General features: G+C 41.5%; 67 protein-coding genes (2 of these 67 only partly in view). 35 read left to right on the forward strand and 32 right to left on the reverse strand.

What is annotated here, in order from left to right; all coding sequences use genetic code 11:
* The 15 genes from ABEG20_RS00685 to ABEG20_RS00755 all read left to right on the forward strand — a co-directional run.
* Nucleotides 1-101 carry the 3' portion of a zinc-dependent metalloprotease gene (locus tag ABEG20_RS00685; protein ID WP_406825498.1) on the forward strand. Its footprint begins 2,347 nt before the window's first position, so 101 of the gene's 2,448 nt are visible here — the last part of the coding sequence; the start codon falls outside the window, past its left edge; the stop codon is at nt 99-101.
* Between the two features lies 1 nt (nt 102).
* Nucleotides 103-636, forward strand: coding sequence for a DUF3347 domain-containing protein (locus tag ABEG20_RS00690; protein WP_406825499.1), 534 nt, complete (start codon nt 103-105; stop codon nt 634-636).
* 263 nt (nt 637-899) lie between these two features.
* On the forward strand, nt 900-3,365 hold the full coding sequence (gene galB, locus ABEG20_RS00695) for a beta-galactosidase GalB (protein ID WP_406825500.1): 2,466 nt from the start codon (nt 900-902) through the stop codon (nt 3,363-3,365).
* A gap of 406 nt (nt 3,366-3,771) precedes the next feature.
* Nucleotides 3,772-3,987, forward strand: coding sequence for a hypothetical protein (locus ABEG20_RS00700; protein ID WP_406825501.1), 216 nt, complete (start codon nt 3,772-3,774; stop codon nt 3,985-3,987).
* Nucleotides 3,988-4,207: 220 nt separating this feature from the next.
* Nucleotides 4,208-4,990, forward strand: coding sequence for an MbnP family protein (locus ABEG20_RS00705; protein ID WP_406825502.1), 783 nt, complete (start codon nt 4,208-4,210; stop codon nt 4,988-4,990).
* A 101-nt stretch (nt 4,991-5,091) separates the two neighbouring features.
* Complete coding sequence (locus tag ABEG20_RS00710) at nt 5,092-6,096, forward strand: cytochrome-c peroxidase (protein WP_406825503.1); 1,005 nt, start codon at nt 5,092-5,094, stop codon at nt 6,094-6,096.
* On the forward strand, nt 6,093-6,944 hold the full coding sequence (locus ABEG20_RS00715; protein WP_406825504.1) for an MbnP family protein: 852 nt from the start codon (nt 6,093-6,095) through the stop codon (nt 6,942-6,944). The genes ABEG20_RS00710 and ABEG20_RS00715 overlap by 4 nt, the downstream gene beginning before the upstream one ends.
* Nucleotides 6,945-6,949: 5 nt before the next feature.
* A complete protein-coding gene (locus ABEG20_RS00720; protein WP_406825505.1) occupies nt 6,950-7,996 on the forward strand; it encodes a cytochrome-c peroxidase in 1,047 nt (348 codons plus the stop codon).
* Between the two features lie 8 nt (nt 7,997-8,004).
* Nucleotides 8,005-8,931, forward strand: a complete 927-nt coding sequence (locus tag ABEG20_RS00725; protein ID WP_406825506.1) for a transporter — start codon at nt 8,005-8,007, stop codon at nt 8,929-8,931.
* A 38-nt stretch (nt 8,932-8,969) separates the two neighbouring features.
* On the forward strand, nt 8,970-9,473 hold the full coding sequence (locus ABEG20_RS00730) for a hypothetical protein (protein WP_406825507.1): 504 nt from the start codon (nt 8,970-8,972) through the stop codon (nt 9,471-9,473).
* 16 nt (nt 9,474-9,489) lie between these two features.
* Complete coding sequence (locus tag ABEG20_RS00735; RefSeq protein ID WP_406825508.1) at nt 9,490-10,131, forward strand: SCO family protein; 642 nt, start codon at nt 9,490-9,492, stop codon at nt 10,129-10,131.
* A 35-nt stretch (nt 10,132-10,166) separates the two neighbouring features.
* Entirely contained in the window at nt 10,167-10,421 is a 255-nt protein-coding gene (locus ABEG20_RS00740) for a YHS domain-containing protein (RefSeq protein WP_406825509.1), read from the forward strand.
* 4 nt (nt 10,422-10,425) lie between these two features.
* Nucleotides 10,426-10,818, forward strand: a complete 393-nt coding sequence (locus ABEG20_RS00745; RefSeq protein ID WP_406825510.1) for a hypothetical protein — start codon at nt 10,426-10,428, stop codon at nt 10,816-10,818.
* Nucleotides 10,819-13,005 (forward strand): TonB-dependent siderophore receptor, encoded by a 2,187-nt coding sequence (locus ABEG20_RS00750; RefSeq protein WP_406825511.1) that lies wholly within the window; start codon nt 10,819-10,821, stop codon nt 13,003-13,005.
* A gap of 14 nt (nt 13,006-13,019) precedes the next feature.
* Nucleotides 13,020-14,114, forward strand: a complete 1,095-nt coding sequence (locus ABEG20_RS00755) for a PepSY-associated TM helix domain-containing protein (RefSeq protein WP_406825512.1) — start codon at nt 13,020-13,022, stop codon at nt 14,112-14,114.
* A 316-nt stretch (nt 14,115-14,430) separates the two neighbouring features.
* Here the strand turns inward: ABEG20_RS00755 and ABEG20_RS00760 are convergent, their stop codons facing one another.
* The 6 genes from ABEG20_RS00760 to ABEG20_RS00785 form a co-directional block, all read right to left on the reverse strand.
* Nucleotides 14,431-15,120, reverse strand: coding sequence for a DUF4998 domain-containing protein (locus ABEG20_RS00760; protein ID WP_406825513.1), 690 nt, complete (start codon nt 15,118-15,120; stop codon nt 14,431-14,433).
* A gap of 70 nt (nt 15,121-15,190) precedes the next feature.
* Nucleotides 15,191-16,393: a DUF4959 domain-containing protein gene (locus tag ABEG20_RS00765; protein ID WP_406825514.1), complete on the reverse strand. Its 1,203-nt coding sequence runs from the start codon at nt 16,391-16,393 to the stop codon at nt 15,191-15,193.
* 30 nt (nt 16,394-16,423) lie between these two features.
* Entirely contained in the window at nt 16,424-18,388 is a 1,965-nt protein-coding gene (locus ABEG20_RS00770; protein WP_406825515.1) for a RagB/SusD family nutrient uptake outer membrane protein, read from the reverse strand.
* A gap of 30 nt (nt 18,389-18,418) precedes the next feature.
* Entirely contained in the window at nt 18,419-21,601 is a 3,183-nt protein-coding gene (locus ABEG20_RS00775) for a SusC/RagA family TonB-linked outer membrane protein (protein WP_406825516.1), read from the reverse strand.
* Between the two features lie 780 nt (nt 21,602-22,381).
* Nucleotides 22,382-26,407, reverse strand: coding sequence for a two-component regulator propeller domain-containing protein (locus ABEG20_RS00780; RefSeq protein ID WP_406825517.1), 4,026 nt, complete (start codon nt 26,405-26,407; stop codon nt 22,382-22,384).
* A 746-nt stretch (nt 26,408-27,153) separates the two neighbouring features.
* On the reverse strand, nt 27,154-28,233 hold the full coding sequence (locus ABEG20_RS00785) for an RICIN domain-containing protein (RefSeq protein ID WP_406825518.1): 1,080 nt from the start codon (nt 28,231-28,233) through the stop codon (nt 27,154-27,156).
* A 750-nt stretch (nt 28,234-28,983) separates the two neighbouring features.
* On the opposite strand from ABEG20_RS00785, the gene ABEG20_RS00790 reads away from it, so the two are divergent.
* Entirely contained in the window at nt 28,984-30,915 is a 1,932-nt protein-coding gene (locus tag ABEG20_RS00790; protein WP_406825519.1) for a family 43 glycosylhydrolase, read from the forward strand.
* 236 nt (nt 30,916-31,151) lie between these two features.
* Here ABEG20_RS00790 and ABEG20_RS00795 read toward each other — a convergent pair whose 3' ends face one another.
* The 11 genes from ABEG20_RS00795 to ABEG20_RS00845 all read right to left on the reverse strand — a co-directional run bounded on the left by ABEG20_RS00795 (nt 31,152) and on the right by ABEG20_RS00845 (nt 50,296).
* Entirely contained in the window at nt 31,152-33,008 is a 1,857-nt protein-coding gene (locus ABEG20_RS00795; protein WP_406825520.1) for a DUF4859 domain-containing protein, read from the reverse strand.
* Nucleotides 33,009-33,201: 193 nt separating this feature from the next.
* Nucleotides 33,202-34,962 carry a carbamoyltransferase gene (locus ABEG20_RS00800; RefSeq protein ID WP_406825521.1) on the reverse strand — a complete coding sequence of 587 codons (1,761 nt, stop codon included), beginning with the start codon at nt 34,960-34,962 and terminating at the stop codon, nt 33,202-33,204.
* A 13-nt stretch (nt 34,963-34,975) separates the two neighbouring features.
* Entirely contained in the window at nt 34,976-35,125 is a 150-nt protein-coding gene (locus ABEG20_RS00805) for a DUF5989 family protein (RefSeq protein WP_406825522.1), read from the reverse strand.
* Nucleotides 35,126-35,138: 13 nt separating this feature from the next.
* Nucleotides 35,139-35,564 carry an SxtJ family membrane protein gene (locus tag ABEG20_RS00810; protein ID WP_406825523.1) on the reverse strand — a complete coding sequence of 142 codons (426 nt, stop codon included), beginning with the start codon at nt 35,562-35,564 and terminating at the stop codon, nt 35,139-35,141.
* The gene (locus ABEG20_RS00815) at nt 35,524-37,344 is read right to left on the reverse strand and encodes a GDSL-type esterase/lipase family protein (protein WP_406825524.1); all 1,821 of its coding nucleotides are present in this window, start codon (nt 37,342-37,344) and stop codon (nt 35,524-35,526) included. Before ABEG20_RS00815 ends, ABEG20_RS00810 begins: the two co-directional genes overlap by 41 nt.
* A 46-nt stretch (nt 37,345-37,390) precedes the next feature.
* Nucleotides 37,391-39,721, reverse strand: coding sequence for a TIM-barrel domain-containing protein (locus ABEG20_RS00820; RefSeq protein WP_406825525.1), 2,331 nt, complete (start codon nt 39,719-39,721; stop codon nt 37,391-37,393).
* Between the two features lie 152 nt (nt 39,722-39,873).
* Nucleotides 39,874-41,511, reverse strand: a complete 1,638-nt coding sequence (locus ABEG20_RS00825) for a RagB/SusD family nutrient uptake outer membrane protein (RefSeq protein WP_406825526.1) — start codon at nt 41,509-41,511, stop codon at nt 39,874-39,876.
* Nucleotides 41,512-41,522: 11 nt separating this feature from the next.
* Entirely contained in the window at nt 41,523-44,723 is a 3,201-nt protein-coding gene (locus ABEG20_RS00830) for a SusC/RagA family TonB-linked outer membrane protein (protein ID WP_406825527.1), read from the reverse strand.
* A gap of 227 nt (nt 44,724-44,950) precedes the next feature.
* Nucleotides 44,951-46,141 (reverse strand): FecR family protein, encoded by a 1,191-nt coding sequence (locus ABEG20_RS00835; protein WP_406825528.1) that lies wholly within the window; start codon nt 46,139-46,141, stop codon nt 44,951-44,953.
* A gap of 39 nt (nt 46,142-46,180) precedes the next feature.
* Entirely contained in the window at nt 46,181-46,768 is a 588-nt protein-coding gene (locus ABEG20_RS00840) for an RNA polymerase sigma factor (protein WP_406825529.1), read from the reverse strand.
* 462 nt (nt 46,769-47,230) lie between these two features.
* Nucleotides 47,231-50,296 carry a beta-L-arabinofuranosidase domain-containing protein gene (locus ABEG20_RS00845; protein WP_406825530.1) on the reverse strand — a complete coding sequence of 1,022 codons (3,066 nt, stop codon included), beginning with the start codon at nt 50,294-50,296 and terminating at the stop codon, nt 47,231-47,233.
* Nucleotides 50,297-50,609: 313 nt separating this feature from the next.
* On the opposite strand from ABEG20_RS00845, the gene ABEG20_RS00850 reads away from it, so the two are divergent.
* Nucleotides 50,610-54,140 carry a family 43 glycosylhydrolase gene (locus ABEG20_RS00850; protein ID WP_406825531.1) on the forward strand — a complete coding sequence of 1,177 codons (3,531 nt, stop codon included), beginning with the start codon at nt 50,610-50,612 and terminating at the stop codon, nt 54,138-54,140.
* A 632-nt stretch (nt 54,141-54,772) separates the two neighbouring features.
* Here ABEG20_RS00850 and ABEG20_RS00855 read toward each other — a convergent pair.
* From ABEG20_RS00855 to ABEG20_RS00890, 8 genes are all read right to left on the reverse strand, one after another.
* Nucleotides 54,773-54,958, reverse strand: coding sequence for a CsbD family protein (locus ABEG20_RS00855; RefSeq protein ID WP_090981674.1), 186 nt, complete (start codon nt 54,956-54,958; stop codon nt 54,773-54,775).
* A gap of 46 nt (nt 54,959-55,004) precedes the next feature.
* Complete coding sequence (locus ABEG20_RS00860) at nt 55,005-55,394, reverse strand: hypothetical protein (RefSeq protein ID WP_406825532.1); 390 nt, start codon at nt 55,392-55,394, stop codon at nt 55,005-55,007.
* A gap of 16 nt (nt 55,395-55,410) precedes the next feature.
* Nucleotides 55,411-56,421 (reverse strand): hypothetical protein, encoded by a 1,011-nt coding sequence (locus ABEG20_RS00865; RefSeq protein WP_406825533.1) that lies wholly within the window; start codon nt 56,419-56,421, stop codon nt 55,411-55,413.
* 91 nt (nt 56,422-56,512) lie between these two features.
* Complete coding sequence (locus tag ABEG20_RS00870; RefSeq protein ID WP_205056834.1) at nt 56,513-57,094, reverse strand: hypothetical protein; 582 nt, start codon at nt 57,092-57,094, stop codon at nt 56,513-56,515.
* A gap of 19 nt (nt 57,095-57,113) precedes the next feature.
* Complete coding sequence (locus ABEG20_RS00875; RefSeq protein WP_406825534.1) at nt 57,114-58,394, reverse strand: OmpA family protein; 1,281 nt, start codon at nt 58,392-58,394, stop codon at nt 57,114-57,116.
* Between the two features lie 505 nt (nt 58,395-58,899).
* Nucleotides 58,900-60,876, reverse strand: a complete 1,977-nt coding sequence (locus tag ABEG20_RS00880; RefSeq protein WP_406825535.1) for a glycoside hydrolase family 97 catalytic domain-containing protein — start codon at nt 60,874-60,876, stop codon at nt 58,900-58,902.
* 256 nt (nt 60,877-61,132) lie between these two features.
* Nucleotides 61,133-62,506 carry a glycoside hydrolase family 43 protein gene (locus ABEG20_RS00885; protein WP_406825536.1) on the reverse strand — a complete coding sequence of 458 codons (1,374 nt, stop codon included), beginning with the start codon at nt 62,504-62,506 and terminating at the stop codon, nt 61,133-61,135.
* Between the two features lie 10 nt (nt 62,507-62,516).
* Nucleotides 62,517-63,407 (reverse strand): sialate O-acetylesterase, encoded by an 891-nt coding sequence (locus ABEG20_RS00890; protein ID WP_406825537.1) that lies wholly within the window; start codon nt 63,405-63,407, stop codon nt 62,517-62,519.
* Nucleotides 63,408-63,857: 450 nt separating this feature from the next.
* On the opposite strand from ABEG20_RS00890, the gene ABEG20_RS00895 reads away from it, so the two are divergent.
* Entirely contained in the window at nt 63,858-64,607 is a 750-nt protein-coding gene (locus ABEG20_RS00895) for an SDR family NAD(P)-dependent oxidoreductase (RefSeq protein ID WP_406825538.1), read from the forward strand.
* A gap of 71 nt (nt 64,608-64,678) precedes the next feature.
* Nucleotides 64,679-65,779 carry a glycoside hydrolase family 43 protein gene (locus ABEG20_RS00900; protein WP_406825539.1) on the forward strand — a complete coding sequence of 367 codons (1,101 nt, stop codon included), beginning with the start codon at nt 64,679-64,681 and terminating at the stop codon, nt 65,777-65,779.
* 637 nt (nt 65,780-66,416) lie between these two features.
* Here ABEG20_RS00900 and ABEG20_RS00905 read toward each other — a convergent pair.
* Together ABEG20_RS00905 and uxuA are read right to left on the reverse strand one after the other, a co-directional pair.
* A complete protein-coding gene (locus tag ABEG20_RS00905) occupies nt 66,417-68,081 on the reverse strand; it encodes a glycoside hydrolase family 43 protein (RefSeq protein ID WP_406825540.1) in 1,665 nt (554 codons plus the stop codon).
* 83 nt (nt 68,082-68,164) lie between these two features.
* On the reverse strand, nt 68,165-69,349 hold the full coding sequence (uxuA, locus tag ABEG20_RS00910; protein WP_406825541.1) for a mannonate dehydratase: 1,185 nt from the start codon (nt 69,347-69,349) through the stop codon (nt 68,165-68,167).
* A 453-nt stretch (nt 69,350-69,802) separates the two neighbouring features.
* Here uxuA and ABEG20_RS00915 point away from each other — a divergent pair, with 453 nt between their 5' ends.
* Nucleotides 69,803-70,678: an alpha/beta hydrolase gene (locus ABEG20_RS00915; protein WP_406825542.1), complete on the forward strand. Its 876-nt coding sequence runs from the start codon at nt 69,803-69,805 to the stop codon at nt 70,676-70,678.
* 20 nt (nt 70,679-70,698) lie between these two features.
* Nucleotides 70,699-73,161 (forward strand): glycosyl hydrolase family 95 catalytic domain-containing protein, encoded by a 2,463-nt coding sequence (locus tag ABEG20_RS00920; protein WP_406825543.1) that lies wholly within the window; start codon nt 70,699-70,701, stop codon nt 73,159-73,161.
* A 944-nt stretch (nt 73,162-74,105) separates the two neighbouring features.
* On the opposite strand, the gene ABEG20_RS00925 is transcribed toward ABEG20_RS00920, so the two are convergent.
* The 3 genes from ABEG20_RS00925 to ABEG20_RS00935 all read right to left on the reverse strand — a co-directional run bounded on the left by ABEG20_RS00925 (nt 74,106) and on the right by ABEG20_RS00935 (nt 80,069).
* Nucleotides 74,106-76,175: an alpha-glucuronidase gene (locus tag ABEG20_RS00925; RefSeq protein WP_406825544.1), complete on the reverse strand. Its 2,070-nt coding sequence runs from the start codon at nt 76,173-76,175 to the stop codon at nt 74,106-74,108.
* Between the two features lie 66 nt (nt 76,176-76,241).
* Complete coding sequence (locus tag ABEG20_RS00930; protein WP_406825545.1) at nt 76,242-78,872, reverse strand: glycoside hydrolase family 3 C-terminal domain-containing protein; 2,631 nt, start codon at nt 78,870-78,872, stop codon at nt 76,242-76,244.
* Between the two features lie 108 nt (nt 78,873-78,980).
* Nucleotides 78,981-80,069, reverse strand: coding sequence for an endo-1,4-beta-xylanase (locus ABEG20_RS00935; RefSeq protein WP_406825546.1), 1,089 nt, complete (start codon nt 80,067-80,069; stop codon nt 78,981-78,983).
* 295 nt (nt 80,070-80,364) lie between these two features.
* On the opposite strand from ABEG20_RS00935, the gene ABEG20_RS00940 reads away from it, so the two are divergent.
* The 14 genes from ABEG20_RS00940 (at nt 80,365) to ABEG20_RS01005 (ending at nt 112,785) form a co-directional block, all read left to right on the forward strand.
* Entirely contained in the window at nt 80,365-81,465 is a 1,101-nt protein-coding gene (locus tag ABEG20_RS00940; RefSeq protein ID WP_406825547.1) for an endo-1,4-beta-xylanase, read from the forward strand.
* A gap of 208 nt (nt 81,466-81,673) precedes the next feature.
* Entirely contained in the window at nt 81,674-85,849 is a 4,176-nt protein-coding gene (locus tag ABEG20_RS00945; RefSeq protein WP_406825548.1) for a two-component regulator propeller domain-containing protein, read from the forward strand.
* A gap of 224 nt (nt 85,850-86,073) precedes the next feature.
* Nucleotides 86,074-86,217, forward strand: a complete 144-nt coding sequence (locus ABEG20_RS00950) for a hypothetical protein (protein ID WP_406825549.1) — start codon at nt 86,074-86,076, stop codon at nt 86,215-86,217.
* A 715-nt stretch (nt 86,218-86,932) separates the two neighbouring features.
* The gene (locus ABEG20_RS00955) at nt 86,933-90,025 is read left to right on the forward strand and encodes a SusC/RagA family TonB-linked outer membrane protein (protein ID WP_406825550.1); all 3,093 of its coding nucleotides are present in this window, start codon (nt 86,933-86,935) and stop codon (nt 90,023-90,025) included.
* A gap of 10 nt (nt 90,026-90,035) precedes the next feature.
* Complete coding sequence (locus ABEG20_RS00960) at nt 90,036-91,919, forward strand: RagB/SusD family nutrient uptake outer membrane protein (RefSeq protein WP_406825551.1); 1,884 nt, start codon at nt 90,036-90,038, stop codon at nt 91,917-91,919.
* Between the two features lie 27 nt (nt 91,920-91,946).
* On the forward strand, nt 91,947-94,823 hold the full coding sequence (locus ABEG20_RS00965; protein WP_406825552.1) for a SusC/RagA family TonB-linked outer membrane protein: 2,877 nt from the start codon (nt 91,947-91,949) through the stop codon (nt 94,821-94,823).
* Between the two features lie 18 nt (nt 94,824-94,841).
* On the forward strand, nt 94,842-96,602 hold the full coding sequence (locus ABEG20_RS00970; RefSeq protein ID WP_406825553.1) for a RagB/SusD family nutrient uptake outer membrane protein: 1,761 nt from the start codon (nt 94,842-94,844) through the stop codon (nt 96,600-96,602).
* Nucleotides 96,603-96,634: 32 nt separating this feature from the next.
* Complete coding sequence (locus ABEG20_RS00975) at nt 96,635-97,603, forward strand: DUF5627 domain-containing protein (protein WP_406825554.1); 969 nt, start codon at nt 96,635-96,637, stop codon at nt 97,601-97,603.
* 13 nt (nt 97,604-97,616) lie between these two features.
* A complete protein-coding gene (locus ABEG20_RS00980; RefSeq protein ID WP_406825555.1) occupies nt 97,617-99,299 on the forward strand; it encodes an endo-1,4-beta-xylanase in 1,683 nt (560 codons plus the stop codon).
* Between the two features lie 556 nt (nt 99,300-99,855).
* The gene (locus tag ABEG20_RS00985) at nt 99,856-101,409 is read left to right on the forward strand and encodes a glycoside hydrolase 43 family protein (protein WP_406825556.1); all 1,554 of its coding nucleotides are present in this window, start codon (nt 99,856-99,858) and stop codon (nt 101,407-101,409) included.
* Nucleotides 101,410-101,544: 135 nt separating this feature from the next.
* Nucleotides 101,545-103,512, forward strand: a complete 1,968-nt coding sequence (locus tag ABEG20_RS00990) for a sialate O-acetylesterase (protein WP_406825557.1) — start codon at nt 101,545-101,547, stop codon at nt 103,510-103,512.
* A 1,028-nt stretch (nt 103,513-104,540) separates the two neighbouring features.
* On the forward strand, nt 104,541-107,645 hold the full coding sequence (locus tag ABEG20_RS00995; protein WP_406825558.1) for a SusC/RagA family TonB-linked outer membrane protein: 3,105 nt from the start codon (nt 104,541-104,543) through the stop codon (nt 107,643-107,645).
* Nucleotides 107,646-107,657: 12 nt separating this feature from the next.
* On the forward strand, nt 107,658-109,592 hold the full coding sequence (locus tag ABEG20_RS01000; RefSeq protein ID WP_406825559.1) for a RagB/SusD family nutrient uptake outer membrane protein: 1,935 nt from the start codon (nt 107,658-107,660) through the stop codon (nt 109,590-109,592).
* 274 nt (nt 109,593-109,866) lie between these two features.
* Entirely contained in the window at nt 109,867-112,785 is a 2,919-nt protein-coding gene (locus tag ABEG20_RS01005; RefSeq protein WP_406825560.1) for a glycosyl hydrolase 115 family protein, read from the forward strand.
* A gap of 178 nt (nt 112,786-112,963) precedes the next feature.
* Here ABEG20_RS01005 and ABEG20_RS01010 read toward each other — a convergent pair whose 3' ends face one another.
* Together ABEG20_RS01010 and ABEG20_RS01015 are read right to left on the reverse strand one after the other, a co-directional pair.
* Nucleotides 112,964-114,133: an alpha/beta hydrolase-fold protein gene (locus tag ABEG20_RS01010; RefSeq protein ID WP_406825561.1), complete on the reverse strand. Its 1,170-nt coding sequence runs from the start codon at nt 114,131-114,133 to the stop codon at nt 112,964-112,966.
* Between the two features lie 313 nt (nt 114,134-114,446).
* On the reverse strand, nt 114,447-115,343 hold the 3' portion of the coding sequence (locus ABEG20_RS01015; protein WP_406825562.1) for an alpha/beta hydrolase-fold protein. 222 nt of this gene lie beyond the right edge of the window; only the last 897 of its 1,119 coding nucleotides appear in the window; its start codon lies beyond the right edge, outside the window — the gene reads right to left on this strand; the stop codon is at nt 114,447-114,449.

Consider the following 115,343-nt stretch of genomic DNA (forward strand, 5'->3'; position numbering starts at 1 on the left):
ATGCCTTAATACCTCAAACAACGGGAATTGAAGCCATACACCTGGCAGATATGCAACGGGAAATAGACAAAATTATTAAGAAAACAACTTTAAATCCATAGTATGAAAAAGTATATATTGGCAGCGGTTATGGCTGTAGGCGGTTTGGTTTTCACCGTAAAAGCACAAGTAAAAACGTCTTCGCAGGAAGTAGTACCTGAATTGGTGAAGCAAAGAGAAACGCAAAAAAAAGCCATTATCAGCAGTTATATGGGAATGAAAAATGGCCTGGTGATTTCAGATACCCAAAAAACGGCTAGTTCCGCAACTGAATTTTCTGCGGCGCTTAGTCAATTTAAGTTTAAAAAGCTCACTTTGCAGCAAATGAATATGGCCACTTCTGCACGTATCAGCATTAAGGCATTGGCCGATCAGATTGCTGCTTCCTCTTCAATAGACGACCAACGGAAAAATATGGAAAAGCTATCTGAAGAACTTTGGTTGATTATTGATAAGTTGAAACCAGAAAACACAGTGGTTTACCAGCAGAAATGTCCCATGACTGGTGTAACGTGGGTAAGTAACGACAAGAAGATTGAAAACCCGTACTACCCCAAAAATATGCTTACCTGCGGGGAAGTAACAGGAGAAAAATAAAAAACAATTTTAGTTAGTTAATGATAGCTGCGGGAGAACTTATTTCCTGCGGCTTTTTTATTAGTAGGTTAACAGCGCTTTATCATAATTTACCAAAGACAAAACAGAAAAATATAGATCGGTGTAGAATAGCATCGTTAGCTATATCTCTTCCCCCTGCAAGCTTTACAGGCAGAATAACTAAAATTGAACCATTTATTGACTTATTTTAACCTGTTCATTCCTGAAGTTGTTGAGCACTGTTTTAACATTTAGATTTGAGGATGAATGCAATCAAAATATCATTATATCGCGGATTAACCATTATATTTTTAGCTGTGCTAACTTGTGGAGCAGTACATGGTCAGGTTAGGACAGCATACCTGCTGGGAAAAAACTGGAAGTTTAGCAAAGGTGATTTTCCTGAGTCCAAAAACCCTGCTTTTGATGATACCAAATGGGAAACGGTAAGTATACCGCATGACTGGGCAATAAAAGGCCCTTTTGATGGGAACAATGATAGCCAAAATGTACAGATTGTACAAAATGGGGAGAAAACCGCATCATTAAAAACAGGAAGAACAGGGGGCTTACCTTTTGTTGGCAAAGCCTGGTACCGGAATACTTTTGTTGCACCTGCTTTTACAAAAGGTAAAAAAGCAGTGATATTAATCGATGGCGCCATGAGCTATCCTAAAGTATTCTTAAATGGAGAGGCTGTTGGCCACTGGGCTTACGGCTACAATTCTTTTTCAATCGATGTAACCAACCAAATGAAAGTTGGCAAAAATACACTTGCCATCAGCCTGGAAAATTTACCAGAAGCCTCACGCTGGTATCCCGGGGCTGGTTTATACCGGAATGTGCATGTCATTATTACGGATGAGGTAAGTATTCCGGTTTGGGGCACTTATATTACCACACCTGTAATTAACAAAGATTTTGCCCGCGTGAAGATCAGAACCCAGGTTAATTCACTTAGTGGAAACTATACTGCATTGAGCCTGCAAACCACCATTATAAATGCAAAAGGCGAAACGGTAGCTTCTGCAACCAAAACTTTGAATGAGGGTGATCTGAACGAGTTTGAGCAGGATTTACTGGTCAGAAATCCTGAACTATGGTCGCCGGAAACACCAAACCTATATTCTGCCATCACAAAACTATACGCCGGGAAGAGCTTAAAAGATGAATATACCACTACTTTCGGCATCCGCTCCATTAAATACGAGCCGCAAAAAGGCTTTTCGCTAAACGGTGTTTACCGCAAGTTTAAAGGGGTTTGCAACCACCATGATTTGGGGCCCCTTGGAGCCGCCATCAATGTGGCTGCCTTGCGCAGGCAACTTGTATTATTGAAAGATATGGGTTGTGATGCCATCAGGACCTCACACAACATGCCGGCACCCGAGCTGGTAAAGTTATGCGATGAAATGGGATTTATGCTCATGGTAGAATCTTTTGATGAATGGAAAGCACCAAAGGTTTCAAACGGATACAGTCACCTTTTTGATGAGTGGGCTGAAAAAGATATCGTAAATATGATCCATGCCAACAGGAACAATCCTTCTGTGGTGATGTGGAGTATTGGAAATGAAGTACCCGATCAATCGACTAAAGAGGGAGGCAAGATCTTAAAGTTTTTACAGGATATATGCCACCGGGAAGATCCAACCAGGCCGGTTACTGCCGGTATGGATAGGATCAAAGATGCTTTAGACAATAACTTTGCCTCGGTATTGGATATCCCGGGCTTTAATTATAAGCCGTTTTGGTATGGAGAGGCCTACAAACGCTTGCCACAGGAAATGATTTTGGGTTCTGAAACAGCCTCGACTGTTAGCTCCAGAGGGGTATATAAATTCCCTGTTGTACCGCAGAAGATGAAAATGTACGATGACAATCAAAGTTCATCATACGATCTTGAATACTGTAACTGGTCGCAAATTCCTGATGATGAATTTGTAATGCAGGATTCTTTGAAGTATGTAATCGGTGAATTTGTTTGGACAGGTTTTGATTACCTGGGAGAACCTACCCCTTATGATGAAAAATGGCCGTCGCACAGTTCTTATTTTGGAATTATTGACCTGGCAGGTATCCCTAAAGATCGGTTTTACCTTTACCGGAGTAAATGGAATCCCGAAAAACCAACGCTGCATATCGTTCCGCACTGGACTTTCCCTGGTCGTGAGGGACAAGTTACCCCCGTGTTTGTGTATACCAATTACCCATCAGCAGAGTTGTTTATTAACAACAAAAGCCAGGGCAGGCAAAGCAAAAATAAAACAACTCATACCAGCAGGTACCGCTTGATGTGGAACGATGTAAAATACGAACCCGGAGAAATAAAGGTAATTGCCTATGATGAGAACGGTAAAGCTGTTGCCGAACAAAAGGTTAAAACAGCAGGAAAACCGCACCATATTGTGTTGGAATCTGATCGTAAAAATCTGATGGCCGATGGGAAAGATCTGGCCTACATTACAGCGAGTGTGGTAGATGCCAATGGTACTTTATGTCCTGATGCAGAGAATAGCTTATCTTTTAAAGTTACCGGAAACGGAATATATAAAGTGGTCGCCAATGGAGATCCAACCAGCCTGGAATTATTTCACCTGCCCAAAATGAAGGCCTTTAAAGGCAAACTGGTGATTACCGTACAATCAACAGAAAAGGCCGGAAAATTAAATCTAAGTGTTTCATCTAAAGGTTTAAAAACTGCTGTGTTACCGATTGATACCAAATAACGACAGGATGGGAAGAATGCTTTATCGTTAGCAGACACTGCAATAGCATTGGGTGACCGATTAAATAGGGAATGATGATGCATCAAAATATAATTCAAGAGTAAACCAGCTAAATCTTTTCTACTCCTGAATGAAAGTTTAATCTAAAGTGCTAATCAAAAACCTTTTTAGGTAGTTTTACTTAATTTATTTGTTTTGTTCGATTTTTGGAGTAGTTAATCCTTATCTTTGCAACGGAATGTTGAAAAGGTTTATTGCCATATCTTTATTGTTCGCACTGATCGGATCCAACTTTTCGCGTTTTTTCATCTATGCCGGTTTCGAGGTAAACCAGAAATACATATCAGCGAAATTATGCGAGAACAGGGACCGTCCGTGGATGCACTGTAATGGCAAATGTTTTCTGATGAAGAAACTAAAGCAGGCTGAAGAAAAGGAGAAAAAACAGGAAAGGGAAAATCAGCGGGGCCATTACATGGAAGCATTGCCTACAGCTGCATCATCCTTTACCTTTAAACGCTCAACTGTTAAAATTATCTATCCGGAACGTCCGGTGCTCAATACCATGCACCGTGCCTTTTCTATATTCCAGCCACCAAAAGCCGCTAGTCTTCAGGCTTAAACATAATTCTTTTATCTTTTTTTGCTATTTGTATCCGGAAATTTTCTGTTTGCTTAGCATTTCTATATAATTCTCATCCAGCAATGCCACTTTTATGGCAAGTGCTGGCGTTTGGGCCTGTATTTTTATTTCGGGGAAAATCTCTCCATCAAAATCCAATTTACAAACCAGTGCATTATGGCATGCAACAGATATGCCTTATTGAATTATATTAAAAAAAATGAAAAATTTTTTAACGATCATATTATTAGCTACAATTTTATTTGCCTCATGTTCTAAAGATGCTGAACCGGGTGCTATTCATGAAACGGATGGTAGGGCGAAGCTAACCTTTGATGCCGTTGTGGGTACATCAGACTTTGCGCTTGATCAAGATTTCACCATAGGATCTAAAACCTGGAACTTTACCCAGTTGAGGTACTGGGTAAGCAATGTGGTACTGATTAAGGCAAGCGGCGACGAGTATGCTGTACCGAACAGTTATTACCTGATTGAAGAGAACAAAGCTGCAGAAACAAACAGTGCCTATATTTATCCCGCAAACAAAAGGGAAAGCGTTGAACTTGCAGGGATTCCTGCAGGGGATTATAAATCAATCCGTTTTTCTGTTGGCGTTCCGGAGAAATACAATAATAACCTGAGTCTGCAAGCGGGTGAGCTTTCGCAGCTTAACGGGATGACCAATGTTTCATGGATGTGGGCCACCAGTTATATCTTTTCTTCATTAAAAGGAAAAGTAACAGCAGCTGGAGCCACCAAAACTATTGCTGTAGAAACCGGTCTGAATGCCAACTTTAAAACAGTAACCCTTAACCTGCCATCTGCTTTGCACATCGGTTCGGCCAAATCAACCGCTATCCTGTTAAATGCTGATGTGACCAAGATAACCGATGGCGTTGACCTCATGACCACTCCTTCAGTAGGTGCATCTCAGGCTACTCTTATGGCTGCTGTTGCTGCAAATTATTCAGGCAAGGTATTTTCTGTTAAATCTGCCCAGTAACCGCTGTGGTAAATCTTAAGTCCTTAACAGGCTTTGTCATGCTGGTGGCATGTGCCGCTATATTTTTTATCTCTTCCTGTAAAAAGGAAGAGGTAAATGATATGGCTAGAGAAACCGTGCCCAAAAAAATTGCGCTTGATATCCCCGCGAATTTTCCTGCGGTGCTGGATGATCCGGATAATCCGCTTACCGAACAGGGGGTTGCGCTTGGAAGATTGCTTTTTTACGATACGCGGCTTTCGGGAAGCAACAAGCTTTCCTGCGCCTCTTGTCACCATCAGGAACTTGCTTTCAGTGATGGGATAGCGCTGAGCAATACCGGTGAATCCGGGCAGACCTTGCCACGCCATGCGCCGGCACTGATTAACCTGGCCTGGGCAAAAAGCGGCCTTTTCTGGGATGGCGGATCAACCAACCTGGAATCGCAGGCCTTCGGACCGCTCACCAGTGCTGATGAAATGCACCAGAACCTCTCCGAACTGGAAGATGAGCTCAAGGCAGTTCCCGATTATGCCAAACGCTTCCAGGAAGCATTTGGAACCGGCGTGAAATCTGCCAATATCGCGAAAGCCCTCGCGCAGTTCCAGAGAACACTAATCTCTGGAAATTCCAGGTATGACAAATATATCCGGAAAGAAGATGGTTCGATACTAACTCATCAGGAAATCAGGGGGATGTTACTGGTTAATGCCAAATGCCGCAGTTGCCACTCAGGTGAGCTTTTTACAGATGGTGGTTACCATAATAACGGGATCGATAAGGATTTTAGCAATGCTTCGCTCGATGGTCTTTACCAGGGTAGATCAAGGATTACCTATAATCCCTTAGACCTTGGAAAGTTTAAAACGCCAACGCTGCGAAACGTTGCCCTTACCCCACCTTATATGCACGACGGGAGAATTAAAACCCTTGCAGAGGTGATCGAGCATTATAACAGTGGTGTTGAGGTTTCGCCTACTACCGATGTGCTGCTTTCCCAGAACAACGGTCAGGCAGGCGTTCCGCTATCGCTACAGGACAAGAGCGATATCATCGCTTTTTTAAATACACTCACGGATGAGGATTTCATCCGCAATATAAAATTTAACAAACCCAATTTGCCATGATAAAATTCAAATACACCATTACGCTTCTCTTATGCTCAGCTGTATTGCTGATCTGCTCATGCAAAAAAAGTGAAGATGTTGCGCCAGACTTTAATGAGCGTAATCTGGCGCCCTTTTCAGTAGAGTTCGATAATATTATCGGCGATCGTACACTGACCTTTAATAATACCGCTACGCCCTATACCAATGCAGCTGGCGAAAAGTTTACCGTATCCATGCTGCAGTACTTCATCAGCAACATCAAGGTGGCTACCGCAGATGGAAAAGAATACGCAGTAAAACAGGACAGCAGTTATTTTCTGATTAAATCATCTGATAAAGCGACCCGTTTTGCAAAAGTACGTGTGCCTGAGGGTGATTACACCAGGCTGACTTTCACTTTAGGCGTAGATAGCCTAAGAAGTACGATGGGTATTGATAAGCGTACAGGAGTCCTTGACCCGGCAGCTGCTGGCGATCATGATAGCGGAGGGATGTACTGGGGCTGGAATTCGGGTTACATATTTTTCCGCTTTGAAGGTAATTCAAACGTAATCTCCGATGACGTAAATGGTGATCCGACCGGAAAGAAACAATTCAAATACCATATCGGCGGATTTGGTGGTTATTCTGCGCCAACGATAAACAACATTAAGACCATCACTGTCGATCTGACTACTGCTGGTATTGCCAGAGTGAGAAAGGACAGACAGAGTAACGTTCACCTTTTTGTAGACGCGATGAAGGTCTTTAACGGCCCTAACAGCTTTAGTATAGCAGCCCATCCCAATGTGATGTTCAGCGACTATAGCGTAAATATTGCAAAAAACCTGACCAGTATGTTCAGACACGACCACACCGAAAACTAGGCATTATGAGTAAAAAACATATATTGATTATATTTTCGCTATGCCTCTTTGTTTACGCCTGTAAAAAGAGCGATATCGTGCAAGAGCAGATTGAGACCTTTCTGGGTTTTCAGAAACCTTCGAATTTTCCCGAGCCGGTTTATAACCTGTCTGCCAACCCGGTAACGAAGGCCGGGTTTGAATTGGGAAGAAGTCTGTTTTATGAAGCCAGGCTTTCCAGGAACAATACGGTAAGCTGCGGCTCCTGCCACATTCAGTCTTCTGCTTTTACACAGCATGGGCATGATGTGAGCCATGGCATAGATGACCGCCTGGGTACCCGGAACTCTCCGCCAATTATGAACCTGGCCTGGAATAAGGCTTTTATGTGGGGTGGAGGTGTTTTTGACCTCGACCTGCAGCCTGTTGTGCCCATTACCACCCATGAGGAAATGGATGAAAGCGTGGATAACGTAATGGCAAAACTGAGGCTTTTACCAAAATATACTACCCAATTCAAGAACGCCTTCGGCACTGAGGAAATCACCACCGCAAGGATGATGAAAGCACTATCGCAGTTTATGGTGATGTGCATCAGCAGCAATTCTAAATACGATAAGGTGAGCAGAAAGGAATCGGGCATATCTTTTACCACGCAGGAGCAGCAAGGCTATACGCTGTTTAAAGAGAAATGCGCCTCCTGCCATAGCGAGCCCTTGTTCACCGACGGATCCTTTCACAATAACGGACTTTCTTTAAGCCCGATAAATGACCAGGGACTCTATACCGCTACGCTGATTGCAACTGACAGGTACAAGTTCAAGGTGCCATCACTCCGAAACCTGAAATATACTGCGCCATACATGCATGATGGCAGGTTTTTAACACTTGACGGTGTGCTGGAACATTATAATTCGCAGGTACAGGACCTGCCAAACCTGGATCCGATATTAAAAAACGGAACTAAACCGGGCATCGCCTTAAGTGATGATGATAAGCGCAAACTCCTGGCATTCTTATCCACACTGAACGATGAGGCTTTTATAAACAATCCGGCCCTGGCCGAACAATAACATTTAGTATGAGCATAAAAAAAACAATAATCTGGATCTTTCTGATGGCGCTCACCTTTCCGTCGCTGGCCTGCGATATCTGCGGCTGTGGGGTAGGGAGCTATTACATTGGGATTCTGCCTGAATATAACAAACGATTTTTAGGACTGCGCTATCAGTACAAGTCCCTGCAAACGCACCTTGGGCCGCAAGGGGAGCGTACGCCGCTGACCGCAGATGAGACCTACCAGAGCGCTGAACTTTGGGGCGGATGGAACTTTGGGAAGAAGTTCAGGGTTTTGGCATTTGTCCCTTATAACTTCAATGAGCGTAAAAGCCAGGAAGCAAATGGTACCAAGAACGGACTCGGTGATATTGCAGTGATGGGATACTATAACCTGTTTAATCATACCGGTACCCTGGGCGAAAAACTGCTCGTCCAGTCTCTTTGGGTAGGCGCCGGGATCAAGGCGCCTACCGGAAAATATGAACCCAGCGAACGTCTGGCGGTTCAGGAATCGCCCAACAACTTCCAGCTGGGCACAGCAAGTACCGATTTTACGGTCAATGCGGCTTATGATATCCGCTACAACGACCTGGGAATGAACCTGAATGCCAACTATAAAATAAATACCGAAAACAAATATGCTTACCGTTACGGCAATAAGTTTACTGCAAACGCGCTCGTATATTATAAGTTCCGCATCGCCCATAGTGTTACCATTGCTCCTAATGCAGGGATACTGTATGAGACTGCAGATAAGGATGTGGAGAACAAAAAATATATGGTCGATGTATCCGGTGGCTATTCTCTTTCAGCTGTTGCAGGCGCAGAGGTTGTCCTGAAAGGACTTTCGGTAGGCGCCAATTACCAGAACGTCAGGTTGCAGAATCTGGCAGGAGGAAGAGCTTATGCCGGAAACCGCCTGATGGTACACATGAGTGTACCATTTTAAATGATATAAAAAGTTAATTGAAATTAAAATTAAAGAATATGAGAAATCTGATCAAAAAAAGCTCGCTGGCCGTTGCCTCCGTAGCGCTCTGCGCAGCGATAATTACCGGATGTAAAAGTGAACCCGATTACAAGGCTGTACGTCAGCAGGTGATGGATCTTCATGATAAGGTGATGGGAGATGGGGAAAAAGCAGTAAAGAACAAGATGGTTCTGGATACCCTTGCCAAGGTAAAACTTAAAGAACTAAAACTGGGCAAACCAGATCTTGATACCACTGAAGAAAAAAGGAACATTAGTCTGCTTATCACAAAGCTGACCAAAGCCGATGACAATATGATGGACTGGATGCATAATTTCCAGCCGGATATTGAGGGCAAGAGTAATGCAGAAGCGGTAAAGTATTTTCAGGGCGAGATGACCAAGATTAAAAAGCTTGATGATGAGTACAAACAGGCATTGGATGAATCGGATGCTTACCTGAAAAAGTTCAACCTGAAACCTGCCTCCGAAGAGGCTGAACATGACCACAGTAAACATTGATTTAATACATGCAAAGATGAATAAAGAGCGCATAAAAATAATGTTAATGCTTATGCTGGCAATTATGATCTCGGCATGCGAGCAATCAGAACGCAGGCTGCCGCTGATTCCCGATGGGGTAAAGCAGACCGTGGTGGATGGAAAGCCTGTGATCGATACGGTTTATAAAACGATATCTGATTTTAGCTTTTTAAACCAGGACAGCGTAATGGTGACCAATAAAGATTTCGATGGCAAGATCTATGTGGCGGATTTCTTTTTTACTTCCTGCCCAACCATCTGCCCGGTTATGCACCGAAACCTTTTAAAAGTGTATGAAAAATATAAGGGTAATCCTGAGGTGATGTTCTTATCCCACACCATTGATTACCGTTATGATATTCCATCAAGGTTAAAGTCCTACCGCTCCAAGCTTGGCGCAGACGGTAAACAATGGCAGTTTGTATGGGGTGCTAGGGACATGGTTTACGCCATGGCGCAAAAGGATTATCTCGTTTCGGTTAATGAAGACAAAGCCGCTCCCGGTGGCTATGTTCACCAGGGTTATCTGGTACTGATTGATAAGCACCGTAGGGTTAGGGAAGCCTATGACGGAACCAATGCCGATCAGGTAGAACAGCTCATGAAAGATATGGACATCCTTTTGAAAGAGAAATAAACCATCAAATTAGTGACCAATTAAAAAATAAAAAGATGAAAAAATTAATCTATATGCTAGGGGTGTCATTGCTGCTCAGTATCTCCGTTGTAAAGGCAAAAGATAAGGTTGTTTTCGGAACGTTGCAGACAGACACGCTGAAAAAAGACAGTAGCGATCCGGTCTGCAAAATGAAAGTAAAAGCAGGCAGTACCAGAACAGCTATATATGAAAAAGCAGTGTACGGATTTTGCTCGGAAGGCTGCAAAAAGAAATTTGTGGCAGAACCTAAAAAATACATCAGAAAATAAAATAATGAACAAAATATTGGTCATCGCCCTTGGTATTATCCTGTTTTCCCTGAACCTTAATGCGCAGGAAAACTTTGATAAATGGCCTGCACTTAAAAATTTTAGTATGGTTATTTCACAGACTTTTTACCCGGCTGAGGAAGGAAACCTTGCGCCGGTGAAAGAACGTTCCGGCGAACCGTTGAGAGAAGCAGCGTTGCTGCATAAATCCGATATCCCTGCCGAATTTTCGAGGCCTGGAATAATCCCGGCTGTCCGTAAGCTTTATTTAGAAAGCGCAGGGCTGGATAAACTCATTAAGAGTAAGTCTGAGGATAAATTGATTTTGGCTCAGCTTAAACAGGTGCCTGACTGCTTCCATACTATTGTTGGGATTTGTAGTGACAAAAAAGATTAGATGAAAAGGATAATTATTACAGGCTTATGTTTTTTAGCCTTAACGGTGGGGGTGAACGCCCAGCAAAAAACAAAGGTAAAAAAGGACACCGTGAGCGCTGCACCGGATACATCGGCAAAGGTACTCGATGAGGTCAGGATCAGCTCACGCTATTACCGCCGGTATAACCTGAACAAGTCTTCAGGTACGCTGAAGCTCAGTACCCCGCTACTGCAGCTGCCGCAGAACATCCAGGAGATTGATCAGCGCCTCATTGCCGACCAGCAGGCCATAACCATCAATGAAAGCGTAACCCGCAATGTAAGCGGGGCACTGCGCAATAACAATGCTGACCTATACAATTCTTCTGTATTTATGCGCGGGGCGCAAATTACCCCGATGCGTAACGGACTGGATATTTCCATGATCTATGCAGGTCCCAGCGCCGAGGATGCGGCTATCATCGGCCGGGTGGAATTTATTAAAGGGCCCTCCAGTTATATTAACGGTTTATTCGACCCTGCCGGATCCTATAACGTACTCACCAAGCAGCCTACCGGCACTGAAAATCATCAGATTAGTTTTACTACAGGAAGCTTTAACCTGTACCGCCTCAGCGCAGATCTGGATGGAAATCTCGGTAAGAGTGGAAAGTGGCAGTACCGTTTAAATGCTGTCGGGCAAAAGTCCAAATCTTTCCAGAAATATAATTTTAATGATAAGTTTGTGGTAGATCCGGTGATCAGGTATAATATCAACGATCATTCCTATGTTTCTGCCGAGTATCTTTTCCAGGACCAGCGTTACCAGCAGTATTTCGCTACCGTATTTGCACCCAATGGATTTGCAAGTCTGCCGACAGACTTTACCATAAACGATCCAAATAAGGCGCCATTTAAATCCATAGAGCACAATGGCTTTTTAAGCTACCACAATTCCTTTAACCAAAACTGGCACCTGACGATAAATACCGCTTATGCCAGGGATCACCTGGAGGGGACCTACTTCTTTGTTTCCCGCTATAATGCTGTCCAACCCAACCTGATTATGCGCAGGGCAACTTACGAGCGTTTAAATACTGATGTGCTGGCCATCCAGCCCTACATCAGCGGTGAATTTTCTACCGGTAAGGTTCGTCACCAGTTGCTGGGCGGAATGGATATCAACCGTAAAAAGTTTATCTCCTATTCCGGATCAGGAGATCCAACCGCCAACCAGACCCTTTATCCCCTGGATGCAAACAATCCCGTATATGGCATTTCTTTTGATGCCAACGTGAGAACCGGTGCATTATCTGAGATTGCAACCGATCAGCAGTCCATCTCATACCAGGCCCTCTACCTGCAGGATGAACTTGGGATGTTTGAAAATAAATTAAGGGTTACTTTGGGCGCAAGAATGACCTTTAGCGAAACTGGTGTTCAAAAAAGCCCGGCAAAAACCAGTCTGGGCGTGACTAAAAATACCACCTTTACGCCAAAATTGGGATTAAGTTATTCGCTGATGCCCGATTTTTCAGTGTATGCACTCTATGATCAGACCTTTACCCCGCAGAGTGGCGTGAATACCACAAGCGGAGAAGCATTTAAGCCCTTAAAAGGCGAGAACCTAGAGGCAGGTCTTAAAAAAGACTGGATGGGAGGTAAATGGAATACAACAGTTTCCCTTTACCGCATTATCAGAGATAACGTTAAAGTAACCGATCCTTCCACCAACATCCAGACCCAGCTCGGACAGACCACCTCGAAAGGAATAGAATTTGACCTGAAGGGGGAAATTGTTAAAGGACTTAATTCGGTAATTAATTATGCCTATACCGACAGCCACATTTCAAAAGACGAAAATCCGGCAAGGGTAGGGCTGACAACGCCATTTACGGTGAAGCATATCCAGAATACCTGGCTGAATTACCTCTTGCCGATTCAGAAATTACAGGGCTTATCTTTATCAGCAGGCTACCAGCTGCAGGTGGGGCGGGCCGGTCGCTACGAACTCCAAAAACTAGCGCTTGCGCCAGTATTCAGGGTAGATGCTGGTATAGCCTGGTCGCATGGCCACTTCAGTGTGAACGGAATTGTAAACAATATCCTAAACAGGTTCAATTACGGAAGCGCATGGATTACGCCATCTTCAGCTACCATAGGCACCTATGCCTATGTACCCTATGCCCCAAGAGCGTTCAGGTTGAACGTTGGCTATAAATTTTAATCTTGATATAAGTAATGGATTGGAAAAAACGCATCACAAAAATATCCTTTAAACTCCATGGCTGGGTAGGCCTCGCAGCAGGGATATTCTTTTTGCTTTACGGACTGAGCGGCTCGCTGCTGGTTTTCAGGCATGAACTTGAGCGCTATTTTAATCCTGAACTGCACAGGCTTGTTCCAGGACAGAAAAAAAATCCTGCCGATGAGCTTTACCGGATGGTGTTGCGTAGCCATCCAAACCTTAAAAAACTGGTGCTACACGATTTTCCAAGGGACAGGTTTGATAGTTATGAATTTATGCTCTACAAAAGGCAGCAGAAGCTTGCCGATAATTATCTTTACTATGTTTTTGTAGATCCCTATAGCGGTAAAATTCTAAGAGAGGGCGGTTACGATCAGTTTTCGCCTTCTTTTCTGCGCTGGATTTACACCCTTCACTACAGTTTGCAGCTTGGGGTTCCGGGTATGCTGCTTACCGCGATTGTGGGCCTTGTGATGCTGTTATCGCTGATTACCGGCACCGTCATTTACCGCAAACACTTCTGGAAAGCGCTACGCTTCAAAGCAGGACTAAACTTTAGGAGCTGGCGAACGGGGGTTTCATCTTTACACCGCATTATCGGTGTTTGGGCATTGCTGTTTAATATCATCCTGTTTTTTACCGGCTTCTGGATGCTGAAGGAATATTTCAGCCCTGCCATGTGGACACTTCCAAAACAGCAGGCAAATTATGAAGTCGCTGCAAATATAGATAGCCTGATGGCCCGTGCATGCAAAACTATTCCGGGATTTATACCCGTCGCGGTAACTATTCCAACGGTAAAAGATGCTGATATTTTATTACGTGGCCAAATGCCCCAAACGACCAATGTGCTGCTGCAGGGCAAGGCCAGCGGAATTACCTTTGATGCACAGACCGGAGAAATGAAAGATAAAAAGGTAATCGATGAACAGGGTCTGTCCGAGCGGCTTGAATATATGGCTTATGCGCTTCATACGGGTGTTTTTGGAGGTGATATCTTAAAGTGGGTATATGTAATCTTTGGGCTCACACCAGGTTTTCTATCCATAAGCGGTGCACTGCTGTGGCTTAAAAGGAAAAGAAGATAGTTCGGGATGCATGAAGAGACTAACATTTCTGATGTGTTTTAATTTGCTAAAATGGAGCTTTTGTTAATCACAGTATGGTAGGAAAGTTTGCTATTATATCTCCTGTAGCAATGTTTATAATATAGGAGACTGTACCATAAGCTATAATTTGTCACGTCGGGCTCAGCCTGTACGGAACTTGATGAAGTATCTAAACGCCTTTAAAGCATTTAGATAAGCTCCTTCGGCGACCTGTTCAGAAACTTCGCGAAGCTCATGATGACAATTTTATTCTGATGATACAGCCTCTTATTAATGATACAATGCTAACCTATCCCTACTGGATTAACCTGCTGTCCTGTACCGAATATAAGGTGTCAATAACAGTAGGTACCGGCAAATAAATTGTCTTGTAGCTAAAGGTGGTGTTTGGCTTGTAATTTGAAAGCATTGCAGCGCTTTCGCCAATTGCCGAAAATACAGTTGTACGCTTTTCAGCCGTTGTGGTATACGTAATCCATGTTCCCTTTGCGCCTGTTGATGTATCAAAAGTATCCCAATCAATTTTCGCATTGCCATTATTTAATATTACGGCATTGAGAATTGGGCGATTGAAAAGGTTGCTTTCATATTTTGGCCCATAAACGATGCCCGTAGCAGTGACGATTAGTGAAGCATTACCACTCGCATCAAACGTCTGCACGTTGAAATTTTTCACACCTTCATCAACACTGAAAATTTTGTTGATAGTTTCAGGTCTTCCTGTTTTTGATATAGCGAAAACTAAAGAATCTTTTTTGTCATTCCAGGTGACTTTAATCTTTTCAATTTTGGCATCTGCTGAGAGCAGGCCTTTTAATTCCACGCGAAGTCTTCCTGGCATTATTTTTAAAGAATCAACCTTGCCACTATAAATCGTTTCTCCATCAGCGGTATATTTCTTAAAATCGTCCCATTTGGAGCAGGAAACCATAGCAAACATTAACGTTGCCATGATTGTAATCATTATTAATTTTCTGTGTTCCATTTTATAATATTTTTATTCCCTTTTTACATTCAGAACATGGTTCGACATGCGTGAGATTTGTTGCTTATTTTTATCGGGTATCACCATATACGGTTAACTCATCAATATTCAAACCTGTGCCACCTACCCAATTCTCGAGGCAACGTACCCGGAGATATTTTACTTTTGGTGCGGAAAGATCACATTGTAAATCATAACCGGCCTCAGCGGTTTGTTTATCCAGTTCATTTTCTACTCCGTAAGGTAAGCCTGATGGCTTAGTAATGGTGTAAGCGCCTAAAAGAACCCAACTTCTATCTAGTGCACCATTAGGGTTAGGATTGTCTGAACCATAGATTTCAAAACGACGCATGGCCTGAAGGTAATAGTATCGTAACGGATTGACCTCTGCATAAGGACGCATCCAGATCCGGCTTAGTTTTGCTGATATGCCCAAACTAAAGGTTACCGTATGTGGTCCGTTACCACCAGCGATCTGTTGTGTAAAACAAGCTTCCCAACCATATCTGCCATCCCAGGCTTTACTCACTGCTCCCCACATCGGCGGATCGCCCGGAAGCTTGTATTCCTGAAATCTGGATTTTTGCAACTGTACTTCGAAGATTGGTTTAATGTCCTGATAGATCGTATCGGTTTTATTCCCCCATCTGTCTTGAACAAAAAAACCAAACCGGTGAACGTTTGTGTCTAAGCCCCTGACTTTAGAAAAGATACTGTCTACATTGGTAAAAACACTTTTATCGTAATCTGCCGCAAGTTCGTTATACATGTTTTTGCCGATTACCATAATATTTACATTGCCTTTGGAAGGGTTTAATGCGCTCAGGTTGTAACCGCCAAAGGCATTTTGCACTTTTAAACTTTTAAATGTTTGCCAGATAGGGGCAATTAAGGGTTTTACCTTCACGGTGATCGGGGCTGATACTACGCCAGAACGACTAACAGAATACACCTTTACCTCGTGTTCGTCTGTATCGGCAAAGCCCAAAACCTCCAGTGAGTTGTTGTAATAGGATGTCTGCGCTTCATATTGCTTGCCAGACGACAAATTGTACACCGCTTTTACAATCAGTAACCTGGGGTCATTAGGTACAGTATAAGTAATTGTCGCTTTTCCATTCTGGTTAACAACGCTTACATTGCTCACCTGTGCAGGTGGGGTTGGGTCATCGCTTACCGGTTCATTGGTATTGAGTTCTTCTCCTTTTTTACATGAAGCTAAAAGGATGAAGGAATAAGCTATTATCGCCAGGATTTTGAATTTATTTTTCATATAAAATATATTTACGATTCATTTTTTATCTTACCAGCCCGGGTTCTCCACCAGGTTAGTGTTCCGTCGGGTGTCATAATTACCAATCGGCCAGAAATAATCTCTCGGAGCGATAAAACGCTGACTGAATATGAAGCGTTCCTGGTAATATGTAGCGTCGGTTTTGCCGATGATATTCCAGCCGGTAATGTCTTTCTGAAGTTCTTCTGATGCTTCTTTCCAGCGGCGCAGATCCCAGAAACGTTGTCCTTCAAACATCATTTCTATAGCACGTTCCCGGTGGATGATGGCGCGCAGGCCGTCTTTCGTGCTATATTTTCTAGGATTGTTGGAATACGTTGTCCATGATTCTACAATGCCTTTGAGTCCGGCACGCAACCTTATTCTGTCCAGATATTGGATGGCCAGGGTAGAACCACCATTTACTTCATTTTCGGCCTCAGCATAGAGTAAATAGAGATCTGCCATCCTCACTTCAGGCCATGGAAATTGGCGCCAAACCACAGAATTGTTGTTGGTGGTAGATTCCCAGTTGACCAGTTTTTTGATAAAATAACCGGTTTCACTCCAATTCCTGAAATCGTTACCGAAACCCGCCTTGTCTCCATTTTTGGCTTTTACATAAAAGTTATTTTCATCACTGCCTCTGTTGTTACCGTCTTTCATGTACCAGATGGAACCGTCAAATCCAAGGTCAGCATAAAAACGTGGCTCCCTGTCGAAATTAAGCCTTGCAGTTACGAAGCCATTCTTGATGTAAAAACGTTCTTTGTCTGTGGCCGTTCTTAACTGACTATATTTACTGAAATCTAATGTTTTGTCTTCTTCTATGGGTACGCCGTTTGAAGTGTAAAATAGTTTAACAACTTTGATAGGCGGCGCCCAAACACCTGCGCCAGGTCCCCTGCCATTTACGCCGTTATCTTCAGTAGGTGGCATGCATAAATTTTCATTCACGAAGTAAGATTGTGCATTTCCCCAGATACATTCTACACCATATTTTTTGGTTATGGCATTGCGGATGTTAAGTTGTGTTTTCGTGGTATCACTTAACCCCAATCCATCATTGGTATAGGTATAAAGCCCAAAACCACTACTGGTGGCTGCATCTATAGCCGCTTTAACCGCATCGCGTGCAATTATCCATTTCTGAGGATCATAGCTAGGGTTAAACAAAGCTGTGCCCTCTTTATCCCTGAAATTTGCAAAGTCGCTATTGCCGTTAAACAATGGACTCGCAGCCATAATCAGTAACTTTGCTTTCATGGCCAGCGCTATGGGTTTGGTAACCCTTCCCATTTGCGTATTTTCATCCTGTATCCGTTCCGGCAGTAACTTTGCCGCCTCATCAAACCAATTGGATATGGTACCTACACATTCATCAATAGGTTTACGTTTCACATAAGCTCCCGCAAGGTCGGCGTCTACCGGCACATTTGTATTGATTAATGGGATAGGACCATACATGCGCAGCATATAATAATGATAAAAAGCTTTGAGAAACAGTGCTTCTCCAATCCAGCGGGAGCGCTCTGCCTGCGTAATGTCGGGTACTTTGGTTTGGTCTGCCAGGTTTTCCAGAAAAACATTGCAATTCCTTATTCCGCCCCATATTGGTTTTGTTGTTACATTCTGTCCTTTATTGGCACCGGTCCAATCGTTAAAATAAGGTTCTGCCTTATTTTGTTGTCCTTCGGCAATTCTGAAGGCGGCATGCCATTGCGCCTGGTCATCTTGTGGGTACCAGATCTCATCTGCCGCCGTCATACCCGGATTATACCAGCCGTCGCCATTTTTAGGCAGATAGGAATACAGTGTAAATAAATATTTCTCGGCTTCTAATCTTAACTTAAAAGCATTATCAATAGTAGAAACATTATCAGGTACTACATCAAGGTACTTTTTGCAAGATGTAACGGCAATTACAATACTTATGAGCATTATAATGCGGTAGATTTTACTGATATGTTCGTTTGGGTTTGATGATTTTTTCATTTTGTACATATGAAAGTGTCTTGTGTTTACTTAAAAGTTAAATTGAGCGCCAATACTATAGACAGACTGAACCGGATATCCTAGTCCGTTGCCTCCCATTTCCACATCCCACATTTTAAATTTGCTGAAGACGAATAGGTTAGTTGCAGAAAAATATACTCTCGTACTCCTTAACCTCAGCGCCTTTATTTCAGGAATATTATATCCCAGATCAACACTTTTCAGGCGCAGAAAATTACCGTTGCGCATCCACCATGTAGACGGTCTATTGTTGGAATAAATGCGATTGGTGCTGAGTCTTGGCCAGAAAGCATACATGTTTTGTTTATCTTCAGACCAATGGTTATCCGCTATAGCTTGAAGTAAATTGTTTTGAAAACCACCATTCATGAAAAATGGCTGCGTATTATCCGGATTGATGAAAAATGAAGACCTGGCAGAACCCTGGAAGAAGAAACTCAGGTCGAACCGTTTAAATCCGCTGGATATTCCAAAACCATAAATAATTTCAGGCTGTTGTGGATAACCGATCGGTACCATATCGTCATCATTGATGATCCCATCTTTATTCACATCCTTATATTTTATATCCCCTCCACGCAGCGTATTATCTCCGTATTGAAGTGGGGAATTGGCTACCTCTTTCTCATCTGCAAACAATCTTTCGGCTATTAACCCCCAGCTTTGTGAAAGGGACTGGTTAACTCTTGATAAATAAGCGATATTGGGGGCATACTGGATTTCATCACTTACTTTTAATTTACTGGTTGCATAGGTAAAGTTTCCTCGTACGTTAATCCAGGCGCCACTGCTAAAAGAACGCTGATAGGCCATTGTAAAATCGACACCCTGTGTTTCAGCCTTTCCAAAGTTAGCAAAGGGCAAAGCTTCAAATCCAGCGGCAGATTCTACACTGGATTTTGGTTGCAATATTTGTGAACGAAACTGTTTGTATACCTCTACGGTAAGATTGAGATCTTTAAATGCAGTTAAATCCATACCGATGTTCAAGGATCTGCTTACCTCCCAGGTAATGTTGTTATTTGCATATCTGGAAATAGAAATACCCGGACGACTATAAAATGGAATTCCGTCTCCGGTTCCAAATGATGCACCGTAGCCACCATTATTTAAGTTAACATTAGACAGGTAGAAAAAACGGTCGCCAATATTACCGATCTGATCATTTCCAACTAATCCATAGGTAGCCCTGAACTTGAGCTGATCGATCACACTTTTTAATGGCTTGAAAAACTTTTCATTAGAAATGCGGTAACCTATACCCGCAGAAGGGAAAAAGCCAAACCGGTTATTTTTTGCAAAACGTTCTGAACCGTTATAACCGAAGTTAAATTCTGCCAGATACCGGTCATCAAAGCCATAAGAGAAACGGCCGGAAATACCTTGATTACGTTGCGGTAAAGATGCCGTTAGGTCATTGGCATCAGCAGCTTCATAATTAGACATAAAAGATATTAGGGAGCCACTGACAGCATGTTTTTTGAAGGTCCGGTTATAAGTTAGTGCACCTTCAAGCCAAAAACGCGAATCGAGCTTTTTCCCTGTCTGTTGAAAGCCAAGATACTCTGTACCCGGTGTTCCTGCAGTTACGCCAGTTCCGCTGTTCAGTACATTTAAACTGTAATCAAGCGTTGTCGGGTCAACAATAGCTTCATAATAAAAAGGATTATAACTCCGGTCTGCCGAATAGAATGAATATCTTCTTAAATAAGCCATTGTTCGGAAATTTAACCCCGGAGTGATGGCATTTAAATTTTGCTGAAGTTCAAGCTGTGGCTGTATATTGGAGGTTTTGTATACGTTGTAACCTTTCACCATTTCTGCGTATGGATTTACATAAAGTGATGTAGTCATTCCTCCCGCATCTACAATACGGCCGGATCCAAATAAGGGGTGGTCTGCATAAGGTAGTTTTGATTTAGGATAAAGGGCAGGGAACATCACCGGATTAGCCCAAAGTACATTGTTAAATGATAGTTGACCACCGCCAATTGGTCCGTTATAATCATCAAACTGACCATACATGCGAATATTAAATTGTGTGGTGCTGGTGAGGTTAAGGCTGATATTAGAACGGATCGAATAGTTGGCCAGCTTGATATTGCTGTTAAAATTATTGATAGGATCGACCTTTAAAACTCCATTGTCTTGGTTATAGGTGCCCGAAATATAATACTTGGTACGTGCGCTACCACCACTAATATTAAGGTTATAACTTTGGTTGAGCGTTCGCTTTTTGATCATCTGACCCATCCAGTCGTTACTGGGGTAGAGGTAAGGGTCGTCTCCTGCAAGGGTATGGTTAATTTTGCTTTCACTATAGGTGGGTTTAGCCAATGGCGATCGGGTAAGCAATGCCTCATTGGCCAGTCGCATATAAGTGATATTATCTGCTAATTTGAAATTTTCTGTATTGCTCGACATGCGGTTTTCGGCACGGAAAAAAAATTGTGTTGCACCTTCTTTTCCCATTTTTGTATTTACGAGTACAACTCCGTTCGCTCCTCTGGCACCGTAAACTGCAGCCGCAGCTGCATCTTTTAATACCGAAAAGTCTGAGATGTCATCAGGCTGCAGACGGGCAAGGTCGGTAGTTGATGATTCAACGCCATCAATTAAAATCAATGGATCTTGTTTTCCTGAACCGAATGTAGAAAGGCCACGGATAAAAAATGACGAGTTGTCTGTCCCCAAACCAGGCTCCCCACTGCGTTGAAAGGAAATCATTCCGGGTATTCTACCAGCAAGGGTATTTGTCAGGTTTCCGGTCGGACCTTTTAGATCTTTTACGTTGACTGTTGTAATAGAACTGATGGCACTTGCCTTTTTTTGCGAACCACCAAAACCGGTTATCACTACCTGATTAAGTGTGTTTTCACTCGATTTTAGCATCACATTAACCACAGGCCGACCGTTGATCGGAACTTCCTGCTTTTCGAAACCCGTGTAACTGAAAACGAGAATACCATCTGAGGGTACTTTTATGGCGTATTTTCCTTCGGAATCTGTAGATACTGTTTTTTTTGAATTTTTTAATTGTACGGTTACGCCAACAATTGTTGTGGTATCAGAACTCACCTTTCCGGTGACAACAATTTCGTTGTTTTGCGCATAGCTGATGAATGGTACCACCAGTAGAAACAGTAGCAGGATTTTGGGAATAATTTTTTTTTGTAAAGTTTGGTTATTCATATAGTTCTATTTGGAGTTAATAATTATGCTTGGAATCATTTAGTACTAAGGATATACTATTGTTTTTTATGCATAGGCTTTATATTGATTTATAATTTGGTTATAGAAATCAAACCGGTTTCTCTTGATGCCTGGTTTATTTGGTTAGTGCTGTTATATTATATTGGTTATAAGGCTAGCCTGTACAAATGTTTTATGTACAGCATACTGCCTGTTGATACAACAATAGGTAAGGCATTGCTACTTTCCCTGTTGTTGATATCTGCTAATTAAAAGATTCAGTTAAGTTTGGTTACGATCATTTTATGAGCCCTAAGCTAGCATGAGATGATGTTAAGGGAGGGAATAAATCGGTCAAATAAGAGGGGGTAAATCGCCAATTTTCGCGTTTGCGCTTACTTAAAGCGGTTTTAATCATCGCTTTTATGATAAACTAAATGTTTAGTGTCTTTTTCAATTATTTATGGTTTTTCTAGCCCCTAAAACAATGATAATTGTTGGTATAATACATCAGGAAAAAATGTATTTAATCTTCTAAGTTTTTAAAATTGGCTGTTAAACAGGAAGGCCTATGGGACTTGCGCGAAATCAAAATCAACTGATTTGAACCTTGAATTTGTGATGCGATACGATTTTTCTTTAGCGTTTACCAATTAAGTGTGGTAGAAGAATTCCTGAACTTGATAAAATACCAAAAGACGTCTTACGAATGCGCTGGCATTGACAAACCAGGACTGCAGTATTCTTTGCGAGGAAAGAAGAAATTTTAATTCGACAAATTTATTTTTTTGTTGTGCTTCGATAGTTTTTGATATAATCAGATGGGTTCATACCAAATAATGCACTAAACTGTTTACGGAAATACTTGATATCGTTGATACCTACTTCCCAGGCGATTTCTTTAATGGTATAGTTGGTTTCGACCATCAGTTGAGCTGATTTTCTGAGGCGGATAAAGCGGATGAAACCAGCTATTGATTGACCGGAAATGGATTTTACCTTTCGGTACAGGCCCGAATGGCTCATGCCAATTTCCTGCGAGAACTTTTTGATATTAAAAGATTCATCTGCAATATTCTGCTCAATAATATTGATGCAGGTTGATAAAAACTCCCGGTATTCGGGTGAGATTTTGAAGTTTTGTTTTTTGAAAGTGATCTCATTATAGAAATATTGCTGGAGTTTGGTGCGGTTTTCTAACAGCGCTTTAACCCTTGCCATTAGCAATTCCTTCTCAAACGGTTTGGTAATATAATCATCTGCACCACATTGGGTACCTTTTAGCCTGTTTTCGGGATCGGATAATGCCGTTAATAAAATTACAGGAATGTGTCCAAGTGAAGGATTGTTTTTGATGGATGTGCATAATTCTAACCCTGTTCCATCTTCCATAAGAATATCGCTGATGATGATATCGGGCAAATGTTGGATGGCTTGTTCAAGTCCTTCTTTTCCACTGGAAGCGGTAATAACCAAGTGATCATTCTTGAATATGCTCTGAATATATTCCCGGATACTCTGGTTGTCTTCCACAATCAGGATGAGGTCCTGTACATTCAGGAGGAGATTTGGATCCGCTTTTAATGTTGGTGGAGTCTGTTTGTCTGGATTTTCGGCTTGGTAGATTTCCGTTGGAAGATTTTCGGAAATCGGGAGGTGGCCGAAATGGTTTTTCCCTTTTTTGAAAGATAGAAAAAATGTAGTCCCGATTCCAGTTATGCTTTCATAAGAAATCTGTCCGCCATGTTGATCCATAAATTGCTTTACCAGGTAGAGGCCGATCCCGAATCCCGGGGCTTCGCTGTTTTCCCGGACCTGATAAAACCGATCGAACAATTTTTCTTTAACATCGCCATCAATACCAATTCCACTGTCTTTTAAACTTAATTCTACTGTATCTTCCGTTTCCCATAAGTGCATGATAATTTTACCATCAGGTTTGGTAAACTTTATGGCATTAGAAATTAAGTTATAAAGGATGGCCTGGATCTTTTCCCTGTCGCCGTACAGCGCTACGGCATTATCTGCGCAAATAAACTGATAGTCTAAGTTTTTTAACGCTGCTTGTCCAGAAAAACTATTGTGAACTTCTTTGCAGATTTCGTAAAAAGCAAGCCTGGAAATTTTTAAATCTTCACTCTCCCCTCCAACCTTTCGAAAGAGGAGTAGTTGATCTACCAGTTTCAACAATCGTTTTGCGTTTTGGTACACCAGATCAAGGCCTCCTTTACTGCCAGAGCCGGGATGATGATGCATATAATCTTTTAGCGGATTAATAATCAAGGTTAATGGTGTACGAAACTCGTGCGAAACATTGGTAAAAAAAGCAAACTTTTTCTCGTTCAGCTCTTTTTCTTTTTGTGCATTTAGGTGGGCCGTTTTGATTTCGTAATTTAGATTGGCCTGACGCACCCGGTAACCATTGTAGGCATATATCAAAGCAGATCCAAAAATAACATAACAAAGGTAAGCCAGCCAGCTGCGGTACCAGGGTGGCCGTACATTTATAACAAGCAGGCGGTAATCCGGCCCCCATTCACCAATATAATTATTGCGTTTAACGTGCAGGATGTATTTGCCATCTGCTAACCGAAGAAAAGTGACCGGGTTAGCCGCTTTAGTTTCCATCCATCCACTATTACCTCCTTCCAGATGGTATGCAAATTTTATTGTACCGCTGTCTGCAAAATCTATAGCAGAAAAAGTAAAAGAGAAGACCGCATCATTATAGGGTACGGTTATTTCGGAAATCCTTTCCTGATTGGTTTGGTCTACTAATTCATCGTTCGCTTTAACGGGTTGATTATTCACATATACGGAATACAGATAAGGGGCTGGGAGTTTTGCCGTATTTGCCTGAAAGTTTTTCGGATTAAAAAGCGTAAAACCTTTGACGCTACCGAATGCCATTTCTCCGGATTTTAGCCGCAAAGCGGCATTGTAAGAAAATTGATTGCTGGACAGGCCATTTTCACTATAATAATTGTTAAATTTTTTATGCACCGGATCGAACCGGGATAAGCCATTGTAAGTACTGAGCCAAAGATAGCCCTGGTTATCCTGAAGAATGTTAAGCACCGAATTGTTGCACAGACCTTCTGCATCAGAAAACTGTGCCTTTATTTTTCCCTTTACCCTATCGAAAAGTATCAAACCACCGCCTTCGGTACCGAGCCAGAGGTTTTTGTCGCGATCTTCGAATATTGCCCTAACGGGTTTGCCCACGGGATAATAAATGTGTTTCTTCGCCTGAGTATCGATCCTGATCAGATCGTATGAGGTGCCCGCCCAGAGCTGATGGAAAGAATCCTCTTTAAGTGCATTTAGGTCAGAGAGGCTGCCATCAAAGCGTTCGAACTGATCTTTTTTAGTGTTCAATCTGTATATTCCTCCATCAACAACTGCGGTTGCCCAAATATTATCTTCATGATCCTGGTAAATAAGCCAGATGTAATTGCTCTCCAACCCTTCTTTATTCATGCAATGATATCTTTTAAAGGATTGGGTTTTTTCATGGTATCGGTTAACACCACCACCAAAAGTACTTATCCAGGTATTTCCTTTTTTGTCTGTTAATATGCTCGTAACGAGGTTATTGCTTAAAGAATTTGGTTTAGCTGGATCGTGCCTGAAATGGGTAAAGCTATTCGTTTTTGGAGCGTACAAACTCATGCCGCCCCCATCTGTTCCAACCCAAATTTCGCCGTTAACTTTTTCATCCAGGCAGGATACATAATCGTGTACCAGGCTGTTTTGGGTAAGTGGGCTGTTACTGAATGTCTGAAAATACTTTTTTGTACTGTCAATAATAACAACACCTCCATTTAATCTGGCTATCCATTTACGGTTATCTTTATCACAATACATATACGGTATGGTCTCTCCGCCGGTATATGCAGCGCTCTGCGATGTAAGTTTGGTTTGGCTAATGCGTAAGGTCTTTATATCCATGGTGGACAAACCACGGCCTTCAGTTCCTATCCAGAGTTTGTATCCGGGATTTAACAGAAGCGACAAGATGTTTCCGTTGGAAAGCTTTTTCCCGGTTGAGACTTTTGGGTTTTTGTTGCCGTAAATAACCGAAAATTGGTACAGGCCCGTTCTGGTTCCAACCCATAAATAATTTCCCTTCGCCAGTATACAATTGGTAAGCTTCGTATCTGCATTTACCAGAATCATTTTTTTTTGCTGGCGATCAAAGTAATATAGTCCCAATCCGCTGATGGTGATCCAAATATGGTGCTGATCATCCTCCGCTATACTGGTTATATTGACATTGTTAAGTGGCTGTTTTTTGTCACTGTTATATATCTGGTAAGGATATTTGTCCTGCTTGCCTTTGTAAAACATGCCGACCCCATTTGTCCCAATAAATAAATTACCCTTTGAGTCACGGATTATTGTATTCACCGCACCCTTTAATCTGAAAGGTTTGCTCCCCCGCCGGAACGTGTAATCTGCCGGTGAAAATTTTCCGCTTTGCGCATGATATATGGCCACACCTTGCCCGGTACCAACCCAAATGTTGTTTTCTGCATCTTCGGCAATACAATAAATATAGTTATGAGGAAGTGAATAATCATCTTTAAGCCGGTTACGAAACACTTTAACAGCACTTCCATCATAGCGGTTCAGTCCATCGTAAGTACCAAACCACATATAACCATAATGATCCTGAAACATGCACCTTACCGAATTATTAGAAAGTCCTTCATTTATACTAAACAGGCGCTCATCGTGTTGATCGGCTTTGATACGCCCGGTGATCAATAGTAAACAGCATAATAACGACAGGTATTTTGGCATAATTTGTCAGTTTTTTTTAAAAAGAATCTGACTTGTAGTATTCAGTAAGATTTCATGCATATCAATGTAGTTTCAACTTTTAAAACATTAGTTTCCATGAAGAATCTATGATCCTATCGTGGTTAGACGTGTAAATTTGGTTAGCAACATTGATCAGCTTTAAGCTGCACATTGTTTACACTAAGTTAGTTATTTAAAGTTAAATGTTATGATGACGTTTAATTTATTTTTAATAATTATGCTAAAAGATTCATTTGGTTGTTGTCCATTGTCTTTCTCAAAAAAATATACAAAATGATATTTACTGCGCAATTCTGATAGAACGCTCTGGTACAGTCTGCTAAGCAGGAAAACAAGTAGGGAAATTTTGGAAAGGAGAAAACGCTGTAAGGCGCAGGGCAAGACTGCCTGTGCAAAAGAAATGCTGAAGGTATTTGGACAAAACAGCAAATCTCGAACTCAGGGTCGAGGATATCGCGTTTAACCTGATTGTATATGGGATATACCAATATCAGGCAAAGGGATTTTGGCATGCTGCCATAAACAGATACTTAAGGGAACCTCCTTATAAGGCGTAAGGAAAAGATGTCCTGATCATACTAGGCGGCTATTTTTCTTCTGACAATCTTTGCTATGAAGATTGTTTTTCCAAAAAGGGCAGAATTTTTAATAAAAATAGCCAGGGAGCATCAATTTATAACCTGAGTTATTCATTTAACGCTCCCATAAGCTATCTATCTAACTAACTAATAAACGCCGTCTAAATCCATGGCACGTACAACTTTAACGTGTCTGAATGCACCTGTTTCTGACCACTCAGAGTCATAATTTAATCCATACGGCCAGAAGTGGCCGCCTCCGGCATTAATATTACTGGTAGGTGTTTCTAACGCCCTGATGGTGGCAATACCATTTGTACCAGAGTATGTTCCTCCATTGGTCAGATTATACCAACCTCCGGTTTGTCCTACGCCATAACAGTGGCCCATTTCATGCATCGCCGTACGTACATTCTGATAACTTGTATTTGCACCGAAACTGATGCTGCCATTCACATTAGCTTCAGCTGTTGGCACACCTGTATTGTAAGATACATTAAGGGTTCTGGCGTCCCAATCGGCACCGGCATTATAACGTGCACAGGCATCATTCATTGCATTGGTTATTCTGGTGATCACATCAGCCGGAACGCCATTAGTTGATGTCCATGTCCAGCCAACCTGCCCGTTGTATTTTGTTTTCACCAAAACCCATTGCTGGTTCTCGCCACTATGTGAAGCATACTGGTTGATATCTCCACCATCTTCCAATGAGGAGCCCCATAAATCCAATGCCTTTCCGCTTGCCCTGTTTACAATGCGATAATAGTTGCTTCCTAATGCTACAAACTGCCATTGCTGGTTGTTGGCGCCGTTATAATCATTTATCTGAATATTGCCGCCATCTGTATTATCCGCAGCAGTTAAAGCCCGATTGCTTTCTACTCCAATGATACTGTAATATCCGCCCGTTAAGGCTGTCAGTTTCCATTGCTGGTTAGTGCCACCTGTTCCGCCCCACTGCCATACACTGGTATTATTCCCATTTTGTCCTCCAGGTACATCTATCACCTTACTGCTGGTTTTATTCATGATGTAAAAGGTTCCATTTGCAAGTGCCTGTGGGATTTCAATAGCCTGTATGGCTTGAATTTTCTTTTTGGTTATTGCCGCATTGAACGTTTCTCCATTATTGGAAGCCATCTCAGCAGCCTTCTTGCAGCTGGTAGTCAATACGGAGACAAGTAAAATCATACTTGCATACTTAAAAAGCATTTTGTTTTTCATAATTTGATTTAAGTTGGGTTGAGTTTGTTTTTATGATAGTTTACGCGACTATCAAAGATTTTGTATCCCAAAGGCGTAAAATTTTTGAATTTGAAAAATCTCTGGGTGTTAGCAATGAAATTTTAATTTGTTGATATTGAATAGGTTATTTTCAATAACAAGAAATTTTAGTCGGAGTACCTTTTGCTGCCCGTACTCGACTTTTTTGGCATTACTGCTGATCTTGGTAGACATTTTCGATTCATATCATATTTGGTTAGGTGATTACAGGAGTGTATTAGTTATTACGTCTGTAGTTCAAAAATAATATACAATCAGCCACGGGTGGGGTTGTAAATTAATCGATTTGGGGGGGTAAATCAATCATTTTATCTTAATTTAAATAACGAAGTGTGAAAAGTAATTACATTCACAGTTGTATTGGCTTTGCTCCGTCCTAATCATGTTTATTTTATGGTTACGGGACCAGCTTATGTATCATTGGCTATTTAATATATAATGGGCATTTGATAGGCCAACAGTTAGAAATCTTCAGCGATATATTAAAATTTTTCGTTGCGTTTCTTTAAATTAAAAATAAATGTTATTTATACGTTTATTTATTTTATTGATAAATTGCAGGCAATCAATCAGATAATCGTTAAATATTTTCTAGCCAATTATTATTAATCCATTAAACAATCAGCATATCATAGGGTAATTTTGTAAAAGCCTTATTGATAATACCCAACTTAAATTATGAATTATTACATGAGATCTATTTTATTAATTGTCGCGTTGACAATTGTTTTTTTTAGCGGTTTTTCGCAAGAAGTGAAATATCCAAAGAAATTTGAAGGGTATCTTTTTGCCTATTTTGAAGGATCAGGACCAGGCAATGGACAAGAGCAGCTCCGGTTTGCAGCGAGCGCTGATGGAATAAACTGGGCTGCACTGAATCAAAATAATCCCATAATAAAATCGGATACGATTGCTAATTCTGGCGGCATCCGCGATCCACATATCCTCAGAAAAGAAGATGCAAGCGGATTTTATATCACGGCAACGGATATGAACACCCATAAAAATGGCTGGGCCAGGAATACGGGAATAGTCATGTTGAAATCTTCAGATTTAATTCGCTGGACCCATAGTGCTGTTGACCTGGCAAAGGAATATCCTGCAACTTTTGCGAAAGTGAAGTGGGTATGGGCCCCGCAAACAATTTATGATCCGATAGCAAAAAAACATCTGGTGTATTTTACCATCAGGTTTGAGGATAACGAAAAGCTTGATTTTTATTGCGCTTATGCCAACAAAGATTTTACAGGTTTTGAAAAGGAGCCAACTTTAATGTTTAGCCCAAAATTTGGTGGTATTGATGGCGATATTATTTACAAAGACGGGATCTATCACTTCTTTTATAAAGGAAATACCAAGGTAGATGGAAAGGAAGTGAAAAATGGAATCCTGCAGGCCACTTCGAAATCATTGCAGGGGCCTTGGATAGAAGATTTTAAATATCTGGACGCTTATGCCGGAACGGGCACTCCGGTGGAAGGATCAGGTATTTTTAAATTGAACGATTCTCCGGATTATGTACTGATGTATGATTTATATACAAAAGGTAGATATGAATACCAGAAGAGCACCGATCTGTTTAGCTTTAGCGATGCTCCATTGTCATTTACCAAAAATTTTTTTCCAAGACATGGAAGTGTGATCGGGATCACCGCCCGGGAAGCCCGCCAGTTGAATAGTACCTGGAAAGGTATGCCCGGTGAATTGCTTATTCCTAAACTTCCTGCCGATCGGTTTCAATTCGTAGCTGATGGAAACCCGATCATCACGCACCAGTATACCGCAGATCCGGCAGCGCTTGTAGACCAGGGGAAATTATGGCTATTTACAGGGCATGATGCAGGCGGGAAGCAAAAAACTTTTAAAATGGAAGATTGGTCGGTTTTTTCAACAACTGATTTGAAAAACTGGACACAGTACCCTGTTCCGCTAAAGCTTTCCGACTTTTCTTGGGCAAAAGGTGGCGATGCTTATGCAGGTCAGGTGATTAAGCGCAACGGCAAATATTATTGGTATATCAGCACCAATGCATTGGGCATAGGTGTCGCGGTTTCAGATCAACCTGAAGGTCCGTATAAAGATGCGCTTGGAAAACCCCTCTTAACCAATGAAGATTGTTATGATTCCAAAAATTATTGGGCATGTATTGATCCAACTGTTTTTGTGGATAAAAAAGGACAGGGCTGGATATTTTGGGGAAATAGTGAATGTTACTATGCTAAATTAAAAGAAAATATGATCGAAATTGATGGTGCTGTAAAAAGGATTAATTTTGAAGGTTTTAACTTTACCGAAGCACCATGGGTACATGAAGAAAAGGGGACTTACTACCTGTCTTATGCTACTGGTTTCCCGGAAAAAATAGCCTACGCGACGAGCGAATCCCTTGATGGACCTTGGAAATACCAAGGTATTTTGAATGAAATTGCAGGCAATAGTGATACCAACCATCAGGCTATCATTGAGTTTAAAAACAAATGGTATTTCTTTTATCACAATGGGGCCATACAGCCTGGAGGTGGAAGCAATAACAGATCCGTTTGTGTAGATGAAATTTTTTACAACAAAGATGGAACACTTAAAAGAGTAATGATGACGAGTGAGGGCGTAGGGAAGAGGTAGTTTAAAAATTAATGCAGAGATATCACTTTAAGTACACTTGTGGTCAGTGTGAGGCCACTGGGAAAAGAGTAATTGGAATTGCAATAGTATGCTGGCGGCCGCTGTGCCACCAAGCCCATGATGAAGAAGTAATAGTGCCGGCCGGGCTAAGGTGCTTTCGACATAGATATCAAACAATACAAAAACTGCCTGGATCTTCTTATTGATTCAGGCAGTTTTTTATTAGGTCGAAACCACTATTTTATGGTCAAATTAACAGTGAAGGTAGCGGTCACTTTACTGCCTGAAGCTAAAGTATATACCAACGCCTGTTTCATGGTGTATTTATCACCTGTATTCACACGGTTAGGATACTGACCAGCGCTTAACTTAAAATTCTGTGCATCAAACTCACAAAACACACGTGAATTAGCCGAACTGTAGCTAACTACATAACCATTGGCATCGAACCACTGTCCGTAGCCATTGGCAGTGAGGGTAGCATTCAGGTTGTTATTAGGTTCAAGTGCGTAAAATTTAATGTCGGTTCCTATTTTGTTGGTAATATCTTGTTTAGGTAATTGAAAGGCAGAAGCCAGTTTAGCAATATCAATTTCGGCTGTGGCATAATCGTAAGAAGTGGTACTTCGTTTTACTTCAAGATTGTAACTAAAAGCCGCATCCTTAGGTGCCTGATTATTGTAACCCGGTAAACTGGTGTTTTGGAATTTTACTTTGTATGGCCATTGTTCATCATTGGTATTGTTATCATCCCAGGCATGCGGATTATATCGGGTAGGGGCGCCGGATACCACAAACCAAAGGCGGCTGCAATTCACCGGAATAGTAAATGTTGCATTTCCGGTGGCACTTGAGAACATGGGGCTGTAGCTTCGGGTACCATTTGTTGATAAGGCAACGAAACCATACCTCCAGCCGGCTATGCTGGCATCTACCTGGTTGTAGCCCGGGGCATTTGGCAAGCCTTGAAATGCGGCTGTAACAATTGTACCTGCTGCAGGCACTTCTAAAGGCATCACATTGTAACCGGTTGTTTGCGGGCAAAAGCTTGGATCCGGTTGGAAAGCACCATCACTCATCAGGTTCATTTTATAATGATGTGCACCAATTTTGCTTGCACCCAGCGTGCGGATGTTATCAATATCCCAGGTTACAAATTTAGATGCAGCATCATATAATTCATCGTTTAGTTGGCTCACCGTAAGTCCGTATAAACGTTGGTAAACCTGAATCGGATCTTCAAAACTCTGCGACGCCTGCCATATTTTGCCGATAACGGTAATACCTCTTTTTTGTGCCCAGTACTGATGGATCATGTAGTTGGCGTAACGGTAATCTTCGTGGATAAGGTGTTTTTGGTAATTATCCAGGTAAGGATCGAACCAGCTGCTAAAAAGTTCATCAGGGTAGGAGATAAAAGCCTGCCATTGTGCGGTTTGTTCCCAAAAGGCATTTCCACCTGCTCCATTGCCTCCGAAACCCCATCTGAAGCCATGAGAAGTGCCTAAGTCACAGGATACCTGATATTGAAAACTATGGCCAATCTCATGTCCGATTGTTGAGCCAACCGGCCGGCAGGTCTGCGGACTTATCCACAATGCACCTATGGTATCGTCGTATCCTGAACCAGTTGCACGCCAGCCATCCTCATAATATAAAAAGATCATCATTTTATATTGGTCCAGTTTTGAAGTTCCGTTCCCAACAGTGGCAAATTTCAAGGTATTCACATTTAAGTTATAAAATGATTCGGCCTTGGCCAGCAAATCATCAATATCTACCCGGTATTTCGAATCTACATTTGTGGAGGAAGGATTGTTGCTGCCATATCCTTTTCCCCAGAACAAAATGAAGTGGTCAGATTGCTTGGAACGGGGATAACACCATTCGCTTTCGGTGGAGTTCCAGTCCATATTCTGCATAGATTTTGGTTTATAAATCTGCAGGGCGGTAGCTGTTTTCGCACTGGTTTGATTTGCAAGAGGGTCAGGTTCTATCTGAGCTTTCTTACACGCTGTAAAGTTTAATAATAAGATCAAGGAAAGTGCGGCACGGATTCGCCAGTGCAGCGTTAATTTTGTTAGGTTGTTCATTGTTTTAGGATTAGTTGATGTATCCAGCAAATTAACCAGAACCCTAAAACTATAATGACAGCTTTTTAGCTAGAAATAACTCATTTTTAACCAATTACATTGGTTACGCGCCTGTCTGTTTTCATATTCGATTTTTCCATGCTTGATGAGTTTTGTAACATGGATATTTATAATAACAAGTATGTTTATTTCATCAAAGCCCGATCTTTTTTTTATCAATCAGTAAACCTTCAATAGCCAGAATATCAATTTCAGTATTTAAGAAACAACATATGGCATCTTCAGGACTAGAGGCCATGGGTTCGTTCATTACATTTAAAGAGGTGTTAATCACTGCAGGGCATCCCGTAAGGTTATAAAATGCGGTAATTACCAGATGAAAATCAGGATGATAAGTTTTGTTCACGACCTGAACCCGGGCCGTCCCATCAACATGTACCGCTCCCGGAATTAAAACTAAATGAGGTGCCTGATCGTCATTGTTATCGCTTAAATAGTTTTCTGTAAACAACATGTAGCGGTTTTTGGAGCTTTTGCCAAAATATAAACCGGCAAATTCTTCCAAAATAGCGGGGGCAAAAGGACGGAAAGACTCTCTAAACTTAATTTTTGCATTGAGTATGGCTTTCATTTCACCATTTCTGGGGTCAGCGAGAATACTTCGGCAACCGAGCGCTCTTGGTCCAAACTCTGTTCTTCCTTTGAAATAGGCAATTACCTTGCCATCAGCTAAATACGCTGCTATTTTGCGATAATAAAGGTCCTGTTCAACTTTTTCGTAATCCAGGCCATAAGCACTAAGTCCTGCAATCACTTCAGTTTGTGTATAACTCGGACCAAGCAGTGATTGTTTCATTCCATCTACATGCAAATCTGTATTTCTAATGCCAGATAAATGACTGTAATACACAGTATAGGCCGCACCCAATGCGCCACCGGCATCGCCGGCTGCAGGTTGTGTCCAAACGCGTTTGAAACCAGAATGCTCCCTGATGGTTGAATTAATGATACAGTTTAAAGCAACACCTCCAGCTATGCAGAGATTATCGATTGCAAATTCCTGGTAAAGACTTTGAGTCAGCTTAAGCATGATCTCCTCGGTTACCTTTTGTATGGAACTTGCCATGTTCTTATGAAATGCCAGCAGTTCTTCGCCCTTTGCACGGGCTGGATGGCCAAAAAGCTTGTCGAATTTTTTATTGGTCATTTTCAGCCCGGTACAGTAATCAAAATAATCCATGTTCAGGCGAAAAGAACCATCCGCTTTAACATCAATCAAATGATCGTAAATAAGCTGTTTGTATACCGGCGTACCATAAGAAGCCAACCCCATTACTTTATATTCATCAGAATTGACTTTAAAGCCTAAATAATAGGTGAAAGCAGAATATAAAAGACCGATGGAGTTGGGGAAATTAATTTCTTTTTTTAAAGTCAATTGGGTCGAACTGCCTATTGAAACCGTTGTTGTGGCCCATTCGCCCACACCATCTACCGTTAATACCACCGCCTGTTCAAACGGACTCGGATAAAAAGCAGAGGCCGCATGGGCATGATGATGACCAGTAAACAGGATGGTGCCAGATTTTTTCCAGTTCTGATCAATTGTATGGAGTGCTTTAGCTATATTCTTTTTGATGAATAATTTATCTTTCAACCATACCGGCATCGCTTTTAGGAAAGATTTTAATCCCCTGGGGGCAAAATGAACATAAGTTTCGAGCAAACGTTCAAATTTTAAAAACGGCTTTTCGTAAAATACAACATGGTCTACTTCTGTTAGGGAAATATTGGCAAATTTAAGACAGAATTTTATCGCTTCTGTAGGAAACGACTCGTCATTTTTAATCCTTGAGAAACGTTCTTCCTGCGCTGCAGCTATAATTTCTGCATCTTTCAACAAACATGCTGCGCTGTCGTGATAGTAAGCAGAAATTCCCAGAATATAGCCCATGCCGTGTGCCCGATTAGAATAAACTGTAAATGAAGGGAGCCAGTACAGAGCCATGCGCTGCCACAAGTACGACACCTAAGATGATCAGAATGATAAATAGGGGCCATAACCAGTATTTTTTGCGCTGGGTTAAAAAATGGAAAAATTCGATCAGTGTATCCATTGTATGTATTAATTTAGAATTGTTGATGAAATGAACCCGTTGCCCGGCCCGATACTTCTTCCCAATAAGAATCCAACTGCCTATTCTTTTTTGTTTTTAAACTCTGCTTTTTAAACAGGCGCAGCAAAAGGGCAATAGGGCTGAGGATGAAGATAAATAGTAAGGTTAACAAAATTGTACCATTAACCAATCCCAGAAAATTCCCAGCTTTTAACCATATGGTCTTTATGGGTTCAAGGCATCGAGGAGCGAAGATAGCCGTTATGATTAACCCTGCAGATAGTAACAGCATAATGTACTGTAGGTAGGTTCCTTTCCAAAAAATAAGGCAGAATGAAATAACTGCAGCACCTAAAATAAGACCAAATTTTCTGTTTTCTATTTTATTGTTGCCCATGTTACCTGCTATTTTTCTTCGTATATTTTGCTGCTGCTTCATCAGCCCTGAGTTGATGATAATAGCTTGCAATTAATTCATTGATGTTATCAGATCGCGTTTGTTTTTTGAGTTTGATGATGTTTTTTAGTATTTCTTCCGTTTGCGTATCCAGGTAGGTTTGCTGAGCAGCATGTTTTAGTTCATTATTATATTGCAGTGCTTTCTCCGGTAGATCTGATTTAAAATAAAACAGAAAAAGATTGTTGGCATTCCCGCTAGTTGGTTCAAGGTCATAAGCTTTTTTGAAATAAAAATCAGCGGTTTCCAGGTCTTCCAGTTCAAAACACAGGCGGCCTGCATAAGTGTAATAGCTGGTTTGGTAAGGGTTTTCCAGCAGTACCGCTTCGGTAACTTTTAAAGCTTTTCGTTTATCGCCATTGGCCATAGCGGTTTTATACAGTTCGTCCATAGCTGTTCTCCAGGTAATCCTGTCAACAGCCAATGCGCCTGCAAGTTGTTCTTCAATTGAATTGCCACGGTTATAAGAATTTATTGGCTCGTTAAATGGCCATCCCGAGCGGAGCATCATAATCTGATACACACCATATAGCGAATCTACTTTGGTAACGGGCATGTTAGCCAGCAATTGCAAAAAGGACATTTCGCTTTGTTTTTTTGCGGGTATTAAATTCCGGGCATTAATCTGCTGATAAAAAGATTCACTCATTATTGCGTAACCCAGTAAATTCGGATGTACATGCTCTAAAATAGTTTCTTTACCAATTATTCCACCGGTTTCATTTTTCTCAAACAGGGCGCGGGTATCAGCCAGATAAATGCCGGGATATTGCTTACACAGTTTTCTGATGATCTGATTAAAGCTTTCTGGTGCTCTGAAACGCAGCTGATCGTACTCTTTTGCCAAAACAAAATTTGCTTTCGCGGCTTTAAAATCACCATTTGCGTATTGTTTTTGGCCAGCTGCGTAATGCTTTTGCGCTGAAAATTTGCCTGCACTGATAAATGGTTTAAGGTCTTTTTCGTTACTTACTAACGTACTGATAACTGTTGGAATGTGTTTTTTAGACAACAACCGGCACAATTCGTCCATATTATTGCTAAACTGCGCTATACCACGATTAAAATCAGCCGATTGATAAGCAATTTGCTGCTTGGTTACCATGCGTTTCATCAGGTTTTCCCGCTTATCAATTTTTCTTCCAGAAAGTTTTGCAACAGCATCAATGATGCGATCTGATAATTGTACCAGCTTAAGTTGGCGCAGTTTAATGACCAGTTTTATCCAGGTGCTGTTTCCTTTTATCTGGCTGGTAGAGCCTATGCCTAAAGCGCCGTAATATTCGTTATGTCCGGTATACACCAGTACCAGATCTGGCTCGTTGTTAACAATTTGCTTGGCAAAATCTACTACTGTGTAAGAATTTACCGCGGTAAGTGAAACATTAATCACCTCAAAATTAAGGTCTTGGTATTGGTGCATCAGCCGGTATTGCAACCACCTGTGGAACGATCCATTGTGCATGTATGGGTAGCCGGCAGTGGTCGATTCGCCTATCACAAATATTCTAAAGGTATTTTTGGGTTTTACGGTGCTGAAGCGTTCGCGGTTACCCTGTGTTGCATTGGCAGTGGTAGAAAAAAACTTATAAGAGGCGGTAGGGTTCATCATCATATAGCCCTCTTGATCGGGATCTTTGATAAACAAAGATGGATCAAAACCATAATTGAATAATCGCAGCATGATTTCGATGAAGCATAAAAATACCAATGGCAGCAACAATGCCGCTGCCTTAAAGTATAGCTGTTTTCCCCTGTCCATTTTTTACACGGTAGATATTATTCTGTAAACCTGCATTGCTTTTTGTCTAGAGTTTAACGGAAAGTTTCCGGCCATTATAATTAAATGATTTGTTAACTTTTTGGTTATCAATGCCTGTTCCGTTCTGTTGGCTTACCATCACGATGTTAAATTTGCGTTGTCCGAGCATACCTTTAAACTGTCCTTTTCTATCCCCAACGGTAAGTGTTTTTGTGGCATCGTTCCATTTAAAGTGGATTTCTGAAAATGCGCCCTTTTCATAGTTGTAACTGTCGTTTTCATCTTCATATAAAACAAAATCGCCGTTATCGCCAGGATATATGCGTATATCCAGATCGTTCCATCTTTTTTCTGTTGCGTATTGTACTTTTGGACCCCATGGTACAATTGAGCCTGCCTTTATATAAAGTGGTATAATTTCCATTGGTGTTTCACGTTTTACCGTTTGCCCGCCTTTAAACTCTTCACCTGTCCAGAAATCGAACCATTTGCTTGCAGATGGGAGGTATATTTCTTTACTTGTCATCCCCTTATCAGTAACTGGTGCTACGAGAAACGCGTTCCCGAACATATATTCCGAGCTGTTTTCGAAACCTGCAGGGTCATTGGGAAATTGTGAGTACAATGGGCGCATGATTGATCCTGCATGATGGGTTACCGTCCAGGCAGTAGCATAAGTATATGGGAGTAAACGGTAGCGGAGGTTGATAAACTTCTCCTGGATATCAAATGCCCGATCTCCTTTTGTGCCAAACTGATAGATTTCTCTTGGTATATCAGTACCGTGCGAGCGCATCATCGGGGTAAAAGTTGCAAACTGCATCCACCGGTTATACAACTCCTGAAAATTAGGATTTTTTGCACCACCGCCCTTTACAAATTCTCCCGCAAAAAAACCACCAATATCGCCATTCCAATAAGGTAATCCGGTTAATGAGAAGTTTAATGCTGCTGGTATCTGTTTTTTTAGTGTAGGCCAGTTAGAACCAACATCGCCACTCCAGGTATTTGTTGCGTACCGCTGCTGACCTGCAAATGCCGACCGGGTTAACAGTAATACGCGTTTGTTATTACTTGCAGCTCTTTGGTGATCATAAACACCTCCTGTGTGCTGAAGCGGGAAAGCGTTCTCTACACTCCGGTAACTTCCCAAATAGGTAGGTTGATCGAAATCCTGTTCCTTCACATTAATATGGTCTGGTTCTGTGGAATCGAGCCACCAGGCATCTATACCTAGTGAAAATATACCTTTGCTAAGGTAGCTCCAGTAAATGTTGCGGGCAGCCGGGTTGTATACATCGTAAGGTTTTGTGTTTGCACCCGGTGGCCAAGTATCAAAGTTTAAGAGCATATTCTTTGATTTAAACTCTTTGTATTGCGGGGTTTTTGGTGCAAAACCTGGCCAGGAAACAATAAAAAGATGGGCATTAAGCTGATGCACGCTATCTACCATGGCTTGTGGTTTTGGAAAAGTGGTAGGGTCGAAACTCATGGCATTCCAGTTATCATCTTTACCCCAATATTGCCAGTCTTGTACAATACCATCAAGTGGTACGTTCAACTTTCTGTATTTTTTTACCACATCAACAAGTTCAAACTGGGTTTTGTAGCGCTCGCGCGATTGGCTGAAACCAAATGACCATAAAGGCATCATCGGAGCTTGACCGGTAAGCGAACGCATTTGTGCCACCACACCATCTCCACCTCCGCCAAACATAAAATAATAATCGGCGCAGTTGCCAACCTGCGAATCAAATGAAGTTTCCTGGATATTATCTGTAAAAGTAGTTGGTGAATAGTTGTCCCAGAAAATGCCATAACCTTTTACCGACTGGAAGAAAGGGATGGCAACTTTCGTGTTTTCCTGTTTAAGGAGTAATTTTTGCCCTCTTTGGTTTAATTTTCCATTCTGCTGCTGGCCAAGACCATAAATAATCTCATCCTTGTCTAATAAATAGGCCTGTCTAACCGTATAGGTTGGGTTGCTGGCATCGTTTATTGCGGTAAACTGGGTGCCATAATCTTTTTCTGTAAATAATTTTTTGCCGTTTGACGATTCAAATAAAACTTTTCCCGTTTGTAGGTTAACCGTTGCAGTTATTAATTTACTGCTAATGGTTACATTTTGTCCATTGTTTTGAATATCAAGTGTTAATTGTTCAGGAAGTTTTATAACAGAGAGACTTTCTTTTTTTTGCTGACTCCCTTCGGGCTTTCTAAAAACTCTTACAATAGACGGCGAATAAAAACTGACATCTACATCCATCGATTGGATAATGGTATGGATACCCTGGGGAGTTTTTTGAAAAGATTGAGCCTGTACGGAAATGTGATAGCCCAAAAATAATGTAATTACGGCAATAAATTTTCTTTTCATATTTAATATAATTTGAGGCTGTATTATAAGGTAGTTTTTCTGAATTTGTCACGTTGAGCTTGTCGAAACGCCTTACACAGACCTATTAGAGATCCTTCGACAGGCTCAGGATGACAGTTCTCTATGTTACAATACAGCCTCAGTAATAAGGATTAGTATCCTGGGTTTTGTTTTATGTTCGGGTTTTTAGCTAACTCTGCACGTGGTATGGGCAGTAGTGTACGATAATCTCCATTAGGCGAGTGTGATAACCAGGATTTTTTGGTAAAAACACCAAACCTGATCATATCCTGCCTGCGCCGTCCTTCTGTATTGAATTCCCAGCCCAATTCGTCAAGGAACCTTCCGTACTGAATGTCGGCGCCACCCTCTACCGTAGACGTTAAATGATTGCGAAGGCCATAGTTATATACGCTGCCCTGCAGTAGCTGGCTACCTGTTACAATTGCTTTTGAAGGATTGCTCGGGAAAGATCGCTGACGAACCTGTGTAACCAGTGCAGCCGCGCCAGCAGCATCCCCTGTTCTTAACAGGCATTCAGCCTTCATCATTAAAACATCTGCATACCTTAGCAAAGGGAAATCGTTGTTCATTCCCACCAGGGCTCCCGGCTTGAATTCAAATTTTCCTAACCTGAAACCATGTACCTCGTCAGATTGATCAACACCCGGAAGCTCATTGATGTAGATTAGCGGTTTACCATTACTGGCGCCAAGCGTTCCCAATAAAACAGCACCTGAAGCAGTATATTGCTGTCCCTGTACATAATTGTCTTTTAACCGGTTATCTTCCGGGTCAAAAGTGCTTACAAACTGTGGTGTGGCACAGATTCCGCCCCAGGGCGAGTTTTTGAAGTTGTAGGTAGCCTGGTTTTCCGGTTGAAGTGTTTCCATGTGCAAGGTAAAGGCATTGGCACCATCGGAAGTAAACTTTTCATCAAAGGGTATGGCAAAAATGGTTTCTTTACTACCTTCATTTGCGTCAAGAAAAATACTTTTCTGGTTGGCTTCGAGTGTATATACGTTTGATGCAATGATCTCATTACATGCGGCAATACATTGGGTATAGGCCGGAGTGCCAATATATACGTTAGCATTCAGATAAATTTTAGCCAGCAGGGCAGTGGCTGCCCAGTAATTAAATTTGCCATAAGTAGCCTGGGTATTAGCCTTGCTCAGGTTTGGAAGGCTTTCGGTAAGCTCTTTAACAATAAAAGCATACACCTGCGCACGTGTACTCTGTTGTGGAAGAAATCCGGAGGGTACATCAAACTTATCTACTATAGGTACCCCGCCAAAGAAATCGCAGAGGGCATAGTAGTAAGATGCCCTTAAGGCTCGTAACTCTGCTATGGTAGCCTCTTTACCGGTAGTAATTGGTATCAGGTTGGATTGAATCTGGTAAAGTACACGGTTACATGAAGTAATACCGCCATAGGCATTGTTCCAGATCTGGTAGCTGTTTTCCTCATCAGATGTCCATCGGTGTTCGTGCATCCGGCGATAGATCCCATTATCAACCCAACCGTTAGGGCGGGCAGGTATTACCGCTTCGTCACTGGAAATCTCGTTGGTACGAAAGATAGAGTTATTACTTCTTCCCAGCATTAAAGGTCTCCAATACGTATAACCTGCGCCAACCAGGGCTGCTACATCAGCGGTATTAGGGGTAAATTTATTTTGGATAAATGCGGAGTAGTTTTCGTCTTTTAGCTTCGTGCAGGAGGCTAAACTAATCACCAGGACCACAAGTGCCATGATGCCAGTACTCAATATATATCTTGTTTTCATGATGTAAAGGATTAAAGGGTAAGAGAAAAACCAAGTGTAAACGTACGGGCAGTTGGATACTTATCTGGAGAATCATTGCCGGGTGCCAGGCCACTCCAGTTCACCTCGGGATCTAAACCCTTATAACCGGTAATGGTAAAAGTATTTAATGAGGAAACATATACTCGTGCACCTTTAAGATATTTGGTTTTTAGCTTGTTAAAAGTGTAACCCAAAACAATATTGTCAATTTTCCAGAAATCGCCGTTTTCTACATAATAGCTGTTAAATTCTACAGGCATATTTTTATTAAGGACAGCTGTGCCAAGAACAGGATCGTAAGCTGATGCCAGTCGGTTATAGTTCTGAATACCCGTATTCTCATAATACATTCTTTGTAAATTGAGAATCTGGAAACCAAATGCACCACGCATGGTAACGCTTAAATCAAAGTCTTTATACCTGAAGTTATTGTTCCATCCGCCTGTAAATTTAGGAATACCGTTTCCGAGTACCTTTTTGTCTTCAAAAGCATGATTGAACTGGCTGTAAGAAACATCTTCACCATTTTTACCTTCATAAATCCACTGACCATCAGCCGTTACACCTTTAACTTTAAAGCCGTAAAAATCTCCGATGTTATCTCCAACGCGCACAATATTGGTAAAAGTGGTTGCCGGCGGACCTGTTCCTCCGGTAGTGAAAAAGTCGTTTGTGGCCTGGTATAAATCGTTAGATAAGCTAACGAGTTTATTTCTGTTGGTCGAAAAGTTGAAGCTTGTTGTCCATTCAAAATCTTTGTTTTGTATCGCCACAATGTTTAATAAAGCCTCAATACCTTTATTTTGCATGGTACCCACATTCGCTCTTGTACTAGGGAAAAGGTTTGGTGGGCTAGGCACCTGGTAATCAAATAACAAACCATTGTAATTTCTATTGTAAGCATCAACCGTACCGGTAATTCTTCCTTTATACAGGCTAAAATCGAGACCAATATTAGTCTCTCTTTTTTCTTCCCAGCGTAAAGCCGGATTTGGGTTTTGTGTAGGTACAAGTGTCTGGATCCAGTTGCCATTAGAATATACATTTGAACCGTAGCCCAATAACGCCACAGCGCGGAATCCATCGTTCGGCTGGTTACCGGTTACACCATATCCTGCGCGAAGCTTTAAGTCATCAAAAATCGTCTGATTTTTCATAAATGCTTCGTTGGTAATTTTCCATCCAACAGATAGGGAAGGAAAATTACCATAAGGTTTTTCTGCACCGTAAAGCTGGCTTGCACCTTCTCTTCTTAAAGAGGCCATTAACAGGTACCTGTCTTTATAGCTATAGGTTAACCTGCTAAAAAAACCAATGAGGTTGGTTTCAGCATAGCCACTTCCCAATAGTGCATCTAACGCGCGGTTTGCCCCACGGCCCTGCTGAATATTATAATACCCAAAAGCATCTGTAGGGAAATCATAATTCCGCTCATAGAAATTCAGGTACGAATTATCCTGATAACTGTATCCGCCCAATAAAGAGAAACTATGGTCGCCCAGTTTTTTTGAGTATTGGGCCGTAAGCTCGAGCAACCTGTCTATACTTTGAGTAGAACCTAGTGACGCATAGCCATTAAGTTTGTCTCTGATGTTGGAAATGTGGAATTTCGATTCTGAATAACCGCCATTTGAAACAAACTTGGTGTATGAGCCTAAGGCACTTAATTTAAGATCAGCAATCGGATTGTAAGTAATCTGAGAATTTAAACGTTGTGTAGTGTTTTGGTTAAGGCCTGTGCTTTCGAAAAGGCGCGCAACAGGGTTATCATAATCAAAATTGTTTGGTTCTTCAAAATAATGCCCGTCACTGCCAAAAAGTGGAGAGGTTGGGTTACGGATCAGAGCCTGACGATAAACACTGCCATTGAAACTGGCACCATCCTGGGTTTGGGTGTACTTATTGTTCTGTACTAAAACGCCCATATTGATTTTTACCTTGTTATCAAACATGGAATGATTGATGTCTGCTCTAGCCGTTAGCGTAGCGTTGTCAGATTTTTTAAAGATTCCGTTAAAATAGCGGTAGTTTACGGTAGCCAGGTAATTGGTTTGGCTGTTACCTCCACGGAAAGTAATATTGTGGATGTTGGTAATGGGTGTTTTGTTCGAAATCTCTTTTAACCAATCTGTAGTTGCACCAAGATCGAATGACGGAAGACGTGTTCCTTCGGCAATTTGCCTGCGGTAGTCATCGGCAGTAAGCATATTGAGTTTTCGGGCAATAATTTGGGTACTTACAGAGCCACTATATTCTACTACATTGCTGTTCTTTCCTGAAGATCTCTTCGTGGTAATAATAATTACACCATTGGTACCGCGTACCCCATAAATGGCTGCTGCAGAACCATCTTTTAAGACATCTACCGATTCAATATCTTCTGGTGCTACCAGTTTAAGACTGCTTGGTACACCATCTACAATAACGAGTGGATCGGCATTGGCGCCAAAGAGTGTATTATTGCCCCGAAGCCTGATCTGGCTGCCGGCAGTAGGGTCGCCGCTTGGCGTGCTAACAGTTAGTCCAGCTACTTTGCCCTGGATTAACTGACCTGCATCTAATACAGGCGATTTTACAAAATTCTCGGCTTTAACACTAGCTACGGAGCTGGTTACATCACCTTTACGTTGCAATCCATATCCGATTACCACTACATCCGTTAAGTTATTAGCTTCTGCCTTTAGCTTAACATCGATTTCAGTTCTGTTGTTAACTGCTATTTCCTGTGTGGTAAAGCCTATTGAGCTAAAAACCAAAGTTTCGCTGCCATTAGCCACCTTAAGGCTGTAGGTTCCATTGGGTGCTGTCTGCACACCTGTATTGGTGCCTTTAATTTTAATGCTCACAGAAGGGATTGGAAGACCGGCCTCATCAGTAACCTTTCCTGTAACGACGATTTCGGCTGTTTTATTTGTAGTGGGTTCAACTATTGCTCTCCGTTGAATGATGATAATATGATCTTCAAGCTTGTAGCTGATGGGTTGAGATTTTAGCGAAAGATCCAACGCCTCAGCCAAACTCATTTTATTAATTTCGATACTCACCGGGTGGGTTCCGTTAAGCATTTGCCTGGTATACAAAAACTGGTAACCGGTTTGGCGCTCAATTTCCTTGAAAATTTTTTCAACAGCTGCATTCTTTTTCGAAAGTGTAACCGTTTGTCCATTACTGGCCAAAGAGAGCTGTAGCATTAAGGAAACTAATAGTAGGCATGTTAATTTCATAACCAGTAGCGGTTTACGCAGATAGGCCAGGAGCCTACTTACGCGTGATGCATAATAATTCATATATTTGAATGTTTGGGTTTATACTTGGTTGTACTATTGTTAGATTACTTGGTGGCGATCCAAACATCAGGTCAGAGTGTTCCTAGCACTCTGGCTTTTGTTTCACGGATGGGCCAGCCTGTTTTGTAAGGTTATGGCATAATAGTCACGCTCCTTCCTTTGATTTTAAAGTGTAACAATCCGGTCAACTCCAGTCTGTGAAGCACTTCTTCCAAATTTTTGGATTTTGGAATCGAACCAATAAATTCCTCTTGCGTTACTTCACCCTGATATTTTATATCAACATCATACCATCGTGATATTTTACCCATCACCGTACTGATGCGCTCATGTTCAAATGAAAAATTTCCGTTTTTCCAGCCCATCACATGGTTGGTGTCAACATGAACAATACTAATATCCTTATTTGAGATGGCCTGCTGGCCAGGTAAGATTATCTTTTTGCGGTCACCGGTACTCACCTCTACAGAGCCCTGTAGCAAAGTTGTTTTAGGCGTTTCGCCATCACCATATGCGCAGATATTAAAATGGGTCCCCAATACTTTTACGTTTGAACCTTGAAAATCAACGATAAATGGTTTTTTCGGATTGTGGGCTACCTCAAAATAAGCTTCACCCTGCAGGGCGATTTTTCTGATATTGCCTGAGAATACTACCGGATAAGTTAATTTACTTTCCGCATTCATCCAAACCTTGCTCCCGTCAGGAAGGTTAACGCAGTATTGTCCGCCACGGGGTGTTACAATCGTGTTCGAGTTACCAGATGCCAAAGCGGCAGTTGTGTTGATTTTTCTATATTTTAAAAGACCATTGCTTTGCTTTTCAATAGAATAACCATTTTCTACAGCGAGTTGCCCTTTTGTAAAGTTATTTACGTCAATACGTTTACCATTGGAAAGGATAAGCATTACTTTGTCGCTTCCGCCATAAATAGGTTTTGCATGTGGGATGGTAGTTTTTGTGGAGAGTGTGGTGTGTTTGTTCCCGTTTAAATGAACATAATACAAAAATATAAAAGAGCAGATCAGCGCCAATACAGCCGCTGTGGCCATGAGTTTAAAAGCTGAACGTTTCCAGTAAGATGTATTGGCAACCGCTAAAGCATCTAAACGCATTTCGATTTTGCTTGCTAAATCTCCGTGCTGTTCTCCTGCTAAACTGTCGGTTTTTTGTTCGAATGATGCGCAATATGCCTGCATGAATGCATTCAGCTCAGGCTCATCCAATTGTTTTAACCAATTAAAAAAGTCCTGCTGTTCAGGCTCGGTCAATTCACCTTGAATTAATTTCTGCTTGAGTTGCTCAACATCCTTTCTTTCCATATCTGCTAAGACGGATGTGAAAAGAAAAAGGCCCCCTCGTTAAAGAAAAAAATATAGAAAAGAAATAAAAGGTGCAATCCTGTAAAAATGTTTCAGGTGATTTCTCAGAAAAGCCATCCCAGTATAGAGCTGTTTTTTGACCACCGATTTTGATATTTTTAACTGTAATGCAATTTCATCAAGAGAAAGGTCATCGTTTATTTTTAGCTCAACAATTTGCTTTCTTTTTTCGGGGAGCAGGTTAATGCCGCTGTGCAGATGGCTTAAGGTTTGCGCATAAATTAAATGATCGTCTGTACTGATGGAATATTCGCCTTCAAGGGTTTTTGACACTTCTTTTATCCTGATTTGCGTCTTCGACTTTCTGATATGATCAATTAAAAGGTTGCGTGCACAACGGTAGAGGTAAGGTTTGAAAGATCCGATAGCGGACAGGTTTTTTCTGTTGAGCCATATTTTAACAAAGATGTCCTGCACAAGCTCATCTGCTAAATCGGTATTGCCGGCAATCGAAGCCACAAATTTTCTTAAATTTTGAAGATATTTTTTATACAACAAATTAAACGCGAGACGATCACCATCAGCTACGCGCAACAAAAGTTCTAGTTCCTCTGAAACATCTTTCATCTGTTTAATAAATTTGGTTAGCATAAAAAACCTTAATTGCAAAATTGAGGCAGTTGGCATTCAAAAAAGTTACGCTACAAAGTTATGTTTGATTAACTCACCAGCGTTTAATTTCATAAGATGTCGGCACGAATGTAGTAACACTTATTAAATAAAAAAATAAAGTAGCTGTATTTTTAGCGTATTTGTAACGTTTATTTTTTTTAAGCTTTTCTGGTACCCCAAAAAATAGGCTTCCAAATCGGTTATCAAGGCCTTTCCAGCCAGGATGAATGTTGCAGATTTATTGGTGTTTAATGATTTGTTAATAAGTTGTATATCGTTTTAATACACAAGGACAAAGGCTATAGCCCAAGGGCTCCATGCGGTAACTTGAACTTTTAACCTCCTCCCCGTGTATTAATAATTTATTTGTATTAAGGTAACTGTTATCATTTCGATCTGAGCTGTTTCCCCAAATGCTTATTTTAAGGTCACATCCAGGTAAACCGAGTGCCTTCCGTAGCTATCATAAAATGGTTTAAACAAAACTCCGTCTATGGTAAATTCCAGTTTGGATGGATTGCCTTTAATGGTTTTCCCCAAATCATCGGCATTAAGGACAACATTACGCCAGTCTTTTCTTGCTTCTGGCTCCTGGGCGGCAAGAAGAATAGGCCCATAAAACAAACTCGCAATATTCTGCTGATCCGTTACCGGATCTAAATGAAACTGAAAAGGCATTGTTAAATCAACCTGGTCTCCAGATTTCCAGTTTCTGGAAATTTTAAGGTAAGTTCCCGGAACTGCGTTTAACTTTTGTTGCTGACCATTAATTTTCACAAAGAAACCCTTTGTTGCCCATCCCGGAACCCGCACGTACAGGTCAAATTGACCATTACCGTTGATGGTTAAACGGGTTTGATCTGATTTTGGATAGCTGGTAGTTTGTTCAATTTTAATTTTTCGCTCGGACCAGTTTAATACAGACGGGATGAAAAGATTAACATATAAAGATTGATTATGCTGATCTTTAAAATAAATAGAATTCTGCAATTTGGTACTGCTTTCTAATGCGGTACCATTGCAACAGGTAAATCCGGTCATGTCATCGTTGCTGAATTGTTTTGCAGCACCTGGCCTAAGTGAGATGTGATAAGTATTTCCGGGATTATCTTTTGCTACAGAGGCTAAAATGTCATTATATAAAGCCCGTTCGTAGTAGTCCATTAATTCTGCTTTTTGTTCGAATAGAAACAGATCTCCTGTAAGTTTAAGCATATTGTAAGTGGCGCAGGTTTCATTTTGCCCACCTTCAGAAAATCCATTTTCGTACAAGGTTCCCGGTTGTGCAATAAAACACTCTGCATTGGCCGGATTTCTTGCACCAGCAACACCGCCTATACTATACATATAATTATTTACGACTTTATGCCAGAAGTTATCAGCAATTTTAAAGTAATCTGATTGGTTTGATACACGATAAAGTTCCATACTACCAACAATCTGAGGAATATGCTGATTAGCGTGAAGGCCACGGAAGAGATCTACATTTTTAACTAAGCCACTGCTATGTGCGGCATCGCCATAAAACAAACGGATGTTGTCAAAAAGCTGTGCTGTTTTTAGGTAATTTTCTTTACCGGTGATCCTGTAGAGATGCGCCATTGATTCATTCATGCCACCAAACTCGCCCGCAATATAGGTATTCCACATTTTGGTTAAGGTTTGTTGCGGTAAATGGCTTAATCGGGTATATACCCAGTCACTCATATTGGTTGCAATTTCAAGTGCTTTTTTATTCCCGCTAACCTCGTAAATATCAATCAGCCCGGCTAAGATTTTATGTAAAGTATAGTAAGGTGCCCAAATCTGATTGTTTTGCCCACCGTATTTAGCGCCGTTTTCCAGCATGATAAACTGATCTGGCGGGTAGGCACTGATGAATCCTTTTCCCCAATTCCAGTAATCCCTTCTGATTCCCTTTTCACTAATATCAGAATCATAGGCCGTTTTTCCAGGACCAAAAGGAATGGCTAATGGATCTGCAACAGCAGCGCCGCCCGCTTTTTGAGGTTTTCCGGATAATTGAGATATCGTATAGAGTGTATTTACCATATACTCCATTTTATCGGCGAAAATTTTCTGCAATGCTTTATCATTACCTGCGCCTGCATAAGCTTGTGCTATAGCACTTAAATAATGCCCGGTAGCATGCCCCCGTAATTTAGTATCTTCGCTATCCCATACGCCAAGTGGTTTCGCACCGGCGGGCTGTTTCTGACCAAATGCATGACGAAACATATACAGGAACGAATTAGGGTCTGTTTTGGCCAATGTCCGGATAAATTTATCCCTGTTTTCAATAAATTTCGTATCATGTCCTTCATGATCAGTCTTAAGCGTTACCTGGTTCAGGGCAAAAGGCAGTAATTTGATAGCAGGTGTTGCTTCTTTGTCGGTCGCGGTTACCTTTACCTGTGCTTTCGGCTTAAAGTTTGTTCCTGGTACATAACCGGTAATGGTATAATTTCCCGGTTGGGCAACTGTCGAATTATCTGTTGGGTTTGGCCAGATTACCTTTACCATGGGGCCGGTTTTACCTGCTTGATAAGTTCCGGCAATAGCACCTGGTAATCGGGGAAGATTACCTACACTCGTTGTTACATCAATATCATTTACCTGAGTTAGATATTTGATATATAATTGGGAGGCATCTGCAGGAAAATGTTGCAGGTTATCATCTGTTTTGGCCGAAGTGTTTACTGTCGTTTCGTTGGCCTCATTTTGTTCGTGGTGATAAATGGAAACAATCTGATTTGCACTTAAAGGTACCCGGTAAATCCTGAAATCATGGATTAAAGCATTCAATTCGGTGTTTTTAGCTGATAGGGCTTTGCCAAGGTTCAGCAATTTCTTGTCCGATTTGTGCTGACCAAAAATTGCAGTAAGATCAAAGCTGAGATCTTTTGCTTCAGCAACTTTTTTACCGTTAAGGTAACTGGTCATAGATTTTGAAGGGATATCAACCACAATAGCCAGATGCGCCCATTGGTTAAGCGCAGGAGCAGCTCCCTTTGTGATTATACTTGATTGCTTTCCATTTTGGATCATAGCAAGAAAACCCTGACCAATCTGTTTACTGTTAAGTTGTGAGGAAAGATGTTTATCGGCGCTTTGGCCAAAGTCGAAAAAGCTTTGTTCCGAACGGTCGCTTTTAAGCAAAACCCAACTGGTTATGCTGATGGATTCAACATCTGTTAATGCTCCCGCAGGGATACTTACATAAGTTCCGGTAGTTCCCGGCAAAGAAAGTACTTTTCCGAAGCGACTGTCTTGTGCAAATTGCGGCTGACCTCCAATGAAATCTGCATTAAAACGATTTCTGGACCAATCCTTTAAATCACCTTTAAGTTCATATCTGGCACTCATGGCCGTTTCGCCAATGCCATCAAGGATTTGATCACCATTTTGTGCCAGAGCCGTGTTGCCTGTTACTATAAAAACAGCAAGGTATGACATGGAGCGGAAGACTTTGTAAATTTTCATAATTGATAAAATTAAACAAAAAGAGCAATAGACGAAGCCCTGGAAATTGCAGGTATTGTGCATATTTTAACCTTATTTTATGTTGACAATGCAAAGTAATGCCCAATTGTGAGGTGAATTGATTCTCTTGGATCGCTTTTGTTTTCCCCTCCGGATAAGAGAATATTTTAAATATTGGAGTATTAAAAATGGGAAAGGTTAAAATATTGATACTATGGATTAATATACAACGGTAATCTGGATCGTACTTCATTTATATTTACATGCTGACCCATAACAGCTGTTTCCAAAAATGCTGACGTAACACTTAACCATGAAGAAAAAATATCTAAAGCCATTCATTTTATTTCTACTGTGTTCTGCTTTTCAAATGGTACTGGCGCAATCTGCAAAGGAGGCTGTGGTACACGGAAATCCGATTATACCGGGCTATTTTGCAGATCCAACGGTAAAGAAGTTTGGAGATACTTATTACATATATGCTACAACAGATGGTAATGGTGGTGGTTTCGGTCCTTCCCAGGTATGGACATCTAAAGACTTTGTGAATTGGACCATGCAGGATATGAACTGGCCAACCACGCACTATTACTGGGCGCCGGATGTAGCCCAGGGTGCCGATGGTCAATATTATCTGTACTATTGCCAGCCTGTTGAGATTTTTGGTGCCTCCTCTCATAGCCCTGTTGGTCCCTGGACATCGCTTTTGCCTAAAGGCAAACCCATTGTATCTAATTTTATGGTGCCAAATGTGATTACGCTTGATGGGCAGACTTTTAAGGATGACGATGGCCAGTATTATATGTATTGGGGCACCTGGGGAATTTATCCCAACCATGGCTGTGGTGTTGGCCTTCTAAACAAAGACATGAAATCCTTTTCCAGGCTGGCCCAGATTCCCAATACCGATGCAAAAGATTTTTTTGAAGCCCCCTTTGTGTTTAAAAGAAAAGGAATTTATTATCTGACTTATTCATCAGGATATTGTGAAGATGGCACATACAGGGTTCAATATGCAACTGCAACCAATCCCATGGGGCCTTTTAAATATGGTGCCAATAACCCCATTTTAGCTACCAATCAAGATGGAACAGTGCATGGACCAGGCCACCAATCTGTCTTGCAGCAGGGTGATGATTTTTACCTGGTTTATCACCGACACAATAATCCGCATAATGATGGCGGTTACCACAGGCAGGTTGCTGCTGATAAAATGCTGTTTGATGATGAAGGGAATATTCTGAAGATTGTGCCTACTCACACCGGAATCGGTTATCTGGCTAAAGATGACAATCCACATCCAAATTTAGCACAGGGTAAAAAAGCATCTGCCTCTTCTAACTATGATGAAAATTTTAAACCAGAATTCGCCTTTGATGACAATAATGGAAGCTTATGGAAAGGTAATAGCAATGTAGGCCCTGCCTGGGTGCAGGTAGATTTGGGAAAAGTATATCCTGTTAAAAGTGTTCATACGCAGTTTGAATATGCCACCTGGTATTATCAATATAAAATAATGTATTCGGTTGACGGGAAAACATGGAAAACATATGCCGATCGCAGTAAAAATACCCAACATGGAAGCCCGATGATTGATTTCGGGGATGTTAAGGCGAGGTACCTGCGTACAATGGTTTTACATACCGAATATCCGGGATTGAATAAAGCCATATGGAATATTAAGGTCTTTGATAATGCGGAATATCATCCGATAATGTATACCCAGGTTAAAAAATGGCAACCCTTAAATGTATTTGAACCAAAAGGTTTATTGGCAGACCTGGCATTGGATAATCTCCGGACAGGCACCGTAGTAGCAAATGTTCAAAATAAAGGCAAGCTGGGTGGTTACTTTTTGGCCGGTGGAATAATTAAACCCATTACAGCAATGATCGGAGGCAAAAAAGCATTGCTTTTTACAGGCCAGGAGCGCCTGACTTCTTCCGTTTCTGCACCAAAATCGCTACTCGGAAACAGTAGCTTTAGTATAAGTATGTGGGTTTTAAATCCAGAGATTGATAAAGAAGAAACCATTATTTCTTGGACAGAGCGGGGAGGGGTTAATTTAAGTAATGCTGCCGTTGGTTATGGGAATAGTAAAACTGCGGGTGCAGTAACCCACCTGGGATGGGCAGATTTAGGATACAAACATTTGCCAAAAGCTAATGAATGGCATCTGATCAGCATGGTTTTTGATGGTACAATGGAACGGATTTATGTAGATGGAGAATTGGATAGGAGTGAAAGGAGGATGCTTTTTATCAATAACCTCAAACACTTTCTCATCGGTGGAAATGAAGATGGAAGTGCAGGATTTTCTGGTGCATTGGCTTCGTTAAAAATTTATGATGTGCCGTTAAGCCATGATGAAATTAAAGCCGCCTATAAAAAAGGACTGCAAAATAATACCGTGTTACATGTTGAGGCGAAAGATCTCGACTATGGTAATTTAGATCAGTGGATTAACAACGGAGCTGCTTTAGGCAAACTTGTAAGTAGGGGTAAGGCAGAAGTTGCTGATGTTAACGGGAAAATGGCGGTGAGATTGGGTAGTGAAGGTAAACTGCTTCTCGGCAATGAACTGGCCAAAACACTAGACTTTTCTAAACCTTTCAGTGCCATTTTTTCATTATACGCTAACGCTGGGGTAAAAACAGATTTATTTTTAGGGCGTAAAACGGCAAGGATACCAGGCAACGGAAAGTGGCAGCAGGTCGTCTGCACTTATAACAAGGGAAAATTTAGGATAATTGTAAATGGTAGGGCAGCTGGAAGTATTAATAGTCCTAATCCTCAAAAAAATCAGCATATTTTAATTGGATCGGCAACCGAAGGAACTTCAATAGCCATAGCTGCTATTGCTGTATTCAATTATGGTCTTGATGATCATGGCTGTGTGCGGGAGTTTAATTTTTGGAAACAGACACTACATAACAATCTCATCAATGCATCTTTTGCTGCTAAGCCATCAGCTGTTACACCAAATATGGTTTACATGACCGCAAATAAACCAGCTTTGCCGGGCACCAATTTTGAATACCTTTTTAAAAGTGATAAGGATAAAAGTGTCCGTAAATGGTTACGTTCTTCAGATTATACTGATTTTTCTGTTTCACCCCAAAAGCGTTTTGCTTACACCGTAAAGGTTAGAGATAACTTTGGAAATGTTACCCAACCCTCGTTGCCCGCTACGGTTACCACAGATTCTTCACTTTTTGTAATCAGAAAGCAAAAAGGATCAGCCTCATCGGTCCCGGCAAGAGCAGATGCTTTGAAAGGTACTTCCTGGGATGGTTTGATCGGAAATGCGGACACCGTTTCTCAGTATTCTGGGGTATTGAAGTTGGTGTCGCACAATACATTCTGGGATGGATCAATGGCTACAGGACCATTTGCTTACAACCAGGTAGAAGGCGATTTTACGGCCGAATTAGTGCTATCTGATATGCTGGGGTTGACCCAAAGGAAAGCCTATGGTGCAAACGAAGGTGGTTTAATGGTTAAAGAACCGGCTGGGACGACTAAGCTTTTACAAAATGGGGTGATGACAGGCTGGGGTATTGGAAACATCGTTACTGATTTACGTTCCGGAGAACGTAAACAATTGAATAACCAATCCGGATGGAATTTTTATCGTCATTTACAAATACAACGGCAAGGCAATCTGTTTTTTATGCGTGGCAGCCAGGATGGAAAGGATTGGAATAACCTTCCGGGCAGTCCGGTAAAAAGAGATGATATGAGTAGTGTTTTAGAAGTTGGTGTTTATCATGCTACTTACGGAGACATTTCTGGTTATGCATCGTTTAGTGATTTTAAGATTATCCAGAAGAAAAAAGAATAGATTGTTGGTGTAAAGTAGGCTATGCCAATCCCCAATGCTTTTGGTTGGTATTATAAGTGCATTTATTTTTATGACCTCTTATGTGCTTACCGGTTTCTAATTCTATGTCTGATGAACCATGTGATTAAGCCGGTTAGGCTAACCCAATTTTCACCGAAGGTGGAATGGTTAAAATGTTGTTTATAAGTGATTATATGTATAATTTGTCACTTTGAGCTTAGCCCGTGCTCAGCTTTAAGAAGTATACAAATGTGGCTGTATCAAAAAGATTTACGTTGGCTCACTGAGGCAATTATATTTTGATACGTCATGATTCCTAATTAAATTGGGAATCCTAAGGCTATTGCATAGCGCTTTAAGATTCCCGCCTACGCGGGAATGACGGAAAAAGAAATAAAATTCTGGCCTTAACTGCTGGATTTTACTTTTCATAAAGTCTCATCCTTCGGCACTTTTACCGAAACTTTGGGAAGCTAAGCTACAATTTACAGACTTCAAAATAAGATTTTTACTATAAAAAGGAATGACGAAGCAATCTCTCATGGCATACGTGCCATAAAGGTTGCTTCGTCGGTTAAAAAGCCTTCTCGCATCCGATAGTTATCGAATGATGATATGCTTAGGGTTCTTCGTTACAAAGATTTTAACCAGTCTATAACTTGTTCACGGGTCTTGCCCGTCTTTTGTTGCAGTTTGCCATAAAGTTCATCATCTTTTCCCTCCTCATACTTCAAATCGTCTTCGGTTAAATCTGCGTAGGCCTGTTTAACTTTTCCTTTAAGTTCGTTCCAGGTGCCTTTTAATTCTAATTTGTCCATTGTTTTAGTCTTTAAAATTAATATTTCTGTAATTATTGGCTATGCCTTATCTGCTCTGAACATCTTTAGCTGCATAAACGCTATCTACCACATATCTGCTAAATCCTCTCCAGGGTAGGCTACTTTTATACTCCTTATAGTGCAGTTCGTAAAATTTGCCACTGTTTCCCATCATTTGTTTAGCTATACTTTCATCGGTTACAGAAAATTCGAATTCATTGTTTTCCAACGTGCCCATTTGTCTGGAACGAACGCCGCTTTGAATGAGTTTCCCCTCATTGGTTTTGAAAATATATCCCTTTTTAACGATGTAATTCAGCTCCCCGGCTTTTACTCCTTCGCCAAAGACAAAAAAGTAATTGTAATAGATCAAGCCGATAACCAACACAAGGCAAATAACTGCTGCAATGGTTCCGATTTTTTTTCCTGTAGTCATTGCTTAGATAATTTGGTTAAATTCTTTCTTCTCTGATTTCGATTGTTTTAACTCGTTTTTGGGAAGCTACAATGGCTCCAAATGCCGCGCTCACTGCACCCAATATCATTCCAATAAAAGAGAATATTGCGAATTTGGACAGTGCAGACGCCATTTCATCACCAACTACTCTGGCTTTTGCTTCTGCCTGGGCTTTTACTTCTTTAACCTTTTCTTTTGCTGTTTTCAGCGTACTGATCCAGTTGTCCACAATCTGTTCAGATTCTGCCTGGCTTTTTCCGGTTCTGTTTTTAACCACATTAACCAATGCCTCTTTATCAACAGCATTAAAAGTAGAATCGTTTTCAGAAAACAATTTAGAGAACAGGGCATCTATTTTCTGTTGAGCTTCCTGCGGATTTTCGAGAACATCCTCTCCAGTCGATTTTCCTTGGCTTGCTGCTTTATCTAATTTTTTATTAAGTGCGCCAGGCTGTAGTTCTTTCTTCTCCGTCTGCTTCAATAACAATTGCGCCTCCTGTTTCATTTTACTGAAAGTATTTTCGTCCACGTTTAACTGGTCTTTGATCATATTTCCGGCTTCTGGTGCAGCAGCCTTAATCCCTTCTCCGGCAAGTGAAAATCCTTTGGTGATTACGGTACCCACTCCTCCGATAACTTTTCCAACTGAAGAAGTGATTAAATACATGTTGAGGAAAGTTAACAAACACCAGGTCAGTAACCCATGCAGAATCAGGTCTGTTCTTTGGATGTGATTCGAAAACCAACCAGCTACCCAACCACCAGTAAATACAGAGATTAGCATGGTAATAATCCACCAGATTAATGCTCCGGTGCCAAGGCCACTAAATGGTTTAGCTTCCTCCAGCGGATTGATGCTGCCAAAGCCAATGCCCAGGCCTAAAAAACTAAGGAGAAGTTGAACTGCGATAGCAATGAGTACGCCTGAAATAATTGCGCTCCAGGATAAACGGCTGATAAATCCGATTGCGGACTTGTCGCCCAGGGTATGAATTTTATGTTCCATAATTTATGATATTGGTTAGATGTCGTAAATGATTTTAGTCCTTTAGAAAAGAAGCCACTTTCGGAGGAAAGCAGCTTCTTTATTTTTAGTTTTAGTTATTGATGTCTCTTTTAACTTTGTTAGCCGCTCTTTGTCCCGGCAAATAAATCTGAAATCCGAAAGAAAGATTCAGGTTATTTTGGGTCGTTGCGCTTCCAAAACCAACCAGTCCATTGTATTTTAACAATGTTTCAAGACCAATATTTGGTGTAATGAAATAGGCAAAACCCGGACCAACACTTAAGTTTAATCCGTTTGTGTTACCACCGCCGTTGCTCACATTAACACCGCCGATACCAACAGTAGCTTCTGCAAATAAACGTCCATGGCGTAACACCTCAACATCTTTTCCAGTGTAATAACGGCCCAATGCACCAACGCCATAACTGGTTGTAGTACTTGAATTTTTTGCTGTTTTTAAACCGAAATTTACATAACCACCCACTGCAACGTTATCCTGAATAAACCAGGCTGCCTTTGGGGTAATGTCTACACTGAATATTTTTGGATCATCCAAACCAAGGTTAATGTTGGTTAAGTTTCCGCCAACCATTACGTTGCCTTTTTGGATCTGTGCATTTGCCGCAAAAATGGTAGTTGCAGAAATAATTACTGTTGCTAAAAAATTTTTCATGATTGATTGTTTATAAAAATTAATATAATGTGAATTCTACTCGACGGTTTTCCTGACGGCCTGCTGCAGTTTTATTGCTTGCTATAGGTTGATCAGGGCCATAACCTGTTGCCTCGATTCTGGATGCATTTGCACCTTGAGAAACCAGATAAGCTTTAACAGATTCAGCTCTTTCTTTAGATAAGCGAAGATTTAATTCTCTGCCACCTGTATTATCGGTATGGCCAGCTAATTTCAAGCTGAAATTTTTCTCCATTAATAATGCAGCAACACGATTTAATGTGGTGTAAGATTTTGCACGGATAGTTGATTTACCTAAATCAAATTCAAGATTCGAAATGGCATCTCTTACAATTTTGCGATCTGCTTCAGTAACTACAGTTGTTTCCTTAATAACGGTTTGTGTAACGGCTATCGGGCATCCTGATCCGTCTACAACTGTTGCAGCAGCAGTTCCAGGGCATTTGTCAAATTTGTTTGCCACGCCATCATTATCATCATCGCCTAAATCTTTGGCATATTGCTCACGGTCTCTTGCGGCATTTTGCTCAGCGGTAGATAATGCTCGTCTTAATTCGGCACTTTCTTCTGCACTTTGTTTTCTCAGGTCTGCAACCGCACTATAGTTTTGCAATTGAGAATTTTCTTTGTTTCCAAGCGCAAATTCCAATCCTGCATGCGCATAAGAAAATCTGCTTTCGTTATAGGCATTTTTAACAGTAGGAGAAGATTTAATGAAATTAATGTCGTAACCCAAATCAATATTGATCCCTTTGGCTACTCCAAATTTAAATCCAACGCCTGTTGGGATATACCATCCTTCTCTTTCGGTAAATACATCAACATTTGCTACTTTTGAATCGGATGACATGTATCCGGCACCTGCCTTAACATAAGGGATCAATACCGCATTCTGCGTATTCAGACTAAAGTTTGCAATATTTAATACTGCTGTAAGGGAACCAGACCAGTTGATGCTGTTCACCTGTTCAATTGTGCTGGTGCTGTTTAAAGTTTTGATTTCTCCGCGAAGAAAATCGGCCTGTAGGCCTAATGCCGGCAAAATTTGTTTTTTGATAAAGGCACCGTAACCAATGCTTTTAAATTCTCTGGCTTTAACACTCCCTCTACCTAGAAATGTATTCTGGCTGAGGATACCGCCATGTGCTCCAACACTCCATGTTCTCAAAGATTGTTTGCCGAACCGCTCTGAGGTTGTTGGTGTTTCCTGCGCAAACAGTTGAGTTGATAAGCTTAATAAGGCAATCAACATCGTAGATTTTGTAAAATTATTATTCATGTTGTTCATTTTTTATTGGAGGATTAACAGTCGCTAAATGCAAATGTTTCAAGTTCGTTACATAAAAAAATACTCCTCAAAGGTTTAGGGTTTTAAGTATCTAATTAGAAAGCGATTGCGGGTATAGGAAAAATTTTACAGGCGTTAACGCTAAAAGTCTTTTAAACTTGGCTGTTTAAACTTAAAATAAAGTGCTTTTGGGAAAGCTTAACTTGGAACAGATGCTTCAGCTATGCTACTATGAACAGCATCCAATAGCATAATTATTACTGCTGAGCAGGAATGGCGAGGCCTTCCTGCTGCAGGTAGGTAGGCAGGCTTTTATACTAGTGATATTGCCATAAGGATTGTTATCTGGAAAAGTCGGGACAGCCTTTTTTCAACGACAGTTCATTAAAATATAACAGTCATTACATTGATTTTTATAGTATAAATTATCCCTAGTGATGAGCGTTAAAAGAATTAATTCAATTTTGCTTCAGTGAGATGGTGGCCCAATAATAATTTATTTGGCTACGATTACATTTGCCCCGCCCGGCAAAAGTTTTACTTTTAATTGTTTTGCCTTGTTTAATTTCACCTGTTTTATCTGTGGTGACCGATCGTCGGCATCTGTATACAAGGCGATGTCCGTACCCGATAACATCGGTAGCGAAACGGTTATCGTTTTCGCTGTGGTTTCAGCGTTTATGGCTGCGATATACCAGGTATCGCCATGACGGCGTGCCAGTACACAATATTTTCCGGGATATCCGTCAATAAAAACCGTATGATCCCAGGTAGTAGGCACTTTTTTCATAAAATCGATGATGTGGGGTGCAACATCGGTAAGGTTATTTGGGGTGATCCCAAAATTTTGTACCGGGCTCTGGAAAAGTACAGCAGTGGCAATCTGAAAGGTTTCGGTAGTTTTTCTGATCGTACCACCATCATTTGTTTTATTGTGGCGCTTGTTTAAGAGGACAGGTCCGAATTCCATAGCACCTACAGCATTCCGTATAAAAGGGTGAAGGCTGGCATTGAACGCTTCATTGTCATTGGCATGTTGCCCGAATATCAGATTTTCTGATGCTAATACTGCCTCACTCCCTACGTAATTAGGATACATACGTTCCCAGCCTCTGGGCAACGTGCAGCCATGGAAAATTACTGTTAATCCGAAGGTATTGGCATCAGAAAGGATGTCTTCATACAGCTTCATCGTTTCCTGCTTGTCGCCACCAAAGAAATCCACTTTAATTCCTTTAACACCCATGCGCTGCATCCACGCCATTTCCTGCTTTCTTGCTGAAGCTGTGTTCATGCGATTTTTAGGGTCCTGAGGAGCATCATTCCAGAATCCGTTGGAATTGTACCACAAAAATATGCCAACACCTTTGGTTTTTGCATAGGCGATCAATTCTTCGATTTTATTATAGCCGATATTTTTTTCCCAGCCACCATCAATTAGCGCAAATTCATAACCCATTGAAGCTGCCAGATCAATAAACGTTTTTTGATCATCATATTTAATGCTGGGGTCCTGCCATAACAACCAGCTCCAGGTTGAACGTCCAAAAGTGTATTCTTTTGAAGCCTTGTACTGCGGCTCAACAACATCAAAAGGGATGGTTGTTTCAGTAATAGGTTTTAAGGTGCTGCCAACGGTTATGGTGCGCCAGGGCGTATTGCCCGGAAGCGGAATCGTTGGATTTGCACGGCCCATTCCATTGTTTTCACCAGGTTCAGGGAAAGCAATCTTATAATGGCCATCTTTAGTCCCTTCGCTTAGCTTTGATCCACAGTATAGTGAATTCACCCCCGTTTCGGATAGCAATACCCAGCCATCGTTTCCTAAATGAAAAAGCGCAGGAAAAGTATAGCCTACACCATATTTTGACGGGATGCCCATGGCCTGATCGGGATTGTATTCCTCTTCGTAGCTAGGCTTGGTTTTCATCCAACCTATCATCGGGGTAGCTTGGGGAGTTAAAAATGTAGTGGTATTTTCCGGGAATTTGTATCCGCTCAATTCTTCTTCAATAACAAAGTTTGCAGGTTCACCGGTCTGCGGTACCTGATACCGGAAGGCAATGTTATTGTTGCTCACCCGGAATACCACTTCAAGCTGATTTTTTGCTGCATTTTCAAACTTGCAGATCAACTCGTTTGCCTGATAGTTTACACTACTGATTTTGATTTTAGGTTCATTATAGTGCTCATCTATTTTTCTGGATTGCTTACCAGTTAGTTTCAGACCAGATGATAGATCCATCTGGCTTCCGCGAAGTCCCAAAGGAGACCGCTCAATCATTTCTTTTCCCTGTAATGTTACATTGTAATAAAGTTTACCCTCGTTTACATAAAGCTTAACCATTAATTTTTGATCCGGACTGGTAACGTTCAAATCCTGGGCAAAAGAGAACATGTGGCTGGCCACGAATGCCATTGCCATTAAAATGCCTTTATAGTAATTTATGGTTAAAAATTTGGATATATTCATCACAGCAGAATAAGTTTGTTTGGATTAGATTGATCAGGTCAGTTTTAAAAACTGAAAATTAGGAAAAATTTTTAAATGTTATATTAACGTTTATTAGTTTTTTCCATGATCTTTGTTTTCCGTACCAATAATCAAATAGCGCAAGCATTATTTACCTAATCAGAACAATAGCGCTTAATTGAAAAATTTAAGTTTGGAACAGGTTGAAGCTGTTTCTGATATTCGCAACTTCAAGGTGATGAAAACAACTTATTTGTCAACGCATAAAACGCCAGCAGTCGAAATTAAACAGGTTGTTACCCTCACCTTTGAAAACCAAATACAGGTCGTGTATACCACTGATCTGGTTTGTTTTACAAAGTTGCGATTTCCAGTCCTGGACGCTCTGGGTTGATTTTACCTCCAGATTGCCCAATAGTTTGCCGTTTAAACTGTCTGCACGCAGTTCTATATTTCCCTTTGAAGACAGTGCGGCGACAGTAGCTTCAAACTTAGCTGCACCTTTGCCAAAATCTACACTACGTATTTTAATATAATCCCCATCATCAATATTGGATACATAAATAGCGCCTGTTAAACTATCTGTGGCTGTTTTTATACCTTCAGACCAGGCGATGGTTTCAGCTTCAACGCGGCTGAAAGGATCCAGGTTTGCAGCACTTTTCAGTACACCAGATCTGGTGCGGTTAATTCTGGGAATCGATCCATCGGGATTAAAATTAAATGGTTCGATGCAAACCGAACGTTTAAAGCCTCCGCCACCGGGTAAAGATCCGTCATGATAAAATAAATAAGACTGACCTTTAAATTCGATATACCCCGGATGATTGGTGAAGGCGCCCCGATCTTCAATCACTTTCATAATCGTATCTCCATATATCCAGGGCCCTGTTGGTCCGCTGCTTGTTGAATAAGCCAAATGCTCAGGTACGCCACCTGCCGGATAAAGCAGGTAATATTTGCTTTTTCGTTTAAAGAACCATGGTCCTTCCTCATATTCCGATGGTCTCTTTTCTGCATCCGTTTTCCTTGCGCTAAAGCCTTGCCTGGTAAGCGGTACTTTTACGATCCCAACTTTTTCATCATAAGAAACCATGTCCTTATTCAGTTTTACATAATATAATTGAGGATTGCCCCAATATAAATAAGCCTGCCCGTCGTTATCGATAAAAACACTGGGGTCTATGTAGCCAAAGCCTGAAAGCAGGGGTTTACCTAATGCATCTTTAAATCCTGCTGTCGGCCTGTCGGAGATGGCAACACCAATTGCGTTTCCTCCATTTTTTTGGTTTACAGGTAAGTAATAATAGAATTTTCCGTTCCTGAAGATGCACTGGCCGGCCCATGCATCACCGCGCGACCAGCTAAAATCTTTATAAGATAAAATAGCGCCATGGTCAGTCCAGTTCACCATATCCTTCGAAGAATAACACCGCCAATCGTTCATGGTGAAAAAGTTTTTTATGGTAACATCTTCATCGTGAGAAGTGTACAGGTAAACAGTTCCATTGTGTACCATTGGGGCCGGATCAGCGGTATAATAAGTCTGAACGATCGGATTCTGGGCAAAGCAGGACAATACTGATAGAAAACCCGTCAACAGCCATATTCCAAATACTTTTTTCTGCATTATTCTGATCTTATTTTAACAGGGGAAGCATGATTTTAGCATAACGCTCGCCAAGCATACGGTAGCCCTGTGCATTGAAGTGCAGGTGATCTGCCGCGGCCGTACAGCCAGCTGAAGAGATGATGTGTGCATTAGGGATTATTGCTGGCAGGCCTGCGATAATTTTATTCATTGATGCACATGTTCCTCCCTGATCTGCATGGACCACTTCGCCAGCAAGAAGGGGCGTAGTAGCCGGATTTAAATTCAAATCCCTGATGAGGTGTTCATAAACCCCCTTTACTTTTTGGGGCCATTCCTGATCGCCTGTATTGGATTCACCCTGGTGCATCAAAATACCTTTTATTACCCCTGATTGCTGGGCAATTTTGGCTAACTCCACCAAACGGCCATATGGATTTCCGCCATAAGCGTTTAAAGCCGACTTCATCCATTCTGGCGCCGTAGCTGTGTAGGTTTGATAATTCTCTTTGTCAAATAATTCAATTTTGCAACCGCCAATCGCTACATTGATAATCCCGATACGTATATCTTTGGGTAATGAGTCCAAGAGTGTCCGACCGAAATAATCCATTGGCGTTAAGCCGGTTTTGCATCGGCATAAAGGTGGCTTGGCAGTATACCAATTGTCTTTTTTACGGCCTAATTCCGGACAGTCGACTGCCTGAAGCACGCTAAATCTATGGTTAACTGTTGTATCCTGGGGTTCGAAAGGTGCATTTCCTTCCATATTAGATTGACCAAAGCTCAGGAAAATATATAATTTAGGATCCTGACCATAGGAATTTTTACTATTGCAAAATATTAATGCAAGTAACACGATAATTCCTGATCTAACACGTAGCTTTTTGTTTGAATATTTTATGGCCTGATTTAGCCTGTTTGCGATTATTTTTTTCATATTAATTCATCGTTTATACCTGAGGCTAAAGTATTAAATGGCGCAGATTAGCAGTAGCATTTTTCTTCATAAAAAATGCTCATATGATTAAAATTCATCCAATTATCCTATTGCCTGTTGTTAACCGGCCTAATCTCTTTAAGTATAGGTTTGTATGGGCGGCGGATTAAATAAATAGTTGTAGGGTAAGATTTTTTAAGGGATGAATCAACATTTCTGCTAACATATTATTCAAAGTTTCCATACTAAATTCTTCTTTTAGCCTAGTTTTATCTTTTGCCTCAACTCTAGTTCTGGAACGCATTTTAAGCTCAAGACATGGACCAAATTTTAACCAAATAAATAAAGAAGAAGTAATGCATTTCAAAAGATTGATTCAGGTCTGTTCATCCACAACAAGTTTGTTATTAAAAGACAATAAATAATCAGCGATTAAAATAATTAAAGTAAATGGAAGCATTTTCAATAAAAGTTGCCATCGTAACCGGTGGCGCATCCGGACTGGGACTGGCCATTTCAAAATTACTGGTTGACAGGGGAATGCATGTGGTAATGGTGGGCCGAAACGAGGACAGTTTGAAAGCCGTAGCGGCAGATTTAGGTGTACGAGCATCTTACTTCGTAAGCGATCTTTCAAAACTTAATGAAATACCGAGTTTAGTTGAAAGTATCTATGCTAAATTTTCAAGAATAGATATTTTAGTGAATAATGCCGGAATAAATCTGAAAAAAACATTTGTTGAAGTTACTGATGAAGAGTTTGCCTCCATTTTGCAGACTAATCTTCAATCTGTATTTTCTATAAGCAGGGAAGTGGTTAAAAAGATGATTATTGCCCAGCAAGGAGCTATCGTTAATATCAGCTCCATGGCTGCCCGATATGGAATCCCAAAAGTAATCGCTTATTCTGCTGCTAAAACCGGAATTGAAGGGATGACCAGGGCCATGGCAACCGAACTTTCTCCACTTGGAATTCGCGTTAATTGTGTGGCACCAGGATTTATCAAAACAGCGATGTCTGCAAAAGCATTAGACGCTGATCCCGAGCGAAAGCAAAAAGTGATTTCAAGAACTCCCATGGGCAGGATGGGCGAGCCTGAGGATGTTGCTGAAGCGGTTTATTATTTATGCTCAGACAGTTCTTCTTATGTAACTGGTGTCGTGTTGCCTGTTGATGGAGGTAATTCCATCGGATTTTAAAACTAAAGTAAATGATCGTACCCAGACTGGGATAAAACTTTCTTAATCGTATTAACCAAAAATGAATAAAAATGAATTTAAACATTAAAAGCCAATCTGCATTGGCCATTGCCCTAATTGTTGCTTTGGGAAGTTCCTGCCAGGAAAAAAAGAAGCATTCTGCGGAAAAAGAAACTTCAAAAACAGAGCAGAAACAATATCTTTCTGAGCCATTGGTGAAAGAAATTTATACTGCAGATCCTTCTGCACATGTATTTAACGGTAAAATTTATATCTATCCATCGCATGATATCGAATCGGGCGTGAAAGAAAATGACAACGGCGATCATTTTGATATGAAAGATTATCGGGTGCTGAGTATGGATAGCATCGGTGGAAAGGTTACCATTCATGAGCCTGCACTATCGGTAAGTGATATTCCATGGGCGGGCAGGCAGTTATGGGCACCGGATGCAGCTTATAAAAATGGCTCGTATTATCTTTATTTTCCTGTTAAGGATAAAAATGATGTTTTCAGGATAGGGGTGGCAACTTCAAAGGATCCAGCAGGGCCATTTAAAGCGGCTAAAGAACCCATTGAAGGCAGTTTCAGTATAGATCCGGCAGTTTTTACCGATACGGATGGTAATAGCTACATGTATTTCGGTGGAATATGGGGCGGACAGCTTCAGCGCTGGAAGGATGGGAAATATGATCCGAATGGTTCTAAAACTGATTCTCAAAAAGAAAATGAACCAGCCCTAAGTGCAAAAGTGGTTAAACTAAGCAAGGATATGATGGCTTTTGACGGGAAGGTGAAAGACGTGGTCATTTTAGATCAGCAAGGCAAACCACTTCTGACAAAAGATCATGACCGCAGATTTTTTGAAGGTGCCTGGATGCACAAATATAACGGGAAGTATTATTTTACCTATTCAACAGGCGATACGCATTACCTGGCATCGGCAATATCAGATAATCCGTGGGGACCTTTTAAATATCAGGGCACTTTCATGACACCTGTTGAGGGCTGGACTACTCATCATTCTATTGTTGAAATCAAAGGTAAGTGGTATATTTTTTATCATGATACCCAGCTGTCGGGAAAAACACATTTAAGAAATGTGAAAGTAACCGAACTTCATCACCTTAAAGACGGCACGATTGAGCTTATAAAACCGAATAAGGGTTAACTACCTGCGGTGCGATCAAAGACAAATCCACCAATAGATTCGTCATTCCCGCGCAGGCGGGGATCTTAATACAAGCGTTTTAAGATCTCCGATCCACCTGGGAATGACGATTCTCTAAGGGATATTATCTGCTTAATGTCTCTAAGGATGAGGATTTTATATTTCCATCACGCTCTAATTTCGTAGCTACGCGAAGCCATTAAGTTGACAGTATTTTCTGAAATTTCGGGCACAAGATCAGTTTTTTGCGTAAAGGACCCTGAAAAAAGTTCAGGGTGACGAACCGCAAAAGCAATCTATTCAACAGAAAAGATTGCTTTGCCGTTCCTCCACGCAAACTAAACTCTTAAAGAAATGTGTCCATATAAAGGAAATCGTCATTCTCATAAAAATGTGAATCGTAACGCCATAGAAGGTTGATTATGATCGCCCATTAAAAGCATTAAGATGCCCAGTCAGGCTGAGCATGACGAATCTTACCAAATGTAATTCTCTTTAATCTTTGAAAGTTAATTCTGATACAGTCAAAGCCCGCGCTCGTTTTTAACGAGTGCGTAGGTAGCTTAACGATTTTATCGTTTTGTGCGTTAAAACCCATTATTATCGACGCTCGTTTGGAAACTTGCGTGAGTTTAAGTTATTTCGAATGATAAATTTTATCATTCCCGCTATAATCCAGCCACTTAAAGCTTGCTGTATTATCGCTTGGTTGGCCAGAAGAGGTAGCATACAGCGCGAAAAGCGAACCGATAAAGCCGCCGGCAGCCTGCGTACTTAAATACTTGCCATCAACGTCTTTTTTCAGCATCAGCCAGTTGCTATTTCCCTGGCGATATTTAAAGTCGTACAAGCCACCTTTGGCTTCAATCTCCAGCTGAAGATCGGCTGATGAATCTGGCAGGGGTAATTCCGTAAGTAATACCATCTGGTTTGTAGCCTTATCACCTTTAAAGAGCTGAATGACAGCTGCATTTTCTTTAATGGATTTGCACATGAAATAAAAATTAAACTCTCCCTGGAAAATCATTAACCCTGCTTTCTCATTTTCAGATTTCGGCAAAAAATGAACTGCTGTGCTGGCCGAACAGAACATATGTTGCTGTCTTTTTCCCAGAAAAGCAGGATTGGTTTTTTCCATACAGGTTTCGGGCTTAAGCTTCATTGTTAGTCCATTTTTCTTATCCAGTTTGTACCATGAACTGTCGTTTTTTCTTAAAAATAACAGGGATGGATCCAAACCTTTATCAAAGGTGGTGCGATAAGAAAAGTTGCCGCTTTGCGGCGGGGTTCCCTTTTGTTTAATTTCTTTAAAATTCGCCACATATTGATATTGTACTTCTTTGAAATCCGGATTGATTACCGGCCACCCATCTGTCCATTTAACCGGCGCTATGAAAGTTTCCCTTCCGGTGTTGTAAAAATTTCCTTCATAAGGGCGTACGGCAAGGAAAATGGCATAAGTTTTTCCATCCGGTCCTTCAACCAATTCGGCATGGCCGGTAGAAGTGATCGGATTTGCACGGTTCGGATCTAAATCCCGTTGCGTTAGAATTGGATTTTTTTCATAAGGAACATACGGTCCGGTAGCAGACCGGCTTCTAAGGATAACCTGGGAATGATTTACACTTGTTCCACCTTCAGCAGCGCATATATAATACCAGTCTTCGCGTTTAAAAATGTGTGGTCCCTCAATCCATACTGGTTTTTTTGAAATATCCACACCGCCATTTACGAGTAAATGCTCTTCCCCTTTAACTTTGAGTGTTGCAGGATCGAATTCATAGCTGCGGATGGTACGGTGGCCACTGTAAAGTGGCTTATTGTCCGGAGCATCACTATTGTAAACAATATAGGCTTTATCCTGATCAAAAAATAAAGATGGATCTATTCCGCGTACTTCGCGTAGCCATACCGGGTCGCTCCACGGACCTGCAGGATTTTTAGCCGTCATCACGAAGTTTCCGCCCTTGTCTATATTGGTACAAGTCATGTAAAAGGTTCCCTTATGGTAATTAATGGAAGGCGCAAATAAACCGCGTGAGGTTCCATCGCCCAGAAAAGTCATCTGCGTATTTCGCTCAATTACATTTCCAATCTGTTTCCAGTTTTTTAAATCCTTGCTATGAAAAACAGGGATGCCCGGAAAATAAGAAAAAGTAGAATTAACCAGGTAATAATCAGATCCTACTTTAGTGATACTTGGATCCGGATAAAAGCCGGCAAGAATGGGATTCGTAAATTTTATCTGTGCAAAAGCTTGTGTAGTGAAGCACAGTAAGAATAAATAAAAGATTTTTTTCATAATTGAATTTGGTTATTAAAGAAATATGCTTGGGTTTTTATCTGTTTTTTTGCAGCAATCTAAAAATAAGATTTTGCAAGGATCTAATCAGGTATATTATTTGTTTTTAAAGTTTCGCTGATGCCCAATTCGAGTCCGCGTAGTTCGGCAAGTCCTTTCAGTCTTCCTATGGCAGAATAACCAGGATAAGGGTTTTTATCCAGGTCATCAAGCATTTGGTGACCATGATCGGGACGCATAGGGATAGCACGGTTATGGGTACGCATCAGTTTTAGGATTGCCGTGACCAAAACGCTCATCTCGGCATTTCCTTCCAGGTGATTGGCCTCATAAAAATTGCCGTTATCCTCCCGTTGCACGCTTCGCAGGTGCAGGAAATATATTTTGTTTCCCAACCGTTCAACCATTCCCTTTAAATCATTATCTGGCCGGGCACCAAAAGAACCGCTACAAAAACAGATTCCATTGGATGGTGCAGGCACCGCTTTTAATATTTTATGTGCATGCGCTTCTGTACTCATAATTCTTGGCAAACCTAAAATCGGGTAGGGAGGGTCATCCGGATGAATGGCTAACTGTAGTCCGTTTTGATCAGCCATAGGTGTGATTTCCTGTAAAAAACTGATTAAATTGTTGCTCAGTGTTTCTGCAGAAATGTTTTGATATCCTTCCAGTAAATGAAGTACCTGATCTTTAGTAAAATGATCCTTACTTCCCGGCAGGCCCTGCAAACAGTTACGCATTAAAGTGTTTTGCTCCTGTGCATTGAGTTTACTGAAGAAACTTTTGGCATCTTCCACTTCTTGCATCGTATAATCAGTGGTTGCTCCAGGCCGGTTTAATAAATAAAGGTCAAAAGCAATGAATGCCGTTTTCTCAAATCTTAAGGCCAGTGCCCCAGTGCGGGTTTTAAATTTTAAATCGGTACGCATCCAGTCTAACACCGGCATAAAATTGTAGGTAATTACTTTGATCCCGCAGTTGGCCAGGTTTTTCAGGCTGGTTTTATAATTTTCAATCCATAGCTGATAATTTCCCTGTCTTTTCTTTATGTCTTCATGTACCGGCAAACTTTCTACCACTTCCCAAACCAGTCCATGGGATTCTATGAGTGATTTTCGGGCTAATATTTCTTCCTCAGACCAGATTTCGCCAACAGCGATGTGATGTAAAGCAGTTACCACGCCTGTACAGCCTGCCTGTAGAATATCGGCTAGCGTAACTAGATCATCGGGGCCGTACCAGCGCATGGTTTGGATCATTTTCATAGCAGACCAGTATTATTTTCAAGGATCTTTTGATCGCACATCATCACATTTTTAATTTGTTTTTTAATTTGAGGAGCGATATTTCCCTGCGCTTTAATGGTGTATTTCATATTTGGTTTTTAGGCTTGATCACTTAAAAATATTTCCAATACATCAATCTGGCTTTTTTGTGCAATCGATTGCTAAAAAATGTCTGGTAATGCTAATTTTTGCTTAGCTTAGTGATGTATACGGTCAATTGTTTTTCCTTTTCCGAAAGTATCTATTACCGAAGTTCATTAAAGATTTTTAAATAAATGATGATTTGTTTAGCTAAAAGGCATTTTTGAACATTTTTGCACTCAAAATAATCAATGGTTCCATCATGCTGCGGTGCGATGCACTTAAGTTTGTAGTAATAATTAATTCTGGCAGTTACTCCATTGTTTCTGCCAATCACCGCTAACCAAAAAAATGAAACGATTAATCTCCATCTTAGCCATACTGCTTTTTATTCAAACTGCAGTTTTGGCACAAAAGCAGATTCCTACCGCGCCTGCAGGTTTTGATGTTAACCAGGAAAACATCCCCCATGGAAAAATAGATACGGTCCAGTATACATCAAAAACTATCGGGGTAACCAGGAAAGCCACTATTTATTTTCCTCCGGGTTATCTGAAAACTAAAAAATACCCTGTTTTATATTTGCTCCATGGTATAGGCGGAGATGAAAAGGAATGGCTTAATGGTGGTAAACCTCAGGTAATTTTCGATAATCTGTATGCCGCAGGAAAACTTGAACCTATGTTGGTGGTGATGCCGAACGGCAGGGCGATGAAAGATGATCGTGCTACCGGAAATATTATGGCACCAGAAAAAGTTGCTGCCTTTGCCACCTTTGAAAAGGATTTGTTGCAGGATCTGATCCCATACGTAGAAAAAAATTACCTTGTTTTTAAAGACAGAAATCATCGCGCCCTTGCCGGATTGTCTATGGGCGGTGGTCAATCCTTAAATTTTGGTTTGGGTAATTTAGATACATTTGCCTGGGTTGGAGGTTTTTCTTCTGCGCCAAATACCAAGGTGCCTGCAGAATTATTGCCAGATCCGGCCAAAGCTAAGACCATGCTGAAGTTGCTTTGGATTTCTTGTGGTGATAACGATAGATTGCTTAATTTCTCTCAGCGTACGCATGAGTATCTGGTGGAGAAAAATGTTCCCCATATTTATTATGTTGAGCCAGGTGTGCACGATTTTAAAGTATGGAAGAATGATCTTTACCTGTTTAGTCAGTTGTTATTTAAACCTGTTGATCAGGCTGCCTTTCAAAAGTATAGTCTAAATCCTTAACCGACTGATTATTCTTCTCCATGAAAAATTTTGTGATCTTGATGCTGGCCATCAATGTTGTTCTTTCAGCTGCTGCCCGGCAAAAGCCAAAATTAAAACTCTGGTATAATAGCCCTTCGGGCAAAATTTGGGAGAACGCATTACCTGTTGGCAACGGGCGGCTGGGTGCAATGGTTTATGGAAATGTGGTTAATGAAATTATTCAGTTAAATGAGCATACCCTTTGGAGCGGTAGTCCCAACAGAAATGATAATCCTTTGGCATTAGATTCGCTGGACCGCATTAGAACGCTAATTTTTCAGGGTAAACAAAAACAGGCAGAATTGCTCTCCAATAAAGTTATCATCAGCAAAAAGTCTCAGGGACAGATTTTTCAACCCGTTGCAGATTTACACCTTGATTTTGCCGGCCATGAGGCCTATACAAACTTTTACCGCGAACTAGACATCAGTAATGCAGTAAGTACCACTACCTATCAGGTAAAAGATGTGGTTTACACCAGGCGTGTGCTGGCCTCACTGGCCGATTGGGTAATTGCGGTTGAACTTCGCTCGAGTAAACCAGGTGCATTAAGCTTTACGGCTTCATTATCTTCCCTGCAGCCCAGTGCGAAAATGAATACGCAAATACCTGCTCAAATTGAAATTACGGGAACCTCAACCACGCATGAGGGCGTGCCGGGTCTTGTCCGTTTCAACGGGATCGCGGCATTTAAGCATGTTGGTGGTAAAATCTCCAGTACCGAGCGTACAATTGTGGTAGAAAATGCGAATACGGCAACCATTTATTTAGCTATTGCCACAAACTTTATCAATTATAAAGATATCAGCGGGAATGAAAAGTTAAAGGCCAGGGAAATGCTGACCCGTGCATGGCCTAAAAAATTTGAAGCCGTTTTAAAAGCACATCAATTACAGTATCACAAATATTTTAATCGGGTAGATTTATCGTTAGGGACAAACGATTTTGAACAGGTTCCTACTGATATCAGGCTCAGGAATTTCAATTCGGTTAATGATCCGCAGTTTGCAGCCCTGTATTTTCAATATGGACGCTACCTGCTCATTTCCAGTTCTCAGCCTGGTGGGCAGCCGGCTAACCTGCAGGGTATCTGGAATAATAAATTATATCCACCATGGGATAGTAAGTATACCATTAATATTAATGCGGAAATGAACTATTGGCCTGCCGAAAAAACAAATCTGGCCGAATTGCATGAACCTTTTTTAAAAATGGTGCATGAACTGGGAGAAACCGGAAAGCAGACCGCCCACGATATGTACGGCGCCAGGGGATGGATGGCGCATCACAATACCGACATCTGGAGAACAACCGGCGCTGTTGATGGCGCATTCTGGGGTGCATGGACCCATGGCGGCGGTTGGGCCAGTCAGCATCTGTGGGAACACTATCTTTACAGCGGAGATCGGTTATTTCTTAAAACAGCCTATCCAACTTTAAAGGGAGCGGCCATGTTTTATGTTGATTTCCTGGTTAAAGATCCTAAAAGAGGCTATTTGGTCATTAATCCGGATATGTCGCCTGAAAATGCCCCTCCGGCGCATCAGGGCTCCTCGCTCGATGCAGGAACCACAATGAGCAATCAAATTGTATATGATGTTTTCAGCACTGTCATTCGTGCGGGAGAAATTCTCGGTGAAGATAAAGCTTTTGCCGATACCTTAAAAAAAATGCGCAGCCAGCTCCCGCCAATGCAGGTGGGGCAATACGGCCAGTTGCAGGAATGGATTGATGATATTGACGATCCAAACGATAATCACCGGCATGTATCTCATTTATATGGTTTATTTCCATCCGCTCAAATTTCGCCATACCAAACCCCTGAATTGTATTTAGCAGCCAAAAAGACCCTGAACCAGCGTGGCGATGTTTCTACCGGATGGAGCATGGGATGGAAAGTGAACTGGTGGGCAAGGCTGCTGGATGGAAACCATGCCTACAAACTTATTCAGAACCAGTTAACGCCCGTGGGTGGAAACCGGGCAAGCGGTGGTACTTATAATAATCTGTTTGATGCACACCCGCCTTTTCAGATTGATGGTAATTTTGGATGCACTTCGGGTATAGCAGAGATGCTGATGCAATCAGATAATGGCGCCATTCAACTTCTGCCTGCACTTCCGGATGTCTGGAAATCAAATGGACATGTTAGTGGTTTACGTGCAAAGGGAGGATTTGAGATTGTTAAACTGGAATGGGTAAACGGCATGATCACCAAACTTGTGATTAAATCGCGGTTGGGCGGAAATTTACGGATCAGGGTGCCTAATGAATTAAACTTATCCAAACTTGAAGCCAAAAATGCAGCTGGTGAGAATCAAAATCCTTTTTTCTTCATGACAAAAACGCCAAAACCGGTTATTTCCAAACTAGCGCCTGCTGTAACTGTAGATTTGCCCGAAACTCAACTGTATGATATTAAAACAGATGCAGGGAAAGCCTATACGCTGTATAAAAAATAAAAAAAATGCTCTTTTTTTAACCGCAAAGTTCGCAAAGTTTAGCGCGAAAAAAGCAAAGACGGGCAGGTGTTTAATGCTGTGTCACAGTAAAAATATAGCGTCTTCATCTTGACTGAAAGACCCTGAAACCAGTTCAGGGTGACGGTTTGGATAGATTTAGTTTCGTTTAGCTTTCAGGTTTGCTATTGCATTGCGCTGGGCTTTCTGTGATGGATTCCGCTAGTGCGATCTTCATCCCGACTGAAAGACCCCGAAATGAGCTACCATTGGTGCTATTACAATTACTTATAATGAGTGGATTGTGGCATCATGTATTTCCGTATAGTCAGGCCAAAGCACGGCATCTCCGTTCTACTTAAAACCGGCCTAACAAATTTTTCGGACTCCGCTGACCCAGTCCTACTACTGGCTTTGAAAGAAAAATTTTCAGCCGGCATTTTATTAATGGTTGTCTGCTTTTTTTATTTGTATTAATGAACTCGGCAAAAGCCTCGGTTTTGTTACTTTTTGATGTCAAAAAGTAAGAGTCATTCGGCTGCGGCGAGCCGAGGCAAGACTGCTCCATAGGACTAAAAGAAAACAATTGTACGTCAACCATATTGATTTTTATAAAATAAATTATCCCTAAGGTTGTAACGGTTTGGATAGATTTAATTTCGCTAAGCTTTCAGATTCGCGACCGCATTGTACTTTCATTGAAGGAATACATTAGTAAAGTCGTGCTCTCGATTGAAAGTCCGTGAAATGCCTGCCGTACAGGTGGGGAAAGATCTTTTATATACTTAAGACCCTGAAACGAGTTCAGGGTGACGATATCTTGGAGAGGTTATGGAATGGATTTAGCTTTCCTGACGCTCGGAATCTCGACTGCGTTGCACTTCACTCGAAATGAAGATCTCAAGTTGTGAAATAAATCTTTAGGGACACAATTCTATATTGGTTTCTTACTCATAATCCCGGCTTTTGGTCAGTTCCTTCAGCGATTGAAGGTCATGAACGGGACGTTCCATTTCAAATGGAATTTCCCTTCTGCTAAACTGCTGGAAATAAAGTAAACAGGCATCTTTCCAGATTTGGGCATCTCTGCTTTGTGTTCGAAGTTTAGACTGCACTTCTGAGAAACGTTCGCTGTCTATTGAACCCTTCATTTTGTCCCAGTCTTTTTGAAAAGACCTGACCTGCTGAACGCCACGGTCATAACGGACGCATAATTCTGTCCACAAATCCTTTCCATTTTTTAAACGGTAAGACCACGGCACATGGTGAAACCAGAGCAGATACATTTCAGGGCAGCTGGAGAGGTTATTAAAGGTTGAACTTAATGGCTCATGATATTGGTCTACTGCATCGCTTCCGTCACGGGTTCTGTCAAAACCTATCCCAACGGTATCTGCCTTGTGGTAATAAACAGAGGTCCAGTCTGCACGGATTTTATCATTAGAGAACCATGGTGCCGGGCCATAATGATGGCCTTCTGCAAAAATATGATGTAAACCCAATGGCATCATATAATCAACGGCGGCTTCTCTGCTCTCCAGCATGATTTCTTGTGTAGTTTTAACAAAGTTGGCGTCGGTTTTCTTTTCTTTATCATCCAGAAAAGTCTGTTTTATCCATTCCTCAGCAATTGTTTTGCTTTCGAGTTTGTTATTCCAGGCCAGGCGTCCGAATGCATACCAGTTTGCCTGGGCAAAAGTATGTCCGGTCCAGTTCACATCATTGCCTATATTGGCTACGCCTGCAATGGCGGTAAAATCTGTTTTGCTTAGTGTGCCATCGGTGCAGGCAGCAACGGTACTGCCTTTTCCATTCTTATAGGTGTCGCTATTTAAACATTCCTCCCATAAGGTAGAGAGAAAAACAAGTTGTCTGGAGGCACCCAGGTATTCCTGGGTAATCTGGAATTCAGGCATCACCGGTGTTTTCGACATCGCCCCAAATAATGGGCTAAAAGGTTCCCTGGGCTGGAAATCAAGCGGACCATTTTTTACCTGCAAAATTACATTTTTCCTGAAAGCTCCATCCAGCGGTAAAAATTCTTTATAAGCTTGTTTAGTCCTGTCCTCCGGAGTTGGATTATAAACGAAGGCACGCCACATCACGATCCCATTAAAAGGCGCCAGGGCGTCAGCCAGCATATTTGCGCCATCCACATGGGTTCTTCCATAATCCTGTGGTCCGGGTTGTCCTTCGCTGTTTGCTTTAACCAGAAATCCTCCGAAATCAGGGATAAGTTTATAAATTTCAGCTGCTTTATCTTTCCACCATTGTTTAACGTGAGGATCTAAGGGATCTGCCTTTTTTAATTTGCCAATAAGAACAGGTGATGAAAAATTAACCGATAAATAGGTTCTTATTCCGTAAGGACGTATACTTTCGGCAATGACTTTTACTTTTTCCAGGTAAGCTGGACTAAGTATTTTTGCAGAGGCATTTACATTATTTAAAACAGCACCATTAATGCCAATTGATGCATTTGCCCGGGCATAGGCTTTCCATTTTTCACGGTCCTGATCCGTAATATCTGATCCGTTCGCAATATTGCCCCAAAATACCGAACTTCCGGCATAACCTCTTTCAATGCTGCCATCCAAATTGTCCCAATGGTTAAGGATTCTTCTGGAGTAGGATGGATTTGAAATAAAATTGCGTTGCGGCAGGTTAAGGTATTGTCGCCTCAACAATTCGTAGGCACCGTATAATAAACCCATTTCTGTACGGGCGTTGATTGCTGCTGCTTCCAATTGAAATCCATCGCCATTTATCGCCGGGTTTTTGCTTAGTTTGAGGTTAATGGTCATATTCTCCTTGCCCAGCCAGTTATTTTTGAGTTCAGCTGTGGCAAGATCTACAGTTGCGGAGCGCACTGCGCTGGAAATATTAACTTTAATTGCAGAATGGTTTCTAAGCCATAGGGCGTGGCCATCTTCAGCTTTTAATATGGTAGCCTGGCTTAGCATCAGCAATGCAATAATCATTATCCTTTTAATATCTGCCATTTTTCTTTTTATCATTATGCTTTATCTAATGTTTTAGAATGTTTTATCAAATAGACTAAGATGAGCTACTTTAATTATAGCCTAGTTTACGCGGATAACTTTTTTTATAATATTTCCGCTTTTTGGAGCGAGCTCATCTGGTTGGCTGCCACCGATAGCTAATGTAATATGGCCTTTGTAAAATTGTTTTGAACCATTCTGGTCAACATAAGCGAGATCATTGGCTTTTAGGCTAAATTTAACCAGTTTACTTTCTCCTGGTTCAAGGCTAATGCGCTTAAAGCCTTTTAAAGCCTTGGTTGCTGCTTTGATTGATTTTTGGTTATTGATTTGGTACAATTGAACAACCTCATCACTCTTAAAACTTCCTTTATTGCTCACCATGACCGATACCTCTGTGCCTTTGCCTGCTTTCAATACCCCAGGAGCAACAAACTTTTCATATAAAAAAGAAGAATAGCTAAGCCCATAGCCAAATCCATAAAGGGGTTTGCCTTTAAAATACCGGTAGGTCCTATTGCTCATGCTATAATCACTAAAATCCCCAAGGTCCTGATCACTTGCGTAAAAGGTAACAGGTAATCGGCCGGATGGGCTATAATCTCCAAAGAGAATATCGGCTACGGCTTCACCTGTGGCCTGGCCGCCGTACCATGCATTTAAAATAGCCGGAATGTTTTCTGCTTCCCAGGGTATGGCAATGGCACTACCGGTCATCATCACAAAAACAATTGGTTTTCCAGTCTCTTTAAGCGATTTCATCAAGGCTGTCTGAACGGCAGGTAACATGATTGAAGTTCTGTCCCCACCACTAAATCCCGGATAATCTACCCGCATTTCCTCTCCTTCCAATTGTGGCGAAATTCCGCCGACAAATACGAAGGCATCAGCATCTGCATGGGTTTTGGTGAGTGCATTAAAATCAGTTTTTACAAAGGTACCAGCCTTTAAGCGGATGTTTGCACTACCTTCGCCTTGCCAGTATTCTACAACCAGATTGTAGACCGAATCTTTTACGGTCTCTAATTTATAAGTTTTAGCGCCCCATCTGTTCCTCGACCAGGCGTCAATCACATTTTTACCATTAATCATAAAACGATACCCGTCATCAGCAGTCAATTCAAAAGTGATTGATCCCGAAGTGGATGGTTTAAATGTGGTGCTGTATCTGGCAGAAAAATGATTGGCTGTTAAGTTATCAGCAATTTTTTCACCTTCCTGCCAGCTGTTTTCAAGTTTTGGTTCTGTCCGGGTTAATACTGGTTTTCCCTCAAGGGTAATATTGTTAAAATATTCTGACTTAAAGCCCTGAACACCGTCTATTTTATATTCGCTGTTTAAATCCAGGTAACTTAGCAGCGTATCATTAGTGAATGAAATGGCCTGCTGGTAAACTACATCGGTCTGCTTGCCTACTTTTTCGCGGATACCTGCTAAAACTGTAGTAATTTTGGAAGGAATTCCATTGTAATTACCCAATACCGAGATTGCATTGTCTGCATTCGGACCCAATACAACGATTTTTTTGAGATTCTTTTTTAAAGGTAGTGTATGCGATTCATTATGGAGCAACACCATCGATTCACGGGCCATCTTAAGGGCATGTGCTTTATGCGCGCTATTTTCCAGCACAGTAGCAGGGGTATTGGCATATTTCACTATCGAAGGAGGATCAAACATGCCCAGGCGGAAACGGATCATAAATAACCTTTTTACCGAAACATCAATGTCTTTTTCTTTAATAATGCCCGTTTTTACTGCGGTGATCAGTGCCTTATAGGCTTCTGTACCGCAATCCAGATCTGTTCCATGAAAAACAGCATCCGCTGCGGCCGATGCTGCATCCGGATGTGTTTTATGATTTTTATAAAAGTCATCTATGGCCCAGCAATCAGAGGTTACATAGCCCTTAAAGTTCCATTTTCTGCGCAGAATATCAGTCATTAACAGATCATTGGCGCAACAGGGCTGGCCCTGAAAAGCGTTATAGGCACACATTACCCCGGCAACTTTAGATTGTGTAACCAGTTTTTCAAATGCAGGCAAATAGGTATCCCAGAGATCAAAGGCACTCACCGTTGTATTAAAAACATGCCGAAGCGGTTCCGGACCGCTGTGTACGGCATAATGCTTGGCACAGGCGGCAGCCTTCAGGTATTTTGGATCACCACCTTGCAGGCCCCTTACAAAAGCATCGCCCAGCATGCCTGTTAGATAAGGGTCTTCACCGTAGGTTTCCTGGCCTCTTCCCCAGCGCGGATCCCGGAAGATATTAATGTTTGGTGTCCAGTAGGTTAAACCAAGATAACGTTCATTTGTTCTTCCCTGCGCCAATGCCTTATTGTAAATAGCCCTCCCTTCTAAAGCAGAGTAATCTGCCATTTTATAAAGCGCAGACGGATCAAAAGTTGCAGCCATCGCAATGGCCTGAGGGAAAACGGTAACTTTAAAGGGCGTTCTGGCCACTCCATGTAAGGTTTCGTTCCACCAGTCGTATGCAGGAATTTTAAAACGAGGAATTGCCGGTGCTGCATTAAGCATTTGCATCACCTTTTCATCCAGGGTGAGTCTGGCAACCAAATCATCTACCCGCTTTTCAAATGGAAGCTTATAGTCTTGAAACGGATACTGCTGGGCATTGACCAAACCACAGAAATTGCAGAAAAGGATTGCAAGAAATAATTTTTTAATGTAGTTGTATTTTCTCATCATATGGTTTCTAAAAACTCATGGCTCAAATTTCTTTTAGCTGTCCGCTTTTCTAGCTCATGAAGGTGATGATCATGATCTTCAGATTTTAATTGCTTGCTGCTTCGGATATTAAAATTTTGTTACCTCAAAAAATGCCTTTTTGGGCATCAGATTCTGATCAAATAACAGCGGATAATTTTTCCGGCCACGGTTATCCAGCCAGCTGTACCTGTCTGATAAATTCCAGAAAGTTACACCTGTAATGTTAGCTTTATATTTGCGCAGCACTTCAAAAATCATTTTATATTGTTGCAGCTGCTTTTCTTCCATTTCCGGCGTAAATTGTTCCGTATGGCTAGCGGTATTGCCCTGGATTAACCGTCCGCCCTGGTTGCCGCTATAAACCGATACATCCAGCTCTGTAACCTGAATTTTAAGTCCTAAAGAAGAAAATAGAGCAATAGATTTTTCCAGTTCAGAACGGCTCGGATTATTAACAGACCAGTGTCCCTGAAGGCCAACGCCATGGACCGGAACACCCTTAGCCAGCAGGCCTTTAAGCATTCTATAAATTTTTTCACGTTTCAGGGGTTGTTCTGTATTATAATCGTTGTAAAACAATTGGGCATTAGGGTCTGCCTGGTGGGCGTACCTGAAAGCCATCTCTACAAAATCCTCGCCTGCGATCTGGTACAAAGGCGATTTCCGGAAATAGGCAGAATCATCTGCGATAACCTCGTTAACCACATCCCAGGCATATATGTCTTTTTTATACCTGCTTACAACAGTATTAATGTGCGATTGAATTCTTTTTAGCAAGGTTTCTTTGGAGACCACACTTCCATCTTCATTTTTAAATAACCAGCGAGGGCTTTGATTATGCCATACCAAACAATGTCCACGCAGTTTCAATCCATTTACCCTGGCAAAGGAAGCGATAGAATCTGCCATTTTCCAATTGTAGGTATTTTCCATGGGATGTATCGGTCCCATTTTCATGGCATTTTCAGCTGTGATGCTGTTAAACTGGCTTAGAATCAAATTTCGCTTATCGCCACTGAGGTCCCATGGGGTAACGGCCACGCCTATAGGAAAATATTTTCGGTAATAGTCTTTCAAACCTTTTGTACTTACTTCCTTACTTTTATAAGCGCTAAATACTATTCCGGTGATAAGGAACAAGACGGCCAGGTAAGGGATGATATTCGGTTTTCTCATATTTGGTTGGGTATGGCGATAAGGTTGCAAAATCGTATGTTTTTTACGCTGACCAAGCTTCTTATCGTCAATTTTAGGAAACAAATGTTATGTAATGAATTTATGACATTTTGCCTGGCTGCTTATTGGGATATTGATTTCACTAATTTTTTAGCTATTTGGTGCTTTTTTGAACATCTGTTCTTATTCTTTTGACAAATATGACTGCTGGTGTATTTACTTAGGTCTAAATTTACTGGATTTTTCCGCTACCGTGATGGGGATAAAATCGACTTTGCCATTCAACCAAATATAAATGCGTACAACTAAATTTCATATTGCCATCTTTACTATTGCTGTTTTCGCAGTTTTTTCCGGTTGCGGCAGTTACACTAAAGTTAAAAAAAGTAATCCGGGCCTGAAAGATTATTATCAGTCTTATTTTAATATTGGAGTAGCGGTTTCATCCCAAACCATTAAAGGAGAGCAGGGCGCATTGCTTTTAAAAGAATTTAATAGCATAACGCCAGAGAACGCCATGAAGATGCAACCCATCCATCCCCGCGAGGATGTTTATAATTGGACCGAAGCCGATGCACTGGTTAATTTTGCACAGGATAACCGGCTTAAAATAAGAGGGCACACCTTATGCTGGCATGAGCAGGCGCCGGCCTGGATTTTTAAGAACAGCTCCGGAGGGCGGGTAGATAAAGCCCTGTTGCTCAAACGGCTTAAAGATCATATTACAGCCGTTGTGGCACGGTATAAGGGAAGAGTATATGCGTGGGATGTAGTAAATGAAGTGATTGGCGATGAAGATGACCAATATTTAAGGCCTTCTTTATGGAAGGAGATCTGTGGAGAGGAATTCATTGCCAAAGCTTTCGAATATGCGCATGAGGCTGATCCTGATGCATTGCTTTTTTATAATGACTATAATACTGAACGACCTGTAAAAAGAGCCAAGATTTATAAAATGCTTAAAAAACTGGTGGATAATAAGGTGCCAATTCACGGGGTAGGTTTGCAAGGGCATTGGTCTATTTTTGAGCCTGGTGATACCGAATTGAGGGAATCTTTAAAATTATATGCCTCCCTTGGACTGCAGATTCAGATTACAGAACTGGATATGTCCATCTATCAATGGGAGAAAAATTTAAGGGCGAAGAAACCCGGTGAGCAAGATAGCCTCACAGCAGTGCTCGAAAAAAAGCAAATTGACCAATATGCGCGGGTTTTTTCTATTTTCAGGGCATTTAAAAAGGAAATCAGCAGTGTAACTTTCTGGAATCTTTCAGATCGCTCTACGTGGCTGGATCAATATCCGGTACCCGCAAGAAAAAACTATCCATTGCTTTTTGATCAGAATCTGCAAAGAAAAAAAGCCTATTGGGGTGTTGTTGATTTTAGAGAATAATCAATTTTTTAACCTGAGAATGAAGAAAATATATTGTTCAGGTGGTAATAATGCGATGAACCAAATTAGTTTTTTTATCTTACCACCACTAAACCAGATAGATCATGTATCCAAATAATTTTAAGTCTTCCTTAGATTTTAGCGCATTATATAGCCCTTCAACTCCTTTGAAGTTTAAATTTTATTAATACAGTAAAATCACAAAATTATGCTCAAAGGGTCTGCATATCTATCATTAATTCTATTTATTTATGCGCTTTTTAACGCTGTGAATGTTGCCGCACAGCCTAAAACGCAACAGCCAGAATTGCGTTTTACCTCGCTAACCTCTAAAAACGGATTATCTTCTAACAACATCACCGTAATTTTTAAAGATCGGTACGGGTTGATGTGGTTTGGTACAGAAGATGGATTAAATAAATTTGATGGCACTAACTTTACCACCTATAAATATCAGGCAAACGATTCTACCAGTATTCAGGCTAACGAGGTTAAGGCTATTCATGAAGATCGTAAAGGAAACCTTTGGTTTGGTACCAGTGGCGGTTCACTTGCCCTTTTCGATAGAAGAAAAAATTCTTTCATCAACTACCGTGCTTCAAATAGCCCAACAGGTTTTAGTCACAGCCTGATCAGGTATATTACCAGCGATTATTTGGGTAAAATATGGGTGGCCACTTTTACCGGACTTGACGTTTTTGATCCGGACACCAAAAAAGTTTCTAAGTTTCCGATCGCTGCAGCGCAGTTTGGTAAACTTCCTCCAACCATGATTAATATCCTGATGGAAGATAGCAAACACAGGATGTGGGTAGGAACAGAGGATGGATTATTTCTTTTTAACCGGAAAAATTCTTCTTTTATCCGGATTGGATCTGCAGCGGATAAACCTGTGCAACTGGCAGGAACGATAGTGAAGTCTCTAGCTGAAGATGATAATGGCAATATCTGGATCGGTACAACCTCAGGCTTAAGTATGCTTAAACCGGATGGTATGGGCTTTGAGAATTATCAGCACCTTCCGGGTGATCCCAATTCACTGAGCGATAACAATGTTCAAAGTATAGCGGTAGCGCCAAACGGTCAGTTATGGCTGGGTACCGAAGATGGACTTAATGTTTTTGATCTCCGTACCAAAAAAGTTAGGGTTTACCGGCCAAACCCACGGAACCCTTACAGCTTAAGGGGAACCAGTGTAAAATACGTATATATTGATAAAGAAGGCATATATTGGTTGGGTTTATACCGTGAGGGGATCAATAAGTTTGATAGCAACCTCAACCTATTTAACCTCATTAAGAGCAATGTATTCGATGTATATGGTTTAAATGCACCCGTGGTCACTTCATTTGCAACTAAAAACAACACGGAGATCTATGTAGCTACAGAAGGGGGCGGACTGAGTATTTTCAACAGGAATACGGCCCTGTTTCACAAAGTAGACCTGGAGAAATTGGGATTACCCTCCCGGATTACCCTCATGTCTATATTTGTCAATTCAGCTAAAAAACTCTATCTGGGTACTTTTGGCTATGGGCTGATCGTGCTGGATTCGAATTTAACCAAAGCGGCATCTTACCGGAAAACAAATGCTAATTCTGGCCTTAATTCTGACGATGTATTTTGCATAACCGAAGATAAAAACGGGCTGATATGGGTGGGTACCAATGGTGGCGGAATTAATGTGATGGATGCTAACCATCAGGTTGTTTTTAGGTATATCAGCAAAGTACAGTCGCCTACAGACCGCAAACTTCCCCTAAATAATTATATCCGTTTTATTAAAGAAGACCGGTTTGCAAACATTTGGATAGGTTCTCATGGTTCTGGCGTGGCCATGATCAGTGCCGATAAGACCATTATTAAACATTATAACGAGCTTAATTCGGGCCTTAAGGGCGATATTGTCCAGGCTTTTCTGGAGGATTCCGGAGGGCGGATCTGGATCGGGACCGCGGGAGGCGGCTTGAATTTACTGGATCAGAAGACAAATAAGTTCATCAATTTTGCCGAGCGCGATGGTTTGGCCAGTGCTGTTGTCGATGCTATTGTAGAAGATGACAATCATAAGCTTTGGTTAAGTACCAGCAAAGGGATTAGCCATTTTGATCCAAAAACCCGAAAATTTAGCAACTACGGTATATATAATGGCGTTCAGAACAATAACTTTATCAGGGGAGCAGCCCTGAAATGTAAAGACGGTGAAATATTTTTTGGTGGGGCAGAGGGGATGAACTACTTTAATCCGGCCGGATTTAGAAAAAACAAAAATGTCCCCTCTGTACTTTTTACCGAGCTAAAAATCTCCAATAATGTAATTGAAGCAAGTGAAGACGGCCCCATAACCGACCATATTTCTGTTGCAAAACAAATCGACCTGGATTATAAGCAAAATTTTTCATTGAGTTTCGTAAGCGTAAACTACACCGCTCCGGAACAAAACCGTTATAGTTATAAACTTGAAGGTTTTAATAAAGAATGGATTGATGCAGGTACAGCTAAAACCGTTTCTTATACCAATCTCGATCCCGGAGAATATATTTTCCATGTAAGGGCAAGCAACAATGATGGCGTTTGGAATACGACTGAATCTTCTATAAAGATAATTGTTCATCCACCGTTGTGGAGAACCATATATGCTTATGCCTTTTACCTGCTTGCTATTGCCGGTACTTTGCTTTACATCCGCCACCGCGGCATCAAAAACCTGGAGAGAAAGTTTGCGCTGGTTCAGGAGAAAACAAAAATTGAACAGCAGATTTTGCAGGATAGAAAAGAGGCCGAGCGCTTACATGAGCTGGATTCGCTAAAGATTAAATTTCTCACCAACCTCAGTCATGAGTTTCGCACACCGCTTTCACTCATCCTGGGGCCAGTTGAAAAAATCCTTTCGCAACAGGGAGATGAGGCCAAAAATGCCTCTCTTAGAATAGTGAAACGGAATGCCCGCCGATTGCTCAACCTGGTGAACCAAATCCTCGATTTCCGTAAAATTGAAGAAAATGAACTCAAGATCAATAATGCCCCTGGCGAACTGGTTTCTTTTATTGCTGATGTAATTGAATCTTTCAACGATTTAAGCGAACGTAAATCTATAAATCTTTCCTTTCAAACCCAGTTTGATAGCTATCCAACTGAATTTGACCACGACAAGCTGGAACGGATTTTATTCAACCTGCTTTCTAATGCCTTTAAATTTACGCCATCAGGTGGTACCATAACGGTTGATTTAAAAAGAACACCACGCGAAGGCCGGGAAGAGGCGGTTCTGATCACGGTGAGCGATACCGGAATTGGCATTAGCGAAGAAGAGCAGCAGAAAGTATTTGAAAGATTTTTTCAGGCGGATACCGAGGTTTCCATTCTTAATCAGGGAAGCGGCATAGGGCTATCCATCATCAAAGAGTTTGTTAAAATCCAGGGTGGCACCATTGATTTACAAAGCGAAGTTGGAAAGGGTACACGTTTTATGATTGCCCTGCCTTTGCCACTGCTGGACCATATCGAAAAGCTTAATCTGGATTTTTCTGGTCCGGAAAGCCCTTTACAGGCTGAGGAAGAAGTTTCGGATAAGGCCGTGACCGAAACTGATGCGGAGATTCATACCATTCTCCTGGTTGAAGATAACCAGGATCTTAGGGAATACCTGAAAGACAATTTGAAGGCGCATTACCGTATTGTGGAAGCGGCAGACGGTAAAGAGGGCTGGCAAAAAACACTGGCAAACCATCCAGGGCTTATTGTAAGCGATATCAGTATGCCAAATATGACGGGTATTGAGCTATGTAAAAAAATAAAAGAAGATAAAAGGACAAAACATATTCCCGTTATTCTATTAACCGCACTCACCGCAGAACAGGAGCAATTAAGCGGACTTGAAATTGGTGCGAACGATTACCTCACCAAGCCATTTAATATCGATATCCTCAATATTAAAATCAAAAACCTTTTGCTCCTTAACCGTACCCTGAAAAACACTTACACCAAACAGATCAAGATGGAGACTGCTGAAATTTTGGTCGAATCGCACGGTGATAAATTACTTAAGAATATTCTGAAATATATTGAAGATAATATCAATAATTCACAACTCTCTGTTGAAGATTTAAGTAAAAATGTAGGGATGAGCCGGGGTTCGCTCTACCACAAGGTGCTGGAACTAACCGGCCTTTCTCCGGTGGAGTATATCCGCTCTGTAAAGCTTGATAAAGCTGCGGCTTTGTTAATTAAGAGTGACCTGAACATCTCTCAGATTGCCTACCTGGTAGGCTTTGCCACACCAAACTATTTTGCCAAATCATTCAAGTCGAAGTTCGGTATGCAACCTTCAGAATATTTAAACCTGTACCGTAAGCCAGACCATGCCGTTGGTACGGAAAATTAAGTAGTTTTACTATTATGCAATCGATTGTTTTTGGCTAGGGAAAACGTTTTACTAAATGTAATGTTTTGATTATTAATGCAATTATTTATTTTAATTTTACGTAAATACTTGTTTTTCAGTTATTTGCCTGTGTAGAACATTTGTATCTGATTTATGCACAAATATTCTAACCTTCAGATTTGTTTTAGAGCTATGTTTGGCTTAACCAAATAAAACTTTAAACCATGACTAATCAATTGATCAACTTCTATGAGGAAGGCCTAAGCGATCTTGCCCCGCTAAATGGGGTAAACCTGTGGGCAATGTTTAATCAATACCAACCCAAAATTTCAGTTTACCCATTTTTAATTCCATTAAGCGGGAAGTAACTAAGCGCGCTGTAATGGCTAAGCAATGGCTTGCTGTATAAATAGAAAATAAGGCTCTTTCTAAATTTCCGCAAGTAGCGAAGATGAAGCAAATCCCCTTTTTTTACACTTCCATTTATCGGCGGGTACTGATGCATAACAGATCAACCTGAAATTCATCGAAGCTATAATTTTGCAATTGCTTTAGCTCAAATTATTGGGTGAGGAGAATCTGAAAGCCAATAGACATTTACCGATAAAATACAAACTGTACGGAAGTTAAATTACACAGACCGGAAGGGCTGGTTATAAAAGCATTGACCTAAAACCCAATTGGATGAGACCACCAACATAGTAGCTTTTTTAAGGCTTTACATGATCAAAAGATACCAAATGTATCTGCAATCATTTAATTGAAGGATGACCGTTACCACATCGGGTAACCAATCATTATTGAAGAAAAGCATCAGCTGATTTTTCTTCCTATTTACAAAAAACACTAACCAAATAATAATGCTAAGAGATTTACTTAAAATTCCATTTAGGAAAACTACTTCCTTTCGAAACGTCTTATCGGAAATGAAATGTTCCAGAATCCTATATAGAACTGACGTCATCAATTTTACCCATCATGCTCAATAAATGATTTCGAAAAATGAAAAGAATTATACTATTGCATTTTGCTGGGGATAACCTGGGCTCGAAAAGGCAACGCTTTAAAAGATGTTGTTTAACAATGCTAACCTTAGTGCTGATGATTAACATCGCTTTTGCACAGCAGACAAAGGTAACCGGAACAATTTCCGATAACAAGCAAACCCCGATAATGGGTGCTACTGTTACTGTTAAAGGGACAAACATCCGTACCCAAACCGATATTGATGGTCGGTTTGTGATTAATGTACCTAATGATCAGTCCATTCTGGTCATAGGCTACGTAGGTATGGTAAGTAAGGAAGTTTCTACAAAAGGGAAAAACAATCTTAAAATTGTTCTTTCAGAAGATCAATCGGCCCTTAACGATGTGGTGGTAATTGGTTATGGTACTCAGAAAAAAGCCAGTGTGGTAGCTGCCATAGCACAAACTACGGGTAAGGTACTGGAACGTGCAGGTGGAGTATCGAGCATAGGTGCTGCATTAACCGGTAATGTGCCGGGGGTGATCACTACTGCCAGTACCGGGATGCCGGGAGAGGAAGATCCTCAAATACTGATCCGTGGCCGTAGTACATGGAACAATACCGGTCCGCTAATCCTGGTCGATGGTATCGAACGGACAATGAATAGTGTTGATATCGGTTCGGTAGAAACGATATCTGTGCTGAAAGATGCTTCTGCAACAGCTGTATTTGGGGTAAGGGGTGCCAATGGGGTAATCCTGATCACCACCAAACGTGGCCGCGAGGGGCAGGCGTCAATCAGGGGTACCATCAATAATGTAATTAAATCTCCATCGCGTTTACCGGGAAAATATGATTCTTATGATGCTTTGACCATTAAGAACCAGGCTATAGAAAATGAACTTTCCCTTAAGCCGGAAAGCTGGGCAGATTATCTGCCTCAGGCAACGATTTATAAATACCGTTACCCTGCAAATTTAGCAGAATCTGAACGCTACCCGAATGTAAATTGGGACGAGGTATTGTTTAAAGATTATGCCCTGTCGAACAATGTAAACCTTAACATTTCGGGCGGAACCGCTAAAGTGAAATATTTTGCCAATGCCGATTACCTGTATGAAGGTGATTTGTTCCGCACTTTTAAAAATGATCGCGGTTACGAGCCGGGTTACGGTTTTAACAGGTTAAACGTGAGAAGCAACCTCGATTTTCAGCTAAGCAAATCTACGCTGTTTAAAGTAAACCTATCAGGTTCTCGTGGTGTGAAGAAAAGTCCATGGGGCAATTCAAACAGCGATTATTCTTACTGGATATCTGCTTATTCCACCGCTCCGGATGTATTTATGCCACAATATTCAGATGGTACATGGGGTTATTATGCACCGAATGTGCAAAAAGGTTTAAACTCTGCCCGAAACCTGGCCGTTAGTGGGGTAGGTTATACCACTACGAGCAGGATTACGACCGATTTTACACTTGACCAGGACCTGGGCTCGCTGGTAAAGGGCCTGAACTTTAAAGGTACCATCGCACTTGATAATTCTTTTATCGAAGGAAACAGGGGGATTAATGATTTGTATAATGGTATACAAAGTAAATGGATCGACCCGAAAACCGGATTGACCACTTACGAGCAGGCATTTGACGGAACCAACCGCTTCGATTTTCAGAACGGGATCAACTGGACCACGAGCGGAGGTACCGTGCAGGATTGGTCTACCCAACGGAGATTATTCTACCAGGGCCAACTCAATTACGCCGTAAAATTAGGTGCCAACCATAATATTACTGCCATGGGACTTTTTAACCGGAATGAGGTAGCTACAGGTAGTGAGATTCCAAACTACCGTGAAGATTGGGTATTCCGTACCACCTACAATTATGCCAATAAATACATGATTGAATATAACGGTGCATACAATGGTTCCGAAAAATTCAGTACAAAAAATCGTTTCGCATTCTTTTCATCAGGAGGATTGGGCTGGATGTTGAGTGAAGAAAAATTTATGAAACCACTGAAGTTTGTTGATATGCTTAAATTACGTGCTTCATACGGAGCTATTGGTGATGATAATGTAAGTGGTCGATGGCTTTATCTTACACAGTGGGCCTATGGCGGTCAGACCAAACTTGGTGTAACAGGAGAGGGGTCTGAATTAAGTCCGTACACCTGGTATAAAATATCGGCGCTTGGTAATCCGGATGTGCATTGGGAAAAAGTAAAGAAAACCAATTTTGGTGTTGATTATAGCTTCTTTAAAGGTATGTTTACCGGAAAGGCTGACTTTTTCCGCGATCGCCGTACCGATATCCTGATTCTCGGCGGTAACCGCGCTATTCCTTCTTATTTTGGTGTTGATGCACCGGTGGCCAATCTGGGTATTGTAGAAAACAAAGGTTATGAGCTCGAACTGGCCTTCAACAAAAGATTAGGACAGAACTGGAGACTTTGGGCCAACCTCAACTATACCCATGCAAAGGATAAGGTAATCGAAGCTGATGATGCACAATTGTTACCCGAATACCAGAAAAGAGCTAATAAACAAATCAGCCAGAGCTATTCTTACGTGAGTGCCGGAAATTACAATACCTGGGATGAACTTTATGGTAGCACTATTCACGACAATAACGACGGGCAAAAATTACCGGGCAATTATTACATCATCGATTATAACGGTGATGGTATTATCGATTCAAACGATAATATTCCTTATGGCTTTCCTTCAAACCCTCAAAATACCTACAATGCTACATTTGGTGTAGATTGGAAAGGTTTCAGTCTGTTTGTTCAGCTTTATGGTGTAAACAATGTAACCCGCCAGGTCGTATTCAGCAGTTTAGCCGGCCAGAACCATTTGGTGTATAATGAGGGATCTTACTGGAGCAAAGATAACCCTAATGCCGATGTTCCACTGCCAAGGTGGCTATCTACCGCGAGTGGTTATACTTCTGGTAACCGCTACATGTACGACGGATCTTACATCCGCTTAAAAAATGCAGAATTGGCTTACACTTTCGAAAAAAGCAAAAGCTTCATTAAACGTATCGGTATGGAATCGCTGCGGGTATATGTTAACGGAAACAACCTGTATGTATGGACCAAAATGCCCGATGACCGGGAATCCAATTTTGCCGGAACGGGCTGGGCATCGCAGGGTGCTTATCCAACTGTAAAGCGATTTAACATTGGGGCCAACATTACTTTTTAATGCTACAATCATGAAAAAATATATCAAAACCTTAGTATGTTGTACCATTATCTGGTCGACAGTATCCCTTTCTTCGTGTGAAAAATACCTGGATAAAGCCGATGAAACCGTGATTTCGGAGAAAGAAGCTTTTAAGAATTTTAATAATTTCCAGGGATATACTGAAGAACTTTACAACTGTATTGTAAATTTTACCACAAACTACTGGACCAACTCCTGGAATTGGGGTGAAGATGAGATCACTTCAACCGCCGGAAACTTTCATTTTATCCATAAAATAGATGATGGAAATTTCTGGGGCTGGCAGGCTGAATTCGATGGCTGGGGATCGGGATGGATGAACCATAATAATTTTAGCACCAATAACGATCGTTTTAATAAGGATCTATGGAAAGCGGCCTGGTATGGGATCAGTAAAGTAAACATGGGCCTGGCCAATATGGATAAGATGACAGATGCTACGGATGAGGAAAGAAACCTCATCAAGGGGCAACTGCTGTTTTTCCGAGGTTGGTTTCACCACAGACTGATGGAATATTTTGGTGGCTTGCCTTATATAGAAACCGTTTTGCCTACTGATTCAAAACTCACGCTTCCACGCTTAAGCTATAAAGCATGCGCAGACAAAGCTGCTGCAGATTTCAGGGCTGCTGCCGATATTTTACCGGTTAACTGGGACAATACCACAGCTGGTAAACGTACGTTGGGTAAAAACGCATTGCGGATCAATAAAATTATGGCTTTGGGTTACCTCGGTAAAAATTACCTGTGGGCCGGAAGTCCGCTGATGAATTTCGAATCGACCGGCAGTAAGAGCTACAATACGGAATACTGTAAAAAAGCAGCTGCTGCATTTGCCGAACTGCTTACCCTTACTGAAAGTGGTACCACACAGTATGCACTGGTAGATTTCAAAAATTATTACCGTAATTTTTATACCAGCGGGCAAAACTGGGATTTACCCGGAAGTACAGAAACTTTATTCCGTGGTCCGTTTTTCAGTGCCAATAATTCTAACTGGGGAACCAGTAAGCAATACACACCGGTCGTGATTTCAGAAGGCGATTTAAAGTTTACGCCTACGGCTAATTATGTGGATTATTATGGTATGGCCAATGGCTTGCCGATCCAGGATATGACCAAGGCCGACAGCGAATCGGGTTACAATCCGGAATACCCTTGGAAAGGAAGAGATCCGAGGTTTTATAATGACATCGTTTTCGACGGTGTAAAATTTGTACAGGGTGCTATGGGCGCCAGTGATGAAAAAAACAGGTATGCCAATTTATACACCAGCGGAAGTTACCGCGATGTAAGTACCGGAAGCAGAACTGGTTATGTTTTGCGCAAATTTATTCCGATCACGGCTAATAAATACGATAACGGCTATTCATATGGCAATAGCCTTCATATTTATGTTCCCTATATGCGTTTGGCCGATATCTACCTGATGTACGCTGAAGCTGCGCTGATGGGGTACAATTCGCCTGAAGGTAAAGATCCTGGTTTTTCTAAAACAGCGGTTGATGCCATCAACGTAATCCGCACCAGGGCCGGAGTTGCTAATGTGGCGGCTAAGTTCCTGACTTCAGTAGATGGATTTTTGGGTGAAGTACGAAGAGAGCGTGCCGTAGAATTATCATTTGAGGGCCACCGCTTTAACGATCTGCGCCGCTGGCTACTATTGATTGAGAAACCCTACACTTTAAAAACCTCGGTGGAGTTTGACCGTAGCGGAACTTTCAGCACTACTGATCCTACCGCTAACCGGGTGGTCAATCTGAAAGAAGTGGTTATTCTGGAGCGAAAATTTAGTCAGAAACATTATTGGCTGCCACTCAAAAATGCTGATGTGAACATGTATGCAGATTTTAAACAAAATCCAGGCTGGTAAGGGCGTAAACTAATTCAAACGAATGAAATGAAACAGATCAAGATAATATCAGCCTTATGCCTCGCTGTTGCCTTTTTATTGCCGGCAGCAGGATCAGCGCAAACCAATAGGCAGATCCGAAAAAATAATAAATCCGATATTAAAAAAGAAGAAAGCCTGCCAGAAGATACCGTATTTGTAATGCCTCAGGTAGATTCTGTACAGGTTGCATTTAGAAAGGTGGCTAAACGCGATCTTTTAGGTGATGTTTCCGCATTGAATCTTTCTCAATTGCTGGAAAAAAACTATACTACCTCCACCCTTGAAAACCTCGATGCCCTTTTGTCGGGTTTTAACGGTAACATTTGGGGGATGGGTGGCTACCTCGTGTTGGTAGACGGAATTCCGAGAGATATCAATAACATTATGCCAACTGAAATCGACCAGATTTCCGTACTTAAAGGTGTTAATGCGGTAGCGCTTTATGGTAGCCGTGCAGCCAAGGGTGTGCTGTACATTACCACTAAAAGAGGCGGAAATTATGAACAAAAGGTAAATGTAAGGGCCAATACCGGTTTGAATGTTCCGAAAAGCTATCCACAATTTCTGGGTTCTGCCGAATATATGACCTTGTATAATGAAGCACGCCGGAATGACGGATTGCCAGACCTTTACAGTCAGCAGACCATATACAACTATGCCTCCGGAACAAATCCTTACCGTTACCCTAACGTAGATTACTATTCTTCAGATTACCTGAGAAACAGCTATGGACGAAATGATTTGACCGCAGAAATTTCAGGTGGCAATAACCGCACGCGTTATTATACCAACCTTGGTTACTGGTCTGTAGGTTCGTTACTTAATTTTGGTGAAGCCGTAAAAAACAGTGGTGCCAACCGTTTTAATATACGTGGAAATATTGATGTAAAACTGAATAAGATTATTTCCCTAAATGTTGATGCTACGGCCAGTTTCTATACCGGAAAGGGCGTGAATACTGATTATTGGGGCAGTGCAGCAACGGTTAGGCCTTACCGTTTTGCACCACTTATTCCCATCAGCATGATCGAACCTGGCGATGCAGCATCGCTGGCACAAGCCAATAACAGCAACAACATCATTAATGGCGGCTACCTGTTGGGCGGAAGCCAGCTAGACCAGACGAACAGCTTCGCCAGTATTTATGCAGGAGGCTATAACCGTAATGTATCCCGTCAGTTCCAGTTTAATACCGGGATAAATTTTGATCTCAGCAGTTTAATGCAGGGACTGAGTTTTAAAACAATGCTTGCCGTTGATTATTCCAGTGCTTTTAATCAATCGTATAACAATACCTATTCGGTTTACGAAGCGGCCTGGAACAATTATGCCGGCGTTGACCAGATTTCGGGCTTAACGAAGTATGGCATTGATGCCAGATCGGGCGTACAGAACGTGAGCGGAAGTGCATATCGCCAAACCATCTCTTTTTCAGGCCAGTTTAATTATGCCCGTACTTTTAAACAAAAGCATAATGTTACCGGATCATTATTGGGTTATGGGTTTAACATCAGCGAATCTGCGGTTTATCATGCGACCAACAATGCCAATCTTGGTTTACAGCTGGGTTACAATTATGATCACCGCTACTATGCCGATTTCAGTGGAGCGTATGTATATTCAGCAAAATTACCAATAGCTAACCGTGGTGCATTCTCGCCAACACTGTCTTTAGGATGGCGGATTAGTGAAGAGGCGTTCCTTAAAAATTCTGAAATGGTTGATCAGTTAAAGGTTACGGCTTCAGCAGGAATCCTAAATACCGACCTTGATATTAACAATTATAACCTTTACCAGGGCTACTTTACTTATAATGATGCGGCCTGGTACAGCTGGCGTGATGGCGGATTGGTTCATACGTTTGACCGCCGGAGAGGAGATAACCCTAATTTAAAGTTTCCGCAAAGAAGAGAAATTAACCTTGGTCTGGAAGGATCATTATATAAAAACCTGATCAACTTTACGGCTTCTGCATTTTTCAGTCAAATGCGTGGCAATGTAGTACAGCCAGGTGTGCTTTATCCTTCCTATCTTACTACAGGATTTCCGGTATATTCTGATATCCCTTATGTAAACTACGATAACGATCAGCGCAGAGGATTCGATTTTGGCATCAGGATGAATAAAAGAATCGGAGAGGTAGATTGGACCCTGGGGGTAACAGGTACCTATTACGATACCAAAGCGACCAAACGTGCCGAATCTTACCAGTTTGATTACCTGAACCGTACAGGAAAACCACTTGATGCCCTTTGGGGACTGCAAAGTATGGGCTTTTTTACCAGCAATGCTGATATAGCTGCCTCGCCCGCCCAGTCTTTTGGCCAGGTTAAACCCGGAGATTTAAAATACAAAGACCAGAATGGTGATGGTATTATTGATACCAGGGATGAAGTTTACCTGGGTAAAGGTGGATGGATGGGAGCACCAATGACCTTGGGTGTTAACCTGACAGCGAAATGGAAAAATATAACGCTTTTTGTATTGGGTACTGGCCGTTATGGTGCCAAAGCCATGAAAAACAGTAGTTATTTCTGGGTAGATGGCGAGGATAAATATTCCGTAGTAGTTAGAGATCGCTGGACTCCTGAAACACAAGCTACAGCGACCTATCCACGGTTAACTACAGCAAGCAGCGATAATAATTTCCGCTCTTCAGATTTCTGGCTGTACAGTACGAACCGTTTTGATTTGTCGAAAGTGCAGTTATCTTACCAGTTCCCGGCAAACCTGTTCGGTAAAGGATTCGTAAGAGAATTAGGTATTTATGCCAGCGGTATGAACCTGCTCACCATCGCACCAGAACGTGAAATACTGGAACTTAACGTCAATACCTCACCTCAAACCCGGTTTTATAACCTCGGTGTAAAGGCTTTGTTTTAACCCTGATAACAAATAGATATGAAAAAAATACAACTTCTGATCGGTTTGGCAGTACTGCTTTTCTCTGTTGGCTGCAAGGATATGTTAAAACCTGAAATCGAGAATAATCTTGATCTGGAAAGTACCTACAACAATGCAACCTATGCCCAGGGCTTACTATTGAACGGTTATGCCCGCATACCCACCAATAGTTGGTCGTTTAATGATGTAGCTACCGATGATGCCGTAAGTAACGACCGCAATAATGCTTACCTGAAAATTGCTACTGGGCAATGGACGGCGATAAATAACCCGCTTTCTCAGTGGACCAATTCGCGTGCTGCTATACAATACCTCAATCTGTTTTTTTCGGTAACAGACCAGGTGAAATGGGCCGTTGAACCCAATATCAACCGCATGTTTAACGACCGTATGAAAGGAGAGGGTTATGCACTTCGTGCCATGTTTAATTATTATCTTCTGCAGGCGCACGCTGGTAAAGGAAATAACGGGCAATTGCTTGGTATTCCGGTGGTATTGCAACCAGAAGGCCAGGATGCCGATTTTAATAAACCGAGAGCCACATTTGATACGGCGATGGAGCAAATTTATCGCGATCTGGATATGGCTGAGCAACTTCTACCAACCGATTTTGAGGATATCGCGAGTGATGCACAGGTGCCTGCTAAATATTCGGGCGTTGGAAAAGATAACTATAACCGTGTTTTTGGCTATTATTTCAGGGGACGTGTAACAGCACGTATAGCAAAAGCCATCCGCGCTAAAGCTTCATTGCTGGCTGCAAGTCCTGCATTTAATCCTTCAACGGTTGCCAAATGGGAAAAAGCAGCAAATGATGCTGCCGCTGTAATTAATTTGAGGGGTGGATTGGTAAACCTGACTGCGAACGACATCAAATGGTATGACAAAGATGCCGGTATTGATGGATTGGCCTCGGGTGTAAACCCTTCTGAAATTTTATGGCGGAGTGATGTGGGCAACAGCAATGACCTGGAAAGAAATAACTTTCCGCCAACACTTTTTGGTAGCGGCCGGATCAATCCGACACAAAATCTGGTGAATGCATTCCCAATGGCCAACGGATATCCGATAGCCAATGCCAATAGTGGCTTTTCTGCATCAAGCCCTTACGATAACCGCGATCCCAGGTTGAAGTTATACATCCTTGTAAATGGCGGTACGGCAGGAACAGCTGGCAGCGCTATTAATACAACGCTTAACGGGCCTACCAATGATGCGCTGAATAAAGTAGAAACTTCTACCCGTACCGGCTATTATATGCGTAAACTGCTTAGGCAGGATGTGAACCTGAACCCTTCATCCACCACTAACCAGAAACATTACAATCCGCGTATCCGGTACACAGAAATCTACTTATCCTATGCCGAAGCCGCGAATGAAGCCTGGGGCCCTTTAAATGGGAGTAATAATGCCTATTCAGCATATGATGTAATCAAGGCGATCCGCCGGAGAGCAGGAGTAGGCACCAATAATAACGACCCTTACCTGGAATCGATCAAATCAGATCAGGTAAAAATGAGAGACCTGATCCGCAACGAACGGCGCCTGGAACTGTGCTTTGAAGGTTTTCGTTTCTGGGATCTGCGCAGATGGAATGCCAGCCTGAACGAAGCGGCTCAGGGTGTAAGCATCACCGGAACAACTTTTACCCCGATCAATGTAGAAAACCGGGTTTACCAGCCGTATATGATTTACGGGCCGGTACCTTATAGTGAAATTTTAAAGTATAATAATCTTATCCAGAACGCAGGCTGGTAATTCATCAATACCAGGATTAAAATTTAAAGAAAATGAAAAAGAAAATCCAATTTTTGCTGGCAATGGCCGTGTTTTTAGGGGCATGCAAAAATCAGGAATGGGAATTTCCCGATTATGGAACCCAAACTGTATATTTTGCGTATCAGAGTCCTGTTCGTACCATTACTCTTGGCGAGGATTTATACGATACCTCACTGGACAACCAGTACCGTTGCGAAATCATGGCAACCACAGGTGGTGTATATGAAGTTAAAAATGATGTAAGTATTGGTGTGGCGGTAGATAATACCCTGGCCAGCAATCTTACTTTTGGCGGTGCCGGAAATGTGGTAGCCATGCCTGCAAACTACTATAGCCTTCAGGGTGGTTCTATTACGATACCGAAAGGTAAAATTACCGGTGGGGTTCAGGTACAGCTTACCGACGCTTTTTTTGCCGACCCGCTTGCGCTGAAAAATACATACGTCATTCCGCTGCGAATGACCTCGGTACAAAATGCCGATAAGATTCTGGAAGCCAAGAACTATACGCTGTATGCCATCAAATACATCAACCCTTGGCATGGCTATTACCTGCGCCGCGGTAAAGATGTAATCACCGGTAAAAACGGCAATACCACTTTGAATAAAACCGTTAGCAGACATATGACCTATGTGGAGAGTGATGAAGTTAATCAGGTGGTAACTACCTCTTTAAAGTCTAATACATTTAATGCGGTATTTAAAGATAAAGACAACCGCAATATCACCTGCAAATTGTTACTTACCTTCGATAATTCAGGCAACTGTACCGTTTCTGCTGCTGATAATACGTTTACGGCTACCGGAAATGGCAAGTTTATCAAACGGGGAGAAAAGAACAGCTGGGGAAATACCGACAGGGATGCCCTTTACCTGAATTACAACATCGACCTTTCGGACATGTCTGTAGCCACTACGGATACACTCGTAATGCGCAACCGCGGCGTAACCATGGAAACCTTTAATCCGGTTAAAAAATAAAATGTTAATCAAGATGAAAAATATTTATAAAATTGCCTTAATCATCGGTCTTCCGGTTTTATCGGTATCATGCAAAAAGCATGAAGCACTTGATTTTTCTGTTGAAAAACCTGCATCAATCGCTGCTCAGGAACAGATTGATGCTTACAATGCATTGAAATCTTATTTCAACTGGTCTGCCAATCCGAATTTTAAACTGGGGGTAGCCACATCACTTACCGAATACAATAACAAAGGGGTGTTATATCGCCTGGCCAACAGCAACTTTAACCAGATTGTAATCGGTTATGAAATGAAACACGGCGCCATTGTGAAGGATGATGGCAGTATGGATTTTGATAATGTGAAGAAATTACTGGAAAATGCTAAAAATTCGGGCATGGAAGTGTATGGACATACGCTTTGCTGGCATGCCAATCAAAATGCCAAGTACCTCAATAGTTTAATCGCCCCTACTATAATTAAAGGAACCAGCGGACCGGCGCTTGAGGATAACCTCATCAGCAATGGTGACTTTGAATCGGGAAATATTTCAGGCTGGTTTGGCTGGGGAAATAGTTCTGTTAGGGAGGTTTCGGCTAAGGGTGACGGATATGGTGGTACCGGCTACGCGCTTAACATGTCTAATCCCAAAGTTGTTAATTCGTGGGAAGCACAGACTGCCATGGATTTTACAACTCCATTTCAAAATGCCTCAAAATATAAACTCAGCTTTTATGTGAAGGGTAGTATTGCCGGAGCTGCCTCTGTAGCGGCACAGGAAACCAAGAGCTATGGAGCAGATGATTTTGGTTCCTTTGATGTTTCGACCGACTGGAAGCTTGTACAACTGGAAAAAACCATCACTGCAGGTGATAGAACACGTTTGGTTTTTAGTTTTGGAGCCTATGCCGGGAAAATATCGATGGATAAAATTTCCATTAACCGGGTAAATCCAAACGGGGGAGATAAGATCATTGAAAAAACGGCCGATGAGAAGAAATCAATTTTAACAGCTGCGCTCGATAAATGGATTGCCGGGATGCTTGCTGTTAGCAAAGCCAATGTAAAAGCATGGGATGTGGTTAATGAACCAATGTCTGACTGGCCGGACCCATCACTGTTGAAAACAGGTGTGGGTAAAACAAACATTGCTGCCGATGAATTTTATTGGCAGGATTATTTAGGTAAAGATTATGCAGTGACTGCCTTTAAACTTGCACGCCAATATGGTAATGCAACTGATATTCATTTTATAAACGACTATGGTTTAGAAAGTAGTCTTGATAAATGCAGAGGACTGATTGAGTATGTAAAATACATTGAAAGCAAAGGGGCCAGAGTGGATGGCATTGGTACGCAAATGCACATGGGTACAGAAAACGATAAAACCAAAATAGTCGAAATGTTCAAACTATTGGCTGCCACAGGTAAATTGATCAAGATTTCGGAACTGGATCTTGGCGTTTCGAATAAAAAAACAGCTGCTGTTACACAAGACGAATACAAAGCACAGTCAGATATGTATCGTTATGTGATTGATAAATATTTTGAGCTTATACCGCCAGCTCAACGTTATGGCATTACGATCTGGAGTCCGTTAGATAGTCCGGCCAGTTCTTTTTGGAGACCTGATGAGCCAATTGGACTTTGGACAGGAGGTTTTGTGCGTAAACCTGCTTATGTAGGTGTTGCAGAGTCGCTCAAGGGTAGATAAGTTTGATTCCTATTCATCGTTTTATATAAAAGCATTAACGATATAGCTCTCCTCTAAGAATCGTCATTCCCGACTTGTTTGGGAATGACGATATCCTTTGAGATATATCACCCAAAAGTTAAATCGTCATTCTCGCGTATGCGGAAATCTTACTCAGCGAAGCTAAATCTTTTTAACCTGAGTTCTGTTATTAATATTGCCTCTCGATAGCTTATACTGGTTTTTTCGCTTAATGGGCCGTCACCCTGAATTCATTTCAGGGTCTTTCCTACTAAAAAGATGCTGAAACAAGTTCAGCATGACGAATCGATCAGGGATGAATCATTTATGAGATAGTATTTTTAATTAAATAATTATTGAGTTTAGGTTGTTAACATGCTTTAAAGATCTCTCCGCTCCACGTTGCCTCGGTCGAGATAACGACCATTTTTTTTAATAGCTTGGCTAAAGACTTATTTAAGCCTACTTTTAATATTTAGATACTTTATCAAATTAAGCTCAAAGAAAAACTTGTTTTATATGATTAAGCCTCTTCAATAATTCAATTACCTCAGTTATGAAAAACCTCGTATTTTATCTTTGTGCCGTGCTTTTAAATGGATTGTTTTTTACAGCCCATAGCCAGCTCGCTACAAATCCAATCATTTTTGCCGATGTACCCGATCCATCGATTATCAGGGTAGGGAAAACGTATTACATGAGCAGTACAACCATGCACATGAGTCCGGGTATTCCGATTATGAAATCTACAGATCTGGTCAACTGGAAAATGGTAACTTATGTTTATGATACCCTTGCCAATACGGATCAGCTAAATTTAAATCATGGCAAAAATGATTATGGAAGAGGATCATGGGCAAGTAGTTTACGTTACCATGAAGGCCGGTTTTATGTAAGTACTTTTTCTGGTACCACCAATAAAACCTACATTTATTCTACTACGGATATTGAAAAAGGTCCCTGGAAAAGGTCTGCCTTTAGTCCTGCACTTCATGATCATTCCCTGTTTTTTGAAAAAGGCAGGGTATTTATGGTTTACGGGGCAGGCAAAATTATGCTTGCAGAATTAAATGCTGATTTATCTGGCATAAAAACGGGTACAAGCCCTCAGGCATTGATAGAAAATGCCACGCAGGTGGCTGGTAACAACCTAGGTTTGCCTGCCGAAGGTTCGCAACTTTTCAAGGTAAAAGACAAATATTTTCTGTTCAATATTACCTGGCCAAGAAACAGTATGCGTACGGTAATTATTCATAAAGCCGACCAACTCATGGGGCCTTACACGGGAAAAATCGGTCTGCAGGATAAAGGAGTAGCACAGGGTGGATTGATCAGTACCCCAGAAGGGGAGTGGTTTTCATACCTTTTTCGTGATTATGGCGCAGTAGGCCGGATTCCTTATCTCGTTCCGGTTAAATGGGAGCAGGGCTGGCCGGTTCTGGGCATAAATTCAAAAGTGCCGGATACGCTTCAGCTGGCTAAAAACCAAAGCCTGATTCCTGGTATTGTAGATTCTGATAATTTCGATGGTACAGGAGAGTGGAAAGGGCTTAAAAAAGTATGGCAATGGAATCATAATCCGGATGAGGCTAACTGGTCCATCACCAAAAGAAAAGGTTATCTGACGATTCAAACCTCCAGGATTGATACCTCTGTGTTATCGGCCAGAAATACACTTACCCAAAGAACAGTAGGGCCGGCAAGTTCAGCTGAAACCAGCATCGATCTGGAAAATATGAAGATTGGGGATTGCAGCGGAATGTTATTGCTTCAGAAAAAATATGGCTGGATTGGCGTTAAATCTTTAAAAGAGGGCTTATTTATTGTTGTAACTACAGTGAACGATAATCAGTCTACCGAAAGCATCAAAATTCCGCTAAAACAGCAAAAAATTTATTTAAAAGTGAGTTGTGATTTTAAGGATCGCCATGACCTGGCTTCTTTCGCTTACAGCTTAGATGGTCAGTCATGGAATACGGTTGGCGAAAAGCTAAAAATGTCTTACACCTTACCGCATTTTATGGGCTATCGTTTTGGTCTTTTCAACTATGCTACGGAACAAATTGGCGGGCATGCAGATTTTGATTATTTCCATATCAAAGTTAACTAAGCCAGGCATTTAAAGGTATTGTGGGAAACCTACTTCCATTGAACTAAACGTTTTTGAACATTAATGGCCGTATTATACCCAAATGGCAGCCTAAAGGCTCGGCACTGTTAAATAGTTTTGGAAATTGATAAGAATATGAGAACAAAATTAATTTTATGCGGCTTCGTCTGGCTACTGGTTTTCAGTTTTTCGGTCTCTGCAAAAGTTACCCTACCACAGTTGGTATCCAGTCACATGGTGCTCCAGCGCGAAACCCCGTTAACAATATGGGGCTGGGCAGCAGCAAAAGAAAAAATAACCATCAGTTTTAATGGTAAAATGTATAAGTCTACCACCAATGATCAAGGCGAATGGTCTGTGAAAATGAATAAGATGAAAGCTGGAGGGCCTTTTAAAATGATCATTAAAGGTGAAAATTTGATTACCCTTGATGATATTATGCTGGGCGATGTTTGGTTTTGTTCAGGACAATCTAATATGGCACTACCCATGGAGCGTTTAAAAGAAGCCTATCCACAGGTGATTGAGAAAGATCATTTTCCACTGATCAGGAACTTTTTTGTGCCGACCAAAGCAAACTTATCCGGAGAAGCTACAGATCTTCCTCCCGGAAAATGGGTTTCTGCCACTGGTACAGGTATATTAAGTTTTGGAGGTACCAGTTATTTCTTTGCAAAAACGCTCTTTCAAAAATATAACATTCCAGTAGGCATTATCAATTCGAGCGTTGGGGGTACTCCTATTGAGGCCTGGATGAGCCGAGATGCATTTTTGACAAATCCTGAACAACTCAAAAAAATAAGCAACTTCAGGGATTCGGTTTTTATGACCAATTACCAGAAAAAACTTAAAGAGAAGAACTTAGCCAGGCCTGTAACATCAGCCCCTATCGTTGATGAAGGACTATCAGGCCCGGTAAAATGGATCGATCCGGATTTTGATGCCAGCGGATGGCGAAAATTTTGGATGCCAGGCTACTGGGCAGATCAGGGAATCCGGAATATCAACGGAATTTTTTATTTCAGAAAAGAATTGCAAATCCCTGCAGCAATGAGCGGACAGCAGGCTAAACTTTATATAGGGCGAATTATAGATGCAGATTCCGTATTCCTCAATGGTAAATTTATTGGCAACACAACTTATCAATATCCACCCCGTAGGTATGTTGTTCCGGCCGGACTGTTAAAAACAGGGAAAAATATTCTTGTTGTTAAAGTCATCAGTAACAGTGGCAAAGGCGGCTTTGTTCCCGATAAAAATTATTCCTTGGTTACTCCGGATAAAAAAATAGACCTTCGCGGCGAATGGAGTTTTGAAGTAGGTTATGCGCAGCCCAGGCAAAACGCAGGCTTCCGTGCCGATGCTGAAATGCCCTTGGTTGCACAGAATGAGTCAACCGGATTATTCAATACCATGGTTGCGCCGGCTGTAAGATTTGCCGTAAAAGGTTTTGTATGGTACCAGGGAGAATCGAATACCGGAGATCCGAAAGCATACGCGCAATTATTGCCGGCACTGATCAAAGACTGGCGTAGTAAATGGAAACAAGGAGATTTGCCGTTTATTTATGCACAGTTGCCTAATTTTATGGAAGCGAACTATTTGCCCGAAGAAAGTAATTGGGCACAGTTTAGGCAAAGCCAGTTGCAGGCACTTGCTGTACCCAATACCGGGATGGCCGTAACCATTGATGCGGGTGAATGGAATGATATCCATCCGCTGGATAAAAAAGACGTAGGTGAGCGTTTGGCATTATGGGCCGAACATTTAGCTTACCATGATCAGCAGATTATCTATTCAGGACCTATTTATAAATCAAACCAGTTAAAGGGCTCTGAATTGACGATAAATTTTGACCACAGTTCGCCCGGGCTGATGATTAAAGGAGCTGATAAATTGAACGGTTTCGCCCTTGCGGGGGAGGATAAGGTTTTTTATTGGGCCCAGGCCAGGATTGTAGGAGATACTGTTGTACTTTCGAGCCCCATGGTTTTAAAGCCAGCCTTTGTCCGATATGCATGGGCTGATAATCCTGATCGGGCTAACTTATATAATAAAGCAGGTTTGCCGGCTTCACCTTTTGAAGCGGAAGTGAATAGATAGGGATAGCGACATATACCCAAAATTTGAATTCAGACTGTATATATTTTCTTATCATCTAGGCTATATTATGAGGTGCGGATTTCACCTCTAATTTTTAGCGTTGAGCTTAGCCTGTACGGAACTTGAAGAATTATCGAAAAGCCTTTAAAATATTTAAAAGAGGTTTTTCGACTATTTATCCCAAAACTTTGGGAAGGTACCATTGTCAGAATCCGATAAAATAGTCGCGGTATCAACCGAAGCATGGCGAAGTGGAGAGATCTTTGTATTAAGTAACTGAAATCAGATTTAAAGATTTCTCCGCTACGCTCGAAATGACAACACTTCGACATTCATACAATCTGTCATTAATATTGATTTTTATAAAATAAACTAACCCCAAGCTGACAATTTTAAAATTATAATACATCCCCTGTTTGAGGAAAGATGTTGTAAAAGGAAATAGAAATATTAATTTATACTGTAGAATAAATTTGATGAATATCGTAATTGTACTGTGCTTTTGACTTTTAATTTTTTGAAAGAAACATAAAAATTCAACCGATTGCATAGTTCGATTTTTTTAACCGTTTTTCGCCTTTTATAACCTTTTTACAAGTCATTTTTTGTATAGTATGCACGCTAAATTATAGGCTGAGCCACCTTTATCATCATGTTTTTTTTTGAACTAAAAGTGGCTTTATCGGTATTTTAAGGCGCTTTTTAATTCGATTTTTAATTCTTAGTGCACCAATCTTCACTTCGTCAGTAAATTTTTGTCTTATAAATGATTTGCTTTTGTATTTGATTCTATGTCTTACAAGGTCATAATAGCTGCCTCCATATTTGAACATTTATTCTATTAATATGTACAATCAAATCATGAGCGGATGAGCAATCCAAATATCTTTATCGCAGAATAAATCTGAATTGAACCAGCAAGGTATTGTTCATTAATGCTTGGTGCGTGATTTAAACATGTACTTGCTGATTTTCCAAATAACACAGCTGGTCTTTTCTTATTCTTTAACCATTATAAACCATTAATTATGAGAAGTGAAATTTTACAATTTTCTGTAACGTCGCGCTGGAAATTTTTCAGGTATCTCCCCAAAGTGATGTTATTGGCAATACTGATATTTTCAGCTTTTATCGTACAGGCACAAACTGTGGTAAAAGGTAAGGTATTGGATGAGCAAGGTAAGCCCTTGCCAGGTGTTGGTGTTGTTTTAAAAGGAACCAATACCAGTACATCATCGCAGGATAACGGAAGTTTTTCCATTACTACTACTGGGGCAAACCCGGTTTTAATATTCTCCTACGTGGGTTATACCAATAAAGAGGTTGCCGTAAAGGGTCAGAGCACCATAAATGTAACCCTTCAGCCAAGTGCAGCAGAGCTGGGCCAGGTAGTTGTGGTTGGTTATGGTACCCAACGCAAAGAGGCTGTTACAGGTTCTGTAGCCTTAATTGGAGGAGAAAAAATACGTGAAGTGCCGGCACCCAATATTGCTCAGGCCATTCAGGGACGTTTGGCAGGTGTTAATATTTCCCAAACTTCTACCAAACCAGGCGCTACCATGCAGATCCTGATCCGTGGTCAACGTTCACTTTCGGCAAGTAACGATCCGCTTGTGGTGTTGGATGGGATTCCATTTCCTGGCTCAATAGGCGACATCAATCCCAACGATATTAAAAGTATCGATATCTTAAAAGATGCATCTGCAACTGCTATCTATGGCTCAAGAGGTGCCAACGGGGTAATCTTATTAACGACCAACAGGGGACAGGTTGGAGCGCCTGCTAAAATCTCTTACAATACCTACACAGGTTTGCAAACCTTATTTGCGAAATATCCGATGATGAACGGACCTGAATTTATTGCATTGAGGAAAGCGGCTGGGTTATTTACAACACCTGGTGTTGATGAATCCAATGATGTGAATACCGATTGGCAGGATCTTTTTTATAATAAAAGTGCTATTGTAACCAGTCATGATTTGGGTGTAACCGGCGGTTCAGCAACCAGTAACTATAGTTTTGGCGGTGGGTATTATAAAAACCAGAGTTTAATTCCCACACAGCAATACACCAGGTATTCGATGAAAGCATCGCTTGATCAGCAAATCGGCAAACTTTTCCGTGTTGGATTTACCACCAACAATAATTATAATATCAGTGAGGGCAATCAGGTTGGTATTTATGGTAATCTGAGTAATACTCCGATCTCAAATCCTTATAATGCAGATGGTAGTTTAAAACGAACCGTTAGAATGCCACAAGATGAAGCTTTTGTTTACACTAATGGCATTGTTAAGGATTTGCATGACAAATGGTTGAATGAAACACGTGGTTTTGCTACCTATAATTCATTATATGGTGAGGTTAAAATTCCCTGGGTGGAAGGATTGAAGTACCGCGCCAATCTGGGACTGGATTTTATCCAGAGCAATAACGGTAACTTTACTGGTGTTGGGGTGGGCAGTACTACGGCCACTACACCTTCTACTGCCGGAGTAAGTAACTCGCAAACCTACCACTGGACATTAGAGAATTTACTGACCTACGACCGCAGTTTTGGAAAACATACTTTCAATGCCGTTGCCTTGTATTCTGCTGAACAAAATAAATTCAATTCTTCTTCTATGACCGCCAGGGATATCCCTTCTGAAGCTTTCCAGTTTTATAATCTTGGGCAGGCAAATGGCGAGATCACCATTGGTAGCGGTACGCCTCAAAACCCACTCTATACCCTTACCGGACTTGTTTCTTACATGGGAAGGATTATGTACTCGTATGATAATAAATACTTATTAAGTGCTACCCTTCGGTCTGATGCCTCATCGCGTTTGGCGCCAGGACACAAGTGGCATACCTATCCTGCAGTTTCTGTTGGATGGAACATGATGAATGAATCTTTTATGAAAGACATCACCGTAATTGATAAATTAAAAATACGTGTTGGTTACGGACAAACTTCCAACCAGGCTGTTGCTCCATATCAAACACTCGGATTGTTGAGTACCCGCCCGTATAATTTTGGTGACAATACTTATGCAACCGGATATTATGTATCTCAGCTTCCAAGCCCAGGCCTGGGATGGGAGTATTCTGAAACCTGGAACTATGGTTTAGATTTCTCCATCTTGAAAAACCGCATTTCCGGTACTTTTGAATACTATGATACTAAAACCAAAGATATTTTGCTTAGCGTGGCCTTACCGTCAACTGCGGGGGTAGGTAGCTATACCGCAAATATCGGCCAGACCCAGAATAAGGGCTGGGAGTTGAGTGTTAATGGTGTGATCCTCGAAAATCAGGGTGGATGGACCTGGGATGTAGGTTTCAACATCAGCGCAAACCGGAACAAATTAACGGCCCTGGCTTCCGGACAAACCCGCGATGAAGGAAATGCATGGTTTGTAGGTCATAATATCAATGCCATTTATGATTATGAAAAAATTGGATTATGGCAGGCAGGAGATCCTTACCTAAATGTGCTTGAACCAGGTGGTAACGTTGGTATGATCAAAGTGAAGTATACCGGAGATTATGATGCAAACGGCGTTCCGACGAGGGCGATAGGCGCTGCCGACAGGCAGATTATTGATATTGATCCCAAGTTTACCGGTGGTTTTAACACAAGGGTTGCCTATAAGGGATTTGACCTGAATGTAGTTGGGCTTTTTAAAAGTGGCGGAACCTTGGTTAGTACATTATATGGCTCAGCAGGTTATCTCAATTTATTAACCGGTCGCAGAAACAACGTTAAGGTAGATTATTGGACACCTGAAAACACAGATGCCAAGTATCCTAAACCAGGTGGCATCACCAGTGGCGACAACCCTAAATACGGAAGTACACTTGGCTATTTTGATGCCTCATTTCTTAAAATAAGGACCATTTCTCTTGGTTATGACTTTAACAGAGACCTGATTAAAAATTCAAATGTAAGATTGCGCATGTACCTAACCGTACAAAATCCATTTGTGATGTTCTCTCCTTATCACAGGGAGTCTGGTATGGATCCGGAAACCAATTCGTATGGGGATGAAAACCAGGCCGTTAATTCTTATCAGCGAAGAATTTTAACTATTGGTACCAACACGCCTTCAACACGGAATTATGTTGCAGGTCTTAATTTAACATTTTAGCATAAACAGGATATGAAAAATATACAATTAAAAACCGCTGCAGGTATTTGGTTACTAATGGTCATCTTTTCAGGTTGTTCCAAAATTTTGGAAGAAGAACCACGCAGCACCTTTACGCCCGATTATTTTAAAACGGTAACAGGTGTAAATGGTGGACTAACTTCTATGTACGCCCACCTCAGAAATATTTATGGTCAGGCTTATTTTTACAATTCTTTAATCACCGGGACCGATGAGGCCACCTGGGGCAAGGATGCTGATGGAAACTTTAAAGACATGGACTGCTCTGGAGTGGGATCGATCTTATCCACAAGTTTTCCGAGCAGTATATTATGGAGCGAAGCCTTTCCTAACATTAACAATGCCAGTGGAATCATCGAAAACGCCAGTGCAGCAGGCATATCAAATGCATTGGTGGCCGAGGCCAGATTTTTCAGGGCTTTCGATTATTTTCTTTTGGTGCAAACTTTCGGTGGTGTTCCGCTTGATCTGGGTGCTGGCGAATTGAGATTTAATACCAATCCGGTCCGGACTTCAGTACGCAATACCGTTCCCGTGGTATACACAAAAGCGGTATTTCCTGACCTGATTAAAGCTGTTGCCGACCTGCCTGCAACCGGAAGGGTTACCGGAGGGGTAACTAAGGTTGCTGCACAGCTATTTTTATCAAAAGCTTATTTAACCTATGCATGGTGGTTGCAAAATCCAAATAATATTCCAACCTATCCAGTATCTGCAAGAACTGACCCTGATGGACATGATGCCAGTTACTATTTTCAGCAGGCTTACGATATTGCTACTGCGGCAATTGAAAACCCAGGCACATTTGGGCTAATGGACACATACTATGATGTGAACTGGGCAGTGAACGACCGAAACAAGGAAACATTATTGTATGCCGACCATACACAAACAAGTGAGAAATTTAATGGAGGGAGCCTAACTTTTGGAAGCGGCGGTGCCCCAGATAATTTTGCTGGCTGGATGATGACCTGGAACTATCCAAATATCCGTAGTGGAGGCATCAGCTCCGTTCAGCGTGAGGCCGAGCAGCATTTAGGCCGCCCATGGAACCGTATGGCGCCAACAATTGAAGTATTAAAAAATACCTTCGCTGATAAAACACTCGATTCGAGATATGATGGAACTTTCACTACCGTTTACAGGGGTAACTGGCCTAAAGGCTATAATCCACCTTCAAGTGCACCAGCATCATTGGTTAACGCAAATGGTTTATCAGTTGTTCCGGGAGATGCAGTATTGACCTTTTTGAATACAGATGATCCTGCCATTGTTTACCCAACGGGCGCAGGAATCAGTAATGTAGGCGCAGGTATTCTGCCCGGAAGAGCCGATTATGTAATTGCTCCGGGTGGAATCAGCAGAATCGTTTATCCAGGCCTTTGGAAATTAGGTCCTTATCGTACCGATAACGGCACGGGATTGGGGCAGCCAAACGCGGGTAGTACACGCCCATTTCCGGTAGCTAAATTTTCCGAACTTTATTTCATTGCAGCAGAAGCAGCGGTAAAAGGAGCAACAACCAAAGCGGGCAAAAGTGCGCGCGAGCTCATTAATGTAATTCGTGCAAGAGCTGGTAAATGGCGTTTCGATAACAATGGAAATGTGGCTAAAGTTGCAGATAATAGTGCTGCGATGATAGCAGCTACACCTGCTACCATAGATATTAATTATATTTTGGCCGAGCGCTCCAGAGAATATTATGCCGAAGGTTACCGCAGATATGATCTGATCCGTACCCAGAAATGGGCCGAGCTTGCTGCTACCTTTACCATCGCCGGAATCACCTACGGCGATCATACACCGCAGACTGTAACCCGTACCATTACGCCTAACTTATATTTACGCCCTATACCTCAGGCACAAATAGATGGCATGCAGATGAGTGCAGATGAAAAAAAGGCTTACCAGAATCCTGGTTATTAAATTACTTTGGTTTAGTTGGATGGGCGGCGTCAATTGATGTCGCTCATTCGTTTTTATAAAAGTGCCTCCTTTTTTTTTGTTCAGAAGATTTTGGACAAATAAAAGCCTAAAAAATTAATTCCGAAACTTAATTGTTCAATATGTTTATGCACTTAGACAATTGTTTTTGCGCATCAGGAAATAAAACCTACCTGCTAAAACGCTGCTTCCTTAGCTGAGATACCGCTGTAGCCTAACAAATAACAATCAATCAAGAACCTAATTTATTTCCCTAATGCCAATAAATTCTTTTAAAAAAAGCCATATTTTCTTTACGCTTCTTATTCTTTTCTCTTTTTGGATTAATGACACGAAAGCCCAGACAAGTTTGGGGTTGGCAAAACAATTCATTCAGGAAACCAGAAGTAACAAAGACGATTTTACACTGATAGAAAAAGGAAGAGCGGCGAATATTTTTTATGATACGAATGATTACAAAGGCGTGATAAGGGCAATCGGCGATTTAAGGGATGATTTTTTTCGCGTGTCGGGCCTGAAGCCGGAGTTAAAAAGTGCCAGCCCTTCGGGCAAAATGGTGATTCTTATCGGCACGCTGGGTAAAAACAAACTTATTGATCAGCTCATCAACACAGGAAAGCTGATTAAATCTACCATTTCCGGCAAGTGGGAAAGCTTTATGATATCCACGGTCAAAAAACCGTTTCCTGGGGTAGACCAGGCATTGGTTATTGCAGGAAGCGACAAAAGGGGAACAATATATGGCATATATGAAGTATCAGAACAGTTAGGTGTATCGCCATGGTATTGGTGGGCCGATGTTCCACCAAAAACACGCAAAAGTGCTTTTGCGCTTTCCGGAAGTTACAGTTCAGGAGAACCGGCAGTTAAATACCGTGGTATATTTATTAATGATGAAGCCCCGGCCATGACAGGTTGGGCCAAAGAAAAGTTTGGTGGGATGAACAGTAAAATGTATACCCACATGTTTGAGCTGCTGCTCCGCCTGAGGGCCAATTACCTTTGGCCTGCCATGTGGAGTAATGCATTTAATGAAGATGATCCAGAAAATCCACGTATCGCTGATGAATATGGCGTTGTGATGGGTACTTCCCATCATGAACCCATGATCCGCGCACAACAGGAATGGAAGAAACATGGGGTTGGCGCCTGGAACTATGCCACAAACCCTCAGGGCTTAAACGCTTTCTGGCAGGAGGGAATTAAAAGAAACAAAAACTACGAAAGCCTGGTAACGATGGGGATGCGTGGAGACGGAGACGAACCGATGGTAGAAGGCGGAGATATGGCAGCTAATGTAAAGCTGCTGGAAAATATCATTACTGATCAGCGCAAAATCCTTACAGAAAATATGGAAAAGCCCGTAGAAAAGATACCACAGCTCTGGGCTTTATACAAAGAAGTAAAAGATTATTACGATTTCGGAATGAAAGTTCCGGATGACATTACCCTGTTGTGGGCTGATGATAACTGGGGCAATTTACGGCATTTGCCCACTGCGCAGGAACGCAAACGGAGCGGTGGATCAGGAATATATTATCACTTTGATTATGTTGGCGCACCCAGAAATTATAAATGGTTAAATACCACAGCCCTGCCAAAAGTTTGGGAGCAGATGAATTTAGCCTATCAGTATGGGGCGAACCGTATTTGGGTGGTCAATGTGGGCGACCTGAAACCCATGGAGATTCCCATAGAGTTCTTTTTACGGATGGCCTGGAACCCCACGGCGATGAGCCGGGAAAAGTTGTCAGGTTTTCTGCTGCACTGGGCAACACGTGAATTTGGATCTGGCCAGGCGAAAGAAATTGCAGGTTTGGTGAGCTTGTACTCCAAATATACAACCAGGCGCAAACCTGAACTGCTGGGGCCAGAAACTTTTAGTCTGGTAAACTTCAGTGAAGCGCAGCGCGTTGCCATGGAATGGAGCACATTAAGCGACAGGGCAGAGGAGGTGAATAATAAGTTGCCACAGCAATATAAAGATGCATTTTATCAATTGGTATATTACCCCATCCAGGCGATGAAAACAGTTACCGATTTATATATTGCTGTAGGTAAAAACCAGTTGTATTTTAAGCAGGGGAGGGCAGCTACCAATCTTCAGCGCAATCTTGCCCTCCATCTTTTTAAACAGGATCAGCAGCTTAGTGATGAATATAATCTTAAAATGGCAGGTGGTAAGTGGAATCATATGATGGATCAGGTGAGGATTGGATATACCAGCTGGAACGATCCAAAGAAAAATATTATGCCCAAAACAGACGAAATCCAGGTGCCTTCAACGTCTGGCTTTGGCGTAGCCATAGATGGTTCATCTGCGAGCTGGCCCTCAACGTCAAATATTCCGGCGCCTACGCTTGCGCCATTTGAATCTTTAAATCAATCGCAATCTTACATTGAAGTTTTTGCAAAAGGATCCGCCCCAATCAATTTCGAACTGAAATCCAATCACTGGATCCGTTTGAAAAAGGAAAGTGTTCCCGGAACAAATGACTACAGGGTACTGGTGGATATTGACTGGGCCAAACTCAGCGGTGGCAAGCATGAGGGTAAAATCCAGATAGCAGATGATAAGACCATGGTGGTGATTAAAGTTAAAGCCAGCAAAGCAACAACGAAACAGTTGGCAGAAGCAAAAGGAAGCTTTGCCAGTTTAGGTGCACCAATTGCATTTGAGGCTTTTCAGGCAAGTAAAAAGGTAAGCAGAAATGGCATAAGCTGGGAAGCTATACCCGGTTATGGAAGGGGAGAATCGGGTATGTCGGTTTTTCCGGTAATTTCTGCATCGCTTGATCAACCTGGGGCGCCTACATTGGAATATCCTGTTTTCTTTGCAGATAGTGGCGAGGTTAAAATCGATTTGGTGGTGGGGCCTAGTGTAAATTTCTACCCGGAAGGATTAAGGGTGGGGATTTCGGTAGATGGTGTGGCCCCGCAAACCCTGTCCATTATAGCCAAGCCCAGCGCATCAGGGTCTGATGCCAGTTGGGCAAATGCGGTAAAGGATAATGCCAGAACGCTTACCTCTTCACATTTCTTTAAAGTTCCTGGCAGGCATACCGTAAAAATATGGATGGTTGATCCGGCAGTAGTGCTGGAAAAAATAATTATCTATCGGGATAAACTACCCACAAGTTACCTTGGGCCGATAGAAAATGAGGTTGTAAAATAGTTATTGGAGGTTATTTAAGGTAATTTAGAGGCTTAATTTTGTCGTTGAGTTATGTACGTTTTTATTTTCCATTCGTCATGCTGATCCGTTGCTATCGGATCAGCATGACGCCCACTTAAATCTGAAAATTTGGTTCAGGATGCCAGAATATATTCTCAATTATCTAACTCAAGGTATCCTACCTAAACAACAAAGGCGTAAAATTTTGCAGGCTGCGTCTCCAGGTAAGCCATTCATGCGCTGTTTTCGGAGATTCGTAATAAGTATACTTAATTCCTTGTTGGTCCAGCATGGACTTGAATGCGCCAACAGATTTAGGAAAGGGGGCAGGTTCTTTGCTGCCTAGTCCTAGCCAGAATAGCTTAAGCTTGTTATTCACTTCCGTTCCATTTTTAAACTTTCCTTCCATAAATACGTTTGGATCGATTACATCCGTGCTCGGATAATTGGAGGTACCGCTAAAGCCACCATAATAGGCGAACTTATCCATATTTTTCATCACAATGCGCATGGTTTGGTTCGCACCCATGGAGAGCCCGGCAATAGCCCGGTGTTCCCGGTCGGCCAGGGTGCGGAAGCGTTTATCGATCATCGGGATGACTTCTTTAATCAGTACATCTTCAAAAATTGAAATACCCTGTCCTTTGCCCTTCGTTTCATTTTCTTCTGGTTTAAGTGCGTAACCATTATCCGTAACGATGATCATCGGTTTCGCCTTATTTTGCGCGATTAAATTATCCAGGATTAAATTTGCTTTTCCCTGATTAACCCAACCCGTTTCATCCTCAAAGCTTCCATGTTGAAGATAAAGTACAGGGAAACGCGACTGGTTGTTCTCGTAATAACCTGCCGGTGTGTAGATAAAACACCTTCTCCAGCTTTTAGTTAAATCAGAATAATAAAAATTTTCACTCACCAGGCCATGAGGTACCTTTTGCAAGGCATAAAATGCTTCATCATCAGCGGGGACTTCGATACCGCTGCCCAGTCTTCCTGCACCGTAGAAATAACGACTGTTAGGATCCGGAATTGAAGCGCCATCCATATTAAGCTGGTAATAATGAAAACTTTCGTCCTGTGGTTCAGATTCACCTGTCCAAAGACCTGCCTCATTTTTGGTCATCTCATATTTTTTCCCGCCCAGATCCAGCTGGACATTAGCCGCCTGAGGTGCATATAGGCTTGCCTTCACTTTGCCTTCCATGTTTACCTGGGGGAATAATTTGCCTGGCTGATTGCTTTCTGCCGGTCTGAATGCTTTTAAATCAGACTTCAGTTCAGCCTGGGCTAAACATACCTGGCTAAATAAACAGCCTGCAAAGAAGAAAATAACGTTTTTAGCTTTCATGTTTAATAATTAGCGCCTGTTTAAGATTAAAAAAAATATTTCGTATGTTAGTATGAACGTAGTTGAAAACCCTGTCAATCATCAACTTTCGAAGCTTAGGCTTTCGCAAAAGATCCTTCGACTACGCTCAGGATGACAGCGGGAGGGAAGCCAGAAATAAAGTCTATTCTTATCATCATCATTATAAGGAGGAACGACGAGGCAATCTATCATGCTATTATCCTTGTTATAAAGATTGCCTCGTCGGCTGAAAAAGCCTTCTCGCAATAACGATTCTTCACGTATTGACTTTTATACAGGTTGCCGGAATAATCTATTTAAACAATAGTGGGGCAAGTTCACGGAGGCTCCGTCGCCAGGTCTGAAATTCGTGGCCGGTATTTTCAGAAACATAAGAAACTGCATTGTAGCCCGCTTCTTTTAATGTGGCAACAGCATTTTTTACGCCATCAGGACGTTCTTTGCTGCCACAGCTTATAAAAATTAATCTCGGTTTTGTTTTGTCTTTCAGCTCAGAAGGGTTGTATGTTCCGCCACTTAGCAGCGCAAAGTAGCCAAAAAGTTCGGGTTTATTAAGCGTAATGGTATGCGTCTCCATGCCGCCCATCGACAATCCCGCCATGGCACGGCCATTTGAAGTTTTTATCGTCGAAAAATTATTATCTATATACGGAATCAGCTCTTCAGTTAATAAGGTTTGAAAACCATCAATCTTAAAGTCTTTCATGCGTCCCCATTTGGTTTCATTGGTCATTCCATAGGTCATCACGATGATAAACGGCTTAATTTTCCCTTCTGCAATGAGGTTGTCCATGATCAGGTTCGCGCGGCCCTGATTACTCCAGGCCGTTTCGTCTTCACCCCATCCATGTTGCAGATACAGTACCGGAAAGCGTTGTTTATCTTTACCATAACCTGGCGGCGTATACACGTAGGCCCTGCGTGAGGAATTGGTGCTCTTTGAAGGGAAAAGTATCTGCTGCACATTTCCGTGGGCTACATTTTTATTGGCGTAAAAATCTTCATCCCTGGCCGGGATTTCAATTCCACTTTCCCAGCGTGATGAGCCAAAATAGTTCATCGCGCCTGGGTCATTGAATACGCCACCATCAATAGTCAGATGATAATAGTGGAAACCCTCATCCATTGCACCTGCAGTGGTACCAATAAAAAATCCGTCGCCCGTTTTGGTGAGTTTGGTTCCGCCTTG

Source organism: Pedobacter sp. KACC 23697, from assembly GCF_045348445.1.
Lineage (GTDB): Bacteria > Bacteroidota > Bacteroidia > Sphingobacteriales > Sphingobacteriaceae > Pedobacter.

Bases quoted from the DNA above. Each gene is read 5' to 3' on its own strand.
- ABEG20_RS00735 (WP_406825508.1), top strand. From the start codon at position 9,490: ATGAATAAAGAGCGCATAAAAATAATGTTAATGCTTATGCTGGCAATT.
- ABEG20_RS00865 (WP_406825533.1), bottom strand. From the start codon at position 56,421: ATGGAACATAAAATTCATACCCTGGGCGACAAGTCCGCAATCGGATTT.
- ABEG20_RS00770 (WP_406825515.1), bottom strand. From the start codon at position 18,388: ATGAAAAAATCATCAAACCCAAACGAACATATCAGTAAAATCTACCGC.
- ABEG20_RS00745 (WP_406825510.1), top strand. From the start codon at position 10,426: ATGAACAAAATATTGGTCATCGCCCTTGGTATTATCCTGTTTTCCCTG.
- ABEG20_RS00855 (WP_090981674.1), bottom strand. From the start codon at position 54,958: ATGGACAAATTAGAATTAAAAGGCACCTGGAACGAACTTAAAGGAAAA.
- ABEG20_RS00935 (WP_406825546.1), bottom strand. From the start codon at position 80,069: ATGAGAAAACCGAATATCATCCCTTACCTGGCCGTCTTGTTCCTTATC.
- ABEG20_RS00790 (WP_406825519.1), top strand. From the start codon at position 28,984: ATGAGATCTATTTTATTAATTGTCGCGTTGACAATTGTTTTTTTTAGC.
- ABEG20_RS00995 (WP_406825558.1), top strand. From the start codon at position 104,541: ATGAGAAGTGAAATTTTACAATTTTCTGTAACGTCGCGCTGGAAATTT.
- ABEG20_RS00915 (WP_406825542.1), top strand. From the start codon at position 69,803: ATGAAACGATTAATCTCCATCTTAGCCATACTGCTTTTTATTCAAACT.
- ABEG20_RS00950 (WP_406825549.1), top strand. From the start codon at position 86,074: ATGACTAATCAATTGATCAACTTCTATGAGGAAGGCCTAAGCGATCTT.
- ABEG20_RS01000 (WP_406825559.1), top strand. From the start codon at position 107,658: ATGAAAAATATACAATTAAAAACCGCTGCAGGTATTTGGTTACTAATG.
- ABEG20_RS00835 (WP_406825528.1), bottom strand. From the start codon at position 46,141: ATGGAAAGAAAGGATGTTGAGCAACTCAAGCAGAAATTAATTCAAGGT.
- ABEG20_RS00850 (WP_406825531.1), top strand. From the start codon at position 50,610: ATGAAGAAAAAATATCTAAAGCCATTCATTTTATTTCTACTGTGTTCT.
- ABEG20_RS00965 (WP_406825552.1), top strand. From the start codon at position 91,947: ATGAAACAGATCAAGATAATATCAGCCTTATGCCTCGCTGTTGCCTTT.
- ABEG20_RS00925 (WP_406825544.1), bottom strand. From the start codon at position 76,175: ATGATAAAAAGAAAAATGGCAGATATTAAAAGGATAATGATTATTGCA.
- ABEG20_RS00760 (WP_406825513.1), bottom strand. From the start codon at position 15,120: ATGGAACACAGAAAATTAATAATGATTACAATCATGGCAACGTTAATG.
- ABEG20_RS00725 (WP_406825506.1), top strand. From the start codon at position 8,005: ATGAGCATAAAAAAAACAATAATCTGGATCTTTCTGATGGCGCTCACC.
- ABEG20_RS00985 (WP_406825556.1), top strand. From the start codon at position 99,856: ATGAAAAACCTCGTATTTTATCTTTGTGCCGTGCTTTTAAATGGATTG.
- ABEG20_RS00860 (WP_406825532.1), bottom strand. From the start codon at position 55,394: ATGACTACAGGAAAAAAAATCGGAACCATTGCAGCAGTTATTTGCCTT.
- ABEG20_RS00870 (WP_205056834.1), bottom strand. From the start codon at position 57,094: ATGAAAAATTTTTTAGCAACAGTAATTATTTCTGCAACTACCATTTTT.
- ABEG20_RS00715 (WP_406825504.1), top strand. From the start codon at position 6,093: ATGATAAAATTCAAATACACCATTACGCTTCTCTTATGCTCAGCTGTA.
- ABEG20_RS00945 (WP_406825548.1), top strand. From the start codon at position 81,674: ATGCTCAAAGGGTCTGCATATCTATCATTAATTCTATTTATTTATGCG.
- ABEG20_RS00780 (WP_406825517.1), bottom strand. From the start codon at position 26,407: ATGCCAAAATACCTGTCGTTATTATGCTGTTTACTATTGATCACCGGG.
- ABEG20_RS00880 (WP_406825535.1), bottom strand. From the start codon at position 60,876: ATGAATATATCCAAATTTTTAACCATAAATTACTATAAAGGCATTTTA.
- ABEG20_RS00720 (WP_406825505.1), top strand. From the start codon at position 6,950: ATGAGTAAAAAACATATATTGATTATATTTTCGCTATGCCTCTTTGTT.
- ABEG20_RS01005 (WP_406825560.1), top strand. From the start codon at position 109,867: ATGCCAATAAATTCTTTTAAAAAAAGCCATATTTTCTTTACGCTTCTT.
- ABEG20_RS00690 (WP_406825499.1), top strand. From the start codon at position 103: ATGAAAAAGTATATATTGGCAGCGGTTATGGCTGTAGGCGGTTTGGTT.
- ABEG20_RS00710 (WP_406825503.1), top strand. From the start codon at position 5,092: ATGGCTAGAGAAACCGTGCCCAAAAAAATTGCGCTTGATATCCCCGCG.
- ABEG20_RS00810 (WP_406825523.1), bottom strand. From the start codon at position 35,564: ATGAAGCAGCAGCAAAATATACGAAGAAAAATAGCAGGTAACATGGGC.
- ABEG20_RS01010 (WP_406825561.1), bottom strand. From the start codon at position 114,133: ATGAAAGCTAAAAACGTTATTTTCTTCTTTGCAGGCTGTTTATTTAGC.
- ABEG20_RS00755 (WP_406825512.1), top strand. From the start codon at position 13,020: ATGGATTGGAAAAAACGCATCACAAAAATATCCTTTAAACTCCATGGC.
- ABEG20_RS00885 (WP_406825536.1), bottom strand. From the start codon at position 62,506: ATGCAGAAAAAAGTATTTGGAATATGGCTGTTGACGGGTTTTCTATCA.
- ABEG20_RS00980 (WP_406825555.1), top strand. From the start codon at position 97,617: ATGAAAAATATTTATAAAATTGCCTTAATCATCGGTCTTCCGGTTTTA.
- ABEG20_RS00800 (WP_406825521.1), bottom strand. From the start codon at position 34,962: ATGGGCTATATTCTGGGAATTTCTGCTTACTATCACGACAGCGCAGCA.
- ABEG20_RS00815 (WP_406825524.1), bottom strand. From the start codon at position 37,344: ATGGACAGGGGAAAACAGCTATACTTTAAGGCAGCGGCATTGTTGCTG.
- ABEG20_RS00930 (WP_406825545.1), bottom strand. From the start codon at position 78,872: ATGATGAGAAAATACAACTACATTAAAAAATTATTTCTTGCAATCCTT.
- ABEG20_RS00795 (WP_406825520.1), bottom strand. From the start codon at position 33,008: ATGAACAACCTAACAAAATTAACGCTGCACTGGCGAATCCGTGCCGCA.
- galB (WP_406825500.1), top strand. From the start codon at position 900: ATGAATGCAATCAAAATATCATTATATCGCGGATTAACCATTATATTT.
- ABEG20_RS00740 (WP_406825509.1), top strand. From the start codon at position 10,167: ATGAAAAAATTAATCTATATGCTAGGGGTGTCATTGCTGCTCAGTATC.
- uxuA (WP_406825541.1), bottom strand. From the start codon at position 69,349: ATGAAAATGATCCAAACCATGCGCTGGTACGGCCCCGATGATCTAGTT.
- ABEG20_RS00905 (WP_406825540.1), bottom strand. From the start codon at position 68,081: ATGAAAAAAATCTTTTATTTATTCTTACTGTGCTTCACTACACAAGCT.
- ABEG20_RS00900 (WP_406825539.1), top strand. From the start codon at position 64,679: ATGAATTTAAACATTAAAAGCCAATCTGCATTGGCCATTGCCCTAATT.
- ABEG20_RS00955 (WP_406825550.1), top strand. From the start codon at position 86,933: ATGCTAACCTTAGTGCTGATGATTAACATCGCTTTTGCACAGCAGACA.
- ABEG20_RS00825 (WP_406825526.1), bottom strand. From the start codon at position 41,511: ATGAAAACAAGATATATATTGAGTACTGGCATCATGGCACTTGTGGTC.
- ABEG20_RS00805 (WP_406825522.1), bottom strand. From the start codon at position 35,125: ATGGATACACTGATCGAATTTTTCCATTTTTTAACCCAGCGCAAAAAA.
- ABEG20_RS00975 (WP_406825554.1), top strand. From the start codon at position 96,635: ATGAAAAAGAAAATCCAATTTTTGCTGGCAATGGCCGTGTTTTTAGGG.
- ABEG20_RS00840 (WP_406825529.1), bottom strand. From the start codon at position 46,768: ATGAAAGATGTTTCAGAGGAACTAGAACTTTTGTTGCGCGTAGCTGAT.
- ABEG20_RS00785 (WP_406825518.1), bottom strand. From the start codon at position 28,233: ATGAAAAACAAAATGCTTTTTAAGTATGCAAGTATGATTTTACTTGTC.
- ABEG20_RS00875 (WP_406825534.1), bottom strand. From the start codon at position 58,394: ATGAATAATAATTTTACAAAATCTACGATGTTGATTGCCTTATTAAGC.
- ABEG20_RS00895 (WP_406825538.1), top strand. From the start codon at position 63,858: ATGGAAGCATTTTCAATAAAAGTTGCCATCGTAACCGGTGGCGCATCC.
- ABEG20_RS00830 (WP_406825527.1), bottom strand. From the start codon at position 44,723: ATGCTACAGCTCTCTTTGGCCAGTAATGGACAAACGGTTACACTTTCG.
- ABEG20_RS00700 (WP_406825501.1), top strand. From the start codon at position 3,772: ATGAAGAAACTAAAGCAGGCTGAAGAAAAGGAGAAAAAACAGGAAAGG.
- ABEG20_RS00750 (WP_406825511.1), top strand. From the start codon at position 10,819: ATGAAAAGGATAATTATTACAGGCTTATGTTTTTTAGCCTTAACGGTG.
- ABEG20_RS00820 (WP_406825525.1), bottom strand. From the start codon at position 39,721: ATGAAAAGAAAATTTATTGCCGTAATTACATTATTTTTGGGCTATCAC.
- ABEG20_RS00765 (WP_406825514.1), bottom strand. From the start codon at position 16,393: ATGAAAAATAAATTCAAAATCCTGGCGATAATAGCTTATTCCTTCATC.
- ABEG20_RS00920 (WP_406825543.1), top strand. From the start codon at position 70,699: ATGAAAAATTTTGTGATCTTGATGCTGGCCATCAATGTTGTTCTTTCA.
- ABEG20_RS00775 (WP_406825516.1), bottom strand. From the start codon at position 21,601: ATGAATAACCAAACTTTACAAAAAAAAATTATTCCCAAAATCCTGCTA.
- ABEG20_RS00890 (WP_406825537.1), bottom strand. From the start codon at position 63,407: ATGAAAAAAATAATCGCAAACAGGCTAAATCAGGCCATAAAATATTCA.
- ABEG20_RS00940 (WP_406825547.1), top strand. From the start codon at position 80,365: ATGCGTACAACTAAATTTCATATTGCCATCTTTACTATTGCTGTTTTC.
- ABEG20_RS00970 (WP_406825553.1), top strand. From the start codon at position 94,842: ATGAAAAAAATACAACTTCTGATCGGTTTGGCAGTACTGCTTTTCTCT.
- ABEG20_RS00960 (WP_406825551.1), top strand. From the start codon at position 90,036: ATGAAAAAATATATCAAAACCTTAGTATGTTGTACCATTATCTGGTCG.
- ABEG20_RS00845 (WP_406825530.1), bottom strand. From the start codon at position 50,296: ATGAAAATTTACAAAGTCTTCCGCTCCATGTCATACCTTGCTGTTTTT.
- ABEG20_RS00705 (WP_406825502.1), top strand. From the start codon at position 4,208: ATGAAAAATTTTTTAACGATCATATTATTAGCTACAATTTTATTTGCC.
- ABEG20_RS00730 (WP_406825507.1), top strand. From the start codon at position 8,970: ATGAGAAATCTGATCAAAAAAAGCTCGCTGGCCGTTGCCTCCGTAGCG.
- ABEG20_RS00990 (WP_406825557.1), top strand. From the start codon at position 101,545: ATGAGAACAAAATTAATTTTATGCGGCTTCGTCTGGCTACTGGTTTTC.